Below are 109790 nucleotides of genomic sequence, written 5' to 3' on the forward strand. Positions count from 1 at the left end.
GGAGAGCATTGATCGCACGTTGATTTCGGCGGCCCGCTCGATGGGCTGCACGAGCGCGCAGGCGTTCCGCGAGGTCACGCTGCCGCTGTCGCTGCCCGGCCTGGCGGCGGGCCTGCTGCTTTGCTTCGTGCTGGCCGCCGGCAGCTATGTCACGCCGCAGCTTCTCGGATCGGGCCGCGACGCGCTGTTCGGCAACCTGATCTACGACACCATCATGGGCGAGTTGAACTGGCCGATGGGGGCCACGCTTTCGATCGTACTGTTCATCGTGCTCGGCTTCTTCGCCGCCGTCTACACGCGCTACATGGGCATGTCGCAGATCGTCAAAGGGCTTGGCGGATGACGGGGCTTGCAGGATGAGGGGAACACGGCGCAGGCAGGAAGGCAGATGGGCCTGGCGGCTGACCGGCTTTGTCACGGTCTGCGTCTACATCTTCATGTTCGCGCCGATCGTGGCGACAGTGGTCCTGTCGTTCAACGCCTCGATGTTCGGCGGCTTCCCGATGACCGGCTTCAGCCTGCAATGGTACGGCAAGCTGATGGCCAACGAGGCGGTGCTGGCTGCCTTTCGAACATCCTTGTGGATCGCATTGGTCACCGCCATCGTCACCACCGCCATCGGCGTCACCACGGCGTTTGCCTTGGTCCGCTTCGAATTTCGCGGCAAGCAGGCGCTGAGCACGCTGGTGATCCTGCCGGCATTGGTGCCGGAAACCATCCTCGGCGTCGGCCTGCTGGTGCTGATCAAGGCCGTCGACCAGCCGAGGACCATGCTGCTCCTGGTGCTTGGCCATATCCTGCTCGCCGTGCCCTATGTGGTGCTGATCGCCCAGGCGCGCATGATCGGCATCCGGCGCGTCTACGAGGAGGCCGCACTGTCGCTTGGCGCCTCTCGCTTCTCGTCCTTCCGCGAGATCACGCTGCCGCTGCTCATCCCGGCCGTTGTCGGCGGCGCCCTGCTCGCCTTCACCATTTCGTTCGACAACACCTCGGCCAGCCTGTTCTGGCGGCCGGCCGGCGTCGAGACCATGCCGACCCAGATCCTTTCCATGCTCAAGATTTCGATCAGCCCGGAGATCAACGCGCTCGGCACCGTGATGATCCTGGTGACCGTCGGCATCCCGCTGATCGGTGGCCTGATCCTGCAAAGCCTGACAAAACTGAGAAGACGTGGCGAACCAAAGGAGGAAATACAATGAAACTCACCACCACCAAGCGGCTGGAACGGCTGCACGATCGATACGCCAATGGCGACCTGAGCCGCCGCACGTTCCTGACGCTGACCGCAGCCGCGGCAGCATCGGCGGGCCTTTCGATGCCCTGGATGGGCCGGGCGCTCGCCGCGGTCCAGGAGGTTCGCTTCGACGGTTGGGGCGGCACGGTGCAGGATGCGATCGACAAGTTCGCCTTCCAGCCCTACACGACCAAGACCAAGATCAAGGTGGTCCAGGGCACGTTCGGCGACGAGGACGAGATCATCACCAAGATCAAGACCGCCAAGCCCGGCGACTACCAGGTCATCCATTCCTCCGGCGTCAACTACTACATCAAATACGTGAACGCCGGCCTGACCTCGGAAATCAACGAGGCCAACATTCCCAACATGGCGAACGTGCTGCAGCCGATGATCGAGCCGTTCCGCAAGCTGACACCAAAGCTCTCCGCCGTGCCCTACGACTACGGCACGACGGGCATCGCCTACAACACCAACGTGATCTCGCCGGAGGAAGCCAAGGAAAAGGGCGCCGGGCTCCTGCTCGACAAGAAATACGCCGGCAAGGTCGGCGGCTATTCCGACATGACGACGCGCGTCTGGTATGCGGCGCTCGCCACCGGGCAGGACCCCAACAACCTCAAGGACATGGACGCCATCTGGGCCAAGGTGCGCGAGACGCGCGACCTCGCCAAGAAGTTCTGGAGTTCCGGCGCGGAGCTGATGGACCTGCTTTCCAAGGGTGAGATCGTGGTGACCGATGCCTGGTCGGGCCGCGTCGCCGCGCTGCAGGACCAGGGCCATCCGATCGGCTATCTCGATCCGGCCGGCTCCTACGCCTGGATGGAGGACATGCTGATCCTCAAGGGCTCGCCCATGGCCGAATGCGAGGAACTCATCAACTTCATGCTCGACCCGGCGACCTCGATCGCGGTGGCCGAAGGCCAGAGCTATCCGCCGTCGCTCGATCCTAACAAGGTCAAGCTGACCGAGAAGATCGAGAAGCTGCCGGCATTCGACAAGACGGGCACGATGAAGTCGCTGACCTTTGCCGATCCGACCTACTGGGCGACCAACGAGGACGCCTGGACCAAGCAGTGGAACAGGATCTCGAAGGGTGCCTGACAGCCAGGAAACGACACTCCATCCCCGGCCTGTTCAGGCCGGGGCAGCCGGCGCGAGCGCGGCCGCCGAGGCGAACAGCCCGGCGGTCGAGTTCCGCGACATCGACATCGCCTACGGCAAGTTCGTCGCGGTGCGCGATTTCTCGCTCTCGATCCGCAAGGGCAGCTTCGTCACCTTGCTCGGGCCTTCGGGTTGCGGCAAGACCACGATCCTGCGCTCCATCGCCGGCCTGGTCGATATTTCGGGCGGCCAAATCATGATCGACGGGCGGCGCGTCGACGACGTCCCGATCTACAAGCGCAACATCGGGCTGGTCTTCCAGAGCTACGCGCTCTTCCCGCACAAGAACGTATTCGACAACGTCGCCTTCGGCCTGAAGTACCGCAACGTGCCGAAGCCCGAGATCGTGCGCAAGGTCGGCAAGGCGCTCGAAATGGTGCGGCTGCCGGGCAGCGAGAAGAAGCTGCCGTCGCAACTGTCAGGCGGGCAGCAGCAGCGCATCGCGCTCGCCCGCGCCATCGTCTTCGAGCCGCAGGTGCTGCTGCTGGATGAGCCGTTGTCGGCGCTGGACGCCAACATGCGCGAGGAGATGCGCGTCGAGATCAAGAAGATCCAGAAGGAAACCGGCATCACCGCCATCTTCGTCACGCACGACCAGGAAGAAGCCCTTTCCATGTCGGATCGCATCGTGGTGATGAACGCGGGCGCGGTGGAGCAGATCGGCACTCCGGAGGAGGTCTACGAGGCGCCGGCGACAGCCTTCGTCGCCGACTTCCTCGGCAAGGCCAACATGCTTGCAGGGACCGTGAGCCGGTCCGGCCAAGGAACGGTAACGGTGGTGCTTGGCACCAGCCAGACGGTCAGCGTGGCTTGTCCAAGGCCGCTTGCCGACGGCAGCAAGGTCACCGTCGTGGTGCGGCCGCAGAAATTTTCGGTCGGTGCTGGAACGAGCGCCAATCGGCTGTCCGGCCGCGTGATCTCGGCCTCCTATCTGGGCGGCAGCGCGATCTACGAGATCGACATCGGCGGCAAGACCAGCCTCCGCGCCAATACACCGATCACTGGCCGCGTGCTTCGCGAAGGCGAGACGATCGAGTTGGGTTTTGCCCCGGACGGCTGCGTGCTGCTGGACGGGGCCGGGAAGCGGATTTCCTGAAGGTCGCGGGCGCTTGGTGCGGTTCAGCCACCATTTGACGCGCCCGTGCCGTCTCGCGCAACAGCCCAGATCCCAGCCGCCTGAAGGCGTGGGGTCTGCAGATCCCCATCGGGGCTCTAAACGCTTGTTTTGCGCAATTCCGGCAGCGCCGGTCTGGTTTCAACTCGCACCGGTCAGTGATCGACTTTGCGGATGTTGCGCTCGGCCGTGGGTGCAAGGCTCCCGGCTCCGGGCACTGAAGCCGGCGCGCCTTGAAGAACCCAATCCGCCGCGATCTGCCCGATCACCGGCGCCAGCTGGATGCCATAGCCGCCGGCGCCGGCGGCGGTGACCAATGCCGGTTCCGAGGCATCGATCGGTCCGACAAGCGGCCGATGATCGGCCGTGACAGGATAAAGGCCGGCCCAGCCACGGCCAAGCCGCGCGCCCGGCAGATCGGGCAGCCGTTCCAGCAGCAGTTCGGCCAGGTGGACCTTCGATTGCTCCTCGCACTGATCGTTGTAATTGTCCGGATCCTCGGGAGCGATGGACGTCACCTTGTGGATCTCGGCAATCAGCGCGCCAGGCTTGTCGTGGCGGAAATTAAGGCCGCTGCCCTCGCCGTCCACGAGGTCCATGACCATCGGCATCGTATAGTCGAGCGGCCTGTCCAGATGGATCACGACCGCCTCATGGCGCTCGGGCCAAATGTGCAGGCGCTGGCCGAAGAGCTCGGCGACCCGCGGCGCCCATGCGCCGCCTGCGTTGACCACGGCATCGCATTCGACCGGATCGCCATTGGTCTCCAGCCTGTAGCCGCCTGGCCGCCTTCCCACCCCGAGGACCTTGCGGTACTGGTGGATGTCGCCGGCCTTTTCGCGGACGATCCGCGCCAGGAAATTGCACATGTCATAGGGATCGAGAAAGCCGTTGTCGGGTCCGAACAAACCGCCTTCGAGCCCGTCGGGGCTAAGGTGGGGAACAAGGTCCCTGAGTTCGTTCGCACGGATCAGGCGCGACTTCAGGCCGGCCCCGCCCTGAATCTCGACTGATTTCGCGAACAGCTCCATCTGCGCGGGCGTGCGCGCGAGCCGAAGATAACCGATGTGGTTGAATTGAAGCCCCTGCCCCTCCCACTGGCGAAACCGGCGGAACGATTGAACGCGAAGCATGATCTCGAACGGATCGGTAAATTGCGACCCGACAACGCCGACCGACCTGCCGCTCGAGCCTGAAGCGATCGACTGCGCTTCCAGCACCGTCACGCGCGCGCCCTGTTCGAGGAGGGTGAGCGCCGTGCATAGGCCCAGCGTGCCCGCACCGATCACCACGACATGGAAGGAAGCTGTCATATAGGGTCACCTGCTTTCAGGCATGATCCCCGATGTTCCAGAGCTCATGCTTCGACAAAGAGATAGGGAGGCGAATCGACCAAACGTCATCCTGATCCACGCTGCGCGGCGATCTCGCCCAGGGTGTCGTCGATCGCATGCAGAATGCTGCGCGCGTCCGCCTGTGTCATGGGCGTCGAGAGCGCGAACAGGCCGTAGCTGGCAGACAGGACGCCGCGGCCGAGCAAGCCCTTGTGGAATGTATCGAACCTCCGGTGCTCGGCATGGCCCGGATAGACGGATCTATAGTCCGTAACCGGATGCGAGGTAAAATGAACCTTGAACAGCGAACCGAGGCCCACGCATTGGCCGGCAAGGCCATGCCTGTCGAACGAGGCGGACACCCCTTCGCGCAGGAATGCGCCCAGTGTATCGAGATGGGCAAAGCTCTCCTTCGTCAGCGCCCGCATCGAGGCGAGCCCGGCCCGCATGGTCACCGGATTGGCGGTGAACGTGCCGCCATGGGGAAGAGCGGGCTTGCCCCTGGTCGGATCGAACACCGCCATGACATCGGCGCGCCCGCCAACGGCGCCCACGGGGAAGCCGCCGCCGATGATCTTTCCGAGCGCGGTCAGGTCGGGCTCGATGCCCCACAACCCCTGCGCGCCCGACCAGCCAAGGCGAAACGAGATGACTTCGTCGAAGACAATCAGGGCCCCGGCCGCCCGGGCGATCTCGACCATTGCGTGCAGATAGTCCCGGCGTGCCGGGATGAGGCCGGCACGATTGGGTATAGGATCGATCAGCACGCCTGCTATGCTGTCGCCCTGGGCGGCGAAGACGGCGCGAAGCGCCTCGATATCGTTGAAGGGCACGGCAATCACATCGTCCAGCACCCCGCGCGGCGTTCCCTTTGCGTAAGGCGTCGAGCTTGGCATGTCGCCCCAATTGGCCGGGGAACTGTCCAGGCTCACCTCGGCGAAATCATACGACCCGTGGTAGGCGCCTTCGATCTTGACGATCTTCGGCCGCCCGGTGAAGGCGCGCGCGGCCTTGATGGCCATCATCACCCCCTCCGTGCCGGAGTTGGTGAAGCGAATCCGGTCGACGGAGGGCAGCCGGTCGACGAGAAGCTCGGCAAGCTCGATCTCGCTGAGCGTCGGGGCGCCGAAGGCCGTGCCGAACGGCAGTTGCTCGACCACGGCGGCAGCGACATCGGGATGCGTGTAGCCATGGATCATCGAGGTGAAATTGTTGATGCAGTCATAGTAGACGTTGCCGTCGACATCCCAGACCCTGCACCCCTCGCCTCGCGCGGCATAGATCGGAAACGGATCGACAAAGACGGTGGTGCGCGTATTGCCGCCCGGCATCACCTTCTTGGCGCGCTCGAAGAGGCTCTTTGATCCAGGCATGGCGTCGGGATAATGCGGCATGGCTCTCGCTGGCGAATTTGACCGTCAATGCGGCGGCGGCACCGCCGCTCGTCGCAATGCTATGGCCAGCTTCTGCACCGACGCAATCGGCCAGGCGGAGTATGCGACACGACCAGGCCGTCACTGACCATTATCCTCCCGCCGCCACTGCCCGGTTCGGATGCCTGAGGTGGGTTGGCGTGATGCCGGTCTGCTGGCGGAACACACGGCTGAAATGGCCGGCATTGGTGAAGCCGCAGCGGTAGGCGATGTCGCCGATCTGCAAGTCGCTGCCTTCCAGCAGCGACTTCGCATGATGCACCCTGAGCGCCAGATATGCCGCCATCGGGCCGATTCCCAGTTCCAACCCGAAGAGCCGTTCGAGCTGGCGCCGCGAGCAGTTCAGGCGGCTTGCGATCTCGGCCACCGACAGCGTCTCCTGCAGGTTGCTCTCCATCAACAGCAAGGCCCGCTTCACCGCCCGGCTCGACGCCGCCGGAAACAGGTCGCCGACGGGCTGCACGTCGCGGCTGCTCCTGATCCGGTCGAGCACCAGGATCTTGGCGGCCTTCTCGGCCGCCTTCTGGCCGATGAACTGGGACACGAAATGGCCCGCGAGGTCGGCGGCACCCGTGCCGCCCGCGCATGTCGCGCGGCCCCGGTCGACGGTAAAAAGGCTGTCGGCATGCGCGTTGACCTCCGGGAACCGGCTGCGGAAATCCTTGATGTGGAACCAGCTGACGGCAGCGCTGTAGCCGTCGAGCAACCCGTAGCGCGCCAGCACGAAGCTTCCCGTGCAGAGCGCCGTCAGCGGCACTCCCTTGCCGGCGGCACGCAAAAGAAACGCCTCCTTCTCGGAACTCAGGCTGCGGTTTGTGTCGAGCAGGCCGCCGACCACGACCACGTTATCGAAATCCTCGGGGTTGCCGATCCCCCCGGTCGGCAGCAATTCGACGCCGCAACTTGCCCGGATCGGCAGGCCGCGTTCGCCGACGATCTCCCAGTCGAACTCTATCCTGCGGCTGCGGTCGCCCTCATCGCCCGCCAGCCGCAGCGTGTCGATGAACAACGATAGCGGCGACAGCGTGAAGTCGCGAACGAGGAGAAACGCAAAACGCCTGGCCATTGTTGTTCGGAACCGTCCTCGTGCCCTCTGATTGCACCCTGCTGCGCATCAATCGCCACCCCCTTATATAGCCCGTGTCGGAAAAGGCAGAGTTGGTTTGGCAAGCCCAACCCCTTTCGCCAGCGAATTCCTTTCGCCGGGAAAGTTCTGGTCTTCGGCTTCGTGCACGAGATCCCCGCGACGAACATCGGACGCTGCCCAAGCGCCCGTCGCGTCCGACATGAAGGCGATCGCAACCCTTCTCGCCGCGCGGGCAAGCGCGATCAGCGCGAGATCAGACGCGGCCTCGAAGTCGAGGACTTCGAGCAGTCGGATGAGCACGACCATCCGCGCCGGCGGTGAGACACTTCGCGCGCGCTGGCTTATTGGCTGCGGTGGCGGCCCCAGGGCCACCGACGCTGATCCGGACCTGGAGGGAGTTGCCAAGGCCGCGGCGCGGTGGTTTGGCGAACCCGAATGAAGCGTGTCCATCGGGCGGCGAATCCAACTGCCCCGCCGATGAAGCCGAACACCCGCCGGGTCCCATGCTAGGGGAACTGATCGAGCCTGATTTCGGTTGTCTGTTGTGCGAACGATCGTTGCACGGTAGGCACCTGACGAGCGAAGATGAGAGATGAAATCTGCAGCCAAGCGGCGCGGTTCCCTGCGGAAGGTCCTAGGTGGCATCGCAGCGGCGATTGCGACCACCCCTGACCGGAGGGCCGAGCAAGGCGCGAGCACCGCGTCAATGGTTGCCGAATGGCCGCTGCCGCCGTCGGCGACGCTTGGCTCCTCCTTGCGCCTGAAAGGGATCGAACGCGAAGTACGGGCCAGGCTGCCCTGGACAGTGAGGAAATTTGCCAAGGCCGAGACCGGCCGCATCGTCTTGCGCATGCTGCAAGCCGACGCGGATGCGTTCCGGGCCGCCTCGGCGACCATCTCCAAGACGCTGGAGGGAATCGAAGCGCTGGCCGTGCTTCCGCGAGAAGCGGAGGACATTCTCACCATCTCGTCGCGCGAGCGGCACAAGTGGCTCAGGGACGGTCGCCTGAAAAGCATCGGCACGCGCACCGTGAAGATGCGCGGGCGATCCAAGGCCGTGACCTTCCATGTCTTCGATCCACGCCACATCGAGGACCTTCTTGATCGTGACCTGGCGACCGCCTGGCGGGAGGAGGACGCGCGGGAAACATCCGAAAACAGGAGGCGCGGAGCCGGCAAGGCCGCGCTGACGCGAGCAGGCAAGCGGACGGGCAACGCCCGCAAGACCAGGAATTCGGGAAAAGACGATGCGCCAAAGCTCGAAGGCTGGGACACGTTCGAGGCGGAAGGATTGCTGCGGTAGAGCAACCCCAGGAAAACGATTTTCCGGCGAGGATCGCGCTCGCGCCCCATTCCCGTCTAGGGATATTGCGCCTTACCGGGGCCGGAAGCGCCGAGACCGCCCTGCAATTCCTTGGGCAGGGGAAGGCTCGAACATTGCAGATGGACGTCGCGGGCGAGCAGCTTTCGCTGCTTCTGCTCGTGCTCCTTGGTGGCCGCTATGATCCCCAATCCATACGGGCCAAGTGCAACGAATTCCCAACCCGGATGCGTTTTTTCGCGGACCGCGTAGTCCGAAGCCGCCGCTCGTACTTGCTGGCATTGCGGCGTCGCCCATTTCTGGTCCTGCTGCGAAAGCGAGGCTCCGTAATCGACTGGAGAGGTCGCGCATCCGGCCATCGTCGCGGCCAATGCGGACGTTGCAAGCCCCACCGCAATTTTCATGCAGAATCCCTTTGCCAACCACCGTGGAGAGTACATGGACGCCTTCATCTCACAAGGGGAGCGTTGCGACCAGAGAGCCCGGCCTCGTTTCCTGGGGGCCGCCCGTCGCCAGATTTGGACCGCAGCTGGGAACCAATGATGGGCGAGACTGTTCAGTTGTAGCTTGATACGACGCTGACATTCTTGCCGGCGGGCAAGGCGGACATCTTCAGGAGTTCCCATCATGACTATTTCGTCCGGATTTCGTTCAATCGCCATTGCCGCGATCGCCGCTGCGGGCGTCAGCCTGGCCAGCGCCGCGCATGCCGACAGCGGTAAAATCCGCTTCTCCGTCTACAAGGCGGCCTTCTTTGTCGGCGGCTCCGGTGGCGAGGGCACGCTGACTTTCCATGGCCGCAAATACCCGATCTCGATCGGCGGCGTCTCGGGCGGCCTCGCCTTCGGGGTCTCCAAGACCTATTTCCAGGGCACCGTGCGCCACATCAAGCGCGTCCGGGATGTGACTGGCGTATACGGCGCCGCCGGCGGCGGCGGCACGCTCGGCAAAGGCGCCCAGGTGATCGTGATGACCAACGACAAGGGCGCCCAGCTTGAACTCACGGGCCGACAGGTAGGCCTGCAGGTCAACGCCGATCTGAGCGGGCTCGCCATCTCGCTGAGATAAGCCTCGTGGCGTGAAGCGCGTCGCCATGACCCTGCGACGCGCTCCGGCGCACATTTTGAAACTGGAAATCAGCTCCTCAACCCCGGCGCTTCCTGTCCAGTGCGTTCGACATATTCCGTATAGCCGCCCCCATAGGTGTGGATGCCTTCTGGCGTCAGTTCGAGCACGCGGTTCGACAGCGCGGCCAGGAAATGCCGGTCGTGCGAGACGAACAGCATCGTGCCTTCATACTGCGACAGCGCCTCGATCAGCATCTGCTTGGTGGTGATGTCCAGATGGTTGGTCGGTTCGTCCAGCACCAGGAGGTTGGGCGGGTCGAACAGCATCAGCGCCATCACCAGCCTTGCCTTCTCGCCGCCTGACAGCACCCGGCATTTCTTCTCGATCTCGTCGCCGGAAAAGCCGAAACAGCCGGCAAGTGCCCGAAGCGGCGCCTGGCCGGCCTGCGGAAAATTATCCTCCAGCGTTTGGAACACGGTGCGCTCGCCTTCGAGCAACTCCATGGCGTGCTGGGCGAAATAGCCCATTTTCACACTCGGTCCCCGCGCCACCGTACCGGTATCGGGATCGGAAGCACCGGCCACCAGCTTCAGCAGCGTCGATTTTCCCGCGCCATTGACGCCCATGATGCACCAACGCTCGCGGCGGCGGACCTGGAAGTCGAGCCCTTCATAGATGGTGCGGCTGCCATAGGCCTTGTGCACGTTCTTCAAGGTGACGACGTCCTCGCCGCAGCGCGGCGCCGGCTGGAACTCGAAATTCACCACCTGGCGGCGCTTTGGCGGCTCGACGCGGTCGATTTTGTCTAGCTTCTTCACTCGGCTCTGCACCTGCGCGGCATGCGAGGCACGCGCCTTGAAGCGCTCGATGAAGGCGATCTCCTTGGCCAGCATCGCCTGCTGACGTTCGAACTGAGCCTGCTGCTGCTTGTCGGCGATCGCCCGCTGCTGCTGGTAGAATTCGTAATTGCCGGAATAGGCGGTGAGCGATCCCGCATCGATCTCGACGATCTTGTTGACGATGCGGTTCATGAACTCGCGGTCGTGCGAGGTCATCAGCAGCGCGCCGTCATAGCCTTTCAGGAACTGCTCCAGCCAGATCAGGCTTTCCAGGTCGAGATGGTTCGACGGTTCGTCGAGCAGCATGGCGTCGGGCCGCATCAGCAGGATGCGGGCCAGCGCCACGCGCATCTTCCAGCCGCCCGAGAGTTTGCCGACGTCGCCGTCCATCATCTCCTGGCTGAAGCCCAGACCGTCCAGCACCTCGCGGGCACGCCCGTCCAGCGCATAACCGTCGAGTTCCTCGAAGCGATGCTGCGCCTCGCCATACTTTTCGATGATCTCATCCATCCGGTCGGCCTGGTCGGGGTCGGCCATCGCAGCCTCGAGTTCCGCCATTTCGGCCGCCACGTCGCTCACCGGCCCAGCACCGTTCATCACTTCCGCGACCGCGCTGTGGCCGGCCATGTCGCCGACATCCTGGCTGAAATAGCCGATGGTGACGCCACGATCGACCTGCACCTGGCCCTCGTCAGGCTGCTCCTGGCCGGTGATCATGCGAAACAAGGTCGTCTTGCCGGCGCCGTTCGGCCCGACGAGGCCGATCTTCTCGCCCTTCTGCAGCGTGGCCGACGCCTCGATGAAGACAAGCTGACGGCCGTTCTGTTTGCCGATGTTTTCAAGTCTGATCATGGTGATCCGGGGAGGCTCAAAGGAGATTGGAGGATTTGCCCGCGCCCTTACGCGAATGAAGATGCCAGGGGAAGAGGCAGAAGCGCCGCAGATGCCTGGCGGAGCACGAGGCGCCGATTTCCTCAACTGGCGGAAATCGGCGGTTTGCATGGCTGCTCCTGCCTGCCGGCGTCCATGAAAAATCGGCGGGCGGTCGAAATCCGCCCTTGTCGAACGACTTTGACGCGGTGGCCTGCACGGCCAGACCAGAAACGCCAACAGGACAGGACCATGGCAATGGCCAAGATGCTCGTGATCTACAAAACCCCGGCCGATCCGGCCGCCTTCGACCGCCACTATTTCGACGTTCACATACCACTTGCCAAGAAGCTTCCCGGGCTGCGGCGCTATGATGTCAGCAGGCGGCCCATCGTCAAGCTCTCGGCGGGCGAGATGCCTTGTCTGGTCGGAACATTGTATTTCGACAGCCTCGAAGACATCCGCACCGCCTTCGCCTCGGAAGTCGGCGTCGCCTGCGCCGCCGACCGGCGGCTACTGGCTCCGGGCGACGACGATCTGACGATGCTGTTGTTCGACGCCGACGAGGTGTGATCCCGACCGCCAGAAACACTCCAGAAACAAGATTCAACATCCGGGAAAAACTGAAGAAAACATCGTCGGGCATAACATGCTCGTGGCAACCGGACAGCGGTCGCCACCAATGCAAAGGGATGCTGCCTGCGATGCAACAACATTCAACCGGATGGATGAGTGCCCTCGCAGGCATTTCGCTGGCCATGCTCGCGGTCGCACAGTCGGGTGCGGAGGCGGCGGTCACCCGAAGCGAATATTGCAGCCGGCTCGGTCTTCAACTCGACGGCGCCATCCAGACCAAGGCCAGGCCCGGTGCCAGTGCGAGCCAGATCGCGCAGGCAACGGCACTGCAGGACAAGGCGAACCGGTTCTGTGCCGAAAGCAAGCAGGCGCAAGGCATCCGGACCTACGCCAACGCCCTGAAGCTCCTCGGTGTGACACCGGTCGACCTCAACCAGTGACGAGCAGTCATCACCCTTGAAGACCGTCACGAAAAGGTCGGCTTTTTCCTGCGAGCAATGCCGCGAGCGGTCCGCCCTCGCGCAGCATGTCTTGCCCTTGTTGGATGGCGGCAAAGTCCTGATGACGGATCTGGGTGGAATCCGGGTAGAACGCGGTCGAGGAATTCTGCACGCCATCACCACGGCAATCTCTCGCCATCGCGAAAAAAGCCGCCGGTCGGGCCGTCGTCCGGCAAGGTCGCGGCCCAGACGATGCCGGCCGCCCCTTGCGCGACCGGGCGTCCGCCCGGTCCGCCCATGTCGGTGGCGACCCAGCCAGGGCAGACGGCATTGACCAGCACGCCGGAGCCGCGCAGCTCCGCCGCCAGCACGCGCGTCAGCGCGTTGAGCGTCGCCTTCGAGGTCGAATAGGCCGGCGCCCCCGCCCCCATTGAGGCCAGCGAACCGCCTTCGGACGACACATTGACCAGTCGGCCATGGCCGCCCGCCCCGAGCAGCGGCGCGAAGGCGGCGCCCGCCCGCCAGGCGCCGAAGACGTTGGTCTCGAACGCGTCGCGGATGACGGTCCAGTCGGGCCGCGAGGCGCGCGAGCCGGTGTCGTAATGGATGGCGGCATTGTTGATCAGCACGTCGAGCCGGCCGAACCGCCGCTGCACCTCTTCGGCTGCCGTCTGAGCCGCGTCAGGCGCGGCGACATCGAGCGCGATGACCTCGACATGGCCATCGAGCGCCTTGGCCGCCGCCTCGCCCTTGGCGATATCGCGCACGCCGAGCAGTACGGTGAAGCCGAGCTTGGCCAATTGCCGGCCGGTTTCCTGACCGATGCCGCGATTGGCGCCTGTGACGAGGGCGACTTTGTCGGAATGGGTGTTCATCTGTCATGCCTTTGTGGCTGCCGATCATCGAAGCGAAGATGGCACGGAGGGAATGAATTATTAGGCGGCGGAGATCGCAGTCATTGTGCGATCGATTGCATGGATTGGTTTGCGCAGGAATCGGGTGTCGGCCGGCGCTGCGCCATGCGATCGTTGATCCATCATGAGGACCGGTCATGCTCACGCTCCACGATTATCTGCCATCGCAGAACGGCTGGAAGGTCCGGGTCCTGCTCGGATTGCTTGAGATTCCCTACGACAGTCATCCCGTCTCGATTTTCGAGGGCGAGAGCCATACCGACGCCTTCCTGGCGCTCAACCCGGCAGGCGCTGTTCCCGTACTTCAACTCCAAGACGGCAGCGCTATTGCCGAATCCAATGCGATCCTCACCTACCTCGCCGAAGGCACGCCCTTCCTGCCGTCGGACCGCTATCGGCGTGCCAAGGTCATGCAATGGCTGTTCTTCGAACAGTACAATGTCGAGCCCGTCATCGGCTCGCTGCGCTTCTGGACCTTGACCGGACGGCTCGAGCGCAACCAGGCCATGGTTGCCGGAAAACGCGAAGCCGGAGCCCGGACGCTCGCCGCCCTGGACCGCAGCCTTGGCGAGACGCCGTTCCTCGCCGGCAGCGACTTCACCGTCGCCGACATCGCCGTCTATGCCTACAGCCATCGCGCCGGGGATTGCGGCTTTTCGCTCGTGGACTATCCGGCGTTCGCCGCATGGACGGAGCGCGTGCGCGATGCCATCGGACCCGGCTACCCCGTCCATCCCTACGGTATCGATCCGCATTCCGGAGCCTGAGCGCATGCGCTGACGGATCTGGCTCCCGCCAGAATCCGTCTCTGTTTACACCGCGGTGGAATAGGGATACTTTTTATCCTTAATAGGTCGGTCGGTACCGGCCCGGGAACCCGTGGATGATCCTGAAAAGCCAAGTCGAATGGGCACTGCACTGCTGCGCCATTCTCGCCGGTCTGCCCGAGGGGCGGTATCTCTCCACAAAAGCGCTTGCCGAGTTCCACGGCCTTCCCAAGGAATATCTCTCCAAGGCACTGCAAAGCCTGTCGCAGGCGGGACTGGTGCACACGACGCTGGGGCCGTCGGGTGGATACCGGTTGGCGCGGACGCCGGCAGAGCTGACCTTCCTCGACATCGTGGAGGCGGTTGAGGGCAAGGCGCGGACGTTTGTCTGCAACAATATCCGCGAGAACAATCCGTGTCGTCCCCAGGGCTATTGCGAAAGCAATCCTTGCCCGGTGGCGCGCATCATGTGGGAGGCCGATGAGGCCTGGCGCGCAAAATTGCGCGCCGTCAGGCTTTCCGACCTCACCGAAGCGTTGGCGCTCGACATCCCCGCGGAGCTTTGGAAAAACAGCTTCGAATGGGTGCTAGAGCGCGCCGGATGAACGTGGCCGCATAACCGTCGCGGGCGGCCGGTCTCCCGTCGCCGGCATGCAGGCGGCTAGCCATGCCCGCATCGTTCCGGGCGCCCGTTATCGACAGCGCCACGCCGAGATAGATGGCGGCGACCACCAGGTCCTGGAGCAGGCGCGCTTCTCGCGGCCTCAGGCGTGCCATGGGACGCCCACGGCCCTGGAAATACCAGACACGATGCCGGCAAGCCCGAGAAGGTTGATCAAGACCAGAGCCAGGAAATGATGACCGCCGAACATGGGCTCACCGACAGTATTTTGGCTGGCGGCAGGGCCGAACGCGAGGAAGGGCGACCGGCCTTGCCCCCTATTTCTTGGCCGGATAGGTCAATTCCTTCTGGGCGCTATCGACCACGAACACCGCCAGCAGCTTCGCGGGCTTCGTCTCGCTGCCGTTTTCGCTAACACTGTGGCGATCACCCGGCATCTCCGAAAAGCTCTCGCCGGCCTTGTAGACCTTGACCGGGGCGTCGTTGACCTGGCTGCGGATGGAGCCTTCCAGAACGGTGGCATAGATGAAGGCGGAGCTTGGATGCGTATGCGCCTCCGAATAGCCGCCCGGGCCATATTCGACGAGGATGCCCTTGATGCTCTTGCCGGGGGCATTCGGCAGTTCATGCTCATAGACGAGGGTGACCTTGGCGGCCTTCTCGCCGGCGCGATGGGCCTCCTTGGCTCCAACCGGGCCGGCCAGTGCCGCCGTCAGGGCGAGCGCGATGGCGATTGACTTGATCATTCGAAAACTCCTTTGTGTGTTGAGCTACGGCGCATCCTGCCGGTCATTTCCGCGCCGCGGTGGCGAACCATTGTTCGAAGGTGATGCGGCCAAGGCGCGGATTGTTGTCTGAGACGAGCGAAGTGTCGTTCAGCCTCGCGCCGAAGTAGAGCGCCTCCGGATCAGCCACGACCTCGCGGGGATCGCCGACAGCCTTGAGGTAGCGGGCGACGAGTTCGCTCATGCGCGCACGCTCCGGACCGGAAATCTCGATCATGCCGTTGATCGGCGCGCCGAGCGCGATCCCGGCCATCGCATCGGCGACGTCGTCCGATGCGATAGGCTGCACATAGGCCGGCGACAGGTGCACGGCCTCGCCGACCGTGCCGGACTTGGCGATGCTGGCCAGGAATTCCATGAACTGCGTCGAATGAACGATGGTGTAGAGGATGCCGGAGGCCTTGATCAGCTCTTCCTGGACGAGCTTGGCGCGAAAATAGCCGCAGTCCTGCAGGCGTTCGGTCCCGACAACCGAGAGCGCGATGTGGTGCCTGACCCCGGCAACTTTGCCCGCGGCGAGCAGGTTGCGGCCTGAAGTGGTGAAGAAATCCATGGCGGGCTGGTCCTCGAACGAAGGTGAATTGGCGAGGTCGATGACGACCTCGGCGCCAGCCAGCGCCACCTCCAGGCCTTCGCCCGTGATGGTGTTGACGCCGGTATTCGGGGCGGCGGCAACCACCTCGCAGCCCTGCTTGCGCAGCCGTTCGACCGTCTTGGAGCCGATAAGCCCGGTGCCCCCGATGATGACGATTTTCATGATAGTCTCCGTTCGCGGCCGCGCCGCGTCGTTGCTGGTTTCGTTGAGGGAGAGGTCAGTTCAGGCCGGCCTTGTCGAGGCCGTAGAGCTTGTCCGCGGAGCCGGGCACGGTCTTGAAGGCGACGCTGACACGGTTCCAGGCGTTGATGGCCATGATCGAGAAGGTGAGGTCGGAGATTTCCTTCTCCGAAAGCTGCCCGCGCACGCGTTCATAGAGCTCGTCCGGGATACCGCCTTCGGGGAGTTTGGTGACGGCTTCGGTCCAGGCAAGGGCGGCACGTTCTCGGGGAATGAATAGGATCGATTCGCGCCAGACGGCGAGATGGTACAGCCGCAGCTCGCTCTCGCCGTGGATCTTTGCTTCCTTGACGTGCATGTCGAGGCAGAAGGCGCAGCCATTGATCTGGGATGCCCTGACGTGGACCAGATCGCGGAGCTTCTCTTCGATCGCGCCATGTGTCTCGGCCATGCTGAAATCGAGGAGCTTCTTGAAGAGTTCAGGCGATTGCTGGGCGGCGTTCAGGCGCTGCGTCATGGTTTTTCCTTTTTTGGATATCTTGTGTCCTTAAGGATAATTAATATCCATAATGACTGGACAGTAAAGCGCCACCCGCCTACGATGCGAACATAAAGCTTATGTCGAAAAGTATGAGGGCGAGGATGGACGTCGTATCGGCGTTGCGAACGTTCCTGCGGGTGGCGCAGACAAAATCCTTCTCAGCGGCCGCCATCGACCTCAATCTGACGCAGCCGGCTGTATCCCGGCAGGTCTCCGCGCTGGAATCGCATCTCAAGACGCGCCTCCTGCATCGCACGACGAGCGCGCTCGCCTTGACGGCGGAGGGTGAACGGATGCTGCCGACGGCGCTGCGCGTCATCGAAGCGGTCGAAGCGCTCGGCGAAGCCAGCGGCGCCGAAGCGGCAGCCATATCCGGAAAGGTTAGGCTCAGCCTGCCGACGCCCCTCGGCTTCTTCCTCAGCGACCGTCTGGCAGGGCTGTTGGAGCGCCATCCGGCACTTCAGGTCGAACTGCTCCTTCGGGATGAACCGTCGGACGTGGTCGCGAATGCGATCGATCTCGAGGTACGCCTCGGGCCGGTCTGTGACAGCAGCCTGATCTGCCGCCGGATCGGCTGGACAACAGCCTTTCTCGTGGCCTCGCCAGCCTATCTCGAGGGACGCGACACACCGCGAACGCCGCAAGACATCAAGGATCACTCCTGCATTTGCTACAGCCGTGGCGGGGACGGCCGGTCGTGGTCGTTCTCCAGTGGAGCGGAGGAAGTGGTTCTGCGGATTGAGCCCCGCCTCGTCGCCAACAATTCGATGGCCGTCCATCGCGCTACCCTGGCGGGAGCCGGGCTTGCGGTGCTTTCCCACATCCTCGCCGGATCGGACATCGAAGCGGGCAGGCTGGTCAAGCTGATGCCGGATTTTCCGCCGACGCGCCTGCCGATCAATGTCGTCTACCCGTCCCGCCGGAATATCCCGCTGCGTGTGACAACGGTGCTCGACTTTCTTATCCAGGCCGTCCGCGGCGATGTCTTGATGGCGTCGTCGGCGCCCGTGCGGACAATTCCCGGACCCTTGACCCACACTACGGCGTCTGAAGGCTCCTATTTCTTTCCCTGCGGATAGATTGTCTCGCCGCGCTTCAGCATCGCCACGAAGGCTTCGATCTTCTTCTTGCGCCCGGCTTCGGTCTTCATGTTGTGGGTGCGGAAGGCGAGCGAGAAGCGGTTCTGCGCGCTGAGCTTTTCCAACATCGCCTTGGCCGCCGGCTCGGCATCGATCGCCGCTTGCAAATCATCGGGGATTTTCATCTCCTTGCCGCTGCCATAGGCACGTGCCCAGCGCCCGTCGGCCTTGGCCGCCTCGACCTGTTTCAGCCCGTGCTCGGTCATGCGGCCCTCCTCGATGAGCCGCGCGACATTGTCGATGTTGATCTTGCTCCAGATGCTTTTTTTGCCGCGCGGCGTGTAGCGCTGCAGGAAACTGTTCTCGTCCAGCCCCTTGCGCACGGCGTCGATCCAGCCGAAGCACAGCGCGACGTCGATGGCTTCCTTCGGTGTGATCGACTTCAGTCCCGAGCCTACCTTGTGAACCTTGATCCACACTTCGGTTTCCGTGGCGTGGTGCTGGCCGAGCCAGGTATGGAAACTGGCCGCGTCGGGAAATTCCCTGACCTTTTCGGGATCGACCTTGACCGGAGCCATCAGCGGGCCTGCCGGTTCAGAATTGTTGTCGCTAGGGCCCCTGTCATCTTGCCTCCGTCATCCTGCGGCCCGGCATCATGGCATCACACCCAATTCCCGTCAGCAGTGGAGACGCTGTCATGAAGTTGGAAACACACCATGGATTGCCGCGTTGCGGCTGAAGCGCGCCCGACCAGATGGAGGAGCACGACGCTTCCCCACCGTGCTATAGGACCACAAATGCCACGCGGGGGGATATGCCGCAATGAAATCTCTGCTCTTCGGCCTTGCCTTGTTGCTGCCGGGCGTGGCGCTGGCCGAACCGATCGAAACCCGCAAGATCATCACCGCGCTGACCGGCGACTTCAACGGCGACGGCGCTCCCGACCTTGCCATGGTGGTCGAGACCGGCCCGACCGACCCGATGGACATCCATTTCTTCCTCGGGGACAAGGAGCACAATTACCTCAAGCCTGTCGAGATCGTGCGCGAACAGATCGGTGGCGAGTGGAACGGCTACGACCGGCCGGGCTACGAAAACTCCGACGCCGAGCCGGAGCTGACAATGCTGCCCAACGGGTCGATCAAATTCCATCTGCCGGCGCCGGAGATCGGCAGCGAGCGCACCAACCAGACGCTGACCGTCGCCTACCGCAACGGCGCCTTCATCGTTGCTGGATTCGCCTACGATTCCGATGATTACCTGCAGGAGAATGCCGCCAGCGCCTGTGACTACAATGTGCTGACCGGCAAGGGCACCAGCTCGAAGCAGCAGCCGGACGGCAGCACGAAGCACAAGACCGTGTCGGCGGAAGGCAAGACCATCGCATTCCGGGACTGGAACTCGGGCGACGCCTTCGCTGCTTGCCGGGAATAATGGCTCGCTGGGCTTCGGCCGGCATCAGGCGGGTGGCGGCATTGCCGGCGTCAGGCCGTGACGGCGCATGATCTCCATCATCGCAGCTTTGTCGGGCGGCCCGCCGGCAGCGGCGTTAAGCAGACCGAATGCCTCGCGGAAATAATCCGGACCAATCGCCGCCGGCGTGATGACGCACAGCGTCTTGGCATCCCGGGTGCCGTTATTGTCGAAGCGGTGGACGGCGCCGCGTGGAATACACAGCGCCTCCCCCGGCCCAACCTCGATCGGCTTGCCGTTCACGGTCCAGGTCAAAACCCCGTCAATGCCGTAGATCGTTTCCTCGTAATGGTCGTGGCTGTGCGCCGGCGCGGGCAAGCGCTGCGCGCTTGGCACCATCAGTTCGAAAGCGGCGACGCTGCCGTTCGAATTTTCGCCCGACACCAGGAAACGGACCGACAGCCCCTTGGTGCCGATGGTTTCATCGGCTGGGTTGACCTCAGGATTCATGGATGACATTGCGCAAACCCCTCCGGTAAATTACATTTACTAGTCATCAGTAAACTCAATTTACCGGATCGTCAATGGCCACCTCCACCGAAGTTCTGCAGACCAAGACCGAGGACCTTTTGATCGGCGCCCTGCTGCGCGTGCCAGCCCAGGCGATCCAGCGCCGGCTGATCAGGGAGCTCAATGCCGCCGGCTTCGACGAACTGCGTCTGCCGCATATGGCCGTGCTGCAGTTTCCCGGCCCGGACGGCGCGCGGCCCGGCACGATCGCCGAGCGTGCCGGCATGAGCAAGCAGGCCATCAACCAGCTGCTCACCAGTCTGGAAGGCTACGGTTATCTCGTCCGCTCCGACGGCGAAGGCAGCGCGCGCGTGGTGCGGTCCACCGAGCGCGGCCACGCCGCTTTCTGGAAAATGGTCGACATATTGCGCGACATCGAGGAGGACTGGCGCACCGAACTTGGGCCGAAGCGCTTCGCCGAACTTAAGGCACTCTTGTTCGCAGTCTGGGATAGCCCGCTGGCCCGTTGACCAAGCTCCGGCCATCGAGGCAATCGGGTTTCCAAACCGCACGGCGTCGGACCAATCGGCATCTCCGATAGCACCATCGGTTTCTTCCGTTTCCCCTCACCGCATCGAGCTGCCAATTCCCTGCCCTTGTCCAACCAACGAAGGCAGAGCGGAATGAGCATTTCGAACCAGAGAATCCTGATCGTCGGCGGCGGATCCGGCATGGGCCTCGCGCTTGCAAGGCGCTGCCTGGCAGCCGGGGCCGAAGTCATCATCGCCGGGCGCGGCGAGAACAGGCTGCGGCAGGCGCGTGAGGCGCTGGGCAATCCCGCAGGGCTGGGGATGGCCACTGTCGATATTGCGCGGGAAGACCAGGTCGGGGCGTTGTTCGCCGGGATCGGCGGCCTCGACCATATCGTCAGCACCGCCGCCGACATCGAAGGCGCCTACCGGCTGCTGCCGGAGCTCGATCTCGAGGCGGCGCAACGCGTGGTCGACAGCAAGCTCTTCGGCCCGCTGCTGCTTGCCAAGCATGGTGCGCCACGGTTGGCAGTGGCTGGATCGATGACCTTTGTCTCCGGCATCGCCGCCTACCGGCCGGCTGCGCGCGGCTCGGTCGTCGCCGCCGTCAATGCCGCGCTCGAAGGGCTGGTGCGGGCGTTGGCGATAGAACTCGCGCCGCTCCGCGTCAACGCGGTGTCGCCCGGCTGGGTCGATACCAACATTTGGGCGCAAGTGGCGGGCGACAGGAAGGCAGAGACGCTTGTGGCGATGGCCGAGCGGCTGCCGGTCGGCAGGATCGGCCAGCCCGAGGACATCGCCGACGCGATTGCGTTCCTCGTCGGCAATGGCTTTGCCACCGGCACGACGCTCCACGTCGAGGGCGGACATCGTCTCGTCTAAAACAGACGGCTCTACGAAACGCTTTCAAAGCAAGACTTTGGAGCGGCTTGCGGATTCAGCGTCTGAACTGGCTTTCGGGGATGCCGGCGCCTGCATGTCGCTCGCGGCGGTAAGCAGGCGGCGCAATGCCGGCGGCTGGACGCGCCGGCGCCGCCAGATCATCGTCAGCGGCGCCGCCTGTTCCGGGCCAGGCCAAGGCAGTTCGATCAGCTCACGACGCTTGAGCGCGTCGCTGACGGCCAGACGTGGAATGAGGCCCAGCCCCGCGCCGGCCGCCACCAGCCGGGCAATGGCACCGATGCTGCCGACTTCGGCGGCAAGTTCAGGCGTACCAGTGCCCGCCTCGGCAAAGGCGGTGTCGAACATGTGCCGGTAGATGCATCCAGGCTCCGTTGCCACGAAGCGCAGCGCGGCAAGGGCGGCCAGGTCGCACGGAACCGGCTTCTGCCCCGGCGCGGTGACCAGCGCCAGCGGTTCGGCCAAAATCGTGCGCCTGGCGAAGCGCTGATCGGCGCCGCCGTTGGACATATCGCGGCGCTCGAAACAGAAGGCGACATCGATGTCGCCCTCCTCCAGCAGGCGCAGCAGCGCGCCGCTATCAGTCACTTTCATGCGCACGGCGATATCAGGATAACTGGCCTGGAACCCCGGCAGCCAGGGCGCCAGCCGGGCCGAGGCGATCGTCTCCAGCGCGCCGATGGTCAGCGCTCCGCTGGTCTGTCCCGCCGCCGCGAGCACCGCCGCCCGCGCTTCGGCATCGAGCCGCAGCAGTTCCTCGGCGATGGGCTTCAACGCCAGTCCCGCCGAGGTCAGTTCCAGGCCCGACTTCAAGCGCGTGAACAAGACAGCGCCCAGCTCGGCCTCCAGCGACTGGATCTGGTCGCTCACACTCGACTGGGCGAGATGAACCGTCTCGGCGGCGCGCGTGACGGTACGGCAGCGCGCCACCACGAGGAAGGTCTTGAGCAGTCTTGGATGCATCGGCTGGCCGAAATCGCCCGGCCTACTGCAGCTGCGGCTTTTTCAGGAAACTGCCGCGGTCGGCGGATTTCACACGCAGCCACGTTTCGCGGCCGTCGCGCACCACCCGCATCGGGATCTCGGCACCGGCCGAACCGCTTTCCCACAGCTTGCGATAGAAATCGGCGAGCCCGTCGACCGCGCCGTCGCGAACCTCGGAGATGACGTCGCCTTCGCGCAGGCCGGCCTTGGCGGCCGGGCCGCCCTCGGTCACGCTCATCACCACCACCTTGCCGTCGCTTTCGGCCGACAGCGCCCCGAGCCACGGGCGCGGCGGCTTAGCCACCTGGCCACGCGTCAGCAGGTCGTCGAGGATCGGCGGCAACAGGTCGATCGGCACCACCATGTTGATATCGGCCACCTCGCCGGCGCGGCTCATCTGCAGGCGCAGCGAACCGATGCCGAGCAGTGCGCCCTCGGCGCTGAACAAGGGCGCGCCGCCCCAGGACGGATGCGCCGGCGCGATGAAGATCGCCTCGTCGAGCAGATACTCCCAATAGCCGGCGAATTCCTGCTTGGTGACGATCTTGGCCTCGACTGCCCGGCCGATGCCGTCGGCAAGCACCACCGCGTCGCCGATCCTGGCCTTGCCGGCATCGCCCAGCGCCACGGCCGGCAGGCCGGTCGGCGCCAGCGCCTGGACGAGGCCAAAGCCTGATTCCTGGTCGTAGGCCAGCGCATGCGCGGGAATGACACGGCCGTCATGCGAGGTCAGCCAGACCTCTTCCGCCTCGGTGATGAGATAGCCGATGGTCAGCACCAGCCCGTCATCGCGGATGACGACGCCGCTGCCTTCCCTGAGCGTGCCGAGGGCCCCGGCCGTGAAGGCATCCTCCGGAACGGTCGCCCGCACGGCAACCACGGAGCGCGGATTGGGATTGATGGTCATGATTTTGTCCTGCGATGCGAATGCCTGGCGGCTTGCTGTATAGGTATGCCACGCGGGAGAAGGCGCAAGGGGTGAGAACGGTGGCCATGGACCACGAAGCCAATCACTTGGCCTTTCGAGGTTCGAACGCCCGGCAGGACAATGCGGCGGCCCAAGATTAACATAGTTCAACACAAGTTGAACTTCCCCCTCCACAGCCCTACCTATAAACGCCTATCCATCCTTCCCACGACACGAGGCCGCGCAATGACCGAATACACCCCGCCGAAAGTATGGACCTGGAACAAGGCCAATGGCGGCACCTTTGCCAGCATCAACCGGCCGATCGCCGGTCCGACGCATGACAAGGACCTGCCCGTCGGCAAGCACCCGCTGCAGCTTTATTCGCTGGCGACGCCGAACGGCGTCAAGGTAACGGTGATGCTGGAGGAGCTTCTGGCGCTTGGCCACAAGGGCGCCGAATACGACGCCTGGCTGATCCGGATCAACGATGGCGACCAGTTCGGCAGCGGCTTTGTCGAGGTCAATCCCAATTCCAAGATCCCCGCCCTGATGGATCGCAGCGGCAAGACCCCGCTGCGCGTCTTCGAATCCGGCTCGATCCTGGTCTATCTCGCCGAAAAATTCGGTGAATTCCTGCCCACTGAACAGCCGGCCCGGGCGGAAGTGCTGTCCTGGCTGTTTTGGCAGATGGGTTCTGCGCCTTATCTCGGCGGCGGTTTTGGCCATTTCTACGCCTATGCGCCGGAGAAGTTCGAATACGCCATCGACCGCTTCTCGATGGAGGTGAAGCGGCAGATGGACGTACTCGACCGCCGGTTGGCCGAGGTCGAGTATCTCGGTGGCAAGGACTATTCGGTCGCCGATATGGCGGTCTGGCCCTGGTATGGCGGGTTGGCGCTCGGCCGGATGTACAATGATTCCGCCGAATTCCTGTCGGTTCAGGATTACAAGCACGTTCAGCGCTGGGCAAAGGCGATCGACGAACGGCCCGCTGTCCAGCGTGGCCGCATGGTCAACCGCGCCTTTGGCGAACCGTCCATGCAACTGCACGAACGCCATGACGCCAGCGACTTCGACACCAGGACGCAGGACAAGCTGGCCGCCGAGTAAATTCTGGAGAACTGGCGGGCGACAAGCAAAAGCCCATCACCGGATTAAATCGGTGATGGGCTTTTTGCTTGATGCATGAGACGGATCAGTGAAGAACTTCCACGATCTGACGGGTGTCCGGGTCGACCAGCACGGTCTGATCGTTGATCACCGCAACGCGATACTTGACATTGGGGACTTCGCGCAGTTCGACCTTGTCCGGCACGGACGAGCCGAGCTTGAGCTCGACGCCCAGCAGGTTCACCGACGCCAGCGGCTCCTTCTTGATGTATTCGCGAACCACCATCTCCTGTTCCGGCTGGACCACGATCGTGTCCGCCAGGGCCGCTCCGACACCGCCTAGCAGGACGATGGCAGCCGCGGCGCTCGTAAGATAACGTTTCATAACAACCTCCATGATTGGATATTTTCGCTCCGCCTCAGGGAAAACTCTCACGCAACTGGGAGGTTCCATCCTTGTTTGTGAAATAAATGTGGCGCGCAACCAGAAACATGCCACATTTTATTATGCACACATGTGAAGATAAGCACCGGTATGCTTTTCTTTTCTGAAGAAACTTCTTCTAATTTGCGGGAATAGCAAAAACATCGCGCTTTGCAGCGCAAGCAGTGACGCCTCTTTCTCGGATTACCCGCTCCTTAGCAACAACTAACGTATACCGAAGAGTGTCGTTCCAAATGCCCTACCGGCTCCAAAAAAGGCCCGCCCTGCCGGGAGCAGAACGGGCCTTCAACGGACCGGTGGAGGTGGCGCCTCACCGATCGCGGCAGGAAAAACGCACGCATCGCGGCTTCGTTCCACCGGCCGCCGCGATTTGGCGGAAGGTGCGCAACGCTCGATACCGGAGCGGGAGCTCTTCGTCAGAATCGAACGCCGTCCCGATGGAGCGGCGGCACCGGGTTGACTGCATCCGGGCTCATCGCGACGTCTTGCGCGCGCCTGTAGATCAGCCCCACGACGAGCACGAAATAGCCGACCTGCAGGACGACCAGGACCACCACTGTCCAGCCAAGCGCCACCCAGAACGAACCGGTAGCAATATAGGTCCACACTGCGACAACGATCGTGGTCGCCGACATCCCGACGAGAAAAGACCCAAAATACATCGACCATCAAGATCGCCGAACCGGTTCCGGTCCCGGCGACTCCCTGCCCATCTCCACACCCGCGCACAGGCTTTCATTATTTTAGCAATTACGCAAGTATGGTGTCCCTCTGGGCGTCCATGTAGAAGTTTGTTGCGTCGCGGCCCCGGCAGGAGCAGTTTGATTCTCACGGACCGCGATATCAGGAAAAGAAGTCCGGTGGGGATTGGAAATGACGCTCAAGCTTATCGGCGCCGGTTTCGGCCGCACCGGCACATGGTCGACCTTTGCAGCGCTGAACAGGCTCGGCCTGCCCTGCTATCACATGCAGGAAGTGATCATAAACAAGGCCAATAAGGGCCATCTTGATTTCTGGCGCGCGGTGGCCAACAGCCCGCCCGGCACCCAGCACGATTGGAACCGCGTGTTCGCAAACTATACGGCCACCGTCGACAATCCAGGCTGCTGCGTCTGGAAGGAATTGATGGCTGCCTACCCCGACGCCAAGGTGCTGCTGACATTACACCCACGCGGCGCCGAGGCCTGGTATGAAAGCACCATCGACACGATCTACTTCACCGAGAACCTGTGGCAGTTCAAGGTCCTGGAATGGCTCACACCGTTCGGCCGCAAGTTCGGCGACATGTCGCGCAAGCTCATCTGGGGCCGCACATTGGCCGGCGTCATGGGTGACCGCGACAAGGCGGTTGCCCGCTACGCCAGCTATGTCGACGAAGTGAGAGCAGCCGTGCCGCCGGAAAAGCTGCTGGTGTTCAACGTCAGCGAAGGCTGGGGGCCGCTCTGCCATTTCCTCGACGTCGCCCAGCCAAACGAAACTTTCCCCAACCTGAACGACCGCGAAACGATCAAGAAGATCATCCGCGACATCATCAAAGGCTCCTACATCATGCTGGGGCTGACGATGGCCGCCATCGCGGCGGTGATCGCGGCATTGTGGTGGTGGCTGGGGTAACGGCAAGCCCAGGCAGTTCGATCCCTTGCCTGCATGGAGCGGTCAAGTTTTTCGCTCCGAAACAAACGACCTCAAGAGCTACCCGCTTTCACGCGGGCAGGCTGGCTGGCAGCGGCTCTCGCCGGAATTTTGCGCTTGTCTTTGCCTGCCGGGCAGCCACCAGCCCATGCCTGTCCGAGCAGGCTACCGTTCTTGAACCTGGCGGCGAGGCCGGGTGATCATATCTCGATTGGATAAAATAGCGGAACGTCCAATGGACATTGCCGGAACCGAACGGGGCCTCTCGGACTTTCGGGCGCACGAAACAAGACCTTGGTCCTACAAGGAAAACCGATCAGTTCGATCCGCAGGCGCGCAGCCTATCGAGTCAGATAGCGACGCAACGTCCCCGGTCAATCCATGGACCAGCACTTTGCCATACTGCGTTGCCGCCTCGCCAAGCCGTCTGGCGGTTGGCCGATCATGCCGGCTTAGAATGCCGGGCCTTGCAGCCGCTGCCTATTCCGCTTTCGCGGAAGTTTCCGAGGTTTGGGCGATGTGCGATGGTGTTGTTGCGGCGGTACGAGCCGCCCTGGTTGGCGCGGGCGCCGAGCACACCCCAACAATGCGCCCCCCCCGTCCGCGTCGACCATGGCAAGCGCCCGGTTACTTGACCAGCGTCCATACCCCGGCCCAGCGTCTTCAGGCATTCACCCCGGCGCCCCTGCAAACAGCACGACGCCGTCACCACCGGCCGCTGGCCAATCCCTGATGGTGCGGTCGGAGCCGCCGGTCAGCACCGTGCCATCGGCGGCGAAGGCGACTGCGTAGATCGGTCCGGTCTGGCTGTCGAACATGGCGATCTGATTCCCACTCGCCATGTCCCACAGCCTTGCGGTGCCGTCGAGTGATCCCGACAGCAGGCGTTTGCCGTCGGCCGATAGCACCAGTGCGTAAACCGTGCCCTCGTGGCCCTCGAAGCGCTTCACCTCGCGGCCGCTGTCGACATCCCAGACCTTGATCGTCAGGTCGCCGCTGCCGGTGATCAGATGATGCCCGTCGGCGGTGAACACGGCGCCATAGGTGCCTTGCTCATGGCCGTGCCAGCTGCGCAACTGCTTGCCGCTGTCGATGTCCCAGAGTTTCAGCGTCCCGTCGATGCTGCCCGAGAGGGCCTGCTTGCCATCGGGCGAGACGGCGACCGCGCTGATCGACCAGTCGTGGCCGGTCAGCACATGCAGCACGGACCCGTTGACGAGGTCCCAGATAATGACGTTGCCGGTGTCGTGCCCGCTGACGGCGCGCCTGCCGTCCGGGCTGATCGCCAGCTTGTTGACGCCACCATTCTGGCCGGATTGGAAGACGTGCAGCACCGCGCCGTCGGCGAGTTTTCGCTGCACGATCTCACCGTCGTCGCCGGCCGTCAGCGCACTGACGCCGTCGGGCATGTAGAGCGCGGTGCGCGCCATGTCCTTGTGAACGCCGAGATTGCGCATCAGGTGCTTGCCGCCCACGTCCCAGAGCTTAATCGTGTGGTCGGTGCTGGCGCTCATGATCGAACGCCCATCCGGCGCCACCGCCAGCCAGACGACCGCATCGCGATGGCCGTCGGGCTGCGTTGGTGCCGCCGGCGGCAACGGCGGCAACGGCGCCACCGTCGGCGGCGGAATGACCGCGACCTCCGGCGGCGTCGCGGCCGCAGACGCCGGCGGAACAGCAGGCGCGGCCACCGGCGGAGCTGGTTGCACCGGCAAAGCCGGCGGGTTTGCAGCGGCTGGCGGCGTGGCCGTCTGCTCGGGCGGCGGGGCCTGCGGCAAAGGCGGTGTCGGAGCAACCGGCGACGGCTCCGGCGGTTCCGGCTTCGGCGCGGATTCCATGGGCGGCGCGCTGGCGACATGCTCGCCACCCTCATGCGGCCGCCACGAGCCGAACCCGTCGCCAAGCAGCGCCAGCAAGACAACCACTGGCAGCACCAGGAAAGTCCGGCGCAGGCGTGGGCGGCCCGCCGGCTTCAATTCGGCGTCCCTGCCGAACAGCGGCACCCCGGCCGCGTGCACGGGCCGGCCGGGCAATTGACCCGCCAGGAACAGCAACGCACCGATGAAACAGGCAAGTGCCGCCGCCGAATATGCCGCCGGCCGCAGCATGGCAACGTCGAGCCCGGCAAGGCCACGCCCGGCGAGGATGTCGATCAGCGGATAGACATGGGCCAGACAGGCGGCCGCGACCACAGCCAGGCCAAGCGCCAGCGACCTGTCAGCCAACCTGTTCATCGCGCATCCTCCTCGCCTGGCCTTCAGGTCAGACTATCAGCGTCATGGGCGTATCGCAAAATGCCGCCGGGCATCGCGTGAGACGGACGCAGACAGCTGCGGTATAAGAAGATCTGCGGCGGCCCTGCTCAAGAAAACCCAGCTTGAGGTTGATTGCGCCGCCTCCGTCGTGGCCACGGATCTCCGGTTCGACCAGACGACGCCGACAAAGGTTAGTGTTCAATTTACCACGGTCGCTGCCGATAGGAACTCAGCCATCCCCGGCGAAATATTGACAGCGGACGGAGTTATGACACACTCCGCCCGGGATATAGTGGAGAGCTTGCATCATGAAGAAGATTTATGAACGGCCCGTTTTGATCAGGAAGGGCAATCTGAAATTGATCACAGCCGCGACCAACGGGCCGATTGTGATCTCGATCACGAAGTAATCAGCTGGTCAGAACCAGGTCGTCTACAACCATTTGCCAGTGGTGTTTCGTCGAAAGGCGGACACGGGTGATCTCCCTGAGCATCGGGGCGTAGCGCAGCGGCGTGAGCGCCGACAGCACCATTTCATCGCTGGCGACCAACCGGTCGCCCGACCAGCTTTCGATCAGCGCCGTTTCCCCCTCCGCCTTCAGCCAGGCAGCGCTGAGCAGCACCGAGTGGAAGACAAATGGCGTCTCGCGGCTGAACTCGGCCGGATAGCCGCTGCTGGTGTATGCCACGTGGTCGCCTGAAACATTGCCGTTGACATAGCCCTCGCTGTCCTTGGTGTGGTCATTCGCCATGGCGTTCAGGTTGCGCCAGTCGAGCCCGGCGTGGCCGCATGGGATCTTGCGGAAGCCGCGCCCGGTGACGTCGTCGAAGCCGATTGTGCGCGCCGCCGCCTCATCCACCGGCGCCCGGGGCGAAAGCAACCCGAGATCGGTGGGGTAAGGCGACAGCACCAGCCGGCGGTCGAGCCCGCCGCCGGTGATCACCACAGTGTCGGCGTCGTCGGCAAGCTCGAACCGGAAGGCCGAAGCCGGCGCCAGCGTCCGGCTCTCCGTCACCTGCCCCCGCGCCATCACCGACAGGGTCGCGCTACCGCCTGCCGCCATCCTGCCGGCCAGGCTGCGCACCGGTGCCAGCCCGACCGGCCGCGGCAGGTCCTGCGATATCAGCCCGGCGGGCGAGCCGGGTGCCAGCCGGAACTCTATCGACTGCGTGTCGTTGGCGCTTGGCGAGCGCCAGCCCGGCGGCACTGAAACGGAGAACCGGTAGGCGGCCGGCACGCGGATCGCAGCCGTCAGCGCAGATGTCGACATGGCGAAATTGGCATAACCGCCATTGTTCGTCCTCGAGGACGCGACAAAGCCACCCTGCCCGTCGAACAGCCGCACCATGATGCCGGCCATGGGCCGGTCGGCCACGCCGTAGCTGCCGTCGCGGTCGACGTCGAAATAGACGAAGGACGAGTAGTTGACGGTGCCGGTGCTGCGGCTCCAGTCGGTGCGCACGGCGTAGTCGTTGGCAGGATTGGCCCGGCGCAGCGCCCGACGGCGCAGGCGCGCCTTGCGCAACAGCTGAATGGCGGCAACCGCGGCGGCAATGATCGCGAGCGCCGCCACAAGCAGGCCGACAAGAGCGAGGTCACTCATGGCAGACCGGCTTCGGTAGCCGCTCGCCATTGTCACAAATGCAATGCATCAACTATCCCCGCCGATCCTGTCCAGCTTAGCGCGAGAGACAACCCGCGGAAAAGGGTGCGTGCGCCGCTGACGGACGTGAAATCCCTCACCCCAATTCCACCCAGACCGGCGCGTGGTCGCTGGCGCCATCTTGCCCGCGCACGTCACGATCGATGCCGGCGGCCCTGAGCTTGCGCACCAGCGTCTTCGACAACAGGATGTGGTCGAGCCGCAGGCCCGCGTTGCGTGGCCAGCGGTTCCGGCGGTAATCCCAGAAGGTGTAGAGCGTTTCCTTCGGGTATTTCTTGCGCAACGCATCGGTCCAGCCTTGTTCGAGCAGCGCGGCGAAGGCGGCGCGGCTTTCCGGCTGCACCAGCGCGTTGTCGTCATAGGAGCGTGTGGCGTAGATGTCGCGCGGCTCGGGCACGATGTTGTAGTCGCCGGCCAGCACCACGGGCAGGCCGGTGTCGATGAGTTGTTCGGCATGCGCTTCCAGCCTTGCGTGCCAGGCGAGCTTGTAGGTGAATTTCGGTCCCGGCCGCGGGTTGCCGTTCGGTGCATAAAGGCAGGCGATGACGATGCCGTTCACCGCCGCCTCGATGTAGCGGCTCTGCCGGTCGGCATCGTCGCCGGGCAACACATCGCGGGTCAGCACCGGCTCGGCACCGCGCGCGAGTATGGCGACGCCGTTCCAGGTCGGCTCGCCTTTCCACACCGCGCCATAGCCGGCATCGGCAAGCGCGGTACGCGGAAACTGCGTGTCGCGCGCCTTCAGTTCCTGCAGGCAGACCACATCGGGTTTTGCGGAGCCGAGCCACGACAGCAGGTTGTCCAGCCTGCTGTTGATGTTGTTGATGTTGAAGCTGGCGATCTTCATTGGGATCAGGGCGCGATCCTGCCCATCCAAGCCTTCACCGTCTCCGCCAGCGTCGTCAGATGATCCGCGGTAGAGAAACCCGAAATACTCTTGCGCGGCTTCAAATCATGGTCGCCGTCCTCCAGCCAGATCACTTCGATGGCATCGGAAAGGTTGTAGGTCGCGACCTCGTCCTTGGTGCCGAACTCGTCGCGTGTGCCTTGGAAGATCAGCGTCGGCGTCTTCAGCCCGGCGAGATGTTTTGTCCGCAATTGCTCGGGCTTGCCAGGCGGATGGAAGGGATAGCCGAGGCAGACCAGTCCTAATATTTCGCCCTTGGAAAACATCTCGTCGGCGATCATCGACGCGACCCGCCCGCCCATCGACTTGCCGCCGATGATGAGCTTGCCCGTCACGCCCTTCGCCCTGAGGTCGGCGATCGCGTTGATGTATTCCGGGTTCACCGTTTCGGCACGCGGTGGCGGCTTGCGCTGGCCGTAGCGGCGCGCGGCCATATAGTGGAACTCGAAGCGCACGACCTGGAAGCCAGCGGCGGCCAGCGCCTTTGCGGTGGCTGTCATGGAAGGAGAGTCCATTGAAGCGCCGGCGCCATGGGCAAGCAGGATGGTGACGGGAGCGGTGTCGTGGCCGTCGAAGAGGAAGCTGGTCATGATGTGACACCCCGCGCGACGGCGAAGCTGCCGAGCTCCCCCCAGGAAGGGGGCGATCGGCTGTCATCGCGGCCTTCGCCAACCATTGTCACCCCACCGACTTCGCCAGCTGCATGTCCACGAACCGCACACCCCTGGCAGCCACCCCTGCCCATTCCGAGACCGCGTCGAGCTCGAGGTACCGCATCCACAGCCGCCGCGCCTCGAGCAGATTGCCGGCGTCAAACTCCAGCCGCGCCAGATTGAACACCGGGTCGGCATAAGTCTTGTCGAGCGCGATCGCCTTCTGCAAATGCCTTCGCGCCGAAGCGTCGCGCCCTTGCTCGCTCATCAGCCCGGCCAAGTTGAACCAGGCTTCGACGAAGGCCGGATCGAGCTTGATCGCCCTGGCATAATCATGCGCGGCTTCCGCCACGCGCCCGGACCCGCGCAAACAGTTGGCGCGGTTGAAGGCGGCGATGGCGTCGGTGGGATCGATGGCGAGGCAGCGCTGATAGAGTGCGGCGGCCCCGTCATGGTCCCCGCCCTCCTCGGCGGCTTCCGCCTCGGCGAACAAGTCTTCCAGCGTGTCGTCGCCTTGTGCCGCGGCACCGAGATCGAACAGCAGCTGCCCGTCGAGCTCGCTCTGGCCGCCTTCGAGGTAGATGGCGTCGGGGCGGCCGTGCTGCGAGCCGACATTGAGCGACTTGGCGGTCAGCGAAGCCACCGGGCCAGAGCGGTGGACGGAGCGCGCGATCGCGCCCCATGTCGCGCCCCCGGCGATCAGCCCCGCATATTTGCGCGCCAGGATCAGGTCGCGGAAGGAATAGGGCTCGCCATCATGCTCGAAGGCGTCGAACAGGCTGAGCCTGTCGAGATCGGCGCCGGACAGCCTTGACTGGTCGATCAGCGATTGGCGCGACAGCGAAGAGGCCTCGGGCGCCTTCATCAGCCCGAGCAGCCGCAGGAAACCGTTCTCGCTCATGAGAATGCGCCCGGCCGCGCGCTCGGCGCCAACGCGACGTTCGATCTCGCTATCGCTATTTTTGGTGAGTCCGGCCTTGGTCAGTCCCGCCTTGACCAACAATGCGCGTCCGAACACGACATGCGTGGTGCGGCGGGTGACGCCGCGCCTGAGCTGGCCGTGCTGGCGCTCCACCTCGCGTGCGGCAAGCCTGAGCGGAAACGCCGCCAGTGCGCCGATCGTGCCGAAGACAGCGCCCGGAACGGCCGGAGCCGTCATTTCTTGCTCTTGCCGACCGCCTTGAGCAGGTTGGCCTTGAGCGGATTTTCAGGCGCACCACCCGCGGCCGCCTTCTTCGCGGCGGGCTTGGCGGGCTCGTCGGCCTTGCTCTTCGACTTGGCCGGCGGCTTCGACTGAGACAGGCTGGCCTTCAGCGCATCCATCAGGTTGATGACGTTGCCGCGCTCCGGTGCCGCCGCGATGATCGGCTTGTGGCCCTTCAGCTTCTCGCGGATCATCGTCATCAGCGCGACCTCGTAGCGGTCCTCGTAATTCTTCGGATCGAAGGTGGTTTCCTTCTGCTTGATCAGCGCTTCGGCAAGCTGCAGCATTTCCGGGTCAGGCTTGCCGGCTGGAATGTTGCCGAAATATTCAGCCGTGCCACGCACTTCGTTCGGGTTCCTCAACGTGCACACGAACATCCCGTTCTCGCGCGCGCCGATCGTCACCACGCGCTCGCGGCTGGACAGCACCAGCCTGGCGATGGCGAGCTTGCCGGATTTGCGCATCGCTTCGCGCAGCACGGCGAAAGTCTCTTCCGCCATCGCCCCGTCCGGCGCCATGTAATAGGGCGCGTCCTGATAGATGACGTCGACCTCGTCCTCATCGACGAAGGCCTCGATGTTCATCGTGTGGTTGGATTCGATGCGCACCGCGTCGAGGTCGGTATCGTCAATGATGATGTACTGCTTGTCCTCGTACTCGTAGCCCTTGACCAGATCCGCCCGCTCGACGAGCCCCAGTTCAGGGTCGACCGGCTTCATGTTGATGCGGTTGTGGGTCTTCTTGTGCAGCTGGTTGAACGAGATGCGCTCGCTGGCGCTGGTGGCGGGATATAGCCGCACCGGACAGCTGACGAGACTGAGTTTGAGGTAACCCTTCCAACTTGCCCTGGGCGCCATGATGAACTCCTACGCGGCCATGCACTGACTGTTACTTCGCAGCGCTTCGTCCGAAGGACGAACAAGGCTGCGCAAATCCTACACCGACCCCGCACAATACCGACAAATCCCTGACGAAATCTTCCCGCCGGGGCTGCGAGAGGACCGGCGACAAGATAATTCAAATTGTCGAAAGCGTCGATGGCGTTTGAGCCGACACGCCGGCGACCACCGCGAACGCTCCACGCTTCGTCATCCTAGGGTCTTCGCGACGGAGCTTCGCTCCTGCTTCGCCCTAGGATGACGAAGTTCAGGAGCCCTGGTCGTCGAAGGGCGCCTCAAAGCCCGTTTACCTTTCCCGAGACCACCGGCAAATCCCTGGCGAAGTCGTCGATCTCAGCCCACGGATCGCCCGACGTCTCCAGCAACCCCGGCAGCGACGCATAATTTAAATCCTGCGGTGCATCGATCGCCTCCAGATCGGCCCAGCTCACCGGTGTCGAGGCCGGCAGGTTGGTTCGGGCGCGCAGCGAATAGGGCGCGGCCGAGGTGTGGCCGCGCGCGTTGCGGTGATAGTCGATGAAGATGCGCCGCTTGCGGTTTTCCTTGCCCATTGTGGTGGTGAAGGTGTCGGGCGCGGTGGCCGCTAGATGCGTTGATATGGCGCTGGTTGCCTGATGCAGCTTCTTCCAGTTCTGCTTTTGCGTCACCGGCACGGTGATGTGGATACCGCTGCCGCCGGAGGTTTTTGCGAACGGCACCAGGCCAAGCCCCTCCAGCTCGCCCTTGATGTGCACGGCGGCCTCCACCACCTCGCGCCAGGAAATCCCCTCGCCCGGGTCGAGGTCGAGGACGATCTGGTCGGGCTTGTCGAGGCTCGAGCGATGCGTGCCCCAGGTGTGGAACTCGACGACGCCGAACTGCGCCAGCGCCAGGTATCCTTTCGCGCCCTCGACCGAGAGATAGGACTTGGTCTCGCCCTCGGAATTGGTCGCCTGGAATGTCACCACCGAAGGCGGCATGCCGGTGAACGCATGACGCTGGAAGAAGCAGTCCTTGGGCAGGCCGGTCGGGCAGCGCACCAGCGACACCGGGCGGCCAAGGATGTGCGGCAGCATGAAGTCGCCGACCAGCGCGTAATAGACGGCGATGTCGAGCTTGGTCGGGCCGGTCTTGCCGAACAGCCGCCGCGTCGGGTTTGTCACCCAGATGGTGGCGAGATCGGCTTCGGCGATCAGGCGCTTGCGCGTCGAGGAGACCGGCGTCGACAGGCCGACATCCCTGAGGCCCCGGAACACACCGTGGCGCAACGAATTGTCCGCGGTTCGATTGGCGTAGTGGATGCGCGCCGAAAACAGCGGCTTGACCCAATGCATCTCGCGCATGATTTCGCGCGGCACGCCTTCCGGCGGCGTGGCGCCGGATGTGAGCGGCCCAAGCCGGGCCAGCAGGTCGGCCGCGGTCCCGGCATCGAAGCCGGTGCCGACCTTGCCGCGATAGTGCAGTTCGCCGTCCACCCACTCGGCCATGCCGAGCGCGGCCAGCCCCTCGGCCGCGTCCGAAATGGTGTAGCCGGCGATGACGAAATCGTCCTTTTCGAGTGCCTTGGTCTTGGTCCAGCTCTTGGTGCGGCCGCTCTGATAGATCGCGGTGGCGCGCTTGGAGACCACGCCCTCCAGGCCGAGTTCCGTCACCTGGTCGTAAAGCGCTTGCCCGGAACCCTCGACATGGTCGGAGAACTGGATCGCGGAGTTGGCGCCAAGCCCGCCAAGCAGTTCGGCCAACAGCGCCTTGCGCCGGATGAGCGGCACCTTCATCAGGTCCCAGCCCTCGAGATGCAACAGGTCGAAGGCGTAGAAATGCAGCTTGCTGCCGGCGCCCGCTGCCAGCGCGTCCTGCAACAGCGCAAAGCGGGAAATGCCCTTGGCATCGAGCACGACGATCTCACCGTCGATGATCGTCTCGCGGCACGGCAGCTTGGCGAACGCATGTGGCAAGTCGCCATAGCGTCTCGTCCAGTCGATGCCACCGCGCGTGATCAGCCGCACCTGCCCGTCGGAGATATGCGCCATGGTGCGGTAGCCGTCGAATTTGATCTCGTGCAGCCAGAGCTCGTTCGTATTCTCGGCAAGGCCTTCGCCGCCCGGCGGCTTCGGCACCTGGCTCGCCAGTTGCGGCTCGATGCGGCTCAGCGCTGGCGCCTTGGCCGCGCCCGGCAGGTCGCCCGGCTTCAGCGAACCGGGCTTTGGCGCGGACTTCGCGGCCGGCTTAGGTGGCGCTGCCAGCTCCTCGATGCGCAAGCCGGATTTCACGCTTTCCGGCCGCGCTTCGAGGATATTCAGCCCCGTGTCGGCGGCGAGGTCGCGCTCCTTGAACAGCAGCCAGTTCTCCTTGTTCTCGTCTTCGCCGGGCTTTGGCTTCAGCCGGGTCAACATCCAGCCGCCATTGAGCTTTTCGCCGGCCAGCCGGAACTTGAAGGCGCCGGTGCGCAGGCTTTTGTCGACATCGTCCATCGGCGCCCAGCTGCCGGTGTCCCAGACGATCATCGGCCCGCCGCCATATTCGCCTTCGGGAATGACGCCCTCGAAATCGATGTATTCGAGCGGATGGTCCTCGGTCTCCACCGCCAGCCTTTTGTCGGCTGGGTTGAGCGAGGGCCCGCGCGGCACCGCCCAGCTTTTCAAGACATCGCCGACCTGCAGGCGCAGATCGTAGTGGTCCGCCGTGGCGTGATGCTTATGGATGACGAAGCGGTTGCCGTCCCCCGTCATCAGCCCGCCGGCCGGCTCCGGCGTCTTCGAGAATTCGCGCTTGGCGCGATAGGATCCGAGCTTGGCGGGCGGCATGTCAAAAGCCGAGCCTGGCGGAAACCAACAACCGCCTTGTTCCTTCGCGCCGTGGGGCGCTACCCTGGCACCGCTCGCGATTTATCATGTGGTCTCAGTCGTCCGTCGCCGGCGTCAGCTCCAGCTCGGCCGGCGACAAACCCTGCTGCAACTGGCTCAGCCGGAACTCATCCACCCAGTAGGCCTCGCCGTCGACCAGCACGCGCGCACTGTAGGTGCCGCCTGAGAAACGCTGCGCGGTGACGTAGACCTTGTGGCGGTCAAGTGCCTTGCGCACCGCGGCGCGCTTGGAGTTCTGGCCGTTCACGGCAGTGGACATGCGCTTCGCCCTCGGTCGCCTGACACGGAACTCGGCCGCTCTTGGCCGCCTGGCGACTGGCCCCAAGGATGGCGGAGACGCGCGCGCCTGTCAATTTCGCGGGCGGCGTCCTTCAGGTCTTCAACCGCCGCAAACGGCGCATCACGCCCTGCACGGCCTTGTAAAGCCGCGGCTTCGAGCGCACGAACAGCTCGGCCTTGCAGCGCAGCCTGATATAGGCGGTCGAGCCCCTGCCCTTCAGCGTCATCGCCTCGCACAGTTCGGCCAGCACCGAGTTCGAGGCGCCGATATGCTGCTTGTATCCCTGTCCGCCGACCGAGAGGTCGAAATAGCCGAGCCCTTGCGCCCGTGCCCACACCATCAGCTTGCCGATCATCGTCAGGCCCGGCGCGACGTTGGCCACCGCGTCCTGGTCGATCCCGAGCAGCAGGGCGTGCAAGGTGCCCTTCATGACCAGCACGTACATGACAGCGAGATAGGCCTGGCCGACGCGCAGCCCGAACAGCCGCACCGAGCCGTCGGAAAGCCCCTGCAGGGCGGCGTTGCGGTAGAACTCCACGATCGGCGCCTGCGTCAAAAGGTCGAAGCGCCCGAGTTCGCGAAAGCGGTTGAGCCTGAGGTCGAGCAGCCTGCCGAACTGCTCCTCGATCATCTCAGGCGTCTCGGCTTCGACCAGTGCGAGGCCTCCGAGTTGTTCGAAGCGGCGGCAGTGCTTGTTGAAATTCTTGGTGAAGGAGGATTTGCAGATACGCTTGACCAGCGTCTCCGGCTCGCCATCCATGACCAGACCCGAGGCGATCTGAATGGAGTCGCGCGCCGCCGAAAGCAGCGCCAGCGGATTGGCCACGCCGTGGATTTCCCGCGGAATCCCCGCAATATGGATGCGGTCGGCCGGCGGCAGCACGGCGCGGACCGCGGCCCAGGCGGCGTCGGCGTTTTGCCTGGTCCAAGGCCTGGCATCGGCCAGCAGCGGCGCCGAATAATCGCACACGCCGCAGCTCAGCCATTCGATCACGGAGTGGCCGAGCGCCCGGCGCCGCATCAGCGGCAGCAGCATGACATGCGCGCCCGTGGCGGCATCATTGACCTCGACGACGAGCAGCGCGGCGCTTTTGGGCATCAGCCGCCCGGCGATCCCTTCCACCCAGGCAAGGCCCTGGTGGCCGGTGCACAAACCGGTCTCCTCAAGACGCTGCCAGAGCTGCCTTACGGTGTCGAAGCTGGTGTGCAGCCGCGCCGTATAGTGCGCGGTGGCGCCCATGCCTGCTCTAACCGGCGAAATCGGTTGAACCGGTGCATCCGCTGTCGCGACCAACCGCACTGCCTGGCTTGCCACATGCCTCTCCCATTCGTTCTGGGGCGCATGGGCATTATCCACGCAAGCGCCGAAAACCCCGCATTGTTCCCTGGACCGCGTTGAGCAGCCTTGGGCTGGAGCGTACGAAAGCCTCGACCCGCCTGCGGAACTCGATGGCGGTGGTCGCCACACTGCCCCGCATCGTGAACCCATGGCAGAGTTCGACCAATACCGAACCCTTGGCGCCCATATGTTCCTTGTAGCTCTGGTTGCCGACCGACAGGTCGAAATATCCAAAGCCTCGTTCGCGCGCCCAGCCGATCAACCTGCCCATGATTGCAAGCCCCGGCGAGACATTGGGCACGACGCCCTGGTCCATTGCTATCAGCAGAGCATGAACAGTCCCTTGATGCACGAGCAGATATTGAACCGCGATCAGAGCCTCGCCGACGAGCAGCCCGAAAAGCCGCACCGAACCATCCAACAGGCCCTGAACAGCCGCGTTCCGGTAAAATTCGACGATGTTCTCCTGGGTCAGCAGATCGAAGCGACCAAGCTCGCGAAAGCGGTCGAGCCGCATCCGCACCAGTTCGCCGAAGATACGGTCAACCTCGGCCGGCGCCCCGGCCTCGACCAGTTCCACGCTGCCAAGCCGTTCGAGGCGGCGCCAGTCCTTGCCGAATTCCTTGACGAAGGATGGCCTGCAGAGACGCTTAAGCACTGTTTCGGGATCGCCGTCGATGGCGAGGCCGAAAGTGGTCTGGATGGAATCGCGCGTGGCCGACAGCAAGGCCAGCGGATTGGCGACGCCCTGGATCTGTCGCGGAATCCCCACGATGTGGACGCGGTCCGCCGGCGGCAGCGCCGAGCGCACCGCCGCCCACGCAGCCTGCGCGGATTGTCGCGTCCACGGGCTGGCATCGGCCAGCAGCGGTGCCGAATAGTCGCAGACGCCGCAGCTCAACCATTCGACCACCCAATGCTGGAAGGCCCTGCGCCGCATCAGCGGCACCAGCATCCTGGGTTCGCCAGTCGTGGCGTCGCCCACCTCGACGATGAGGAGTTCGGCGCCTTCCGGCAGCAGCCGCGTGGCGATCCCTTCCGCCCAGGCGTAATTCTGGTGGCCGGTGCACACACCGCTTTCCTGGAGGCGCAGCCAGAGTGGCCTGACCGCCTCGAGGCTGGTGTGCAGTTTTGCCGTATAGGCGTCGTTCGCCGCGACGGAGGTGGGATGCGAGACCTGCCCGCCAGGCAAGTCGGTCATCGCGGCAATTTGCACTGCGTGGCCTGTCACATCCTTCTCCTATCGCTTGACCGCGGCGAACGAAACCGCCCGTCGCCAGGAGCCCAGGCGGCTGTCGCGCTGCTGGTCCGGGTGTTCGATGTTCCACATGCGGTGATGCACGAAATACCATGATGCCACGAGCACGAAGATCTCGGACACCGCCGAACCCAGCAGCGCCCATGGCGGGGAGGCGATCGACAGCAGGATGGCGATCAACGCCAGCCCGACGATGGCGCCGCCCAGGGTGATGAAGGCGACGATGCGGAAGTCACCCATTATCTCGAGCACGATGCGGGGCATGATGTAGAGCATGATCGGAACGAAATTCGCGATCACGAAAAACCCGATGAATCCCACCGACGCGTCCTGGAGAGCCTGGGACTTTATCATCGGCAGGACGAACAGGATGGCGCATCCATAGACAACCGCGCCAAGGCCCATGACAACGGCCCACAGCTTTGCCTGCGCCCAGACACGGCGCGTTTCGTTGTTGCGCATCAGCTTGGCGAGTTCGGGCTGCGTCATGTTCACGAAGGCAAGACTGCTGATGCGCAGCGGCGCGAACAGCACCAGCACCGCCGCCAGCGGCGCATAGGCGGCCGGCCCGGCAATCCCCGCGACCAGCAGCGCCAGGCATTGCCCCTGGATGTTGGTGGTGGTGGCGCTGAATGCCGACCAGCAGAGCTGGGACCACAGCCTCGCATAGCGCCGCCGTGTCGGCATGCGGAAGCTGATGCGCATCGTGCGGCGCGCCAGCCTGACCAGGACGAAGATGCCAAACACATTGGCCGCCGCGAGCGCATAGAACACGGTCTGCAGCGCGTCCTTGGCCAGCCAGATCGCCAGGCCGGCCATGACCGTGCCGGCGATCGTGAAGGCGGCATCGCTGACGGAAACGATCACCTGCTGGCGGCGCGCGAAGAAGGCCGTGCGCATGTGGCTGCGCAGCGACCATGCGCCGACGAAACAGCCCGCGGCAATTCCGCTGGGGTCGCCCAAGAGACGCATCACGATCGCCGTGCCGACGGCCATCAGCAAGGCAACAACCAGCGCCGCCGTCCCGAAGGCAACGTCATAGGCATCGACGCCGGCGCTGTTGGTGCTCTTGCCCATCCATATCGAGGCCGGAACGGCGGTGAGCGACCTGATGTAGGACAGGCCGACGCCGCCCATCACCATGCCGATGGCAAAGAGGCCGTAGCCTTGCGCCGAAAGCATATGCAGCAGCGCGATGTTGAGGGCGAAGTGGAAGCCGCTCTGCATCGCCTCGCCGCCGATCATCAGCACGAGACGCCGCACCAGATGGCCAGGAAGTTTCACGGCCGTGTCTCCGCCTGGCGGGTGGTTGCCGTCCGCCCCGGCCTGGCGATGGCTGTCTTCAGCTTGTCGGCGGCTATCGCCGCGATCGCCGCCGCCGCGACCGGTTCGCTGAAGACCGCCTCGTAGCGCGCCCGCCCGGCAGCGACAAAGGAGCGCCAGGCCTCGGGCCGCAGGATGATCTCCTCGAGTTTGGCTGCAAGGGCGGCGGCATCGCCGGGCGGAACATGCCAGCCGGTCTCACCGTCGCTCACCACCTCGACCAGCCCGCCGATCGCCGACACCAGCGGCGGCCGGCCGTAGGCCATCGCCTCGATGGCGACGCGGCCGAGCGATTCGGGACGCCGCGAGGGCACGGTGACGATATCGGCCCAGCGATAATGCTCGGAGGGATCGGGGATGAAGGGCAGCACGCTGACGCGTCCGCCGAGCCCCATGCTGCCGACCAGTTCGGCGAGCGCGCGTTCGCGCTCGGTACTTTCGAAGGCGCCGCCGACCAGCCGCACCTCGATCCTCGACTTGAGTTCCGCCGGCAACGAGGCGATCGCCTCCAAAAGCACTTCCTGGCCCTTGATCCTGTTGATGCGGCCAAGCAGCAGCACCTTGAGCGGCCGCTTGCCGTCATAGGTCGTCGCTTCGGCCGCGGCCGGGCCGGCAACGCCGTTATAGACCACATGGGAGCGCGCGTATCTGGGCTCGCCGAACGCGGCGCGTGTGGCGCGCGAGTTGAAGATGAGATCGGCATGGCTCCAGTGCATCAGGCCGACTAGGATCCTGCGCATGGCGCCTTCGGGAATTTCGTGGATGTGCAGCACGGCCTTGTGCGGCAGCAGGCGCGCGGCAAGCGCATAGTCGGCCACGATCGAGGTGTTGACATAGGTGAGATCGCAATCCCGGAGCCGCCGCCAGGCCCTCAGCACCGCGACCGGCAGCCGCGCCATCTCGATGGTGGCAAGGCGCGCAATCGCCTGGCGCCTCAGCACCCAGAGCGGCTCGAAGACGATCCGGGTCGCATGCGGTTCGAGGATCCGCACGATCGGTCCGCTGCGCGGCAGGACGACCTCGATATCGGCTGAAGGAAACGCGGCGCGCAACGCGGCGACGCTCTCCGCGAAGCTGCGATCGGAACCATAGAGTTCATAGCCCTGATGGACGCATGCAATCCGCATATTCCCATGCATCTTTCTGCCAGGGGTAGTTTGACGATCCCGCCGCCTGACAGAACAGGCGACTGGAGACTTCAAGCCCAACACCCCTTTGGACTTCACTTGTTGCCGGCATGGTGACGAGCGGATGTAGAACCCGGATCACCATACCAAATGCTGCACGTCCTCCGCCGGTGTGGCGCACAGAAGTCCATGAGCAAGGATCATGCCGGCCCTGATTTCTTCGTCTGCAGGTCGCCCGGTCGCGGCATTGCCTTGTTTCGATACACATACGCTGGGATAGTTGACCGATAGTGAAACAACTCCGGCCGCTGGAAGAAATATTTTACACCCCGGTGCGATGATGGCTGGAACTGAGTCTGGCACGGATATTCGCTGGGCTGTGGTTTCCAGAGGGACGGCCGCGCATTGCGGAATCGAGCGGACTTGAAAGCGCCAGCAGCCATGAAACCTGAAATGCCCACCATCCTGATCCTCGGGACGCGCGGCATTCCAGCGGCCCATGGTGGCTTTGAAACCTTCGCCGAGAGGCTGGCGCTGTTTCTTGCCGGGCGCGGCTGGAAGGTTGGCGTCTATTGCCAGGAGGAGGTCGAGCGGGTCGACCAAAGGGTGCGTGTCGACACCTGGAACGGCATCGATCTCATCCATGTCCAGGTCGCCTCGAAAGGTCCCCGCGCGACGCTGGAATTCGACTGGCAATGCGTGCTCGACGCCGCCCGGCGGCCCGGCATCTGCCTGGTGCTCGGCTATAATGGCGCGGTCTTCCTGACCTGGCTGAGGCTGATGCGGCGCAAGATCATCACCAACATGGACGGCATCGAGTGGCGCCGGCCAAAATGGGGTATGGCTGCGCGCACATGGTTCTGGCTAAACGAATGGATCGGCGCCTGGGCCTCGCACCGCCTGGTCGCCGACCATCCGGTGATCGCGGATCACCTGGCGACGCGCCGGCCGCGCAGCGCCATCGCCACCATCACCTATGGCGCCGACCCGGTGACATCGGCCCCGGAGGCGCCGGTGCGCGCGCTCGGCCTTGAGCCTGGCAACTACCTGATCTCGATCGCGCGCATCGAGCCCGACAACAACATTCTGCCCATGGTCGAAGCCTTCTGCAGCCAGAAGCGCGACATGAAGCTGGTGGTCCTGGGCACGCTTTCCCCCGATATCCCTTACCATGTCGCCGTCCGCAAGGCGGCGAACGCCTCGGTGGTGCTGCCCGGCGCCATCTACGACCAGGCGGCGGTGAAGGCGCTGCGTTTTCACGCGCGCGCCTATCTGCATGGCCACACCGTCGGCGGCACCAACCCGTCGCTGGTCGAGGCGCTGGCCGCCGGCAACATGGTGATCGCCCATGACAACCCCTATAACAGATGGACCGCCGGCGCGGCCGCCATCTATTTCACCGACCGGCAGAGTTGCGCCGAGCGGATGCGGCAGGCGATGGAGGATGACGCGCTGGTCAGGACCTGCGGCGCGGCCGCGAGAGCCCGCGCCAACGAAGCTTTCCGCTGGGACGATGTCCTGCTTGCCTATGAAACCGAAGCCTACCGGCTTCTGGGCGTGAGCGCCGCCGCAGCCCAGCCGGTCGACCGTCCCTCGCCCGGCGCCGTATGACGGGCTGGTCGCGACGGCGGCTGCTGAGGACCGCGCTGTCGACGGCGCTGGTGCCCGCAACGGCAGCACTCTCGTCCGCATCGCCCGCGCTGGCCGCCACCGGCGAATGGCGTTTTCGCCGCGGCGTCAACGCCTGGCCCTGGTTCGCGCTGACGCGTGAGTTTCCCGCGCCGCGCACCGACTATGACTGGCCGCCCTTCCAGTCGCAGCGGCCGGTGCCGACACCGGACGACCTTCGCCGGCTGCGCCGGACCGGGCTCGACTTCGTCCGCCTGCCGGTCGATCCCGGCCCGTTCCTGGCCGCCGATGCCGCCACGCGCGCAAAATTGCTGGCGATGCTGGACGATGCCGTCGCGGCAGTCATCGATGCGGATCTCGGCATCATCGTCAACGTGCAGGCCAACGGCGCCACTCATTACTGGAATCCCGACCGTATGGTCTCCAGCACCGCCGCGCCCGAATTCGAAGCCTATCGCGCGCTGGTCGGCACGCTTGCCGGCAGGCTGCAGCGGTTCCCGTCGGGCATGGTGGCACTGGAGCCGGTCAACGAACCGCCGCAATCCTGCTCCTCCAATGTCTGGTCGAACGTCCAGGCGGCCCTCCTGACGGCGGCCAGGGCGTCATCCCAGACGTTGCCGTTGGTCGTCACCGGCGGCTGCGGGTCGATGGTGAGCGGGCTTGCCGCGCTCGATCCGGAACCGCTGGCGGCCTTCGAGCCGATCCTGTTCACCTTCCATTTCTACGAACCTTATCTGTTCAGCCATCAGGGCGCACCCTGGATGCGCGAGCCCGTCTACCGCGCGCTCAACAACGTGCCATGGCCAGCCTCCGCCGGTTCGCTCGAACGGACGCTGGCCTCGGTCAGGGCCCGCATGGCCGGGGACACCGAAACCTCGGAAGCGGACAAGCAGGCCGCCTATGCCGAAACCGAACGCGTGCTGAAGGTCTATTTCGACGCCAGGCCAGATCGCTGGTTCGTCGATAAATATATCGGCCAGGCGCGCGATTGGGCCGACAGCCACGGCATCGCCCCGACGCGCGTCATCATGGGCGAATTCGGCGCGCTGCGCACCGACGCCCGCTACGTCGCCGCCCCCAATCCCGACCGCGCCCGCTACATCGCCGATGTCAGGCAGAGCGCCGAGGCATCCGGCTTCCCCTGGGCCTTCTGGGACCTGTTCGACGGCATGGGCATGATGGACGACAAAACCCGCTCGCTCGACCCGGCGATGGTGGATGCACTCGGGTTGAGGATGCCGGAATAACCGCCTTCCAAATGCGGCCGAGTTCCTTGTCGCCGTAGAGCGCTACCTCGGCACCCCTTGTGCGCCCGGACGCCCCGCCGTCCGCGCTGGCCGCACCGGCCTGTAAAGCGCCAGCGCGATCACCACGAACTTGGTCATCAGCGTCGTCTTGGACGCCAGGCTTTCGGAGGTGTTGAGCAGGATCAGCCAGCCCAGCATCGGCAGCCAGATGCCGGGATGGCAGCGGCGTGCCACTTCGTGCATGAACAGCGCGAAGCCGAAAAACAACAGCAGGGTGAAGAAGGCGCCCTGATAGAGGAGCAGGCGGATGATCGGGTTCTCGATACCCTGTTCGAGGCCGTTGATGCGGCGCAGGCTTTCGATGAGATCGATGTCGGGCCCCACAATCAAGTCGCGCAGTTCGAAATGCTTGAACAACTCGAACATTTCGACGCGGGCATTGGCGCTGCCGCTGTCCGACACGAAGCGCTCCAGCAGCGCGTCGAAGAAGCCGTAGGAGAACAGCATGACCACCACGACCGGCAGCAGCGAGGCGAGCATGACGGCAAGGGCGGCACCCGGCAGGCTGATGCGTCCTCGCCGCAGATAAGCCACGCCACTGAAAAGCAGATAGATGCCGCCGAGCGCGATCGTCGTCACCATCGCCGAGCGCCCGCCAAATACCACCAGCGCCGCGCATTGCAGGCCGATCAGCCCGAGCCGCAGCGGCATGGACAGGGATTTCGAACCGGAGAGCAGCGCCAGCACATAGATCGAGGTGATCGTGGCGTTGGACAGAGGATGGCCCTGGAGCGCCGTCGAGCGCAGGTCGTTCATGAACACCTCGCCGTCGAGCCGGTAGGGGAAGACCAGCGTCTTGGTGGCGAACTCGAACAGCGCCAGCAGCGCGTTGACCGTCATCACCGCGTGCACCACGGTTTGCATGCGGGCGAACGTCTTTTCGTCGGCCTCGGCCAGCATCATCACCAGCAGCGCCGCCGCCACGAACGTGTCGATCATGCCGGCCATGCCGGGGCGCTGCCTGACGATGACGACGACCAGCAGCATGATCGACATGACGGCCAGCAGCGCGCTGGCAGGCCGCCTGTCGGCGATGGCCAGCGTATAGCCGACCGGGTTGCCGAACGTGCAGGCGCGCCAAGCAAACATCAGCACGAGCAGATAGGTGGAAGGATGGATCTTGGTCGCCGGATTGCCGGTCAGGCCGTCGTAATTGTAGCCCACCAGCCACAGCATGCCGCCCGAAATGCTGAACAGCAGCGCCACCACCGCGACCAGGCCGTAGCCGGTCACCCAGTCGACGGAATTGCCGGTGCGGGGCGCGGTCGGGGCTTGACCCTGGCCAGCCCAGCCGGCCGCCGGGGTGGCGGACCGGGCGGCGCCCCGGATGGCAGCCATGTCAGGCCGCCTCGTCGACCAGCAAGGCGCCGGTCGGCAACCGCCCCATGACCGAAATGGCTTGCGAGGCCGCCGTGACGTCGCGCATCGGCGTCGCGTTCAGCGTGGCGACGAGCACTATCTCGTCGACCATGGCGACCAGCGGTGAGGCGTTGAGATTGTCGGCCAGCGCGCCGCCATCGACGACGACGAGTTCGAAATTGCGGCTCGCCTGGGCCAGCATATGCTGTGTGAAATAGACGCCCTGCGCCTCGGAAAAAGCAGCCTTCGGCCGACCCTTGCCGAGAAGCGCGACGTTGCTGCCGGGCGCGTATTGGCTGAGCGCTTCGAAGGCGTATTCGCCGCGCAGCACGTCGAGGAGACCTGGCTGCGGCTCCTTCTGGCTGCCGCCGGCATTGTTGGTGTCGATGAACAGGACACGGCTGCCCCTGGCAGCCGCCGCGTTGGCCAGCAGGCGCGCCACCCGGCCCCGCTGCGCGGCGTCCTCTGGCGCCGACGTCACCAGGATCGACGGTACCAGTGGCCAGTTCGGCGGACGCCGGCTGGAGGAGAACAGGCGTCTCAACGCCAGGCCGGCGACGGCGTCCATCTTCTGTCCGGCCGGCGCGGCGGCGCCGCCGAAAGGCCACCAGCGGCGGCGCGCTGATTTTGCCGGCAGCACGCCCACCACGGGCGCGTCGATGGCCGATTGCATCTGCGCGCTGGAAAGCACCGTCGGCGATGAATATTCCGCGATCAGCGCCATGCCGGTGCCGAGCCCCAGCCCGCCGAAGAACGCGCCGAACACCAGCAGCAACAGCGGTGGCCAGCTCTTCTTCAGGGCCGGCATGGCGTCGGAGATGATGCGCGCATTGGTGCTGTCGACATTGACCTGCTCGCGCGTTTCCTGCGCCCGTTGCAGATAGGTGGCATAGACGGAGCGCACCGCCTCGAGATCGCGTTGCAGTTCGCGCAGCTTGACCGAGGCCTGGTCGGTGTCGAGCGACTTGCTCTTCATGCCCGCGACCTTCGCTTCCAGCGCCTGCTGGTTGGCCAGCGCGCGCTCGTAGTCGGTTTCGGCGGCGGCGGCGATACGACCGAGTTCGCGCGCGATGAGCGCGCGCGTGTCGCGCAATTGCTGCTGGGCCGCCATCATCGAAGGATGGCGCGGCCCGAGCTCCGTGCCGAGCTGCGAAACCTGGTCGACAAGTGTCGCCTCCTGCGCCCGCAGGCTCGAAATCACCGCCGAGCGCATCGCTTCCGAGGTCGCGTCCGGCGCGCCGCCGGACCGGCGCAACTGGTCGACCTGCGCCTTCAGCGTCGCGGTGCGGCTCTGCGCGGCGGCGAGCTGCGTGTTGATCTCGGTCAGTTCCTGGTCGCTGACCAGATTGCCGGCGGCCATGACCATGTTGTTGGCCGACCTGTAGGCCTCGACCGCATTCTCGGCCCGCTGGACGCGCTTGCGCTGCTCGTCCAGCCGCGCCGTGATCGAGTCGGAAGCATCCGTGGCCATCTTCGCGCGCGCGCTCGCCTGATCCGCCAGGTAGGCCTGCGCGATGGCATTGGCGAGCTTCGCCGCCTTGTCGGCGCTCTTGGCGGTAACGATCACGTCGAGGACCAGCACCTTGTCGGCCCGCTTGACCGCAAGCCGCCGGCGCAGCGCATCGAGCGTCTTGCCCGCCTTGTCGGTTTCGGCCGAGCCCGAGCCCAGCACGCCGCCGAGCAGGCGGCTCAACAACCCGCCCTGCCCGTTGAATTCCGGGTCCTCGGTCAGGTTGGTCGCCGCGATTGCCCTGAGCAGCACGCCGCTCGACTGGACGACGGCAACCTGGCTTTCCACCATGGTGATGCCGCCATCAGGCGGAACGCGGCTCGGATTGACGTCGTTGGTGACCACCTGCAGGTCCTGCGGATCGACGATGATCTCCGCCACCGAGCTGTAAAGCGCCGGCGTGAACAGTCCATAGAGCAGCGCCCCGAGGGTCAGCAGCGCGGCGGTGGCGAGGATCAGGAACCGGCGGCGCACCAGAATGCGCTTCAGGTCACCCAGCTCGACGGTCGAGGACGGATAGGACGCGGCCGGCGGTGGCTCCGGCGCATATTGCATCACCTCTGGAGCGTGTTGTTGCGGCAACGAGAGCAGGGATGATTGCAAAGGTCGCTCCGACAACACTCCATGTGCCCCAAAAGCTTAAATTGCGGCTTAAGCTTAGCTATTACTCCAACTGTTAAAACACTGTTAATTATGTTGGGAGCTCTTCTGATTTTTGGCACGGAGTTTGCGTAGCAGAGGCATGGGCCGTGTTGACAGGGCGCAAGCGAGCGGGAAACGAATGGAAATGGAGCAACATCTTCCTCCAGTCCGACCGTCGCCCACCGATCGTGCCTAAAAATCGAACACCGGCCAATACCGAACATCAGAATTCTAGGGGTGCGACATGCAGGTGAGCCTGCGCCTGGACAGCGACTGCCTCCGTGCTTTTCACCTGCTGCTGCTGCAGCGCCTGGCCGCGCTCGCCGAGGTCGCGGTCAGCGTCGACGCACGCCCAGCCGGGAGCGGCATTCCAGGCAGCGTCGCGGCACTGTTCCAGCTTGAAACGGTCATCCACGGCTTGCCCGCGGACGGACTGGCCAAGCGCCTGCCGTTGTCGGCGCTGGCACCCTACCACACGCAGCCCGCCGCCGCACCCGACCTCGTGCTCGACCTCTGCGGCGATGTGCGAATGGAAGGAACACGCGTCTGGCATGTCACCTATGACGGCGCCGGCGGCGAAGCGGCCATGCTGGCATCGGTGCTCGACGGACGGACCCCGCGGGCCCGCATCGAGGAGAACGGCGCCGTCGTCGCCGAAGGACGCCTGGGCACCGAATATGGCGGCATCGCGCTCGCCTCGTTCCAGGACATGCTGGCGCGCACGGCAAGCCTGATCCTGGCGGCGGTGACGGGCGCGGCGCGGGGCGCCCTGCCCGCCCTGCCCGAGCCGGAGGACGGCAGGGGGCCGCCGTCGCTGCCCTCGGCCGGCAAGCTCGGCGTCAGGGCGGGCAAGGCATTGGCGCGGCGAATCGTCCAGAAGATCTACCATCTCTGCTACAACGCCCCGCACTGGAAGGTCGGCTGGCGCGAGACCGGCGGGCGGGATCTGTTCGACCTGCGCGCGCATCCGGCCTCTGGCTGGCGAGAATTGCCCGACGACGGCAGCCGCTTCTACGCCGATCCGTTCCCGATCCTTCATCAGGGACAGGTAACCCTGTTCGTCGAGGACTATATCCACCGCCTGGGCCGAGCCATCATTTCCGCCGTGCCGTTTGGTCCGTCGGGGCCGATCGGCCGTCCGGAGCCGGTCCTCGATCTGCCCTACCACCTCTCCTACCCCTTCGTCTTCGAGCGTGACGGCGAGGTTTGGATGGTTCCCGAAAGCTGCGCCAACCGGACGGTGGATCTCTACCGCGCCACGGCCTTCCCGGGCGGATGGGTCAAGGAAGCGACGCTGCTGTCCGACATCGTCGCCAGCGACGCCACCTTGGTCGAGCATGGCGGCTCGTGGTGGCTGTTCGCCACCGTCCGGGACGGTGAAGGCAGCGCCCGGGACGGCGGCGGCGCCTTCTCGGACGCGCTGCATCTGTGGTCGGCGCCGGACTTTCGCGGCCCCTGGACGCCGCATCCCAGGAATCCGGTGCTGATCGACATCGCCTCGGCGCGGCCGGCCGGACGCATGGTCGAACGCGACGGCCAGTTGCTGCGTCCGGTACAGGACTGCCGCAGGAGCTACGGCGGCGCCCTTGGCATCGCACGCGTCACTCACCTTGATTTGAACGGCATGGAGCAGCGTGTCGAGACGATCTTAACCCCCGGCGCGCTATGGAGTGGGCGTAAGCTGCACACGCTCAACGAGGCGGGCGGCCTGGAGTTCATCGACGGCTCGGCGATCGCGCCGCGCTGGAAAAGTGGTGACGGTGGTTAACCTAAACGTTTGTTACTACCGGCCACCCGCGCTGGTTGCTTGAGGTTGATTATGGTCCGGAAGATATTTTCCACCACGGATTGTGGAGACAGAAGATGACCAGCATGAAGGGCAGCGATATCACCCCCGCCGACGCTGACCCCATCGAGGTCGACGTGGCGATCGTTGGCGCCGGAATGGCCGGCACCACGCTGGCAACCGTGTTGGCAAAAGCCGGCCGCAAGGTGGCACTGATCGATCCGCACCGCGTTCATCACGACGAGTTCCGGGCCGAAAAAATCGGTACCGATCAGATACGGCTGTTCGAGAAGCTCGGCCTCGACAAAACGATCATGCGGCTCGTCACGCCGTTTGACGACATTCATGTCTTCCGCCTTGGCCAGTTGTTCGCGCGTGAGCGCAGGCCCGAATACGCATTTTCCTATGGAGCGTTGATCAACGGGCTGCGCGATGCCCTTCCCCCGCAAGTGCCGATAACGGTCGGCAAGGTCGCCGAGGTCTCGACCGGACCGGACCGGCAGCGCCTTGTGCTGAACGACGGCAGGGTCATCACGGCTCGCCTGCTGGTGGTCGCCACCGGTCACAGCGAAGCGGTGCGGCGCGCCATCGGCGTCGAGCGGGTCGAGCAATCGAAAGCTCATTCGCTGTCGATGGGTTTCGACCTCGCCATTCCGCCGCGCGAATGCGGCTACCAGGCCGTCACCTGCTACGGCAGGCGGGCCAGCGACCGCGTCGCCTACATCACCGTCTTTCCTCTCGGCGACAAGATGCGGGCCAACATGTTCGTCTATCGCACCGTGGCCGAACAATGGACGAGGGACTTTCGGGCCAATCCGCAGAAAATGCTTTGCGAATTGATGCCTGAAATATCGGCGCAATGCGGCAACTTCGCTGTCTCAAGTCCCGTCGAGGTCCGGCAGATCAACCTGACCACGACGCAAGGCCATCGCCGCGACGGGGTCGTCTTCATCGGTGACGCGTTCTGGACGACATGCCCGACGCCGGGCGTCGGCATAGGGCGGGTCATGATCGACGTCGATCAGCTCCATTCCGTTCACATTCCACGCTGGCTGGAAACGCCAGGCATGGCGGCGGACAAGATCGCCGCTTTCTATGACGATCCGGTCAAGCTGGCCTCCGATGAGGCCGGCATGCGTGTGAGTGTCTATGCCAGGCGGATCACCACCGAAACCGGGCTGGAATGGCGCGCGCGGCGCCTGCGCAACAACACGGCACGCAGGCTGATGATCATCGGCCGCAAGGTGCGCCATTTGGGAATGCGGCGGGAGCCGGGCATGGCGTGAGGGGGCTTTCCACCCTCTATCGTCATCGTGGTTCTGTCCTGAGGGCCGTACCTCTAACCTGCCTCCACCCCTCCCGGAGAAGGAAACCGCTGGAGCGCTTCACCGGGACAGCGACATCGCGCTCAAAAAGCAGATCCAGTGCCGTTCGGTGGGAACAAGCGGCTTGCCGACAGGTTATTCCCGCAGGAGATCCTGTCATGGTCAAGAATATCGACCGCGCGTTGCAGGATGCTATTCTGGCAATGCGCATTCTTCGCAAATCCATCATTGATCATGGGCATATGGAAGCCATGGCCGAATTTGACGGCTTGATGAGCGTGACCATATCGGAGGCCGAGCGCCAACTCACCAGTTGGCAGACCGGTCATCGCGCCGAGCGATCGGACCACGCAGAATCCTGACGCGATCTCAAAGCTCGGACCCAACGGAACCTTGCCGAACGGCGTTGGTTTCATGGAATGCGACACGCTGCCGGAGGACAAAGTGGCCCGATTGGTCGACAAGCATAAGCTTGAGAGAGCCGATCGCGAGTCGCGGCTCATCCTCGACGCCGAACGGCAGGCCCGCGACGCAAAGACCGAGCGCCTTCGCAAGCAGCGGCTGTCCGCCGAGCCAAGCGGCGAGCGACAGAAGCCCGCACCGCCGAAGCGGCGTGGGTGACGGCCTGCTCGTTCGCAAAGGCAAAAGGCGCGATCGGTCGATCGCGCCTTTGTTTCAGCAGGCGAATGCGTTCAGGTCGGTAACCCTGAAGGTCCAGCGAGAGCAGTGACGGCCGAAAGCCGTTCGCGCTTCTGCCAGGTTGGCTTCTCGTATTTCTTCACCAGCCATCTCCCCTTGTTGGAAACCGTAGAGAAGACCGGCTTCGCCGCCAATGTCAATCGTACCAGGACGGCCGTGGTGATTGTTCGAAACGCCCCGCGCCGGGCGAATCGGTCCACCGTACTTTCAAATCCGCCGGCACGGGATAGATTTAGGATCGAGAAAGCGCCACAAGGCGCGTGGGAGGACCTTGCCAATGTCAGACACCGCCTTGCCGCTGGTGATCAGCGCGCCCGAGCCGCGCACGCTCGAACTGATCTTCACGCCGCCGCAGCTGGCGCGCCTCAAGGCGCATTATCGCATCGTCGAGACGACGCCCGACGGCGTGGCGCGGCTGCCGGCCCAGGTGCTGGCCGAGGCCCGCTACATCGTCGGCCAGCCGCCGATCTCCCCGCGGACGCTTGAAGCGATGAAGGCGCTGCGCTGCGTCTTCAATGTCGAGAGCAACCTCCTCGACAACATGCCCTACGAAACACTGTTCGCACGGGGTATCCATGTCGTCACGACGGGCCTGGTCTTCGCCGAGCCGGTAGCCGAGCTCGGCCTGGCCATGGCGCTCAACCTTGCCCGCGGCATCGTCGATGCCGATCTTGCTTTCCGCAAAGGCGAGGAACTGTGGGGCGGCGGCGGCAACCAGACGGCGCGGCTGCTTTCGGGAGCCGATGTCGGCATCATCGGCTTCGGCGATCTCGGCCGCGCCCTCAACCGCCTGCTGTCGGGCTTCCGCACCCACACGAAGGTGTTCGACCCCTGGCTGCCGCCGTCGATCCTGAGGGAAAACGGCGTCGAGCCGGCCTCGCTGGACGAGGTGCTGTCATCAAGCGACTTCGTCTTCGTCGTCGCCTCGGTAACCTCCGAGAACCAGGGGTTTCTGGGCGCCGATGCTTTTGGCAGGATGCGCAAGGGAGCCGCCTTCATCCTGCTCAGCCGTGCCGGCGTGGTCGATTTCCCCGCCTTGATGGCGGCTGTGAAGAGCGGCGATATCCTTGCGGCCAGCGATGTCTTTCCCGAGGAGCCGCTGGCAGTCGACCATCCCGTGCGCGCGCTGCCCGGCTTCCTGCGCTCCGCCCATCGCGCCGGCGCCCTCGACATCGCCTTCAAACGCATGGGCGACATGGTGCTGGAGGATATGGACCTGATCGACCGCGGCCTGCCGCCACTGCGCTCCAAACGCGCCGAGCGCGAGACGGTGTCGAGGATGCGTTCGAGGCCGTCCGACAGGAATTGAGCAACCGCGCGGGTGTGCTCAACCGCATAGGCGGGTTTTGTACCAAACCGTACGCTGAATCCCCTTTGAGATGCACCTTCGGAGGCGTAAAAAACAACCTCAGGGAGGTAGCGATGGTTGGAAGCCATATAGACGTGGCGCGGGCAGCTATCGAAGCCAGCTTCCTGCTACGACATCGTTCCATTGCTGGAAACATCGCCTTTCGCCGCGAAATGGACCATTCCAGGCGCGCGATCGCGCAATCGCGCGAGCTTCTGAAACGCCTTTTCCAACGCGATGACAACGGTCAAGCCTGGGAAGCTACAGACCCGGTTCCCGTTGCCGTCTCAGCGTTCGATGCCGACATTCTGCGCGCTGTATTTCGAGATCTGGTCTCGCAAGCGAACGTGCCCGAGTGTCAATGGCGCGATCTGGCCAAAAGCCTGGTTCACGAGTTTACCGGCTGCGAGCTGGCCGAGACCGGCTTGATAGAATGGCTCATCCACAAATAGTGACCCGCAAAGGTCCGTGAGCCCGTCTCCCAGAGATGCCCGCGCTTCCTGATGGAACGATCGCGCCGCCGGCTGGTTTTGCAAATGGCCGGGCGGTGGGAAGCCCGGCGTACTCGGAAGGCCCGTCACGAGTCGCGTCGGTGGCGGGCCTTTCCCTGTCCAGCAGCGATATTGGCCGAAGGTCCCATTCGTGGCCGTGCAGTGGGCGCCCTTCTCCGAACCGGTCCTGGTCGGCCAGGCCTTCGTGCTGACCGGAGCGGGGCAGGCCTGCCTGCCGGTCATCATGCGCCAGCAAGTCGGCAGGATCAGCCTGCGCCACGCGATGCGGATGTGCGGCGTCGTCAGCCTCGACCAGCTTGTGGCCAGCCTCGCGCGCGAACGCTAGAGTGGTCTGGGCCAATGACGATTTGGCCGGGCCAGCAAGAGGATCGCGATGCTCAACACGGTCGACTATGGCGGCAAGGAAGCCGATATCGTCCATGCGCTGGAGGAAGACATCATCTTTGGCCGGCTGGCGCCCGGCACGCGGCTGGTCGAGGACGTGCTGCTGGCCCGCTTCCCGGTCTCGCGCCACACCATCCGCCAGGCCCTCTACCAGCTGGAAAGGCTTGGCGTCGCCACGCGCGAGCGCAACAAGGGCGCCACGGTGCGCCGGCTCGCCCCCGAGGAAGTCCGCCAGATATATGAGGTGCGCGAGATGCTGCAGCGCCAGGCCGCGCTGATGATCCGGCTGCCGGCGAGCGAAGCGCTGATCGCCGAGCTGATCGAGATCCACCGCGTCTACAGCACCCATGTCGACGCCGGCTACCTCAGAGGCATCCATGAGGCCAACGACCGCTTCCACCTCACCATGTTCTCGGCCTGCGGCAACGCCTATCTCGTGTCCTCGATCGAGCACTATATGCGCCTCAGCCTGCCGGTACGGGCGAATTCGCTGGCCGACCGGGACAAGCTCGAAATCTCGCGCCAGCATCATCTGATGATGATCGAGGCGCTGAAGCGCAGCGACAATTGGGTGCTGGCGCAGCTCTGTGTCGATCACCTGCAGCCGAGCAAGGCGTTTTATCTGAGGGAGGTCGAGATGGGACCGGTGGGCCGCGACGCCGGCCAAGGATGATGACGGACAGTGCCGGGGTACAGGTGACGCGCCGCTGCCGCGCCATTCTATCTGACCTTGATGACGACCTTGCCTTTTGCCCGTCCGGTCCCGACATAGGCCAATGCTTCGTTGGTCTGTTCGAATGGGAAGACCCGATCGACGACGGGGCGTACGGCGCCGGATTCGATGAGCGACGTGATCTTGCCCAGCTGGTCGCCCTGCGCCCACATGAACAGGAACGAATAGTCGACACCGGCGCGTTTTGCCTTGCGGCGTATGCCACGGCTGAGCAGGCCCACGATCAGCCTCAGGACGATGTTGAGGCCTTGTTTCCTGGCAAAGTCGGAATCCGGGGGACCGGAGATGGAGATCAGCTTGCCGCCCGGCTTCAGAACGCGCAGCGATTTTTCGAGCGTCTTGGCGTCCTGGCTGTTCAGGACAACGTCGTAGCCCTGCAGGACGTTTTCGAAATCGTCCTTCTTGTAATCGACGACGATATCGGCGCCGAGACTTTTGACCAGATCGGTGCTCGCCGCGCTCGCTGTTGTCGCGACCGTCGCGCCAAGATGCTTCGCCAGCTGGATGGCGAAGGTCCCCACACCGCCGGAACCGGCCTGGATGAAGACTTTCTGGCCCTTCCTCAGTTTGGCTTTCTCGACCAGCACCTGCCAGGCAGTCAGGCCGACGAGCGGGATCGAGGCGGCCTCTTCCATGCTGAGGTTTTTTGGCTTCAGGGCCACGTCGGCTTCGTTCATGGCTATGGATTGCGCGAATGTCCCGATCCGGCCATCGCGCGGCCGGGCATAGACTTCGTCGCCTGGCTTGAAGCCGCGGACTTTCGATCCGACCCGCACGACGATCCCTGCCACGTCGTGGCCCAGAATGAAGGGCGGGCGATAGGGCAGGATGGGTTTGAACTCTCCGTCCCGGACTTTGGCATCCAGGAGGTTCACGGCGGCGGCATGGATCTCGACCAGGACATCATCGTCCCGCGGATCCGGCTCTGGCATTTCGGCCAGCCGCAGGGCGCCCTTCTTCTGATATTTGTCGACGACAAAGGCTTTCATCATGGTCACTTTCTGAAAATCGTTTGCTCAGGCAGGCAAGCGGAACTGCTTGCGCAAGGTCTTGTCGAACATCCCGGCGGGCGCGAAGCGACGCAGCAGGCTGACCTGCCGGGCCGCCTTGCCCGCGGTGTAGCGCCGGCGCGGCTGGCTGGCGGTCGCCGCTTTGACGACCACATCCGCCACCACTTCCGGCCGATCGGCTTTGGGCATCACATCGGCAAGCAACGCCTTGAAGCCGGCTCGCGCCCGATCGTATTCCTTCAGCACGGAATCCGGTTCTATTCCATTCTGGTCGAAGACGGTGCGCACGAATGCCGGCTCGATGACCGAGACGCGAATATTGAAGGCACGAATCTCATGATCGAGCGATTCCGAATAACCTTCGAGCGCGTGCTTGACCGCGGAGTAATGCGCCGAATATGGCGCGGGTACCAATCCCAGGATCGAGCCGATATTTATGATGCGTCCTACGCCCTGCCGCCGCATCGACGGCAACACCGCATTGGTCACGCGCATGACGCCGAACAGATTGACGTCGAACAGCGCCTGCACCTGCGAGATCGAGGATTCTTCGGCTCCTCCAAACATGCCGACGCCGGCATTGTTGACCAGCAGATCGATGCGGCCGGTCTGCGCGTGTATGGTTGAAACGAGTGCATCGATGGCCTTGTCGTCGGTCACATCGCAAACCAGCATGGTTACTCCGTTCGGGCTGTCGCCGAGCTTGCGGCGGCTTGTGCCGAACACGGTAAATCCCGCTCGCGCCAGCGCTTCCGCGCTGGCGCGGCCGATGCCCGAGGAGGCTCCCGTGACGAGCGCGGTCTTTCCCGAATTCCTGTTCATTTGGTGCTCCAAAATCATGAGGGCTAGCTTTTTCGCCTCGTTAGAATTACGCTCGTAATATCATATTACACTCATCATGCAATAGAAGAAAGGAATCGCAGCCATGCGCTATGAAAAAGGCCGGAAGGACGCCTCGCGCAGCCGGATCATGGAGGTTGCCGCCAACCGTTTTCGCGGTGACGGTATCGCTGCGTCCGGGCTCGCAACCATCATGAAAGACGCCGGCCTGACCAACGGGGCCTTCTATCCGCACTTTCAATCCAAGGCGGCGCTTGTCCGTGAAACCGTGGCAGCGGCCTTGGAGGATCAGTCGGACCAGATCCGCGAAGCTTTGGCTGCCGGCGGCCTGGATATGGCCATCGACGCTTATCTGTCGACGGCACACCGGGACAATCCGGGACAGGGCTGCGCGTCCGCCGCATTGCTGCCGGAGATCGCACGCGAGCCTTCCGAAACACGTCAACTCTATACCGAGCGCTTGCTGACCCAGGTGCGCCAGGTGGCGGCGGAACTGCCGCCGCGGACCCGGAATCGGGAAAGCGTTGCGCTGGGCATCTTTGCGACCCTTATCGGCGCCCTTCAGATGGCCCGCGCCGTGGACGGAACGGAACTCTCGGAACGCATCCTGGCGGCAGGGGCAGACGCGGCGCGCACGCTGATCCAGCGGGATAGCGAGGCTTCCTCCTAGGTTCGAGCGAAGTTGTAGGCTCAGACGAAGTCTGCAAGGTGCCGGCAAGCTGGGTTTCGTAGCAGAGGCGCTTGACGGTCGCTGGGCGCTGAAACTTTCCGCAAGCCGGCCTCGTTGCTGCGCAATCGCTTCCTGAGGCGATGACAAGTCCCTCCAATCAATGCCTCGCTGGCTGCGCCCGCGAGGCCTTTTTTGTGCGGCGACAAGGCCGTCCTGCCGGAACCCGGAACCATCCGCGAGCCGCGAAGTTGTCCAGACGACCTGAAGCCTGGTCGTCCAGCGTCAACGGCGATGAGCAGCAGCGGGGAAGATTGCTCAAAACCAAGCAGTCGCCTGGAGCCGTGGCTCGCGTTCCAAATATTGCAAATATTTCAAAGGTTAGACAGAACACATTTTGGTGGAATTAGGGAATCTTGGTCTGATAAACCGGAACTTTCGGGCAAACTGTTTCGTTATAACCTTGATCGTTGCTTCGACGATCACAAAGCAACAGGGAAGGATCCAGTCATGAACATCAAGATGATCTGTCTTGGCGCGATGGCGCTTTCGATGGCCACCGGTTCGGCTCTCGCGGGAGGCAGCACGGGAACATCCGCTCTCGACGATCCTGCCAAGATGAAGCCGTTCTACACGGACTCAGGCATGAAGAAGATGGTCGGCAATGATGACTTCGTCAAAGCCTGGAAGGCCCTCACGCCCGAGGACCAGACCGCCATGAAGACCGCCTGCGCCGACGAGGCCAAGAACGCCAACCCGACCAACACGCATCCGGAGTTCTGCAGCAGCGTGAAATTGAACGGCGGCAGTTGATAACGCGCCGCAGCCGTGAAAACAGCCCCGTTCGCGGGGCTGTTTTCGTGACCGCCGTGCTTTGCCCTGCCGCTACTCATTCGGCCCCCACTCCAAGTGCCTGACCCCACGAGTTTTTGCCTCGATCAACACATTTCCCGCTTTTTTCAAGAAGAGGAAAAAACAGCGTCCTTGCTCTGGTCATGTTGCACTGCGAAATATATGCTGCATTGCAATACCGGCTACCCGGCCGGACAGGTGACGGCTGGGCGCAAACGAAGGAGCTGTCGTGGCGGCATCGTTTCGGCCTGACATACAGGGCTTGCGCGCGCTGGCGGTTGGCGGCGTCGTCGCCTACCATTTTGGCCTCACGGCGCTGCCTGGCGGCTTTGCCGGGGTCGACATCTTCTTTGTCATTTCCGGCTGGCTGATCACCACGCATCTGATGCAGGAGATCACCGAGACCGGCCGGCTCGACCTCTGGCGCTTCTATGCCAGGCGCGCACGGCGCCTTCTGCCGGCCGCCATCTTCGTCATCCTGATCACGCTCGCCATCGGCACCTTCATCATGGCGCCGCAGGAACAGGCGCTCTATTCGCGCGGCGCCATGTATGCCGCGGCCTATACCATCAATCTGTGGCTGCTGCGCTGGTCGTTCGACTATTTCGCCGCCGATGCCTTGAGCAACCCCTTCATCCACTTCTGGTCGCTGTCGGTGGAGGAGCAGTTCTATCTCGTCTGGCCGGCACTGCTTGTCTTCGCCGCCTGGCTGCATCGGGGCCGGCGCATGACGGTGGTCGTGATCGGTACCGTCGGCCTCGCCTCCTTCGCGGCGTGCCTCTGGCTCACCAGTCTCTCGCCGGCCTGGGCTTTCTATTTCTCGCCGCTGCGGGCCTGGGAATTCGCCGCCGGCGGCCTGGCGACCTTTGCCGCGCCAATCTTGTGGCGGCATCAATCCTGGCTGCGGGCGGCACAGGGATGGTTGGGCTTGGCGCTAATCGCCGTCGCCTATCTCTGTTTGAGCGAAGACCTGCCCTTCCCCGGCTGGTACGCGCTGCTGCCAGTTGCCGGCTCCGTGCTGGTGCTGTTGAACGGCGCCGGCGAGCAGGGCGATGCCCCGGCCAGGACTCGCTGGCGGGCCTTGGCGCCCGCCGCCATGCTCTCGCTGCCGCCCTTGCAGTGGGTCGGCACGCTCTCCTATTCGCTCTATCTCTGGCATTGGCCCGTCATCGTCTATGCCACCATGCTGCAGCCCGACCTCGGCGTGGCGCAGCGCATCGGCTGCGCCGTGCTGGCGCTGGCGCTGTCGGCGGCCACCTACCGGCTGATCGAAAACCCCGCGCGGCGCGGCGACTGGCTGGCGGCGACAGCCAGAGCCTTTCGCTTCGACGCCAGCCCGGCCGCAGGACCGCTTCGGCTTTTCCCCGGGCTTGCCCTCGCCCCGGCCCTCGTGCTGACCGCCGCCGGCGTGGCTGCGGCCTACGCCAACGCGCATCTGGCCACGCGCAACATCGACCCCACCCAGCGCGGCATCGAAGAGGCCGCCGAACAGCCGTCCATCGCGCGCGCCGTCGACAAGGACTGCCTGCTCGATTTTCACACGGTGGAGCCGAAACCTTGCACCTTCGGGCCGGCCGACGCCGCCCACACCATCGTGCTGTTCGGCGATTCGCATGCCGACCACTGGTCGACGCCGCTGGTCGAGGCAGCAAAACGCAACGACACCAAAGTGATCACCTACCTCAAATCCTCGTGCCGCGCTTCACGCCTGTCGACCTTCAACGCCGTGCTCAAGCGCGACTACACCGAATGCGACGCCTGGCGCGAACAGGCGATTTCAGACATTATCCGCAGCAAGCCGCGCCTGGTGGTGATCTCGGAGTTCTCGATCGGCAATCTGACACGCGACATGTCCGCCGCCAGCCGCAAGGCCGAGATAGCTCGCTGGCAGGCTGGCCTGCGCTCCACCTTGGAGGCCTTCAGCCAGGCTGGCGTCGAGGCCGCCGTCATCCGCGACACGCCGATCGGCGACAGCTTCGCGAACGCCTGCGTCGCCCGCGCGCTGTGGTGGCGCGAGGCGCCGTCGCTGTGCGACACGCCGAGGGCCGAGGCCGCCAATGACGACGTGGCCGCCGCCGAGCGCGCGGTGGTGAAAAGCATCCCCGACACGCTCTATGTCGACCTCACCGACCGCTTCTGCGGCCCGACCGAATGCCACGTCTTCATCGACGGCAAGCTCGCCTTCCGCGACAGGCATCATCTGGCGACGGCCTTTGCTGAGACATTGGCAGGACCGCTGGAAAAGGCGCTGTTCTAGAGGGTTCCTTTCCCCTTGTGGGAAAAGGAAGCGCGCCCGCTTACTCGGCCCCGTTGCATCCAGGGGAAATGGACGGCGGCGGCCAAGGTTCAAAACGCCCCTCACCATGCTGACAGGTATGGCCAGGGCGGCATCGCCCGACAGGTCCTTTGCCGCCACGGCACCAGCTCGAACGATCGATTCACCGATTTATGGGAACAGGGCCGCGGCTGCAGCGTTTATTAGGCACACCTTAAGAAGGAGGTTGTCATGAAAAAGCTCTTGCTTGCATCCGTGATCGCGGTCGCTTCGGCGATGGCGGTGATCGCTCCGGCAAATGCCGCCAGCATCACGCTCGGCATCGGGAACGGCTATGATGACGACTACTACGTTCCCAGACATCGCGACTATTACCGTCACTACTCCGACGATAGCGACTATTACGGTGGCTACTCCGATGATGGTGCCTATTACCGCCGTCACCACTATCGTTATGGCGTGTACGACGACGGCTACCGGCCGCGCTATTACGGCATGTACCATCGCCGCTGCCATACCGAGCTGGTGAAGCATTGGCGTCACCACCACCGTGTGATCGAGAGAGTGCGGGTCTGCGGCTACTGACCTTGGGATTTGGCCCGGCCGGCGTTAGCCGGCCGGATCAATATTGCCGTCCGGCTTGCGTAAAACACCAGCATCTGCCGGCGCGCCCGCATCGTCGGGGTTGAACTAACCCTAACGCCTCATCATCATCCCATAGTGCACGGCCAGCAGGTCGAGCCCTACCTTCAACAGCCTTGTCACCACGTCGCGGCCTTCGCCATCCTGTTCGGCCACGGTCTTCACCGGCTGTTCCAGGCAGACGACCTTCCGCACGATTGCCGCCACGTCCCAATGCCCGAGCGCCCGTGTCGCGGCGGCGTGCGTGTGGCCGGCGTTGAGCACGCTGTCGGCGATGCCGCCGCCGATGCGGCCGCCGTCGACGCGCTCCGTCCAGCGCATCGGCTTGATATCGGCCTGCTGGCTGCGCCGGAAGTGCTCGCGGTAGCACATGCCGGCCTCGCGCTGTTGGCGGGTCAGCGAGGTGATGCCTAGCAGCGGGTCGACATTGCGCACCCGCACGATGCCGCCGGTGGAAGTGTGGCCGTCATTCGACACCTCGTAGACGCGCCGCGCCTCGGCCGTGCCCGGTGTCAGCCGCTTGCGGCCGAAGGCATCGTCCTTCAGCGCGAAATCATGGCCGACCTCGCGACGGATGCGCACCTGCTCGGCCTCGCCTCTCGGCAGTTTCGGCGCTTGCGGCCTGGCGGCCTTGGTTTTTTTGGGCATGGGTGGCTCCTTGGTTGCGTTCGAGTGGTGGCCAATTCTCAGTCGGCTCTGGCGTGGCCGACGGCGTCCCCCTCTCCGTCCCGGCTTCGCCGGGCCGCCTCTCCCCCGCTTCGCACAGGCGAGGAAACCAGGCCGGCGCCCCTCCGCGCCAGCAACTCCCGCATCACCCGCCGCTCGCGCACTTCGATGCAGAGCTGCGCGCTCGAAGGGCAGAACTGCGCGTTGCAACTCCTCACCTCGCCGCGCACGAAGCGCTGGATGGCGGCCTGCAGGTCGCCCAGCTCGGCATCCCTGATCGCGCCGAGGTAGCCGCGCAGTTGCATCTCGACGTCAGTCAGGGCGGATTGCGGGAAGCAGGAGAACATTGCCGCCAGCGCCTTCGTTGCCTGCTGCAGTTCGGCCGTGGTCATATCCGCGGATCTCCTCGATGATGGCGGTGGCGGCGTCCCCGTGGGTTTTCGGCCTGGTCCAGCCCGGCGGCTTTTTGAGCCGGCCCGGTCTTTCGCGCCCTTCGCGCGCTGAAAAAGCCGAAGCTTTTTCCATCTGGTTTCTGGACTCTGGAGAATGCCGCGTCAAAACATCGGCATTTGCTTGGGTATGCGCCTTTGTTTTCAAGGCGGTGGCGGCTCCGCCGCGCGCGCCGGCGGCCGCTCTCGCCTCGCTCTTGAGCCGCGCCTTGCGCAGCTCCTTCGTCAGTCTCTTGTGGCCGATCTCGTCGCCCTCGCGCTCGAAGAAGGCGAGCAGCTCGGCACTGATCGCGCGCCATCGCTTCAACGGCAGGCGCGCCACGCGCGCCAGCCTCGCGTCATCATCGGGCAGGCTTCCCCCGGCGTTCCACATCGCCATCAGCAGCAGCATGTAGGCGCCGATCTGCTCGGTCGAGAGTTGCAGCGTGTCGCCGATGAAATCGGAGACGTAGAGCTGCATGAAGGGCCGTTCGCTCATGCCGCGCACCACCTCGTTCTTACAGCCGCGCTAATGGAACCCGCCGCCGGTCCGGACGTTGTGACGCGTCCATGCCCAAGGGAGGATTGCCCATGACGGCTTTCATGCCGGTGACCCTGCGTTTCTGCGACAACAAGACCATGCTGGTCGGCTCGGTGGCCGATGCGGCGACAGCGCTTCGTCACCAATGGCCCGACAAAACCGCGCCGGGCTATCTCGAGGCGGCGCGGCTCGTCCGGCTCGCGGTCGAAGGCACTTGCTGCCCGCGCCCCGCCTTCGAGGCCTTCCGCGAGGCGGCCAGGCAACAAGGCATATTGGTGGCCAAGCCAAGAAGCCGCGCGCATGAGTGGCTCGACGCGGCGGCGAGCCCCTGAGACGGCCGCGATGCAACCGGCGGCAGGCCTTGTGCGTTTATGAGCGTCGGCTCGGGAGCCGCGCCAGCACCGAAGGTGAATGCCGTGGGTACGATGAAGACCGGAGTGCCGCTCAAAGTCTCCCTGGACGGCCACGTCGAGGAGATCGAGACTGTCAGCGAGGCCGCCGATTTCCTGCAGCGCTGGCCGATCGAGCGGCGGGGCCACGTCTATCGCAGCGCCCTCAACGCCTGCAGCGCCGCCATCGCGGCGCAGATCTCGCAATCCGATGCAATGAAAGTGTTCACCGGCTTTGCCCGGGTTGCCGGCATTCTGGTTGCCGGTGGCGGCCCGGCGACGATGCTGGAGCGACGGTCGGTGCAGCCGCCCAAACAAGGGCGCCAGATGCCGAAATAGCGGTGCGGCGCGATAGGCGTTCACGGTAATTCTCCCGGTATTGGCGGCGATCGAAACTGGTGACGGCGGCGTGAGAAGCGCCTTTTCCTCCATTCAACGGGGAGAAGGGACCGAGCTTCACCCGGCTTCGCAAACAGGGCGGTGAAAGCGCGCCTGATGATAGCTGCAGTAGCTTTTCATCGCCGTGATGCGCATGCCGCAGCACAGCATGTCCTGGCCGGGCCGTCCGCCGGACGCACCATCTTTAGCATCTTCCTCCAGCGCCAGGTCGAGCGGTGCGCGGCAGCGGGTGAACAGGCAATCGATGAAGCGCATGGCCACGCCATGCGGCTGCCGGCCGATAGGACCGCGCGGCGACGCCGGCACCTTGAAGCGGTAGGTTTGCCCATCAGCGATCAGCACGCCCGCCTCGCGTTGGAAAAGCCGTGGCCGGACGGGCGAAGGGGCCTGCTTCGGCCGCACGGCCGGTGTGCTCCCCGGCTGCGGGATGGCGCCGGCACGGCTCGTTGGAGGTTCCGCCTTGGCGGCTCGGCTCGCCGCCTTGGCCATCGCCGTGCCAGCTGCCGACGGGCCCTTGCCATTGGCGAAGCCGATCGCGCCCAGCATGGCATTGCGATGGACGATGCCGATAATGGCGTTGCGCGATACTGGGCTGCCGCGCTGTGCGCTGAACGCCGCCGCGATCCTGGAGGCGGAAAGCCCATCCCCGAGCCAGGCGGCAATCGCCTGCAATTCGCTGTCACTGTAGCTTGCCATGTCCGTCTCCATTGCGCGGCCAGCGGCCGCCGTGGACGGCGCCGTCAGGCAAGCGTGGGGTTTGCCCGCGGCCGTCATGGGCGCTGTCGGGCCTGGTCGGCCTGTCGGCCGCTGGGATTGCTGTGGACGAGCCGGCTCTCAGCCTCGCCGGGCGACCTGCGGCGAGGCGCGCAAGCCGCGCCCGCGCCAGGTCTCTATCGGGGGGCCGAACCAGCCCTGCCCGTCATCGGCTCGTACGGATCTACGGTGCCGTTCTGCGTGCGACAGGCAACACCCGCGGCCGGGTCGAATGGGGGGCCGGAGCCGCGGGGAGCGGCGGCTCCGGCCGTTCCGGCCGCCGGGAACGGGCGGACCGGACGCAAGGCCGATGCACCAAGGCAATCGGCTTCGCGCTTCGCCCCGGCCGGGGAGGAGGCGGCCGGGGCGGAAGGGAAAGGGCAGGCCGGCAAGGCCGGTCTGGAGGTGCTGTCGACTCTGAGAGGGTTGAGCTTTTGCATGAGTTGATATAAGCATAACTCAAAAAATGATGCAAGCCATTCTTTCATGGACGAAAGCGGGACTTGCCGGTCACATGAGGCCATGGTGAAAACGCAACTGTCGATCAGGGTCGGGGCCGCGATCCGCCAGGCACGCAAGCAGCGTGGCCTGGTCATGCGCCACATCGCCGAGCACAACGACACCGATGTCGCCGCCGTCGGCAACTGGGAAACCGGGCGCAACCTGCCCAAGACCGAAAACTTGCTGAAGACCGCCGCCTTCCTGCGCGTCGACCCCGTGGCGCTGGGCCAAGGGCAGGTTGTCTTCCTCGACGATGCCGGCCCGGTGGCGGACGCCGAGATCGTCACCGACGCCGGCCCGCTGCCGGCCGGAGCGATGGACATTCCGGTGCTGGGCGCCGCCGTCGGCGGCGACGACGGCGACTTCACCTTCAACGGCGAGCCGGCAGGATACGTGCAGCGTCCGCCAGGGGTCCGCAACCTGCCGAGAGTATTCGCGCTCCATGTCCTCTCGGATTCCATGGTGCCGCGCTACGAACCCGGCGACATGATCTATTGCGGCGGCCGCGACGCGGTGCCGGGCGACCATGTGGTGATCGAGACCTTTCCCGACGAGAACGAGAAGAACGGCAAGGCCTTCATCAAGAAACTGGTCCGGCGCACGGCGGGCGAGCTGGTGGTCGAGCAGTACAATCCGCCCAAGACGCTGACCTTCAATCGCTACGCCATCAAGCACGTCTGGCGGGTGATTCCGCTGAAGGAACTGCTGGGATACTAGACCGGGCCTGCGTGGCGTCGGCTATCGCCCGCGAGCCACGATAGCATTCAGCGTCAAGGACAACACCGTGACGGTCTTGCAAGCCTTTCACGGCGGGCGAGACGTTGCCCTCTTCGACGAAGACGACGTCTGCTGACGACTGGCCAGCCGGCGCCCTCAAGCTCGTCTCGACCTCTCCAGCGGCACGTCGCGGCCGCTCAGCATGCGCGCTTCCGAGCGCACGCGCTGGCGCTCGTCGATGAAAGCGGCCTGGATCGAGATCGCCGTGCCAGGCAGCCCGTCGGCCCGGCAGGCCGAGCAGACAATGCGGCCCGACAGCGCGGCCAGCGGCGTGCTCCCATTCACACCGAAGCGCTTCAACTGATCGGGCCGCCACCACCTGTTGCGGCCGCAATCGGCGCACTCGACCGACAGTGAGGCGACCTGCGCGATCACTGCTTCCCTGCCTGGCAACGCCATCACTTCTCCGTCCTTTTGTTCGTGCTTTGTTCCTATCTTCCCGTGTTTCGAAGCAGGAGTCGAGTCGCAGTTTCCAAACTCTCCAAAAGTCTCCCTTCTATGTCTGTTTGAGTTATGCTTATATATAACTAGCAAATATGAGTCGGCGCGGGATCACCTCGCGCCAGGACCGGGAGCAAGGATGGATGCCGCCGATTTCGCCCGCGCCTGCGGTTACACCGGCGACAGTCCCGCCTTGCTCGAAGCCTTCGAGGCGATCCGCCGCACCGGCATCGTGCAGGCCCGCCTGGATCATTTCAGGCGCAAGGCCGTCATTGATGAGTTGAAGCAGGCGGAGCCGCTGTTCCTGGCCGCGATCGGCCCGGCGCTGTCGGCGCACGAAGCTGTCGAGGATACAGCCCGTTTTATCGCCGGCTGGCGCAACATGCCGCGCTGGCGCCAGGAACGGCGCCTGGCCGATCTCGCCCGGGCGAAGCAGCAGCGGCTCGTGGCGCGCTTCTTCCGCCGTTTCGGCCATCGTCTTTGGGCACTTGAAGCAGCCTGAGGCCCGAGCACGGCTGGACCGAGCCATTTGCGGGTTTCAATCCCTGATCTTTCTTTCTAGATTGCGCCTGGGGTGCCTGTTCGTTCGACGCACATAATTGGAATGTTCAAGACTGCCCGCTCAAAAGTTCAGACCTGGATAACGGCCGGCGCGGGAACCATTGCCGCCTTGTTCGTCGCCGGCCTGATGGGGGCATTCGGCGCCCTGCCCGCCCATGGTCCACCACAATTGCCGCCAGATGCCGTCATCGAGGCCGGTCGCTGGCGCCTGCAGCCGGTGCGCGCCTATGTCGGCCATGCCAGGGTCCACGGCGTGCCGCTGAAGCCGGGCCAGAAGGCGCTGGTGCTGGAAGTCGACATGACCAACCGCACCGCGCAATCCGACAAGGGCTATTTCAACGTCTTCGCGCCGGACGGCGTCATCCTGTCCGATCCCGTGCCGATGATCGTGTTGACACGCGATCCCACGATGACGCCGGAACTGCATCCCGGCATGACCGAGCGCATGGCCTATGTCTGGCCGCTTGCCGGGGACGCCGCCGTGCCGGCAAGCCTCGCCTTCGGCGTCACCGCCGAGATCTTCAAGCCGCGCGACAATCTCTATGGCACACCAGGCTGGTACAACCCCTACCGGCTCGGCACCGTCACCTTGCCGGTCGCCGACCTGCCGACGGCCGGGCAGTCGCAGAGTGGGCAGTCTCAGAGTGGGCAGCCGGAAAGCGGCCCATGAGGATACGCGTGCTTGGCAATCTCGCGATCCTTTGCGCCACCGTGGTGCTGAGCTACGGCATGCAGATGACGAAGCCGCATTATGCCGACCTCACCGCACCTATCCCCATCGATGGTTCGATGCATGACACGGTGCGCGCGCGCAGCTTCGCTGTCAGCTTGGACAAGGTGATCTTCGCGCGCCAGCTCAAGACCAATCAGTTCGGTCAGGAAAAGCTTTTGACGACCAGCGGCCTATGGGCGGTGGTAATAACAAACCTCACCGCGACCAGCACCTCCACGGCGGTCGCCGACGGCTTCTGGCAAGGTCCGACCGGGCTGCGATATCACCAGACGGAGCGGCTGGGCTACCGCCCCGACATGCCGCCGCACGGCGTCGATCCGGGCCTGGACAACCATGGCCTGTTCGTCTTCGAGGTACCACCGGACCAGATCCGCGGCGCCAGGCTGCTGATATCGGCGCGCCAGTTCGGCCCGCTCGACGCGCAGGCCCGCATCAGCCTCGACGCGCTGCCGACCGGCGCTGACGGCCAGCCGGCCGACATCCTGCCGGAATTCGACCTCGACGCGGCGCCGGGCCTGACACCGCAGGACAAGACACCGCAGGGCAAGACATGAGCGCCGTTTCGACAGACACCCCGACCGTGGACCGGCAATCCGAGCGACGATGGCGCCGGCGCGGCTTGATGGCGCTCGCCATCCTGCTGCCGCTGACACTGGCCGAGACCAGCCATGACAGCGTCCGCGAATGGCTGCATGGCGAGGACCTTATCGCCAGGGATGTCGAGTTCGGCCAATCCGTGCCGTTCGGCGGCAGCGGCTGGAAACTGGCCGATTTGCGCGGCGGCAAGGCCGGCCGCCTGCCCAACCACGCCTACGCCGTCATCGCTACCTTCACCGTGACCATTGGCGACCCAGACCTGCAGAAACAATGGCTGGGCTGCAAACTGATGCTGACCGATGCCGCCCGGCGCCGCTGGCTGCCCGATTTCATCAGCGGCGTCAGCCTGCCCGACGGCGTGATGAATTGCGCTTCGGCCATCTTCTCCGGCGCCAAAAAAGGCGATGTCATCACCGTCGGCGACACCTTCATCGTGCCCGAGGACGCGGTGAAAACCATTCGCCCCGCCGTCGGGCTGGGCAGCGAACGGCCGTGGTATCTGCGTTTCCAGCGGCCGCCGAAGTGACAGCGCCCCAGGCTCGGCTCTGCAAGGCCGGCGCCAACAAATCCTCTACTTCCGCGCTTCGACAGTCTCGGTCACCCGCTTGGGCAGCGAGAACGCCGTCTCCAGCACGGCGGCGAGAAAACATATCCTGATCGGCTCGATCAAAATGCCGGTGGAGGAATCCTGGAACGGGCTGCCGAACAGCAGCGTCAGTCCATGGGAGAAAATCTGCCAGACATCGAGCTCGTGCGGGCCAATCAGCCGCGTCGCGCCAAGCCACAGCCAGGCCGCGCCCCAGTCGAGCAGGCGGTAGCCGACGATCAGCGTGCACAAAAGCACCAGGCTGGAACTCACCGTCAGCCGCACGCCATTGGCGATTGGCAGATAGCGCGAACGGTAGCCGGCGATGAAATGCTCGACGAAATCGCGCAGGAATTTCGGCAGTCCGGCATAGCGCCGGCCGAACCGCTCGACGCGGCTGTCCACCCGCATCAACGCCGCGTCGTCGCGCACGTCATAGCCATAGATCAGCGCCGCCATCACCAGCCAGATCAGCGGCAAAAGCATGTAGAAAAACAGATTGACCGCCACCGTCGAGGGCGCGATCGAGGTGATCTCGACCGGCACCACAGGTGCGGCGCTCGTCGCCGTCACCGGGCTCGCCAGCCCGTCGATGGACGCCTGCAGCACGGACCAGAGATTGCGGCTCATCAGCCAGTGCAGCGCGCTGTCCTTCCAGCGGCTGATGACGTAGAGACCGACGAAGATCCAGTTGGTCTCGCAGATCACCACCACGATCTGCCAGAACGACGTTGCCGTCGTCTTCGTCTGCATGAACTTGGCCAACCGGCGGATCAGCCATGACACGGCGACCGAAATCAGCAGCCAGCGCGAATCGAGCACGTCGAGCACATTGCCGCTCTGGCCGAAATCGGCCTGTTCGAGCGAGGCGCGCGAATATTGGCGCACGATATCGCCGAGGAACCCCCAGGCGGCATAATAGGCAAAGAACGGCAGCAGCGCGATGGTGATCATGCGCACCAGCCGCGAGGCGCGCCGGTCAGTACCTCCCGCCTCCTTGCCAGCGACTTCGCTCTCGGAGGCCGCGGCCTTGTCCGCGCCGCGCTGCGCGGCCAGCACATTGGGCAGGCCCGGCCGCAGCACATGGAACATCGCAACCGTCACCACCAGCTGCGCCAGCGCCACCAGCGTCAGCATGGCAAGCCCGGCGAAATGGTTGGCGAGCGCCACCCTGGCAGCCAGCTGCAGCAGGAGATCGCCGGCCAGCACCCCGGCCAGCACCAGCGCCACGAGCTGCGGCCAGAAGCGCCGCAGCAGCGAAAAACTCAAGCTGATCGGCCTGATGATGTCGGCAACCATGAGATTCTTTCACGCTGCCCCCGCGCGAAGCCTTTCTAGCAAGGCGCGGATGTTTTGCAAGAAATGGGGGCAGCTTCCTGGCAAATGGCTGGGGTGAGCGCACAACCCTTGCTGCTCCTATCGCCTCACCCGCGACTTCAGCCAGCGGTCGAACGCCACCGCCAGGATCAGGATCAGCCCGATGACGATGCTTTGCGTGTAGGACGAGACGTTGTTGAACTGCAGGCCGTTCTGCAGCACCCCGATCAGGGCAGCCCCCACCACCGTGCCGCCGACCGAGCCGATGCCGCCGAACAGCGAGGTGCCGCCGATGACGACAGCGGAGATCACCGTCAATTCGTAGCCGATGCCGGCGACCGCTTCGGAAGAATTCAGCCTGGCCGACAGCACGAAGGCGGCGAGCCCGGCGAAGAAGCCGACGATGACATAGACCGAGACCAGGATACGATCGACGCGCAGGCCCGACAGCCGCGCGGCCTCGGCATTGCCGCCGACGGCATAGACGGCGCGGCCATAGCGGGTGTAGCGCAGCACGATATGGCACAGGATGGCGGCGATGGCGAAGATGATCGCCGGCACCGGCACCGGACCGATCAGCCCCGTGCCGAACCAGCGCATCGAGGCGTCGAAGCCGGAGATCGGGCCGCCGTTGGAAATGGTCAGCGTCAGCCCGCGGAACACCGTCAGCCCACCCAGCGTGACGACGAAGGGCGGCACTTTCAGCCTTGTGATGGCGAACCCCTGCACGCCGCCGGCGAGCGCACCGACCACGACAGCAGCGAGCAACGCCGCGAACCAGCCAAAACCTTGCGTGCCTGACGTGGACAGCGACAGCGTGTTGGCGGTGCCGCCCTTGGCGACCACGGCCGCCACCATGCCACAGAAGGCGAGCAGCGAGCCGACCGAAAGATCGATGCCGGCGGTGAGGATGACGAAGGTCATGCCGAGCGCGATCAGCCCGGTGATCGAGATCTGCCTGGTGATGTTGAACAGGTTGATCGGGTCGATGAAGCTCGGCTTCAGCACGGTGAAGACGACGACCAGCGCCGCCAGGAACAGCAGCGGCCCAAAGCTCATCAAAAGCCGCGCGATCGTCACGCCGCCGCGCTGGCTCTGTTCCTCGGCGATGCTCATCGTGCCTGCCCCTCCGCATCCTGTGCCGCCGCATCCTGCCTGTCGAGCGCCATCAGTTCCATCAATCTTTCCTCGTTTGCCTCGACGCCCGGCATTTCGCCGGTGATGCGCCCCTTGCGCATGGTGACGATGCGGTCCGACACCGCCAGCACCTCGGGCAGCTCGGACGAGATCATCATCACCGCGATGCCGCGCGCCGCCAGCTGCACCAGGATCTGGTGCACCTCCGCCTTGGCGCCGACATCGACGCCGCGCGTCGGCTCGTCGACGATCAGCACTTTCGGGTCGCGCGCCAGCCAGCGCGCCAGGATCACCTTCTGCTGGTTGCCGCCCGACAGGCCCTCGATCGCCTGCTCGGCCGAAGCCATGCGGATCGACAGCATCTTCCTGAACCCCGACAGCGCGTCGCGCTCGCGCCGCTCGGCCATGAAGCCGAAGCCGTTGCTGAAGCGCCCGAGGGACGCGACGGAGAAATTCGGCAGGATACCAAGTGCCGCAAAGATCGCCTGGTGCTTGCGGTCTTCCGGCACCAGCCCGATGCCGAGCGCGATGGCGTCGGCCGGCGAGGCGGGCGCGATCTGCTTGCCGTCGAGCGTGATCGTTCCCGCCGCGATGCGGTCGGCGCCGAAAATGGCGCGCGCCAGTTCCGTGCGGCCGGAGCCGACAAGACCGGCGACGCCGAGGATCTCGCCCGCCTTGAGGTCGATATCGACACCGTCGAGCACGATGGCGTGCGGCGCTTCGGGATCGCGCACGGTGCGCAAGCCCCGAACCGACAGCACCACATCGCCGGCCGCCGCGCGTTGCGCCGGACGGGCGTAAAGTTCGGAAGCGGCGCGGCCGACCATCTTTTCGATGATGGCGGGCAATTTGATGGGCCCGCCCTGACGCTCGAGATGCCCCGCCAGCCTGCCGTCGCGCAGCACCGTCATGCGGTCGCAGATGGCGGATGCCTCGTCCAGCCGGTGGGTGACGAACATGATGGCAACATGGTCCTTGCGCAGCCGGTCCATGATCGACAGCAGCCTCTGCACCTCCGTCTCGGTCAGCGCCGAGGTCGGCTCGTCCATGATGATCAGCCGGCTTTTCAAGGACAACGCGCGGGCGATCTCGACCAACTGCTGCTCGGCCACCGACAGCGCCGAAACCGGCGTCATCGGATCGATGGTAAGGCCGACACGGGCAATGATGGCGCGGGAATCCTGTTCCATCTTGCGCCAGCTCACCAGCCCAAGCCGGCCGATCGGCGCGCGGCCGATGAAAATGTTCTCCGCCACGGTCAGCGTCGGGATCAGGCTGAGTTCCTGGTAGATGGTGACGATGCCCAGCCGCTTGGCCTCCTGCGGGCTCGCCGCCTGGTACTCGGCGCCGTCGAAGGTGATGCGGCCGCCGGACGGTGGCATGACGCCCGACAGGATTTTCAGAAGCGTTGATTTCCCCGCGCCGTTTTCGCCAAGCAGGCCGAGGATTTCGCCGGCGCGGACATCGAGCGAGACATCGCTCAGCGCGGTGACGCCGGCAAAATGCTTGGTGACGCCCTCGACGGCTAGCAGGATGGGGGATGCGGCTTCAGATGGAGACAAGGAGTGCTCCTTGATGCGGTTCAGGCTGTGCTTGAACACCCCCCTCTGTCCGGCAGGACAGAGGGGGGTGCTGTCCTGCCCGCCTCGCCAATCGGCCGATGTCCACCCGCCCCTACTTCGTCTCGCTCAACCTCTCCGCCTTATCGAGATTGTCCTTGCCGATGACGATAGGCGTGAGCAGCACCAGCTTCTCCTTCGGCTCGGTCTTGTCCTTGGCGTAGGCGACCGCGATCTGCACGGCGGTGCGCGACTGCTTGCCTGGGAACTGTTCGACCGTGCCGGCGAGCTTGCCGTCACGCACGGCCACCAGCGCTTCCGGCAGCGCGTCGAAGCCGTAGATCTTGACGTCGCTGAAATTGCGCGCGGCACACGCTTCGAGCGCGCCCAGCGCCATGTCGTCATTGGCGCAGATGATGGCGTCCGGCTTGCCGTTGGCGGCAAGGCCGGCTTCCGTCACCGTCAGCGCCTCGGCGCGGGCGAAGTTGGCGGTCTGCTCGTAGACGATCTGGTACTTGTCCTTCAGCGGATCAAGCACATTGTGCACGCCCTTGTTGCGGTCGATCGCGGGACCCGCGCCCGGCTGGCCCTGCAGGTGGAACAGCTTGGCGCCATTGGGGAACGCCGCCACCACGGCCTGGGCTTCCGCCTCGCCGCCCTTGACATTGTCGGCGCCGACATGGGCCAGAATGCCCTGGACACCGTCGACGCGGCGGTCGATCGTCACCACGGGAACGCCGGCCTTCACCGCTTCCTCGATGGCTGGCGCCAGCGCGTTGACGTCGAGCGGCGAGATGACGATGGCGTTGACCTTCTGCACCAGCGCCGCCTCGATGTCGGCGGTCTGCTTGGTGGCCGAGTTCTGGCCGTCGCTCTCGGTCAGGTTGACGCCTTGCGCCTGCGCTTCGGCCTTGATCTCATTCAGCATGTGCACGAAGAACGGAAAGCCGAGACTGGGCACCGAGCCCAGTATGGTGAGTTTGTCCTCGGCGAAAGCCGAGCGTGCGGCGAGCATCATGGCGCCCGCGGCCACGGACGTCATCAGGAATTCGCGTCTGTTCATGGGTTCCTCCTCCACAGAAGCGCACGGCCCCTAAAAACCGGGACCGGTTTCAGGAAGGATCATGCGCCGGTTAAAGTGTTGGAGCATCCTCCTTGCGCCAAGAACGCATGCCGCTCCAGCTGACCGCCGCCTAAATTCCTCCGATCGGCGTCAACAAGAGGATGCTAACCCAGGGTCAACCATTTGTGCAACATCGATATAACAGCCAGGACAGCAACTTGTCGGAATTGTCTGAATTTTGGACTCTCGGTCCGAAGGCCTTCTACGTCAGGAACGCCAAGGAGCGGCTCCAGAGCTGCGCGGCCGCCGTTGCATTGTAATCGGACAGTGCCGGGTCGGAAAAATAATGTCCCGCGTTTGGATAGCGGAAAACCTGCACATCCGCTCTCGCTGCCTCCGCGCTTTCCTGCCAGGCGCTGACGTCGGGCTCGGGGAACAGTGGATCGGTGTCCGCGACATGCAGTTGGATGGGCAAGCCGGGTCGTGTGTTGGCAGGCACGGTCGCCAAACCATGCAACAGCAGAACACCCGCTGCCAGCGGCCGCGACTCCCAGAATTCCGCCACCACGCCGGCTCCCATCGAGATACCCGCCAGCACCGCATCCCCCGGCGTCGAGGCCAGAGCCTCTCGCGCCTTCAGGCAGATGGCACCCCAGCCGATCCGCGCCTTGATCGCGAAACCTTCATCGAGATCATCCGTCGCCGCACCCTGATAGAGGTCTGGCAGTGCGACCGCATGGCCGCAGGCGCGAAGGCATTCCGCAAGATGACGCTCGATCGGGCGAAGGCCAAGAACCGAGTGAAACAGGATGACGTCCGCCATGCACCGGCCCCTAGGTCGCGCAGATCCAGACATTTTACCTGCCGGGACTTGCAGCCTCAAGGCACACCGCATCGGCTTCCATTTTCCCGGTGCGCCACTACCTTTGGGACGGCCAGGCCGACGAAATGGAGACACCATATGAAGCCGCGCATCATCTGCCACATGCTTGCCTCGCTCGACGGCAGCCTTCATCCGAGCCGCTATACTGAAAGCCCCGACGGCAGCCGGGCGGAGTGGTCGGGCCTCTATGAAAAGATCCACAAAGACCTCGAAGGTGACGCCTGGATCGTCGGCCGCGTCACCATGGCCGAGATGAGCAAGGCCGCCGCGCATCCGCCCGAGCATGTGGGCAAGGTCGATCGGCCGCATCATTTCGCGCGGCGCGACGCGGGCAGCTTTGCCGTGGCGCTCGATGCCTCGGGCAAGCTGCACTTCGCCAAACCCGATATCGGCGGCGACCATGTCGTGGTGCTGCTCGGGTATGATGTGGCCGACAGCCATCTGGCCGAGCTCGCCACTGACGGCGTGTCTTATATCGTGTCGCAAACGCCCGGCATCGATCTCGCCGCCATGCTGGACGTGCTCGGGCGTGAGTTCGGCATCCGCCGTCTGCTGCTCGAAGGCGGCGCCGGCATCAACGGCTCCTTCCTGGCGGCGGGGCTGGTCGATGAACTCAGCCTTCTCATTGCCCCCGCGCTCGACGCGCGGGCGGCAAACCAGGGCTTTGTCGAGTTCGGTGAAAGCGGCCTTGCCGACAAGGTGCGGTTGTCGCTCAAGGATTGCAAAGCCCTCGCGCATGGGCTCGTCCATTTGCGCTATGCCGTCACCCCGGGCTAAGGCCGCGTCTTGCGCGCCTCAGTATCGCATCGCGTCCAGATCGGCGATCAGCGTCGGGCCGGTCGGACGCCAGCCGAGCCGTGCCTGGGTCAGCGCGCTGGACGCCGGCAGGTCCATGGGGGCGAACATCGCCATCCAGCCGAAATGCTCCGCCGCCTTTTCCGGCGCGATCGAAACCACCGGCAGGTTCAGTCCCCGGCCAAGCGCCTCGGCGATCGCGCGCACCTCGACGCCTTCCTCGCCGACGGCGTGATAGCGCGCGCCGGGCTGTCGCTTTTCCACCGCGAGCCGGTAGAGACGCGCGGCGTCCGCGACATGGCCGGCCGAATAGCGGTTGCGGCCCTCGCCGACATAGGCCGAGATGCCCTTCTGGCGCGCGATCTCGATGAGCGGTGAAATGAGGCCTTGCTTGAGCGTGTTGTGGACCTGCGGCAGGCGCATCACCGACAGGTTGATGCCGGCCTCCAGCAACGCATTCCCGGCGAGTTCCGAGGCGATGCGCGGATTGGGGTGATCGGGGTTGAAGACATCCTCGACGGCCAGTTGGCCGTGGCCGGGACTGCCCATGCCGACGCCCGAGGTGATCACCAGCGGCCGGTCGGAGCCGGCGAGTGCCTGGCCGAGCGCGGCGATGACACGGCTGTCCTTTTCGCAATTCTCGGCGAACCGCGAAAAATCATGGTCGAACGCGGTGTGGATCACGGCTTCCGCCTCCGCCGCGCCGTCGCGCAGGCCTTGGGGATTCTCGAGGGTTCCCCGATACACCTCGGCGCCGGCGGCGGCCAACGCCTCGGCACCGGCATCGGAGCGGGTGACGCCGACGACCTGATGGCCGGCCTGAAGAAGTTCGGGAACGATGGCCGAACCGATGAAACCGGTCGCGCCGGTTAAAAAGATACGCATGCAAAATCTCCTGCACAGTTGCCTGCGTACTATCGCTGCTCTATTATTCCATTAAAGTAGTGATCTTATCATGGTATAATGGCTAACAGGATGTCCAACACTTCCGCCGGTTCGCTCGCAGCATTCCTGAAAGACAGACGCACCCGGCTCGACCCCTCATCGTTCGGCTTTTCCGGGCGCAGGCGCACGCCGGGACTGCGCCGGGAAGAGGTCGCGCAACGCGCCAACATCAGCCCGACCTGGTACACATGGCTGGAACAGGGACGCGGCGGCGCGCCTTCGGCCGACGTGCTGAACCGGATCGCCAAGGGCCTGCTGCTGACCGAGGCCGAGCGCGAACATCTTTTCATGCTGGGGCTCGGGCGCCCGCCCGAGGTCCGCTACATCGGCGCCGACGGCGTCAGCCCCAGGCTGCAGCGCCTTATCGACACGCTCGAGGCAAGCCCGGCCCTGATCAAGACGGCGACCTGGGATGTCGTCGCCTGGAACTGCGCCGCGCAAGTCGTGATGACCGATTACAGCACCTTGCCCGCTGGCCAGCGCAACATCCTGCGGTTTATGTTCCTGAGCCCCACCATCCGCGCCAAGCAGCACGATTGGGAGAACCTCGCCCGTTTCGTGGTCGGCGCGTTCCGGGCCGATGCGGCGCGCGCCGGCGCGGTGTCAGAGGTCGCCCAACTGGTGGAGGAGCTTTGCAGCGCCAGCCCGGAATTCGACGCGCTGTGGCGGGAAAACGACGTGCTCAGCCATGGCGACGGGACAAAGCGCCTGAAGCATCCCGAACTCGGCGACATCGAGCTGGAATATTCAGCCTTCGCGGTGGATGGCCGACCGGATCTGAGCCTGACCGTCTACAATCCGGTGGACAGCAAGGTCGCCGACCGGATCCGCGATCTCGCCCGGCGGCACAAGGAGCGAGAGGCGGACCTGTCGCGTTGACTCTGGATCCTATTGAAGGATCCCATTGAAGGATCCCATTGAAGGGGCGTTCGCACACCCGTTCAGCTTGCGCAAGGTCGGCATCCACCCACACAAATTCTGATTGTCAGGCAACGCATTTGCACGGTTGGCCCGCCGCCAGCCGGCAGCGGGCCAAGCGCCGCTACTGGATGATCTTGACGATCTTGCGGGTGCTTGGATCCACGATCACGGTCCGGTTGTCGACCACGGTGTAGCGATACTTGACGTTGGGGACTTCGTGGAGTTCGACGGTATCGGGCAAGGCCGTGCCGACGTTGAGTTCCACGCCGGGAAGCTTGACCGAAGCCAGCGGCTGCTTATGCACATACTCCTTGATCACTGTTTCCTGCTCGGGCTGGATGACGACGTCCTCGGCAGCGGCTGCGCCGACACCTGCGAGCAACAGAACCGCGGCTACGGCGGCAAGATCTTTTTTCATGAGTACCTCCATCTGAAACCTGCACAGCGCAACATTGTCACCGCGCTGCCGGATCGAACTTCAGGCATGATTGAATGTTCCAGGGCTTGGGCTTCGGTCCGGCCAGCACCAGACTTAGGTCCCATCGAAAAACGCAATAGTCCTGCCGGCGCCGCCGGCGGGAACGGCCGTCTTTCGCGCTCGTTGTTCGCTGCAAGTTCATCGCGGATACCTGACGGATGTCGGGCAGCACTGCGGGTGTGTTTTTTGCGAATTGGCGCAGCTACGTCCCTTCCTGCGCCAATAGGGTTCGCTCACTGCTTCAGGCGGTGAGCGAACCCTAAACCCTCGGCGTCAGCCGATAAGTGAGGAGGTTTAATGTTCAGCGACAAGGAAACCCGCCTTATGGAGGCGGCGCTGGTGATGGCGGTCCCGTTGTCGGCCTTGATCGCCGTCCTGCTCGTCAGCCTTACTTTGAACTGGTAGCAGCCCTTGCTGCCTTTATCGCCAATCGTGGGGTCGAGTTGAGGCCATGGGACAACAGATCCGTCCATACAATCCCAATCTGACCATGCTGGCCCGATCTGACTATGCTGGCTAGCCGCCAAAGGGAGGAGAATCGCGCCTTTGTCGCCGTGGAGCAAGGCGGACGGCACCGGCGCGCTTTCCGCTTTCGAGAAAGGAGCCCGGCCTGCTTTGGCGGAGGGCTCGGCACGTTGCGAGCAGGCCGGGCTATGCTCCGGCTGCCACACTTGGCGGAGGCTCGGGCCGGTGCAAAGGCAGGTTGTGCGTTTATCGCTCGACCCGCAACTCGGACTGAAGTCCTGCGAACCAGGCGCATTGGTCCCAAACATTGAACATAGTTTGCTGGCGCTCGTTGCCGAGAGGGACGCGTGAATTGGAGAAGAGCAATGCAGCTTGGTGAGATCATCGCCAACACCTTGGCCATCCTCTTGCTGGTCTGTTTTCTCGCCAGCACATTCTTCCTTTTCGGAAAGCCATTGTGGCCGGAGCAGCATGCCCGCATGATCATCATCGTGCCGGTTGACGCGATGGCGACAGCCTCGACCAGCCGCAGTGGCCCACCTGTGTTGCCAGGCACCTTCGACACCGGCCTTGCCCATCCAAGGCCGTCCTGATGGGCATCGGCGATGGTGAGCCGACCCTAGCCGGCGCTATCGAGCGCTGCTCGCGGCAAGCCTAGTCGAGCTTCTGGATGCGCCCTTTGTCGAGACGGAACACGCCATCGTTGCCGCCTTGTTGCTCGAAGTCGGTCTGCAGCTCATCCCAGATACCAAGATATCTGCCGCACTCGGCGCAACTGATCCGCGTCGATGGTGTCGCATCGGCCGGGATTTGCAGGCGGATGGTGCCGCAAAAGGGGCACTCCAATCGGTGATCGAGATATTCGCCAGGGCGCGTCTGTAGTAGCCTGCGCACAGCTTCCTCCTGGATTTGGGTGGAAGCAGGATGATCGCTCCCAAGCGCCCACGTGTCTTCGCGTCGCGGACGGCCTTTGACAAGTTACGCCAGCCATTGGCGGGGTCAATAAACAAAGACATGACTGCCAATCACCAGCCCAATCCTGGAAGCGTGGCGGCCGCGGCATCTCCAGGCAGACGCCTGACCCCGGCAGCGAATACAGCTTCACGAACGGCCCGGAACCAAACCACCCGGCAGCGGTTTCCCAATGGAAGGGACCGCAAACCACGGAAGCAGCAATGGAACTTTTGACCTTGGAACTTGCCAGGGCGAGGCAGCGACTTAACCGGGCGGAACTCGCCCTTGAACGCGCAAACGCGATGCTGGACGAAGACTGTGGCGTCGGTATCAATCTGCGGCTTTGTGACAGGATAAGATCCGCGCAACAACGCGTCGGCGAAGCGAAGGCTCGTCTTGTGAAGCTCGATCGCGCCAGCACGGATTCAGTTCACTCCGGCTGAAGCTTACGCGCCACCGAGAGAGCTTCCCGCCCGGACCCTCGTTCAGGCAATCGCAAGCTCAGCCTTGATCCAAATCCACCGGCAGTGGCCTTGCAAGTCTCATATCTTGCGCCGGGAACCGGTCGAGCGTTGGTCGCTGAGATGCGGGCGCCAGCCATGCACCCGGTCCCGCCCGGCGGCCTTGGCGCCGTAAAGCGCCTCGTCGGCGCGTCTCAGAAGATCGGCAATCTCCATCGCGGCGCCGTCCGCATCGAGGGTGCTCACCCCAATGCTGACCGTGACGATACCCTTTTCGCTGCCGGCATGCGCCATGGCAAGGTCGCGCACCTTGCTCCTGAGGGTCTCGGCGATGACGAAGGCGCCCCGGGCGTCGGTCTCCGGCAGGATGAGCGCGAACTCCTCGCCGCCGTAGCGGGCCGCCGCGTCGGCCGGACGGCGGGCAGTCGCCTGGATGCAGCGGCTCACGGCGCGCAGGCAATCATCGCCCGCCGGATGGCCGTAATGGTCGTTGAACCGCTTAAACCAGTCGACATCGATGATCACCAGGCTGAGCGGCGCCGCATTGCGCCTGGCGCGCGAGAATTCGCGCGCCAGCGCTTCATCGAAGGCGCGGCGCGTCCACAGTTCGGTCAGCCCGTCGCGGTGCGCCAGAAGGTTCAGCTTCTCGTTGACGGCCAGCAGTTCGGCCTCGACCTGCTTGGCCTCGGTGATGTCGGAAAACACGCTGAGGCTGCCGCCGTCGCCTGTCGGCCGGGTGCGTACGTCGAGCCAGCGGCCGTCGGCGAGCCGGACCTGGCGGTGGCTGACAAGCTTCTGCGAGGCCATGATGCCGTCGATCCAGCCCTCGACCGCGTCTGGCGGTGTGGTCCCCTCGCCGCGCGCCGCCGAGGCGCGCAGGATGTCGCGATAGTCGGCCCCGGGCACCCTCATCTCAGCCGTCTTAGGAAACATGGCGCGATACTGGTCGTTGCACAGCACCAGCCTGCCGTCCGGGTCGAACATCACCAGACCGTCGGCCATGTGTGTCAAGGCGTCTCCGAGCCGGACCCGACTTTCCGCCAGCTCGGTCTCGAGCTGCTTGCGCGCCGTGATGTCGCGATTGTGCGTGATCAGGCCGACGACGGCCCCGCTCCTGTCGCGAAAGGGCGCCTTCAAGGTCGCCAGCCAGCCTTCGGTTCCATCCTCGTGATGAAGGTGCTGTTCGATGGTGGACGAGACGCCCGACGCCAGCACGGCAAGCTCGTCCTCGCGGAAACCTTTCGCCGTCTCGCGCGGATAGAAGTCGAAGTCCGTCTTGCCGATCAGCGCCTTGGCGTCTGGCGCCTGCATCAGTTCGGCCGTTGCCGGATTGGCCGCGATGAACCGCCCGTCGAGGTCCTTGACGTTCAGGCAATCCGGCAGCGTCTCCACCACGGCCTTGTAGATGCGCCGCGACTGCAGCGCCTCGAGGCGCCGCCGCTCCTGGTAAAGCGTAAGCCCCGACAGCACCACCGAGACGAAGATGAGCAGGGAGGAAGGCAGCGCAACCTTCGGCAGGACTGTTTGCAGCACATCCCGCGGCAGGACGCTGAGGCCAAGCAGCGACGCCGCCGCTGCCGCCGCGCCGAGGGTCATGATGTCGACCATGGTGGGCCGGCGGCCCCTAAGGGCAAGGTTTCCGGCAACACCGACCAGCATGGCGGCCGCGATCCCCACCGCGCCGGCGAAGGCGCCGATGCCACCCTCGAAAGTCCGGAACGCACCGGCCATAACCCCGGCGACGACGCCGGCGACGGGACCGCCGAAGAAGCCGGCAACGGCAATCATCGTCGCCCTGAGATCGGCGAGCACGCCAGGCTGCAGCTGCATTGGTGTGAGCATCAGGATGATGGCTCCGGCGCCCATCAGCAGGCCGAAGGTCGCCGCCTTTACGGCGGGCGCCCAGCGGTCCAGCCACACATGGGTGTGGATCCAGACCGACACGAACATCGCCACGACCGCCAGATTGGCCAGCAATTCGGACCAGGGCGAACCCATTGGGCGCCTTTCCTGTTACCGGGCTTTCGCCGTACCGCCTCCTCGATAGACCCTCAATGACAACAAAGTGTTACATCAGGGATTGCCTTTGGTCGAAGGAGCCAGGCCGTCGCGCCCCCCCTCACCACCGCATCCCGTCGACAAAATCGATGAATGCCCGCAGCGGCGCTGGCGTCAGGCGGCGGCCGGGGTAGTAAAGGAACGGACCCGAGAATTCCTGCCACCAGGGCTCCAGCACGGGCTCGAGCCTGCCATCGTCGAAATAGGGGCGCAGCCAGTCCTCGAACAATGAGACGATACCGCCGCCGTCGACCGCCACGCTGACAGCGAGGTCCATCGCCGTGCCGGTGCTGACCAGCAGCGGGCCGGTCGGGTCGACGCTCACCGTCTCGCCGTTGCGTTCGAAGTCCCAGGGCGGCATGGAGCCGCTGGCGAAGCGGCCGCGCAGGCAGGCGTGATCGAGCAGGTCGCGTGGATGGCCGGGCCGGCCGCGCCGATCGAGATAGGCCGGTGCGGCGGCGGTGGCGAAGCGCTGCCGGCGGGGGCCAATCGGCACCGCGATCATGTCCTGCTCCAGCCGTTCGTCATAGCGGATGCCGGCATCGCAACCGCTCGCCAGTATGTCGACGAAACTGTCCTCGGCCGTTACTTCGACGCGGATGTCGGGATAGGCCGCGAGGAAGGGCGGCAGAAGGCGCGGCAGCACCAGTTTCGCCGCCACCACCGGCACGTTGAGCCGTAGCGTGCCGGCCGGACGGCCGCGAAACCCGTTGACCACGTCGAGCGCCGCCTCGACCTCGCCGAGCGCGGGACCGAGCCGCTCCAGCAGGCGCGCGCCGGCTTCGGTGGGGGCGACGCTGCGCGTGGTGCGGTTGAGGAGCCGCACGCCAAGCCCCGTTTCCAGCCGTCGCACCGTCTCGCTCAGGCTGGAGGCGCTGAAGCCGGTCGTCCGCGCCGCCTGCCGAAACCCGCCGGCGCGCGCCACCGCCATGAATGCCTGGAGGTCACCCAGATCCGTCGCCATTGTTCGCCTTTCCGCACAGCCTGTGCCGACTGCGCCATATTATCGCGCGGGCGGGGACTGTCTATATCGAGCCGATCCAAAGGAGATCGAGACCCATGACCGACATCAGCAAGGCCGGAACTTTCAAGCTCGGCGACCGCACCGTGAAGCGCCTGGGCTATGGCGCCATGCAACTGGCCGGACCCGGCGTCTTCGGCCCGCCGAAGGACCGCGATGCGGCGATCGCCGTGCTGCGCGAGGCCGTTGCCAGCGGCGTCGACCATATCGACACATCGGATTTCTATGGTCCGCACGTCACCAACCAGATCATCCGCGAGGCGCTGCACCCCTATCCCGCGGACCTCACCATCGTCACCAAGATCAGTGCGCGGCGCGGCGAGGATGCCTCGTGGATCCCGGCGATGTCGCCACAGGAACTGACGCAGGCCGTGCACGACAATCTGCGCAATCTCGGGCTGGACGTGATCGAGGTCGTGAACCTGCGCTCCATGCATGGCATCCACGGGCCCGCCGAAGGCTCGCTCGAGCCGCAACTCGAAACGCTCGCCGAACTGCAGCGCCAGGGGCTTGTGCGCCATATTGGCTTGAGCAATGTCACCCGCAAGCAGATCGCGCAGGGACGCGGCATGGCCGACATCGTCTGCGTGCAGAACCAATACAACATCGCGCATCGCCAGGACGACGCGCTGATCGACGAGCTTGCCGCCGACGGCATCGCCTATGTGCCGTTCTTCCCGCTCGGCGGCTTCACGCCGCTGCAGTCGAGCACGCTTGCCGACGTCGCGCAAAAACTCGGCGCCACCCCCATGCAGGTGGCGCTCGCCTGGCTGTTGCAGCGCTCGCCCAACATCCTGCTTATCCCCGGCACCTCGTCGGTCGGGCATCTCAGGGAGAACCTGGCGGCCGCAGAGCTTAAGCTGCCGCCGGATGCCGTCCAGGTCTTGAACGGCATAGCAGGCGAGACCGAGCAGGCCGCGTGACGCGTCGAAAGGCCCCGTTTGGCCGGCTTGCCGCCGGGGCCTCGATGCGGCCTCGGCGGCAGCTTGCTAAGCTGACGCTGCCCATGGCATCTGTCCGATACCACGGATCGACCCAAGCAGCATGGCTTCACGACCACCACCGCCCGGCAGGCCGCCACCCGGCAAGCCACGCAGCGCCGGCCCTCCTGGCGTCAGCCTGAACCGAGCGCTCTCAAAACTCGGCCTGTGCTCGCGCACGCAGGGCGAGGCGCTGATCGCGCAAGGCCGCGTGCGCGTCGGCGGCAAGGTGGTGCGCGATGCCGCGCTGCGCGTCGACATGAACCGCGACAGGATCGTCGTCGATGGCGTCGAGGTGGTTGCCGAGCGCAAGGTCTATCTCATGGTGAACAAGCCGCGCGGGCTGGTCACCACCCGCGACGACCCGCTCGAGCGCGACACCGTCTATGCCTGTCTCGAAGGGCTCGACCTGCCCTTCGTTTCGCCGGTCGGCCGGCTGGACAAGGCCAGCGAAGGCCTGCTTCTGATGACCAACGACACACGCTTCGCCAACCGGCTGATGGACCCGGCCTCGCACCTGCCCAAGACCTATCACGTGCAGGTCGCCACGGTGCCGGATGAAACGCTGCTGGACAAACTCCGCGCGGGCGCCACCATCGACGGCGAGACCTTGGCGGCCAATTCGATCGAATTCCTGCGCAGCGGCGGTCGCACGGCCTGGCTGGAGATCGTGCTCGACGAAGGCAAGAACCGCCACATCCGCCGCCTGCTCGCCGCTCATGGCATCGAGGTCAAGCGCCTGATCCGCGTCGCCATCGGCAGCCTGCCGCTCGGCGACCTCGCCAAGGGCGTGGCGCGGCACCTCACGCCGGAGGAACTGGCGCTGCTGGCGGGCTGAGTGGGCGGCGAAGCCACTATTCGACGTTGATGCTGACGACGGTCTGATGGGCATTGCCCATATAGGTGTGGACCGAAAACGTGACCTGGTCGCGCCCCTTGTATCCGGGGTTCGACCGGTAAAACCCCTTGATGCCGTCCACTTTGTGGGCATTGCATTTCCAGCGCTCGTTCGATTTGCTGAAACCGGTATAGAGCTTGGCATGCACGAGCCTGATCTTCCCGTGGCTTGGGCCCGCGACGATCCTGACATCGTTCGCGCCGGCACTGGAACAGTCGGCATTCAGGCTGGCATCCCTGAAAATATAGATCTCCTGTCCGGAGAGCGCCACCTTTCCATAGCTTTCCGCCGCCGCCGGCCAGGCGGCACATCCCAGAACCGCCAATGCCGTTATCGCACCTGTCGTCCGACGCTTCATTTCAACGATCCTCCTGCTTGTGCGATTTAGGGCAATTCCAGGAAAAGTGCGTAATGGTTTTCCGTCCGGAATTGCGTAAAACAAAGCGTTCGGGCGAGCACTACTCCACCTTGATGTTGGTGACGTATTTGAACGCGTCGCCGTCATAGGTGTGAACCGAGATCGTCACCTGATCCCAGCCCTTGAAGCCAGGGCTCGACCTGTAAAGCGCCTTGATGCCATTCACCTTGTGGGAATTGCATTTTGCCCGGTCGTTCGACTTGTTGTAATGCGTAAACACCCCGTCATGGACGAGTTTTACATTTCCGTGGCTTGGACCCGAGACCACCCTCACATCGTCCCTGCCCGCGCTGGAACAATCCACGTTCAGGCTCGCTCCGCCGAAGAAATAGACATCGTGGCCCGAAAGCGCTGTCTTTTGGGAGGTGAACATGCGGTTGGAAGCAGCCGCCGGATTGACCACAAAAGCCAGAAGCGCCAGGCCGGCCATGGTGCTTGTCGCGCGGTGAGACATTTTTTCCCCCGTTTCAGAAATTTCCCACCGGCGATTTTATGACGGCACAAATCCAGGCTCAAATCACGGAAACAGCCATACCAATCAATTCATGGTTATCAGAACAAAACCGAGTAAAGGCCCGGCGATCGCCCTTATCAACACTCTGCCGAATGAAATGGAGTATTCCTGTCGAAACAACGCCATGAAAATCGACAAGCCATAAACTTTGCCAAGAACAGATTGCCGATTGCGCTGTTTGACACCTGCCGATGATTTCTCCCTCGCGCCGTCCAGGAGTCGCTCAGGCCCGAATAGACCATCGCACCCCCCTCTCCTGACAGAAAGCTGTCAGGAGGCCTGCTTTATAGATTGATCGAAAGCTCGGCCCGGGCTTCAGTGACCAAGGAACCTAAGCGATGAATTTCGTCTCAGTCCGCATCATCACATCGGATGTCCAGCGCCTCGTGCGCTTCTACGGTGAGGTCACCGGCATGCCGGTGACGGTCTATACCGAAGACTTCGCCGAACTGGCGACGCCAGCCTGCACGCTGGCGATCGGCAGCACGCGCACCTTGATGCTGTTCGGCGGCGACATCGCCCGCCCCGCCGACAACCACACGGCCATCCTCGAATTCCGCGTCGGCGACGTCGATGCCGAATTCGCCCGGCTGTCCAACCTCATCAAGAACACGACCGTGCAGCAGCCGACCACCATGCCCTGGGGAAACCGCTCGCTGCTGTTCCGCGACCCCGACGGCAATCTGGTGAATTTCTTCCAGCCCGTCACCGCCGAGGCGATCCGGAAGTTTGACAGATAGAGACGGTCGGGATTGGCTAGGGTTTGGGAATTGCCGAAGCCTCCCCGCGTTCGTCATCCCAGGGCGGAGCAGCCGCGAAAGCGGCGTCGCGGAGACCCTGGGATCCATGCCGCGATGCTGGCCGTGGAGTGCAGCGGAGCAGATTCCGCGCCGTGGCCGCGCTCGGAGGTCGCGGCATGGATCCTCGGGTCTGCGCCGCGTCGCTACGCTCCTTGCTCCGCCCGTGGATGACGAAAAGACGGCGCTTCCGCGCCGAGCCGGTGCCCGCCCTACTTCCCGTTCCACTTGCGCACGACCGGCTCGCCGAAATCATGCTCGTAGCCGAGCACGCTGATGCTGGCCGTGTCGAGCACGAACAGCGCCCCGCCTTCCGGCGGCAGGCCGAGCCAGCGGGCGGCCAGCACGCGCAGGAAGTGCGCGCTGGAAAAGATCAGTATGTCGGCATTGGCCTTGCGCAGGCGCTCGATGATCCTGTCGGCGCGGGTGCCGACATCGGCCGCCACCTCGCCTTGCGGACAGCCGTCGCGAAACACTGTCCAGCCCGGCCGCTCGGCCAGGATCTCTTTCGTCGTGCGCCCTTCATAGGCGCCGTAGTCCCACTCCTGCAGATCGTCCCCCTTGACGCTTGTCGCGCCAAAGCCGGCAAGCACGCTGGTGTTGTAGGCGCGCTGCGAGGGGCTCGACCAGACGGCTGAGAACGACAGGCCTTCCAACCGCTCCGCAACACCCCGCGCGGCCGCCTCGCCGGCCGGCGTCAGCGGCATGTCGGTGCGCCCGGTATGCTGCCCCGAAAGGCTCCATGCCGTCTCGCCATGCCGGACCAGATGGATTTGGGGGAACGCACTGCTCATGGGCTGCCTTTCGATGTCGGCGGCACCTTAGAGGACGATGCGGCAAAGGGGAATCCGGGGTACTGGCGAAACCCTCGCCTGGCCCTGATTCCCGCCGCATTGGCACAATGATTGAGCGCGCGGCATAACTATCTCTGCTGGATAGTCATCAGGCACGACAGGCAACACCATCATGTACAAACATCTGCTCATCGCCACCGACGGTTCTGACCTGGCCGGCAAGGGTGTCGCCCAGGGCCTCACACTGGCCAAGGGCATCGGCGCCGCCGTCACCTTCGTTACCGTCTCGGAACAATTCCCGATCTTCGCCTGGGGCGGCGCCATGGCCGGCTATGCCGCCGGCGACGAGCTGGTCACCTATCAGGAGGAAGCGCGCCGCCATGGCAAGGAAGTGCTCGACAAATGCAAGGCATCCGCCGATGCCGCCGGCGTGTCCGCCACGCTGATCCATGTCGAGGACAAAAGGCCGGCCGAAGCGATCCTGGAACTGTCGCGGGCGCAAGGCTGCGACCTGATCGTCATGGCCTCGCACGGCCGCCGTGGCCTCGGCAGGCTGCTTCTGGGCAGCCAGACGGCGGAAGTGCTGTCCTACACCGAGATCCCGGTGCTGGTGGTGCGGTAGCGGCCGCAACCCGATATTTTCAAGCTGGCGCCATCGGTCAGCGCGGTTTCACCGGTGCGGCTTCATTCGCCAAGGCATATTCAACCCGTGGCGGATGCCCGAAGAGCTGTTTGTAGGCGCGGCTGAAGGCGGCTTCGGACTCGTAGCCGATGCGCAAGCCGATTTCACCCACGCGTGCGTCTCGCCTGGCCAGCAGATTGCGGGCCAGGCCCAGCCGCCATTCATTCTGGTAGCGCAGCGGCGAGCGCCCGACGAGCGCGGCGAAGCGCTCGCAGAAGCTGGATCGGGACATGCCGGCCTTGTCGGCCAGTTCATCGATGCTCCACCGCTGCAGCGGCCTTTCGTGGATGGCCTTCAGGGAACGGGCGATGCGGGCGTCTGAAAGGCCGCCGAGCCAGCCCGTGGCGCGTCCTTCATGGACCCAACTGCGCAAGGTGCGGATGACCATGAGATCGATGATGCGGGAAATCATCAAAGCCGCCCCGGGCTGGGCGTCGCTGGTTTCGACCATCAGGAAAGGCAGCATTCCATCGACCCACCCTGCCCCCTGGGCACGCTCGATATGGATGCATCGCGGCAAGGCGAAGATCATTCCCCGCAGGCTGTCAGGATCGAACCAGAAGCGGCAGGCGACGATCGCCACCTGCGGATGCGACGCCACCAGCCGCAACGTGCCGGGACCGCGAGGCAGGAGCACGAGGTCGCCGGCCTCTATGACGACAGGGGCCTGATCCCCACTCTCCATGCGCAGCGCGCCGACGGTCACCACGACGATATGGGCTTGGCCCTCGTCGAGATCGAGTTGCTCCGCCTGTGCCAGCGTGCGTGAGAAAACCTCGTCGCCGGTAAGCCTGATCTGCGCCAGCACATGCGAGAGAAGGTCCCCGGAGACACCGGCACGCGGCCCTCCATCCGGAAGAATGGTCAAATTTTCAGGCGATTCCATCATGGATGCGGCCGGCCGGCTCCCCTACATTCCTCACGAGGATAGCGCATTTTCATGCTGATTATGCGCCGTATTTTGCTTGGATCAAAACCATTCCCGCAGCCAAGGCTGCGAGAACGGGCTGTTCCAATCATCCAACCCGGCGGACGTGGTTCCAAGTCGATCAAGCGGGTCCATCGCCATCCAACCAACGAGACAGGAAATTCCAATGAGCACTCAAACCATCCAGGCGCCCGGCGCCGCATCGCAGTGGCTGAAATCCTATTATTTCCTCCGGGCCGGCTTTTCGGTCGCCTGGGTGGCGGCCGCCTTCACCCTTGGCAAAAGCGCGCCGCCGGTCTCCGCGCTACTCCTGGTCGCCTACCCCTTGTGGGACGCTGTCGCCAATATTCTGGACGCGCAGCGCAGCGGCGGCCTGAAAGCCAATCCCAGCCAGGCGCTCAACGCGGTGGTCAGCACGATCACTGCCATTGCCGTCGTCATCGCACTCGGACAGGGCCCGCACGCGGTTCTGGCGGTGTTCGGTGCGTGGGCGGTTCTCGCCGGCCTGTTCCAGCTTGCGACCGGCGTGCGCCGTTGGCGGGCAGGCGCGCAATGGGCGATGGTGCTGAGCGGTGCGCAGTCAGCGCTGGCCGGTAGCTTCTTCATCAAACAGGCAATCGGCACCGCGACGCCTGGCATCACCGACATCGCGCCCTATGCCGCGTTCGGCGCCTTCTATTTCCTCGTCTCGGCCGTATGGCTGGCCGTCACGCAGGCACGCAAGCCCACGTAAAGGCCTGGGACTGGTTGCCGCGGCGGCCTTCGCTCAAACCACTTCCAGCACCTTGCCCGTGTCGTGCTGGCGCACGAAATCGACGCGGCCGCCGTCCCAGTGGTAGCTGTAGTGGCGGCCCTGAACCGGGACACCGATGGCGTCGGGCCAGAAGATGCCGATGCACTCCCCATCGGGCATGCGCACGCTGTTCCACACCAACCCGTCGCTGCCGGCGGCCCGCAGCGCCCGCCCTTCCGCCTGCGACGCCGTGTAGTCGTCGGGATCGAGCACGCCGGGCACGGCGTTGACGTCGTCGAGGTCGCGATCGACGCTGCCGATCAGCACGCGGAAATCGGCCGTCCAGCCGGGCGCCTCGTTGGTGGCGCGCATGAATTTCTGGTGATGGTGGATGGTTTCGGCCAGCGCCACGTCCTCGCTGTCGCCGGCATAGTAGATGCCGTAGCTGCCGTCCGAAAAACGGCCGGGCCGAAGGACGGAACAATGCACGAAAGGCGCCATGACGAAACTGGCGCCGGGACCGGAAACCCGCCTTGCGGCCGGCACCTTGCCGAGATCGCCGAGCTCCAGCCGGATGCGCGGATTGGTCTTCTCCTCGACGGCGGCGAGCGCCTCCCAGTCGCGTGGATCGGCGATGTCTTCGAAGAGATCGATCGGCGGATGGATGGAGCGGATGATGCGATAGGTCTGGGGCCAGTGGACGCGGCGCCGGACCGCGAGCCCACTCACCATGCACCACGCTCCGCATCGAGCCATTCGCGCATCGCCGCGAGATCGGAAATGTCGCCGCGCAGCATCACGTCGAGCGCCGACTGCCCGCCAAAGGTGGCATTGGGCTTGCGTATCCAGGCATAGCCGCGCGCCGGCTCGGTGAAGAGGTAGCGCAGCCCCTTGTGGATGCCCATCAGATGCGCCATGCGGGTGCGCAGGTCGCGGTCGATCCGGCCGATGCCGCCCTCCTTCCAGCGCGCCCAGGTGCGCGCCGAAATGCCGCCAAGCAGGACGCAGGCCTCGAAGTCGGTGAGGTTCCAGGCCTTGAACAGGTTGACCGTGGTGCGCGCCAAAGCGCCTGCCTCTTCATCCGAAATGGCTGAGCCGACCGTGGCCGGTGTGGCGGTGATGGCTTGAAGCTGCATGTTTAGACCTCGGTAATTGGCAGATATATAGCACGTATATGCCAATTGGCAAGGCGGGGAGCCATTGCCAGTGAAGACCGCACTGATGGCGATTAGATGGTCCGAACAATATTGCATCAACAATTACGGTCGAATTTCCCGGTAGTTGGATTTCCAACTAAGGTCGCGCGTGCCCCTAAACGGTCCTTGGCGCGGTTCCGCGACCCGTGACAAACCGCAAGATCGGTCGAGCGCGTCATGTCCGCATACGCTTTAGCTGGTGCTGCCACGGAGAACGGAATGATGAAGGCGGCGCTTCAAAACTACCATGCCCGGATGCAGAGAGTGTTGGATCATATCGACCAGCATTTGAACGGCAATCTGGACCTGGATGCTTTGAGCGGCATCGCGGCATTTTCCAAATACCATTTCCACCGGCAGTTCACGGCGACCTTCGGGCTGTCCGTGCATCGCTATGTCCAGCTTGCCCGCATGAAGCGCGCTTCATACCGGCTGGCCTTCAGGGATGCCGAAAGCGTCACTGACATAGCAATGGATGCCGGTTACGATGCACCGGACGCCTTCGCCCGCGCCTTTCGGCAACGGTTCGGGCAGTCTCCTTCATCGTTCCGGAAGTCGCCCGACTGGGCACCGTGGCTTGCGGCCTTCGGGCCTATGGACAATGCGAGGAGCAAGCTCATGCACATTACCTATGACCACGACGACGTGACGATCCGCGATGTGCCCCCGACGCCGGTGGCGATCATGGAACATCGAGGCGACCGGGCGACACTCGGCGACACCATTCAGCGGTTCATCGCCTGGCGCAAGGCCGCCGGCCTGTCGCCGGAGACGAGCCCGACCTTCAACGTCTTCCGTTCCGAGAGGATCCCCGCCAACCCAGCCGATTACAGCATGGACCTGTGTGTCGGGACTGACCTGCCGATCGACGCTGATGACGGGCAGATGATGGCTGGCGTGATCCCCGGCGGACGTTGCGCGGTGTTGCGCGTCGTCCACAATACCAACAACCTGGAGCCAGCCGCGCTCTACCTTTATCGCGACTGGCTTCCTGCCAGCGGCGAGGAAGCGCGTGACTTCCCGATCTATTGCCAACGGCACTTTTCGATGTTCCCGAATGTGCCGGTGCCTGATGTGGTCTGCGAATTGTTTCTGCCGCTGAAATAGAGCCTTCTGACGGGACCTGTCCCTTCTGACCGGGCCGGCGTTGCGCCGGCCCGAAAGTCCTGCACTACTCCGCCGCCTCGTACCCCGCGATGCCCTTGATCTCGAGGAAATCCTCGAGCCCGTATTCGGCGTATTCGCGGCCGTTGCCCGACTGCTTGTAGCCGCCGAAGGGCAGGCCGGCGTCCCATTGGGGATAGTTGATGTAGACATTGCCCGAGCGCATGCGGGCCGCGACCTCGCGCGCCTTCTGTAGGTCCTTGGCCTGGATGTAGGAGGCAAGGCCGTAGACGGTGTCGTTGGCCTGCTCGACAGCCTGCTCGACCGTGTCGTAGGGCAGGATCGCCAACACCGGCCCGAAAACCTCCTCGCGCGCGATGCGCATGTCGTGGGTGACGTCGGCGAACACGGTCGGCCTGACATAGTAGCCGCGATTGAGTTCGGCAGGGCGGCCGGGGCCGCCGGCGACCAGCGTGGCACCCTCGTCGATGCCGCTCTGGATCAGGTCCTGGATCTTGTCGAACTGGACCTGGCTGACGACGGGGCCGAGCTTGGTGTTGGCGCCGTCGGCTGGACCGACCGTGAACTTTTCCGCCGCCGTCCTGGCATATCCCGCGGCCTCGTCGTGGCGGTCGCGCGGCACGAACATGCGGGTCGGCGCGTTGCAGGACTGGCCGCTGTTGCTGAAGCAGCCGGCGACGCCCTTGCTGACGGCGGTGGCGAGGTCGACATCCGGGAACAGGATGTTGGCCGACTTGCCGCCAAGCTCCTGATGCACGCGCTTGACGGTGTCGGCGGCGGCCTTGGCCACCAATATGCCGGCTCGCGTCGAACCGGTGAACGACATCATGTCGATGTCGGGATGGCTGGACAGCGCCTGGCCGACGCCAGGGCCGTCGCCATTGACGAGGTTGAACACGCCCTTCGGCACGCCGGCCTCGTCGATGATCTCGGCGAAGATGATGGCATCGAGCGGCGCGATTTCCGACGGCTTCAGCACCATGGTGCAGCCGGCGGCGAGTGCCGGACCGACCTTGCAGGTGATCTGGTTCAGCGGCCAGTTCCAGGGCGTGATCAGGCCGACGACGCCGATCGGCTCCTTGACCACGAGATGGTTGCCCTTGACGTGGCGGAACTGGAAATTCTTCAGCGTCTCGGCCATTTTGGCCAGATGCGTCAGGCCGATGCCGACCTGGCTGTCGAGCGCCATCTGGCGCGGCGCGCCCATCTCGCGCGACACGGCGACCGCCAGGTCCTTGCTGCGCTTCTTGTAGACCTCGATGACGCGGTTGAGGATGTCGAGGCGCTCCTCGACCGAGGTGAAGCCATATGTGTTGAAGGCGCGCTTGGCGGCGGCCACCGCCTTATCGACATCGGCCCTGGAGCCGAGCGAAATCCGCGCGAAAGCGTCCTCGTTCGATGGATCGATTACGTCGAGCGTGTTGGGCACGACAGGATCGACCCACGCGCCATCGATGTAGAACTGCAGATCGTGTGACATGGTCTCTCCTTGGGGTGCCGCATGGCCGGTCAGGCCGTGATATCTGGATAGAAATAACGATGCGCAAACGGCGCTGTCAAACGCAACCCCCGAACTGGTTGAGCCAACGCGCCACTGGTTGAGCCAGACGGCTGGACCAGCGATGAGCGGACTATAGCAGCGTATGCCCGGCTTCGCCCAGCAAGCCTCTTGCCGCGGGCTCGTCTGCCGCTTTCACCAGCAGGTGGTCGCCATCGAAGGTCGATACCAGGAAGATGCCCAGCCCGTTTTCCGACAGCGGCCTGATGACGGACAGCACGATGCCGGTTTCGTCGAACGCGAACGGCCCCTGCAATTTGAAGGCGACCCAGTCGCGGTCATGCGTGACGGCATCGGGCACGCGATCCTGAAGGCAGGTGATCGAGAGCTCGTCGTCGGTCCTGGTGATGCTGACGAAACCTGGTCCGTCCGCCCAGCCGGGGATCCCGTCAGCGGCTTGAAGCCGGGAAATCGCATAGAGCCCGGGCAGTTGTTTCAGCGTTATCCTCGCAGCCATCGTGGCGCTCCGATCGTCATTCCAACCTCTTGCTCATATAGACCGTCACGCCATTCATGAACGGCTCTTCCCGGTCGACCGTATAGCCGTGCCGCTTGTAGAGCGACACGTTGGCTTCGAAGGCGCCGTTGGTCAACAGGCGAAGCCCGTTGCGGCCCGCCTCGCGCGCCTTGATTTCCGCACGCTCCAGCAGGAGCCGGCCGATACCCCTGCCCTGCGCTTCCGGCGCGACGCAGACGTTCTCGATCCACAGGTGATCGTCGGCCAGCGTGGTCTCGATCATGCCGACGATGCGGCTGTCCTCGACGGCGAGGTCGAACGGATGCTCGGCGACGGCCTTTTCGTAGTCGGCGCGCATCGGCAGCGGCTCGCGGCCGATCACCGGCACCCATTTGGCATAGGCGGCACGCACGATGTCGCGGATGGCGGCGGCATCGGCGGGTTCGGCCGGCCGAAACCGGATGGCAGACTCGATGGTCATGACAGTGCTCCAGGCATGAAAAACCCCGCCGGCTGTTGTCGCGGGCGGGGCTTGAAACGAGCGAACCGGATTTATCCTGCCGGCCTTTGTCGTCGCGCAATCAGCGTACCGCTCCGCGCTGGGCGGAAGCGGCGTCGCTTGGCGATGACGGGCGCGGGAACGAACATGGCGGCAAGCTGGAGCAGCAACGGTCCCGCGTCAAGACACCGCCTCGGCCTGTCATTGGGCCAAACCGTCGGCAACGCCTTGGCCTGATACGGCTGGGACCCTCAGCGATCGATCCTCGCCGCCTGTTGCGGGGAGTATCGTTCTCCCTGGACGGCAATCGCCGAGACCGCGTTCTCGATATCGCGAAGATCGTCCGCTGTCAGGGCAACGGCGAGAGATCCGATGTTTTCCTCAAGGCGGTTTAGCTTGGTCGTGCCTGGGATCGGAACGATCCAGGGCTTGCGCGCCAGCAGCCAGGCAAGCGCGACCTGTGCCGATGTCGCGTTCTTGTCAGCCGCGATCGCGACGATGGCGTCGACCAGTGCCTGGTTTGCCTGGCGGGCTTCCTCCGTGAACCGCGGAACGCTGTTGCGGAAATCGTTGGCATCGAACGTCGTCCCGGCGTTGATGGCGCCGGTGAGGAAACCCTTGCCCAGCGGACTGAAAGGCACGAAGCCGATTCCCAGTTCCTCGAGGACCGGCAGGATCGCCTCCTCGGGTTCACGCCACCAGAGTGAATATTCGCTCTGAAGCGCGGCGACCGGCTGCACCGCATGAGCGCGGCGGATGGTGCGCACCCCCGCTTCCGAGAGGCCGAAATGCTTCACCTTGCCCTTGGCTGATCAAGTCCTTCACCACGCCAGCCACCTCTTCGATCGGCACGACCGGATCGACACGATGCTGGTAGAGAAGATCGATGTAGTCCGTCCTCAGCCGCTTGAGAGAGGCCTCGACGACGTCGCGAATATGCTGCGGCCGGCTGTCCATGCCCTGGTGTCCGGCCGCACCGGCGATGTCGATGCCGAATTTGGTGGCGATCACCACCTGGTCGCGGATTGGCTGCAACGCCTCGCCGACGACCTCTTCGTTCCTGAACGGTCCGTAGACCTCCGCCGTGTCGAAGAAGGTGACACCGCGCTCGAATGCCGCCCGGATCAGACGGACTGCATCCGGCGTCTCCATCGGCTGCCCATAGGACTGGCTCATGCCCATGCAGCCCAGGCCGATGGCCGAGACTTCGAGGCCGCTGTTTCCAAGTGTGCGCTTTTGCATCGTCACTGTCCCTTCTTCTCGGCGTCGGCCTGTTCGAAGACCTTGCGGGCGATGCCGATCGCAGTGCTTGCCGGCGGCCATCCTGCATAGAAGGCAAGATGCGTGATGGCCTCGATGAGCTCGTCCGGTGTCACCCCATTCTCGAGCGCCCGCTTCATGTGGAAGGGCATCTCGTTGATCTGGTATCCCGAGACCAGGCTGGCGACGGTGACGAGGCTGCGGTCGCGCGGCGAGAGGCCGGGGCGTTTCCAGACGTCGCCGAAAAGCACCTCGTCGGTATAGGTGCCGAGTGCTGGAGCGATGTCGGAAAACGGGCTTTTGGGAGGCGCTGGGGCATCGGTCATGAGGGTCTCCTTCTTGTGCTATCGGTGGGTGCGCGGCCTGGTCGGTCAAATCCCGTATTGTTCGTCGGTGACATGCTCCATCCAGTCGACGACCTTGCCGTCGAGCGCTTCGGCAATGGCGATATGGCTCATCGCCGTTGTCGGCGACGCCCCATGCCAATGCTTTTCGCCGGGCGCGAACCAGATGATGTCGCCGGGACGGATCTGTTGGATCGGCCCGCCTTCGCGCTGCACCAGCCCCGCGCCCGACAGAACGATAAGTGTCTGGCCGAGCGGGTGCGTGTGCCAGGCCGTGCGCGCGCCGGGTTCGAAGGTCACGGTGGCCCCGCCGACGCGCGCGGGGTCGCTGCCCTTGAAGGGTGCATCGATGCGCACCGCCCCGGTGAAATATTCGGCGGGTCCCTTCGCCGAGTGCTGCGAGCCGCTTCGTGTGATCTCCACGTTTTCCGTCCTTTCGTGATGCCGGGAGGACATTGCCGCCAAACCAGCAGCGCCGGCTTGTCCGGCTGATTGCAATCTATTTAGGGGCTGCGATGGTCACGAGTAGCTGCTATATCCGGCATGTACTTATGAGAGAAATTCATCAATGCCACGCGACAATCTGAATGAGTTGACCGCCTTCCTCGCCGTCGCGCGCGAGAAGAGCTTCACCAGGGCGGCGGCCAAGCTTGGCGTATCCCAATCGGCGCTCAGCCATGCCTTGCGCACGTTGGAAGAGCGGCTGGGCGTCCGGCTTTTGACCCGCACCACGCGCAGTGTCTCGCCGACCGAAGCCGGCGAACGCCTGGTCCGCACCGTCGGACCGAGGCTCGACGAGATCGAGAGTGAGCTCGCCGCCTTGAGCGCATTGCGAGAAAAGCCCGCCGGGACCATCCGCATCACCGCTGGCGAACATTCGGCCGACACGGTCCTGTGGCCGGCCATCGCCCGGCTGTTGCCGCAATATCCCGACATCCGGGTCGAGATCGTCGTCGACTACGGCCTGACCGACATCGTCGCCGGGCGTTATGACGCCGGCGTACGGCTGGGTGAACAGGTGGCGCGAGACATGATCGCGGTGCGCATCGGTCCCGACATGCGCATGGCGGTGGTCGGCTCGCCGGCCTATTTCGCAAGCCGGCCGAAGCCGCGCACGCCGCAGGACCTGACCGATCACAATTGCATCAACCTGCGCCTGCCGACCTATGGCGGGCTCTATGCCTGGGAATTCGAGAAGGCCGGACGCGAGCTGAAGGTGCGCGTCGACGGCCAGTTGATCTTCAACACGGCGGGGCTGCGCATGAATGCCGTGTTGGCCGGCGTCGGCCTCGCCTATCTCCCGGAGGATCAAGTGACGGCGCATCTCGCCGATGGCCGTTTGTTGCGGCTCATAGCCGACTGGTGCCCGCCGTTTCCCGGCTACCACCTCTACTATCCCAGCCGCCGCCAGGCGACGCCCGCCTTTACGCTGCTGGTCGATGCGCTGCGTTATCGCGGCTAGCCTACGGGTCCAGGGAACCAATTCAGCCGGACAGCGTTCACGGTGGTTAAATGGAACCTTGCGCATGACGGACCTGTCGAACAGTTCGACACTCGATCTATCCCATCAAATCCTCGATAATCTTCCTGTCGCCATCTACACGACCGATAGCGAAGGCAGGATCACCTATTTCAACCGGGCCGCGGCCGATTTTGCCGGGCGCGAGCCCGAGCTCGGAAAAGACCAGTGGTGCGTAACGCACAAGCTGTTCACGACCGACGGGCAGGTGTTGCCGCACGACCAATGCCCGATGGCCGTTGCGTTGCGGGAGAACCGGCCGGTCAGAAACCAGTCGGCCATCTCGCAGCGTCCCGACGGCACGCGCGTGCCCTTCCTTCCCTATCCCACGCCGCTCCATGACGACCAAGGCAGGCTGGTCGGGGCCGTCAACATGCTGTTCGACCTCACCGACCGGCATCTTGCCGACGAGGCCAGGCATCATCTGTCGGCCATCGTGGAATCCTCCTTCGATGCAATCGTCAGCAAGGATTTGAACGGCGTCATCAAGAGCTGGAACTCAGGCGCCCAGCGCCTGTTCGGTTACACCGCCGACGAAGCGGTCGGCAGGTCCGTGACGATGCTGATACCCGATGACCATCTGGACGAGGAGCCGCGCATATTGGAGCGCATCCGCAAAGGCGAGCGGGTCGAGACCTACGAGACCATCCGCCGCCGCAAGGACGGCAGCCTAGTGCCCGTGTCCCTGACGATCTCGCCCGTACGCAATGCTGTCGGCCGGATCATCGGCGCCTCCAAGATCGCCCGCGACATCTCGATAGCCAAGGAGAGCGAATATCGCATCCGCATGCTGATGCGCGAGGTCAACCATCGGGTCAAGAACCAGTATTCCGTCATCATCTCTATGATCCGCGAGACCAGCAAGAGGTCCTCGACACCGGCGGAGTTCGAACGCCAGGTGCGCGAGCGCATCATGGCGCTGTCGCTCTCGCACGACCTGCTGGTGTCCGGCGACTGGCGAGGCGCGACGATTTTCGAGCTGCTCCTGGCACAAGCCAAACCGTTCGGCAACGAGGAACGGATTTCCATGGCTGGCCCTTCCCTGACGCTGAACCCCAATGCCGTCCAGTATCTCGGCATCGCCTTTCATGAACTGGCGACCAATTCCGCCAAATATGGCGTGCTTTCGGCCGCCGAGGGAACGATATCGGTGCAATGGAAGGTGAGCCAGGCAGGCGCCCTGAAACGGTTCCAGCTGATCTGGAAAGAGCGCGATGGTCCTCAGGTGCAGAACATCGGCCATGGCGGTTTCGGCACCGTCGTGCTCCAGCGCGTCGCTCCAGCAGCTGTAAGTGGCACCGGCATTCTCGAATATGACAGCCACGGCGTCACCTGGACCCTTGAAGCCCCCTTGTTGCAGCTCGAAGCCTCGGTCGACAGCGAGCACGTCGACCCACAGGCGATCGACGAGGTGATCGGCGGACCGGAGTTCGAAGTCCTTCCCTGATGCCGCACTCGCATTCCGGCATCGCCGCTCTATGTCTTCCCCGAACAAGCATTTTTCGCCGTCCGGAACAGTCGTGGAAGACATGCGGTTGGCAAAGCACCGGAGCATGCCATGACCGATGAAGATCTTGCCAATAGCTATCGTGGCTACATCGCCTGCCTCAACACCCAGGATTGGCGGAGCCTCGACCGCTTCGTACACCAGGAAGTGCACTACAATGGCGACCGGATCGGCCTGTCGGGTTACCGCGACATGCTGGAGCGGGATTTTCGCGAAATTCCCGATCTCTATTTCGACATCCAGCTGCTGATCGCCGATATGCCGTTCATAGCGAGCCGCCTTCAATTCAACTGCACGCCGAAGGAAACTTTTCTCGGCCTGCCGGTCAACGGCAGGAAAGTGTCCTTCAGCGAGAACGTCTTCTACGAGTTTCTCGACGGCAGGATCAGGCACGTCTGGTCGGTGATCGACAAGGCGGCGATCGAAGCGCAGCTGTAGGCCGGCCCTTCACCGCTCGTCTGCTTTTCGAAGCGCGCCTAAGACCGTTCGTAAAAATCGATCATTCTAACGAAAATAATTCGTTGGAAAGATTAGTCTTGGAATGACATTTCTCCGGCATGCCTGCACGGAGAATTGCATTGTCGTCCCTGATCCACATCGCGAACGGTATTCCGAAAGGCCTGATTTCCGCCGATCTGGCCCAAGGTCGCAAGCGCCTCGATTCCCTGGGAAACGGCATCATTCCCGGCATCGTGCTGGTGGCGATGATCACGGCCGTCGCCTTCTCGGCCCGCAATGTCTCCGGTTTCGCCCTGTTCAGCCCGATGATCCTGGCCGTCGTCGCTGGCATGGTCTATTCCAACGTGCTCGGCACACCGGTGCACGCCAAGGCGGGCATCGCTTTTTCGCAAAAGCGCCTGCTGCGCTTCGCCATCGTGCTGCTCGGCTTCCAGCTGACGCTTGGCCAGGTCGTCTCGATCGGCACCGGCGGCGTCGGCATCGTCGCACTGACCCTTGGCGCCACCTTCGTCTTCACCATCACGCTCGGCCGGCTGATCGGCGTCGACGCCAAGCTCACCCAGTTGATCGCCGCCGGCACCTCGATCTGCGGTGCCTCGGCGATCGTCGCCACCAACATCGTCACCGATGCGCGCGACGAGGACGTCACCTATGCCGTCGCCTCGATCACCTTGTTCGGCACCATCGCCATGCTCGGCTTCCCGCTGCTGGCGCCGCTGCTCGGCCTCGACCAGCACGCCTTCGGACTGTGGGCCGGCGCCTCCATCCATGAGGTGGCGCAAGTCATCGGCGCCGGTTTCCAGAACGGCACCCAATCCGGCGAGATCGCCACCGTCGCCAAGCTGACCCGCGTCGCCATGCTTGCGCCGATGGTCATCGCGCTCGGCCTGATGGCGCGCCGCAAAAGTGACGACCAGTCGGCTGCACGCCCGCCCATGCCGTGGTTCGTCGCCGCCTTTGTCGCCGTCGTGGCATTGAACAGCCTGGTTACGATACCAGCCGAAGTGAAGCAGGCGGTAGTGCTGGCCACCACCATCATGCTCACCATGGGGCTGGCCGCCATGGGCCTGCAGGCGGACATTTCGCAACTGCGCTCGCGCGGCCTGCGCCCGCTGGCGCTCGCCTTCTGCGCCTTCCTGTTCATCGGCGGCTTCAGCCTGATGCTGGTGAAGGTCTCAGGCTAATTAATCCTGGAACGAGCTCGCCGCGACATAGATCGCCGCAAGCGCCTCGATGCCGGTCTGGTCGGCACTGTCGAAGCGGCCGGGCAGCGGGCTGTCGAGATCGAGCACGCCGAACACGCCCTCCTCGTCCTCAAGCAGCACGACCAGTTCGGAGCGCGAGGCGGCGTCGCAGGCGATGTGGCCGGGGAAATCATGCACGTCCTTGATCAGCATCGAGGTGCCGAGCTCGACCGCCGTGCCGCATACGCCCTGGCCGACGGCGATGCGCACGCAGGCCGGCTTGCCCTGGAAGGGTCCCAGCACCAATTCCTCGTCCGATGCCAGGAAATAGAAGCCGGCCCAGTTGAGGTCGGGCACCATCTGGAAGATCAGCGCCGCGGTGTTGGCGGCGTTGGCGATCGAATCGTGCTCGCCCTCGAGCAGCGCCTTCAATTGCTTGGCAAGGTCGCGGTAGAACGCGGCCTTGTCTGAGATATCGATGGCCTGGGCCGCGAACATGATTTGTCTCCAAACTGGGAATCGCGGTTCCGTTTCCGCAAACCCTGCACCAAACGACCACCGGACCATCCTAGGCAATTCCAGGAAAATGCGAAACGGTTTTCCGCTCGAAATTCTGTCCGTTGGCGCCTTGGCCCTATCTCCATTCCCGGCGCAAGATTTGATTCCGGCGGGAGAAAAATTTCAAAAGTATTATTTCGGAGCGCGGTCTCCTGACGCCGACAAGGAGGCCAAATTATTCGAAAGATTGAATTTTTCCTTCCGGGCGCCTATTTATCGAGAAGTTCATTTTCACGATTTCACGCGCGAAGGAGATTTCTTCAATGGCCGACGGCAATCAGACGATCATGCAAAAAGCTGAAGCCCGCTTTGTCGACAAGCAGAAGAAAACCGCGGAGCGCAACAAGGCAACCGCCGAATACATGTCCGAGGCGAGGGCCAGGGAGATCAAGACGGCAAGGCTGAGGGAATTGCGCCTGGCCAAGGAAGAAGCCGATCGCGTGGCGGAAGCGCTGAACCCGGCGCCGAAAAAGAAGCGTGTGGCCAAGAAGGCATAGAGTCACTCCAAGGACGTGAGCGGTCTCCCGCTGGGCTTGCACCAAGTCGAGGAATGCGGCGGCTCAAGCCACGTCTGACGTTCCAGCCATGCAATGGTCCTGCCGACCAAGGGCAAGAGCGTCCAGCTCCACACCGCGGCGCGTTCCCTTTCACCTGCCTTTCGGCCTCGAAGATGCGAAACGTCGCGGCCGCGCGCGAAATAGCGGATGGTACCGAGGAACCCTGATCTGGCCATTTTCCTCTTGATCGGTCCCCCGATCTGGCCTAGCCTTCAAGTTGAGAAAAGGTTTTTCCAGACAGTCCCGATGGGGTTCGGCCGTTAGCCGGGCTTAATTCCGGCCGGTAAGGGAAAACCTTTTTCCAACCAAGGATTTCTGCCGCGATGGCATCGGACGACCAGCCAGTTCCGGTCTTTCCCAAACCCGTCACCTTGCGCGACGTGGCCGCGCAGGCCGGCGTCAGCGTTGCCACTGCATCCAAGGCGCTCAACGATCAGGGGCGCATGACCGCCGAGACCCGCGAGCGCATTCGCGAGACGGCGCGCAACCTGGGCTTCCGGCCTAACAGCCTGGCGCAGAGCCTGCTGAGGCGCCGCTCCTTTACTGTCGGCCTGCTCACCAACGACACCTATGGCCGTTTCTCGCTGCCGCTGATGTCGGGCATTTCGGATGCGCTGGTCGATGCCGGCGTCTCGGTATTCCTGTGCAATGTCGAGGAGGATCCCCGTCTCGGCCAGCTCCATGTCGAGGCCATGCTCGACAAGCGCGTCGACGGCATCATCGCCACCGGCAAGCGCATCGACCGCCATCTGCCGATCGATCTCGCCAATTTGCGCATCCCCGTGATCTACGCCTTCACTCAGCCCGATCCCGACGCCGTCGCCTTCGTTTCCGACGACGCCGGCGGGGCGCGGCTGGCCGTCGACCATTTCTGCCGGCTCGGCCGCAAGCGCATCGCCCATGTCACCGGCCCGGCCAGCTTCGCCGTGGTGCATGAACGGGCGCAGGCCTATCGCGCCGCGCTGATCGAGAACGGCCTGTCCGTCATCGAACCCCTGCTCGGCGCCTGGTCGGAAGCCTGGGGGCATGAGGCGGTGACGATCCTTTTCGATGGCGGCGGAGAAAAGCCGGACGCCGTCTTCTGCGGCAACGACCAGATCGCGCGCGGCGTCATCGATGCTCTGCGCGAGCGTGGCTTGAGCGTTCCCGGCGATGTCGGCGTCATCGGCTTCGACAATTGGGAGATCGTGGCCGAGGCGACCCGCCCGCCGCTGACCTCGGTCGACATGAACCTGACAGCGCTCGGCCGCGAGGCCGGGCTGACCCTGCTTTCCCTGGTCGGCGGCAAGCCCGCCGCGCCGGGCATCCGAAAACTGCCGTGCCGGCTGGTGGTGCGGCGGTCCTGCGGCCGCCTGCCCGACGGCTAAAAAGACGGCTGAGAAACGAAGCGCCGCGATCGGCGGCAAGCCGCGCATCGCGGCCAAATGAGGAGGAGGAGAACATGAGGACTTTGATTGCCAAACTGGCCCCGACCAAATTGGCCCTGACCAAATTGGCGTTGACGGCTGCCGTTCTGGGTTGCGGCCTGCAATTTGCCGCCGCCGAAACCGCCAACATCTGGGTACGCGCCGACGGCTCGAACTTCATGCCGAGGATCGTCGACGCCTTCAACAAGGCGAACAAGGACCAGGTCAAGCTCGACATCATCCCCAATGCCGAGATCATCCCGAAATATGGCGCGGCCGCGGCCGGCGGCACGGCGCCCGACGCGCTGTCGCTCGACCTGATCTACACGCCCTCCTTCGCAGCCGCCGGCCAGTTGGAGGACATCACCGACTGGGCGAAATCGCTTCCCTATTTCGCCAGCCTGTCGCCCGCGCATGTGAAGACCGGCACCTACAAGGACCGCATTTACGGCCTGCCCTTCTCGGCCGACGCCTCGGTGCTGATCTGGAACAAGAAGCTGTTCAAGCAGGCAGGCCTCGACCCTGAAAAGGGCCCGGCCAACTGGGCCGAGATCGAAGCCGACGCCGAGAAGGTCAACGCGCTTGGCGGCAACATCAAGGGCTTCTACTTCTCCGGCAATTGCGGTGGCTGCAACATCTTCACCTTCACGCCGCTGATCTGGGCCTCGGGCGGCGACATCCTGTCGGAGGACGGCTCCAAGGCGACGCCGGACAGCCCGCAATTGCGCGGCGCCATCGATCTCTACCGCTCGATGGTCAAGAAGGATTTGGTGCCGGCGGGCGCGCAGACCGACACCGGCGCCAATTTCTTTGCCGCCTTCGCCGCCGGCAATATCGGCATCTCGCCCTCCGGCGCCTTCGCCATCGGCGCGCTCAACACGCAATATCCTGATGTCGACTACGGCGTCACCTTCCTGCCGGGCAAGGATGGCAACTGGTCGTCCTTTGCCGGCGGCGACAATTTCGTTGTCACCAAGGGCACCAAGAAACTCGCCGTGGTGAAGGAGTTCCTGGACTTCGCCTATTCGCTCGAAGGCCAGACGATCCTGGCCAAATACGGCAGCCTGCCGGTGCGCGGCGACATCGCCAAGGACGCGCTGAAGGAGCTCGACCCGCGCTACCAGATCGCCGCCGAGGCGATGGCCAAGGGCAAGACGCCGTATTCGGTGGTGTTCAACGACCTGATCAACTCCGCCAACGGCCCGTGGACACAGATGATCAACGAGGTGTTCTTCGGCGACGACGTCGATGGCGCCATAGCAAACGCCCAGGAGACCATGCAGTCGATCATCGACCAGGCGCCGGAGAAGTAGCGCCGCCTCCACCTCCCCCTTGAGGGGAGGTCGGACCGCAGGTTCGGGTGGGGTCGTCTCGGCAGTGCTCGACGTTCCTTGATGTCGGCGCGCTTGGCGGAGGACCCCACCCCCGGCCTTCGGCCGGACCCTCCCCTCGAGGAGGAGGGGACGCAGCGCCAGGGAAACAGCCATGACCACCATCACCGCAACCACCGCCCCACCCCGCGTCCGCAAACGCGTTGGCGCCGGGCGCCGGCAATGGATTGGCCTGCTCTATGTCGCGCCGGCGGTGGCGCTGGTCATGCTGTTCTTCGTCATTCCGCTCGGCATGACGGCCTGGATGTCGCTGCACAACTGGCCCTTGATGGGCGAGCACTCCTTCATCGGCCTCGGCAATTACTGGGCAATCCTGCGCGACACCAGGTTCTGGAACGCGCTGAGATTCACCGGCTACTACACGCTGATCGTCACCATCGCGATCTTCGCCGTCGCCTTTCCGCTGGCGATCTTCATCGAGCGGCCGCGCCCATTCACCAACCTCTACCGCACCATGTTCTTCATGCCGGCGGTGGTCGGCTTTGCCTCGGCGAGCCTTTTGTGGTCGTGGCTGCTCAACGTCGATTCCGGCCTGTTCAGCCCCGCCGCCTACGATCTCGGCCTGATCGACAAGAAGTTCAACCTGCTCGCCACCTTCCAACCGGCCTTCTGGTCGATCATCGCCATGGTGGTGTGGAAGGTCGCTGGCTTCACCATGATCATCCTGATGACCGGCCTGCAGTCGATCCCGCAGGATCTGCAGGAGGCCGCCGTCATCGACGGCGCCGGGCCGTTCGCCAGGTTCCGGGCGATCACCTTGCCGCTGATGCGCCGCACCCTGGCGCTGGCGCTGATCCTGTCGGTCGCGGGCTCCATCCTTGCCTTCGACCAGTTCTACATCATCCTGCGCGGCGGCCCGCGCAACCAGACGCTGACGGCGGTGTACTGGATCTTCAACCAGTCCTTCGTCTCGTTCAAGCTCGGCTATGGCGCGGCACTCTCGATGGTGCTGCTGGTCATCCTGGTGGCGCTCAGCCTCGTCCAGCTCTGGTTGCTGCGCAAACCCGAGGGGCTCGACTGATGGCGCAGGCGATATCGGGCACAGGCAAGCTTGCCGCGCGCTTGGCCAGGCATTCCACCGGAATCGTCGCCTCGGTGCTGTTCGTCGCGCCGATCGTGTGGACGGTGCTGTCGGCCTTCAAGCCGGCACAGGAGGCGCGCCTGCCGCCGCTGCCGCCCTGGCCGACGACGGGCTTCTCGCTGGAGAACTATCAAACGCTGAACAGTTTCGGCGACGGCCTGTGGGCCTCGGCGCAGAACAGCATCTATGTCTCGGTGATGACGGTCATGCTGTCGGTCATCGTCAGCGTGCTCGCCGGCTACGGTTTTTCGCGGTTTCGGTTCCCGTTCAAGGACTTGTTCTTCGTCCTCATCCTGTCGACGATCATGATCCCGTTCCAGTCGATCCTGACGCCGATCTTCCTGGTGCTGACCAAGCTTGGCCTGCACAACACGCTGACCGGCCTGGTCGGCGTCTATGTGACGCTGCAACTGCCGTTCTCGATCTTCATGATGCGCAACGCCTTCGATGCGGTGCCGCGCGAGATCGAGGAGGCCGCGCGCATGGACGGCGCCGGCAACGCCACCATGCTCATGAAGGTCATGCTGCCGCTGGTCTGGCCTGGTGTCGTCACCATCGCGCTGTTTGCCTTCCTCGGCGCCTGGAACGAATTCCTCGCTGCCCTGGTGCTGATGACCGACCAGTCCAAGTTCACGCTGCCGGTGATGATGACCGCACTTCAGTCCGGCCGCTTCGGCGCCATCGACTGGGGCGCGGTGCAGGCGGGCGTCACCGTGATGATGGTGCCGTGCCTGATCCTGTTCCTGGCTTTGCAGCGCTTCTACATCCGCGGCCTGATGGCCGGGGCCGTCAAATAGAGCATGATCCCGAAAAGTGGGAACCGGTTTTCGGAAAGATCATGCCCAAACAAAGAGATAGACGTCAGATCGAATGGAGTGAGTTCATGACCGCATCGCCATCCCCCCGGCACGCCACCCCAAATAAATCGCAGGAGACGGGCAAGCCGAAGCTCGCCTTCCGCCCGCTGCCGGTGCCGCAGGTCGACGTGCGCGGCTTCTGGGGCGACCGCGCCGAGGCGGTTGCCACGCGCACCGCCGACATCCTTTACGACCGCTGCGTGGCGGCGCGCATGCTGGAGCAGATCGATCCGGACCAGCCCTCGCCAGGCGTCGTCATTCCGTTCCACTCGCCCTCGCCCGACGAGGCGGCCTCCGCCGGCTTCACCGGCTCGACGGTGACCACGCAGATGTTCTGGGATTCCGATCTCGGCAAGACGATCGAGACCGCGGCCTATTCGCTCTACCGGCGTAAGAATCCCGAACTGGAGAAGAAGATCGACGCCGTCATCGACATGTATGGCAGGCTGCAGCAGGAGGACGGCTATCTCTCCAGCTGGTACCAGCGCATCCAGCCGGGCAAGCGCTGGACCAATCTGCGCGACTGCCATGAGCTTTATTGCGCCGGCCACCTCATCGAGGGCGCGGTCGCCTACTACCAGGCGACGGGCAAGCGCAAGCTGCTCGACATCATGTGCCGCTACGCCGACCACATCGCTTCGGTGCTGGGACCAGAGCCCGGCAAGAAAAAGGGCTATTGCGGCCATGAGGAGATCGAGCTGGCGCTGGTCAAGCTGGCGCGAGTGACGGGCGAACAAAAGTACATGGAATTGGCCAAATACTTCATCGACCAGCGCGGGCAGCAGCCGCACTATTTCGACGAGGAGGCGCGCGCCCGTGGCGCCGACCCGAAGGCCTATCATTTCAAGACCTACGAATACAGCCAGTCGCACATCCCGGTGCGCGAGCAGGACAAGGTCGTCGGCCACGCGGTGCGGGCCATGTACCTTTATTCGGGGATGGCCGACATCGCGACCGAATATGGCGACGACACGTTGCGGGTGGCGCTCGACCGGCTGTGGGACGACCTCACCACCAAGAACCTCTACATCACCGGCGGGCTCGGCCCGTCGGCGCACAATGAGGGCTTCACCAGCGACTACGACCTGCCCAACGAAACCGCCTATGCCGAGACCTGTGCGTCGGTCGGGCTGGTGTTCTGGGCGAGCCGCATGCTCGGCATGGGGCCGCACGCCCGCTACGCCGACATGATGGAGCGCGCGCTCTACAACGGCTCGATCTCGGGCCTGTCGCTCGACGGTTCGCTGTTCTTCTACGAGAACCCGCTGGAAAGCCGGGGCAAGCATAACCGTTGGAAATGGCACCGCTGCCCTTGCTGCCCGCCCAATATCGGGCGCATGGTCGCCTCGATCGGCAGCTATTTCTACAGCCTGGCGGACGACGCGCTGGCAGTTCATCTCTATGGCGATTCCACCGCCCGCTTCGACATTGCAGACACACCGGTCACACTGACGCAGGCGAGCCGCTATCCCTGGGATGGTGCCGTCGAGATCACCGTTGAGCCGCAGGCGCCGGTAGAGTTCACGCTGCACCTGCGTGTGCCGGCTTGGAGCTCCAAGGCCAAGCTCGAGATCAATGGCGAGGCGATCGACCTCGCAGAAGTGACCAGTGACGGCTACGCCGCGATCCGGCGCCAATGGAAGAAGGGCGACCGTGTCAGGCTCGATCTCGAAATGCCGATCGAGCGGCTCTATGCCAATCCCGAGGTGAGGCAGGATGCCGGCCGCGTCGCGCTGTCGCGCGGGCCGCTGATCTACTGCGTCGAGGCGATCGACAATGACAGCCGCCTGCATCGCCTGACCCTGCCGCGTACGGCCGGCATCGAGGCGCATGACGAACCGGATCTGCTCGGCGGTGTGGTGACGCTTTCAGCCACGGCACAAGCCGATGCCGGGGATGGCTGGCAGGACGGCCTTTATCGCGCCGATCCGCCGGCCAGGGTCGAGACGCGCCTGACCGCCATCCCCTATTTCGCCTGGGACAACCGCGAGCCCGGCGAGATGCTGGTCTGGCTGCGGGATAGTTGATACCGGCGGCAACGCCGTGGGGCGGCCGGTTATGTCCGGCTTGACTGGGCGGCGGCGGTCAGCGGCTTTTTCGGCGCTGCTTTCGCGGCGCTGCCGTCAATATGCGCCCAGGCCGGCCGCTCGAACAGGAACATGCCGAAGCCGATGCGCTGCACGATGAAGTAGAGCACGATGGGACTGATGATCGAGACCAGCAGCACCGCCAGGCTGAGCAAGCCCGTGTCGGTCAGCAGGCCGCTTGCCAGTGCGGCGCCGCGGAACAGCGACATCGGAATGGTGAAGGCGACATAGACGACCAGGGAATGTTCGCCCAGCCAGCGCAGCCATTCCATGGCGGGAAATTTCGACAGGAAACCGCCAAGCACGCAAAGCGCCACGGCACCGGCGACGGCCAGGACGAGATGCAGCGGCGGCCATGCCGCCAAGCCAATCTGCATGCCGACCGGCTGCATGGCATAACCCGACGAATAGACCAGCAGGCCATTGACGACAGCCCACAGGACGAGCCCGGAGACGGTCAGCGCCGGGCGGGCTTGCGTCCATTCGACGAGCCGGAACACCAGCGGCGCCATGACGAAGCCAACGTAGAAAAAGACGAAATAGGCGGCGAATTGTTCGACCGCGTAGCTGTCGGGATGCGGCGCCCACATCTGCAGGCCGGCGGCGATCGGGATGACGATCCAGGCGGGCACGGCAAGCTGCCGCAGCAGTTTCGCGGCAAGACCGAACACCGCCAGCATGTAGATGAACCACAGGACGCCATAGGGCTGGACGACGGCCATTGCCAGGTCGTGCAGCATGCCGGCGGGATCCCGGCTGAAGATGCCGATCTTCAGCCCGATCGAGATGATCGCCCACAGCACGTAGAAATAGAGGTAATGGACGACGCGCCGGTCGATATAGCGCAGCCACGGCCGGTCGATCACCTGCGACAGGAACAGCCCCGAGATCAGGAAGAATTCC

Annotated in this window: 118 protein-coding genes and 2 pseudogenes (2 of these 120 cut by a window edge); 57 read left to right on the forward strand and 63 right to left on the reverse strand. The window is 64.4% G+C overall.

Annotated elements, in window-relative coordinates; all coding sequences use genetic code 11:
- The 4 genes in view from LB557_RS08255 to LB557_RS08270 are tightly spaced (at most 13 nt apart) and all read left to right on the forward strand, a layout consistent with a single transcriptional unit that may run on beyond the window.
- Positions 1-343 carry the 3' portion of an ABC transporter permease gene (locus LB557_RS08255; RefSeq protein WP_140876422.1) on the forward strand. It extends 536 nt beyond the left edge of the window, so 343 of the gene's 879 nt are visible here — the last part of the coding sequence; its start codon lies off the left edge, out of view; the stop codon is at positions 341-343.
- Positions 344-356: 13 nt separating this feature from the next.
- Positions 357-1199 (forward strand): ABC transporter permease, encoded by an 843-nt coding sequence (locus LB557_RS08260; protein WP_140617954.1) that lies wholly within the window; start codon positions 357-359, stop codon positions 1197-1199.
- Positions 1196-2338, forward strand: coding sequence for an ABC transporter substrate-binding protein (locus LB557_RS08265; protein ID WP_015316881.1), 1143 nt, complete (start codon positions 1196-1198; stop codon positions 2336-2338). Before LB557_RS08260 ends, LB557_RS08265 begins: the two co-directional genes overlap by 4 nt.
- Entirely contained in the window at positions 2331-3494 is a 1164-nt protein-coding gene (locus tag LB557_RS08270; RefSeq protein ID WP_140617952.1) for an ABC transporter ATP-binding protein, read from the forward strand. The genes LB557_RS08265 and LB557_RS08270 overlap by 8 nt, the downstream gene beginning before the upstream one ends.
- A 173-nt stretch (positions 3495-3667) precedes the next feature.
- Here the strand turns inward: LB557_RS08270 and LB557_RS08275 are convergent, their stop codons facing one another.
- From LB557_RS08275 to LB557_RS08290, 4 genes are all read right to left on the reverse strand, one after another.
- The gene (locus tag LB557_RS08275) at positions 3668-4825 is read right to left on the reverse strand and encodes an NAD(P)/FAD-dependent oxidoreductase (protein ID WP_224583903.1); all 1158 of its coding nucleotides are present in this window, start codon (positions 4823-4825) and stop codon (positions 3668-3670) included.
- Between the two features lie 86 nt (positions 4826-4911).
- Positions 4912-6240 (reverse strand): aspartate aminotransferase family protein, encoded by a 1329-nt coding sequence (locus LB557_RS08280; RefSeq protein ID WP_224643086.1) that lies wholly within the window; start codon positions 6238-6240, stop codon positions 4912-4914.
- Between the two features lie 130 nt (positions 6241-6370).
- Positions 6371-7345: a GlxA family transcriptional regulator gene (locus LB557_RS08285; protein WP_015316877.1), complete on the reverse strand. Its 975-nt coding sequence runs from the start codon at positions 7343-7345 to the stop codon at positions 6371-6373.
- 63 nt (positions 7346-7408) lie between these two features.
- Positions 7409-7816 carry a hypothetical protein gene (locus LB557_RS08290; protein WP_224643088.1) on the reverse strand — a complete coding sequence of 136 codons (408 nt, stop codon included), beginning with the start codon at positions 7814-7816 and terminating at the stop codon, positions 7409-7411.
- Between the two features lie 142 nt (positions 7817-7958).
- On the opposite strand from LB557_RS08290, the gene LB557_RS08295 reads away from it, so the two are divergent.
- Positions 7959-8669, forward strand: a complete 711-nt coding sequence (locus tag LB557_RS08295; RefSeq protein ID WP_224643089.1) for a hypothetical protein — start codon at positions 7959-7961, stop codon at positions 8667-8669.
- Between the two features lie 56 nt (positions 8670-8725).
- Here the strand turns inward: LB557_RS08295 and LB557_RS08300 are convergent, their stop codons facing one another.
- Complete coding sequence (locus LB557_RS08300) at positions 8726-9091, reverse strand: hypothetical protein (protein WP_224643090.1); 366 nt, start codon at positions 9089-9091, stop codon at positions 8726-8728.
- Between the two features lie 223 nt (positions 9092-9314).
- On the opposite strand from LB557_RS08300, the gene LB557_RS08305 reads away from it, so the two are divergent.
- Positions 9315-9755 carry a hypothetical protein gene (locus LB557_RS08305; protein WP_140663452.1) on the forward strand — a complete coding sequence of 147 codons (441 nt, stop codon included), beginning with the start codon at positions 9315-9317 and terminating at the stop codon, positions 9753-9755.
- Between the two features lie 68 nt (positions 9756-9823).
- Here the strand turns inward: LB557_RS08305 and LB557_RS08310 are convergent, their stop codons facing one another.
- Positions 9824-11446, reverse strand: coding sequence for an ABC-F family ATP-binding cassette domain-containing protein (locus LB557_RS08310; RefSeq protein ID WP_140663454.1), 1623 nt, complete (start codon positions 11444-11446; stop codon positions 9824-9826).
- Positions 11447-11722: 276 nt separating this feature from the next.
- Between LB557_RS08310 and LB557_RS08315 the strand changes: the two genes are divergently transcribed.
- A complete protein-coding gene (locus LB557_RS08315; protein ID WP_224643091.1) occupies positions 11723-12037 on the forward strand; it encodes an EthD family reductase in 315 nt (104 codons plus the stop codon).
- Positions 12038-12192: 155 nt separating this feature from the next.
- Complete coding sequence (locus tag LB557_RS08320; RefSeq protein ID WP_224527170.1) at positions 12193-12480, forward strand: hypothetical protein; 288 nt, start codon at positions 12193-12195, stop codon at positions 12478-12480.
- A gap of 10 nt (positions 12481-12490) precedes the next feature.
- Here LB557_RS08320 and LB557_RS08325 read toward each other — a convergent pair whose 3' ends face one another.
- Both LB557_RS08325 and LB557_RS08330 read right to left on the reverse strand, forming a co-directional pair.
- On the reverse strand, positions 12491-12652 hold the full coding sequence (locus tag LB557_RS08325) for a hypothetical protein (RefSeq protein ID WP_224643092.1): 162 nt from the start codon (positions 12650-12652) through the stop codon (positions 12491-12493).
- 4 nt (positions 12653-12656) lie between these two features.
- Positions 12657-13355 carry an SDR family NAD(P)-dependent oxidoreductase gene (locus LB557_RS08330; RefSeq protein WP_224643093.1) on the reverse strand — a complete coding sequence of 233 codons (699 nt, stop codon included), beginning with the start codon at positions 13353-13355 and terminating at the stop codon, positions 12657-12659.
- 176 nt (positions 13356-13531) lie between these two features.
- Between LB557_RS08330 and LB557_RS08335 the strand changes: the two genes are divergently transcribed.
- Together LB557_RS08335 and LB557_RS08340 are read left to right on the forward strand one after the other, a co-directional pair.
- On the forward strand, positions 13532-14161 hold the full coding sequence (locus tag LB557_RS08335) for a glutathione S-transferase family protein (protein ID WP_224643094.1): 630 nt from the start codon (positions 13532-13534) through the stop codon (positions 14159-14161).
- Positions 14162-14277: 116 nt separating this feature from the next.
- Positions 14278-14766 (forward strand): RrF2 family transcriptional regulator, encoded by a 489-nt coding sequence (locus tag LB557_RS08340; RefSeq protein ID WP_015316869.1) that lies wholly within the window; start codon positions 14278-14280, stop codon positions 14764-14766.
- A gap of 82 nt (positions 14767-14848) precedes the next feature.
- Here LB557_RS08340 and LB557_RS08345 read toward each other — a convergent pair.
- From LB557_RS08345 to LB557_RS08360, 4 genes and pseudogenes are all read right to left on the reverse strand, one after another.
- A pseudogene (locus tag LB557_RS08345) lies at positions 14849-15033 on the reverse strand (hypothetical protein); the annotation flags it as partial.
- A gap of 67 nt (positions 15034-15100) precedes the next feature.
- Positions 15101-15529: a cupin domain-containing protein gene (locus tag LB557_RS08350; RefSeq protein ID WP_224643095.1), complete on the reverse strand. Its 429-nt coding sequence runs from the start codon at positions 15527-15529 to the stop codon at positions 15101-15103.
- A 43-nt stretch (positions 15530-15572) separates the two neighbouring features.
- Entirely contained in the window at positions 15573-16325 is a 753-nt protein-coding gene (locus LB557_RS08355; RefSeq protein WP_140716431.1) for an SDR family oxidoreductase, read from the reverse strand.
- 55 nt (positions 16326-16380) lie between these two features.
- Entirely contained in the window at positions 16381-16860 is a 480-nt protein-coding gene (locus LB557_RS08360) for a carboxymuconolactone decarboxylase family protein (protein ID WP_015316865.1), read from the reverse strand.
- A gap of 125 nt (positions 16861-16985) precedes the next feature.
- Here LB557_RS08360 and LB557_RS08365 point away from each other — a divergent pair, with 125 nt between their 5' ends.
- Positions 16986-17963 carry a LysR family transcriptional regulator gene (locus LB557_RS08365; protein WP_141906960.1) on the forward strand — a complete coding sequence of 326 codons (978 nt, stop codon included), beginning with the start codon at positions 16986-16988 and terminating at the stop codon, positions 17961-17963.
- Here LB557_RS08365 and LB557_RS08370 read toward each other — a convergent pair.
- Positions 17942-18541, reverse strand: a complete 600-nt coding sequence (locus tag LB557_RS08370; RefSeq protein ID WP_140725121.1) for a YdeI/OmpD-associated family protein — start codon at positions 18539-18541, stop codon at positions 17942-17944. The two genes, LB557_RS08365 and LB557_RS08370, sit on opposite strands and share 22 nt — an antisense overlap.
- A 244-nt stretch (positions 18542-18785) precedes the next feature.
- Between LB557_RS08370 and LB557_RS08375 the strand changes: the two genes are divergently transcribed.
- Complete coding sequence (locus LB557_RS08375; protein ID WP_224643096.1) at positions 18786-19397, forward strand: hypothetical protein; 612 nt, start codon at positions 18786-18788, stop codon at positions 19395-19397.
- 24 nt (positions 19398-19421) lie between these two features.
- Here LB557_RS08375 and LB557_RS08380 read toward each other — a convergent pair whose 3' ends face one another.
- The gene (locus LB557_RS08380; protein ID WP_224643097.1) at positions 19422-19895 is read right to left on the reverse strand and encodes a cupin domain-containing protein; all 474 of its coding nucleotides are present in this window, start codon (positions 19893-19895) and stop codon (positions 19422-19424) included.
- A gap of 65 nt (positions 19896-19960) precedes the next feature.
- Between LB557_RS08380 and LB557_RS08385 the strand changes: the two genes are divergently transcribed.
- Entirely contained in the window at positions 19961-20416 is a 456-nt protein-coding gene (locus LB557_RS08385; protein ID WP_015316860.1) for a MarR family winged helix-turn-helix transcriptional regulator, read from the forward strand.
- A gap of 153 nt (positions 20417-20569) precedes the next feature.
- Positions 20570-21298 (forward strand): SDR family oxidoreductase, encoded by a 729-nt coding sequence (locus tag LB557_RS08390; protein WP_224643098.1) that lies wholly within the window; start codon positions 20570-20572, stop codon positions 21296-21298.
- Positions 21299-21322: 24 nt separating this feature from the next.
- On the opposite strand, the gene LB557_RS08395 is transcribed toward LB557_RS08390, so the two are convergent.
- Positions 21323-22279 (reverse strand): LysR family transcriptional regulator, encoded by a 957-nt coding sequence (locus tag LB557_RS08395; RefSeq protein ID WP_224596927.1) that lies wholly within the window; start codon positions 22277-22279, stop codon positions 21323-21325.
- Positions 22280-22301: 22 nt separating this feature from the next.
- Complete coding sequence (locus LB557_RS08400) at positions 22302-23207, reverse strand: S1C family serine protease (protein WP_023775064.1); 906 nt, start codon at positions 23205-23207, stop codon at positions 22302-22304.
- A 246-nt stretch (positions 23208-23453) separates the two neighbouring features.
- Here LB557_RS08400 and yghU point away from each other — a divergent pair, with 246 nt between their 5' ends.
- Entirely contained in the window at positions 23454-24320 is an 867-nt protein-coding gene (gene yghU, locus LB557_RS08405; RefSeq protein ID WP_015316856.1) for a glutathione-dependent disulfide-bond oxidoreductase, read from the forward strand.
- Between the two features lie 85 nt (positions 24321-24405).
- Here yghU and LB557_RS08410 read toward each other — a convergent pair whose 3' ends face one another.
- Positions 24406-24705, reverse strand: a complete 300-nt coding sequence (locus LB557_RS08410; protein WP_224643099.1) for a DUF1236 domain-containing protein — start codon at positions 24703-24705, stop codon at positions 24406-24408.
- 476 nt (positions 24706-25181) lie between these two features.
- On the reverse strand, positions 25182-25427 hold the full coding sequence (locus tag LB557_RS08415; RefSeq protein WP_140663471.1) for a hypothetical protein: 246 nt from the start codon (positions 25425-25427) through the stop codon (positions 25182-25184).
- A 211-nt stretch (positions 25428-25638) separates the two neighbouring features.
- Between LB557_RS08415 and LB557_RS08420 the strand changes: the two genes are divergently transcribed.
- Positions 25639-26379 carry a sulfotransferase family protein gene (locus LB557_RS08420; protein ID WP_224643100.1) on the forward strand — a complete coding sequence of 247 codons (741 nt, stop codon included), beginning with the start codon at positions 25639-25641 and terminating at the stop codon, positions 26377-26379.
- Between the two features lie 689 nt (positions 26380-27068).
- On the opposite strand, the gene LB557_RS08425 is transcribed toward LB557_RS08420, so the two are convergent.
- From LB557_RS08425 to LB557_RS08480, 12 genes are all read right to left on the reverse strand, one after another.
- On the reverse strand, positions 27069-28631 hold the full coding sequence (locus LB557_RS08425) for a WD40 repeat domain-containing protein (RefSeq protein ID WP_224643101.1): 1563 nt from the start codon (positions 28629-28631) through the stop codon (positions 27069-27071).
- 431 nt (positions 28632-29062) lie between these two features.
- Entirely contained in the window at positions 29063-30256 is a 1194-nt protein-coding gene (locus tag LB557_RS08430; RefSeq protein ID WP_015316850.1) for a hypothetical protein, read from the reverse strand.
- Positions 30257-30392: 136 nt separating this feature from the next.
- A complete protein-coding gene (locus tag LB557_RS08435; RefSeq protein WP_015316849.1) occupies positions 30393-31163 on the reverse strand; it encodes an exodeoxyribonuclease III in 771 nt (256 codons plus the stop codon).
- A 5-nt stretch (positions 31164-31168) separates the two neighbouring features.
- A complete protein-coding gene (locus LB557_RS08440; RefSeq protein WP_224643102.1) occupies positions 31169-31813 on the reverse strand; it encodes an alpha/beta family hydrolase in 645 nt (214 codons plus the stop codon).
- 88 nt (positions 31814-31901) lie between these two features.
- Positions 31902-33035, reverse strand: a complete 1134-nt coding sequence (locus LB557_RS08445; RefSeq protein ID WP_224643103.1) for a tetratricopeptide repeat protein — start codon at positions 33033-33035, stop codon at positions 31902-31904.
- Positions 33032-33937, reverse strand: coding sequence for a Ku protein (locus tag LB557_RS08450; protein ID WP_140663483.1), 906 nt, complete (start codon positions 33935-33937; stop codon positions 33032-33034). Before LB557_RS08450 ends, LB557_RS08445 begins: the two co-directional genes overlap by 4 nt.
- A 317-nt stretch (positions 33938-34254) precedes the next feature.
- Complete coding sequence (ligD, locus tag LB557_RS08455; protein WP_224643104.1) at positions 34255-36762, reverse strand: DNA ligase D; 2508 nt, start codon at positions 36760-36762, stop codon at positions 34255-34257.
- Positions 36763-36856: 94 nt separating this feature from the next.
- Entirely contained in the window at positions 36857-37081 is a 225-nt protein-coding gene (locus LB557_RS08460) for a hypothetical protein (protein ID WP_015316844.1), read from the reverse strand.
- A gap of 112 nt (positions 37082-37193) precedes the next feature.
- Entirely contained in the window at positions 37194-38417 is a 1224-nt protein-coding gene (locus LB557_RS08465) for a GNAT family N-acetyltransferase (RefSeq protein ID WP_411970538.1), read from the reverse strand.
- A 34-nt stretch (positions 38418-38451) separates the two neighbouring features.
- Complete coding sequence (locus LB557_RS08470) at positions 38452-39672, reverse strand: GNAT family N-acetyltransferase (protein ID WP_140788421.1); 1221 nt, start codon at positions 39670-39672, stop codon at positions 38452-38454.
- Between the two features lie 9 nt (positions 39673-39681).
- A complete protein-coding gene (locus LB557_RS08475; RefSeq protein ID WP_015316841.1) occupies positions 39682-40983 on the reverse strand; it encodes a hypothetical protein in 1302 nt (433 codons plus the stop codon).
- A complete protein-coding gene (locus LB557_RS08480; RefSeq protein WP_083883006.1) occupies positions 40980-42149 on the reverse strand; it encodes a glycosyltransferase family 4 protein in 1170 nt (389 codons plus the stop codon). The genes LB557_RS08475 and LB557_RS08480 overlap by 4 nt, the downstream gene beginning before the upstream one ends.
- Before the next feature lie 441 nt (positions 42150-42590).
- On the opposite strand from LB557_RS08480, the gene LB557_RS08485 reads away from it, so the two are divergent.
- Both LB557_RS08485 and LB557_RS08490 read left to right on the forward strand, forming a co-directional pair.
- A complete protein-coding gene (locus LB557_RS08485) occupies positions 42591-43760 on the forward strand; it encodes a DUF1972 domain-containing protein (protein WP_224643106.1) in 1170 nt (389 codons plus the stop codon).
- Entirely contained in the window at positions 43757-45025 is a 1269-nt protein-coding gene (locus tag LB557_RS08490) for a glycoside hydrolase family 5 protein (protein ID WP_224643107.1), read from the forward strand. The genes LB557_RS08485 and LB557_RS08490 overlap by 4 nt, the downstream gene beginning before the upstream one ends.
- Positions 45026-45067: 42 nt before the next feature.
- On the opposite strand, the gene LB557_RS08495 is transcribed toward LB557_RS08490, so the two are convergent.
- Together LB557_RS08495 and LB557_RS08500 are read right to left on the reverse strand one after the other, a co-directional pair.
- Positions 45068-46423 carry a VpsF family polysaccharide biosynthesis protein gene (locus tag LB557_RS08495; protein ID WP_181171322.1) on the reverse strand — a complete coding sequence of 452 codons (1356 nt, stop codon included), beginning with the start codon at positions 46421-46423 and terminating at the stop codon, positions 45068-45070.
- 1 nt (position 46424) lies between these two features.
- The gene (locus LB557_RS08500) at positions 46425-48557 is read right to left on the reverse strand and encodes a GumC family protein (RefSeq protein ID WP_140617920.1); all 2133 of its coding nucleotides are present in this window, start codon (positions 48555-48557) and stop codon (positions 46425-46427) included.
- Positions 48558-48840: 283 nt separating this feature from the next.
- Between LB557_RS08500 and LB557_RS08505 the strand changes: the two genes are divergently transcribed.
- From LB557_RS08505 to LB557_RS08540, 8 genes are all read left to right on the forward strand, one after another.
- The gene (locus LB557_RS08505) at positions 48841-50364 is read left to right on the forward strand and encodes a formyl transferase (protein WP_224643108.1); all 1524 of its coding nucleotides are present in this window, start codon (positions 48841-48843) and stop codon (positions 50362-50364) included.
- 95 nt (positions 50365-50459) lie between these two features.
- Positions 50460-51668, forward strand: coding sequence for an FAD-dependent oxidoreductase (locus tag LB557_RS08510; RefSeq protein WP_015316834.1), 1209 nt, complete (start codon positions 50460-50462; stop codon positions 51666-51668).
- Positions 51669-51865: 197 nt separating this feature from the next.
- Complete coding sequence (locus LB557_RS08515) at positions 51866-52069, forward strand: hypothetical protein (RefSeq protein ID WP_140617918.1); 204 nt, start codon at positions 51866-51868, stop codon at positions 52067-52069.
- 52 nt (positions 52070-52121) lie between these two features.
- Positions 52122-52328, forward strand: coding sequence for a hypothetical protein (locus LB557_RS08520; protein ID WP_041163398.1), 207 nt, complete (start codon positions 52122-52124; stop codon positions 52326-52328).
- Between the two features lie 355 nt (positions 52329-52683).
- Positions 52684-53715, forward strand: a complete 1032-nt coding sequence (locus tag LB557_RS08525) for a hydroxyacid dehydrogenase (RefSeq protein ID WP_224643109.1) — start codon at positions 52684-52686, stop codon at positions 53713-53715.
- A 113-nt stretch (positions 53716-53828) separates the two neighbouring features.
- Positions 53829-54206, forward strand: coding sequence for a hypothetical protein (locus LB557_RS08530; RefSeq protein WP_140876466.1), 378 nt, complete (start codon positions 53829-53831; stop codon positions 54204-54206).
- Positions 54207-54396: 190 nt separating this feature from the next.
- On the forward strand, positions 54397-54591 hold the full coding sequence (locus LB557_RS08535) for a hypothetical protein (RefSeq protein ID WP_224596980.1): 195 nt from the start codon (positions 54397-54399) through the stop codon (positions 54589-54591).
- 48 nt (positions 54592-54639) lie between these two features.
- Complete coding sequence (locus LB557_RS08540) at positions 54640-55323, forward strand: GntR family transcriptional regulator (RefSeq protein WP_140725075.1); 684 nt, start codon at positions 54640-54642, stop codon at positions 55321-55323.
- Between the two features lie 47 nt (positions 55324-55370).
- On the opposite strand, the gene LB557_RS08545 is transcribed toward LB557_RS08540, so the two are convergent.
- Positions 55371-56372, reverse strand: a complete 1002-nt coding sequence (locus tag LB557_RS08545; protein ID WP_224643111.1) for an NADP-dependent oxidoreductase — start codon at positions 56370-56372, stop codon at positions 55371-55373.
- Between the two features lie 27 nt (positions 56373-56399).
- On the reverse strand, positions 56400-57215 hold the full coding sequence (locus tag LB557_RS08550; RefSeq protein WP_015316827.1) for an oxidoreductase: 816 nt from the start codon (positions 57213-57215) through the stop codon (positions 56400-56402).
- 103 nt (positions 57216-57318) lie between these two features.
- Between LB557_RS08550 and LB557_RS08555 the strand changes: the two genes are divergently transcribed.
- The 4 genes from LB557_RS08555 to LB557_RS08570 all read left to right on the forward strand — a co-directional run bounded on the left by LB557_RS08555 (position 57319) and on the right by LB557_RS08570 (position 61612).
- Complete coding sequence (locus tag LB557_RS08555) at positions 57319-57903, forward strand: TetR/AcrR family transcriptional regulator (RefSeq protein ID WP_140663505.1); 585 nt, start codon at positions 57319-57321, stop codon at positions 57901-57903.
- Between the two features lie 507 nt (positions 57904-58410).
- Positions 58411-58713, forward strand: a complete 303-nt coding sequence (locus LB557_RS08560) for a hypothetical protein (RefSeq protein WP_015316825.1) — start codon at positions 58411-58413, stop codon at positions 58711-58713.
- Positions 58714-58981: 268 nt separating this feature from the next.
- Positions 58982-61009 (forward strand): acyltransferase family protein, encoded by a 2028-nt coding sequence (locus tag LB557_RS08565; RefSeq protein WP_224527277.1) that lies wholly within the window; start codon positions 58982-58984, stop codon positions 61007-61009.
- A gap of 249 nt (positions 61010-61258) precedes the next feature.
- Positions 61259-61612, forward strand: a complete 354-nt coding sequence (locus LB557_RS08570; protein WP_140788398.1) for a hypothetical protein — start codon at positions 61259-61261, stop codon at positions 61610-61612.
- 111 nt (positions 61613-61723) lie between these two features.
- Here LB557_RS08570 and LB557_RS08575 read toward each other — a convergent pair whose 3' ends face one another.
- Genes LB557_RS08575 through LB557_RS08585 form a run of 3 tightly spaced genes read right to left on the reverse strand, consistent with a single transcriptional unit; the run spans position 61724 to position 63262 of the window.
- A complete protein-coding gene (locus LB557_RS08575; RefSeq protein ID WP_224643337.1) occupies positions 61724-62317 on the reverse strand; it encodes a DUF6456 domain-containing protein in 594 nt (197 codons plus the stop codon).
- A gap of 38 nt (positions 62318-62355) precedes the next feature.
- Complete coding sequence (locus LB557_RS08580; protein WP_140876472.1) at positions 62356-62727, reverse strand: hypothetical protein; 372 nt, start codon at positions 62725-62727, stop codon at positions 62356-62358.
- Entirely contained in the window at positions 62648-63262 is a 615-nt protein-coding gene (locus LB557_RS08585) for a YdaU family protein (protein ID WP_224643339.1), read from the reverse strand. Before LB557_RS08585 ends, LB557_RS08580 begins: the two co-directional genes overlap by 80 nt.
- A gap of 92 nt (positions 63263-63354) precedes the next feature.
- Between LB557_RS08585 and LB557_RS08590 the strand changes: the two genes are divergently transcribed.
- Together LB557_RS08590 and LB557_RS08595 are read left to right on the forward strand one after the other, a co-directional pair.
- Positions 63355-63636: a DUF982 domain-containing protein gene (locus LB557_RS08590; protein WP_140617911.1), complete on the forward strand. Its 282-nt coding sequence runs from the start codon at positions 63355-63357 to the stop codon at positions 63634-63636.
- A 93-nt stretch (positions 63637-63729) separates the two neighbouring features.
- A complete protein-coding gene (locus LB557_RS08595; RefSeq protein ID WP_411970540.1) occupies positions 63730-64032 on the forward strand; it encodes a DUF982 domain-containing protein in 303 nt (100 codons plus the stop codon).
- 117 nt (positions 64033-64149) lie between these two features.
- Here the strand turns inward: LB557_RS08595 and LB557_RS08600 are convergent, their stop codons facing one another.
- The gene (locus LB557_RS08600; RefSeq protein WP_140824355.1) at positions 64150-64788 is read right to left on the reverse strand and encodes a GcrA family cell cycle regulator; all 639 of its coding nucleotides are present in this window, start codon (positions 64786-64788) and stop codon (positions 64150-64152) included.
- A 579-nt stretch (positions 64789-65367) separates the two neighbouring features.
- Here LB557_RS08600 and LB557_RS08605 point away from each other — a divergent pair.
- Complete coding sequence (locus tag LB557_RS08605) at positions 65368-66063, forward strand: XRE family transcriptional regulator (RefSeq protein WP_181166485.1); 696 nt, start codon at positions 65368-65370, stop codon at positions 66061-66063.
- 156 nt (positions 66064-66219) lie between these two features.
- On the opposite strand, the gene LB557_RS08610 is transcribed toward LB557_RS08605, so the two are convergent.
- The gene (locus tag LB557_RS08610; protein WP_140824354.1) at positions 66220-66522 is read right to left on the reverse strand and encodes a hypothetical protein; all 303 of its coding nucleotides are present in this window, start codon (positions 66520-66522) and stop codon (positions 66220-66222) included.
- Positions 66523-66703: 181 nt separating this feature from the next.
- Between LB557_RS08610 and LB557_RS08615 the strand changes: the two genes are divergently transcribed.
- From LB557_RS08615 to LB557_RS08630, 4 genes are all read left to right on the forward strand, one after another.
- Positions 66704-67066: a hypothetical protein gene (locus tag LB557_RS08615; protein ID WP_224643341.1), complete on the forward strand. Its 363-nt coding sequence runs from the start codon at positions 66704-66706 to the stop codon at positions 67064-67066.
- A 102-nt stretch (positions 67067-67168) separates the two neighbouring features.
- Positions 67169-67795, forward strand: coding sequence for a hypothetical protein (locus LB557_RS08620; protein WP_224643342.1), 627 nt, complete (start codon positions 67169-67171; stop codon positions 67793-67795).
- Positions 67792-68412 carry a hypothetical protein gene (locus LB557_RS08625; RefSeq protein ID WP_224643343.1) on the forward strand — a complete coding sequence of 207 codons (621 nt, stop codon included), beginning with the start codon at positions 67792-67794 and terminating at the stop codon, positions 68410-68412. The genes LB557_RS08620 and LB557_RS08625 overlap by 4 nt, the downstream gene beginning before the upstream one ends.
- Complete coding sequence (locus LB557_RS08630) at positions 68409-68981, forward strand: hypothetical protein (RefSeq protein ID WP_224643344.1); 573 nt, start codon at positions 68409-68411, stop codon at positions 68979-68981. Before LB557_RS08625 ends, LB557_RS08630 begins: the two co-directional genes overlap by 4 nt.
- Positions 68982-69026: 45 nt before the next feature.
- Here LB557_RS08630 and LB557_RS08635 read toward each other — a convergent pair whose 3' ends face one another.
- From LB557_RS08635 to LB557_RS08655, 5 genes are all read right to left on the reverse strand, one after another.
- Positions 69027-70340 carry a hypothetical protein gene (locus LB557_RS08635; RefSeq protein WP_224713047.1) on the reverse strand — a complete coding sequence of 438 codons (1314 nt, stop codon included), beginning with the start codon at positions 70338-70340 and terminating at the stop codon, positions 69027-69029.
- 117 nt (positions 70341-70457) lie between these two features.
- Positions 70458-71474 carry an ABC transporter permease gene (locus LB557_RS08640; RefSeq protein ID WP_023774610.1) on the reverse strand — a complete coding sequence of 339 codons (1017 nt, stop codon included), beginning with the start codon at positions 71472-71474 and terminating at the stop codon, positions 70458-70460.
- Positions 71471-73057 carry a sugar ABC transporter ATP-binding protein gene (locus tag LB557_RS08645; protein ID WP_263496720.1) on the reverse strand — a complete coding sequence of 529 codons (1587 nt, stop codon included), beginning with the start codon at positions 73055-73057 and terminating at the stop codon, positions 71471-71473. The genes LB557_RS08640 and LB557_RS08645 overlap by 4 nt, the downstream gene beginning before the upstream one ends.
- Positions 73058-73169: 112 nt before the next feature.
- Complete coding sequence (locus LB557_RS08650; protein WP_015316808.1) at positions 73170-74117, reverse strand: substrate-binding domain-containing protein; 948 nt, start codon at positions 74115-74117, stop codon at positions 73170-73172.
- A 262-nt stretch (positions 74118-74379) separates the two neighbouring features.
- The gene (locus tag LB557_RS08655) at positions 74380-74940 is read right to left on the reverse strand and encodes a dienelactone hydrolase family protein (RefSeq protein ID WP_224643346.1); all 561 of its coding nucleotides are present in this window, start codon (positions 74938-74940) and stop codon (positions 74380-74382) included.
- 138 nt (positions 74941-75078) lie between these two features.
- On the opposite strand from LB557_RS08655, the gene LB557_RS08660 reads away from it, so the two are divergent.
- The gene (locus LB557_RS08660; RefSeq protein WP_224643347.1) at positions 75079-75777 is read left to right on the forward strand and encodes a RibD family protein; all 699 of its coding nucleotides are present in this window, start codon (positions 75079-75081) and stop codon (positions 75775-75777) included.
- An 18-nt stretch (positions 75778-75795) separates the two neighbouring features.
- On the opposite strand, the gene LB557_RS08665 is transcribed toward LB557_RS08660, so the two are convergent.
- Positions 75796-76680, reverse strand: coding sequence for an SDR family oxidoreductase (locus tag LB557_RS08665; RefSeq protein WP_224643348.1), 885 nt, complete (start codon positions 76678-76680; stop codon positions 75796-75798).
- Positions 76681-76770: 90 nt separating this feature from the next.
- Here LB557_RS08665 and LB557_RS08670 point away from each other — a divergent pair, with 90 nt between their 5' ends.
- On the forward strand, positions 76771-77619 hold the full coding sequence (locus tag LB557_RS08670; RefSeq protein WP_224643349.1) for a helix-turn-helix transcriptional regulator: 849 nt from the start codon (positions 76771-76773) through the stop codon (positions 77617-77619).
- A 163-nt stretch (positions 77620-77782) separates the two neighbouring features.
- Here the strand turns inward: LB557_RS08670 and LB557_RS08675 are convergent, their stop codons facing one another.
- Positions 77783-78079, reverse strand: a complete 297-nt coding sequence (locus tag LB557_RS08675; RefSeq protein WP_140716509.1) for a DUF1236 domain-containing protein — start codon at positions 78077-78079, stop codon at positions 77783-77785.
- 890 nt (positions 78080-78969) lie between these two features.
- On the opposite strand from LB557_RS08675, the gene LB557_RS08680 reads away from it, so the two are divergent.
- Entirely contained in the window at positions 78970-79197 is a 228-nt protein-coding gene (locus LB557_RS08680) for a hypothetical protein (protein WP_015316800.1), read from the forward strand.
- Between the two features lie 61 nt (positions 79198-79258).
- Here the strand turns inward: LB557_RS08680 and LB557_RS08685 are convergent, their stop codons facing one another.
- Complete coding sequence (locus tag LB557_RS08685) at positions 79259-79498, reverse strand: hypothetical protein (RefSeq protein WP_015316799.1); 240 nt, start codon at positions 79496-79498, stop codon at positions 79259-79261.
- Between the two features lie 281 nt (positions 79499-79779).
- Here LB557_RS08685 and LB557_RS08690 point away from each other — a divergent pair, with 281 nt between their 5' ends.
- Positions 79780-80001: a hypothetical protein gene (locus tag LB557_RS08690; protein WP_015316798.1), complete on the forward strand. Its 222-nt coding sequence runs from the start codon at positions 79780-79782 to the stop codon at positions 79999-80001.
- 99 nt (positions 80002-80100) lie between these two features.
- Here the strand turns inward: LB557_RS08690 and LB557_RS08695 are convergent, their stop codons facing one another.
- Positions 80101-82017, reverse strand: coding sequence for a diguanylate cyclase (locus LB557_RS08695; RefSeq protein WP_140788380.1), 1917 nt, complete (start codon positions 82015-82017; stop codon positions 80101-80103).
- Positions 82018-82138: 121 nt separating this feature from the next.
- Complete coding sequence (locus LB557_RS08700; RefSeq protein ID WP_140716513.1) at positions 82139-83041, reverse strand: LysR family transcriptional regulator; 903 nt, start codon at positions 83039-83041, stop codon at positions 82139-82141.
- Between the two features lie 95 nt (positions 83042-83136).
- On the opposite strand from LB557_RS08700, the gene LB557_RS08705 reads away from it, so the two are divergent.
- On the forward strand, positions 83137-84021 hold the full coding sequence (locus tag LB557_RS08705; RefSeq protein ID WP_224643350.1) for an aldo/keto reductase family oxidoreductase: 885 nt from the start codon (positions 83137-83139) through the stop codon (positions 84019-84021).
- Positions 84022-84142: 121 nt separating this feature from the next.
- The gene (locus LB557_RS08710; RefSeq protein WP_224597035.1) at positions 84143-84916 is read left to right on the forward strand and encodes a pseudouridine synthase; all 774 of its coding nucleotides are present in this window, start codon (positions 84143-84145) and stop codon (positions 84914-84916) included.
- A 16-nt stretch (positions 84917-84932) separates the two neighbouring features.
- On the opposite strand, the gene LB557_RS08715 is transcribed toward LB557_RS08710, so the two are convergent.
- Positions 84933-85334: a hypothetical protein gene (locus LB557_RS08715; RefSeq protein WP_015316793.1), complete on the reverse strand. Its 402-nt coding sequence runs from the start codon at positions 85332-85334 to the stop codon at positions 84933-84935.
- 100 nt (positions 85335-85434) lie between these two features.
- Positions 85435-85848 (reverse strand): hypothetical protein, encoded by a 414-nt coding sequence (locus LB557_RS08720; RefSeq protein ID WP_140876502.1) that lies wholly within the window; start codon positions 85846-85848, stop codon positions 85435-85437.
- A gap of 398 nt (positions 85849-86246) precedes the next feature.
- On the opposite strand from LB557_RS08720, the gene LB557_RS08725 reads away from it, so the two are divergent.
- A complete protein-coding gene (locus LB557_RS08725) occupies positions 86247-86648 on the forward strand; it encodes a VOC family protein (protein WP_140876504.1) in 402 nt (133 codons plus the stop codon).
- A 269-nt stretch (positions 86649-86917) separates the two neighbouring features.
- Here the strand turns inward: LB557_RS08725 and LB557_RS08730 are convergent, their stop codons facing one another.
- Positions 86918-87499: a histidine phosphatase family protein gene (locus tag LB557_RS08730; protein WP_224643351.1), complete on the reverse strand. Its 582-nt coding sequence runs from the start codon at positions 87497-87499 to the stop codon at positions 86918-86920.
- Between the two features lie 172 nt (positions 87500-87671).
- Here LB557_RS08730 and LB557_RS08735 point away from each other — a divergent pair, with 172 nt between their 5' ends.
- Entirely contained in the window at positions 87672-88121 is a 450-nt protein-coding gene (locus LB557_RS08735) for a universal stress protein (protein WP_224643352.1), read from the forward strand.
- Between the two features lie 37 nt (positions 88122-88158).
- Here the strand turns inward: LB557_RS08735 and LB557_RS08740 are convergent, their stop codons facing one another.
- The gene (locus LB557_RS08740) at positions 88159-89070 is read right to left on the reverse strand and encodes an AraC family transcriptional regulator (RefSeq protein ID WP_224643353.1); all 912 of its coding nucleotides are present in this window, start codon (positions 89068-89070) and stop codon (positions 88159-88161) included.
- Positions 89071-89275: 205 nt separating this feature from the next.
- Between LB557_RS08740 and LB557_RS08745 the strand changes: the two genes are divergently transcribed.
- Positions 89276-89842, forward strand: coding sequence for a DUF308 domain-containing protein (locus tag LB557_RS08745; protein WP_140788364.1), 567 nt, complete (start codon positions 89276-89278; stop codon positions 89840-89842).
- Positions 89843-89875: 33 nt separating this feature from the next.
- Here the strand turns inward: LB557_RS08745 and LB557_RS08750 are convergent, their stop codons facing one another.
- Positions 89876-90574: an RES family NAD+ phosphorylase gene (locus LB557_RS08750; RefSeq protein ID WP_140663555.1), complete on the reverse strand. Its 699-nt coding sequence runs from the start codon at positions 90572-90574 to the stop codon at positions 89876-89878.
- Positions 90568-90978, reverse strand: a complete 411-nt coding sequence (locus LB557_RS08755) for an MbcA/ParS/Xre antitoxin family protein (protein ID WP_015316785.1) — start codon at positions 90976-90978, stop codon at positions 90568-90570. Before LB557_RS08755 ends, LB557_RS08750 begins: the two co-directional genes overlap by 7 nt.
- A 282-nt stretch (positions 90979-91260) precedes the next feature.
- Between LB557_RS08755 and LB557_RS08760 the strand changes: the two genes are divergently transcribed.
- The gene (locus tag LB557_RS08760; RefSeq protein WP_140618069.1) at positions 91261-92145 is read left to right on the forward strand and encodes a GyrI-like domain-containing protein; all 885 of its coding nucleotides are present in this window, start codon (positions 91261-91263) and stop codon (positions 92143-92145) included.
- Between the two features lie 64 nt (positions 92146-92209).
- On the opposite strand, the gene LB557_RS08765 is transcribed toward LB557_RS08760, so the two are convergent.
- From LB557_RS08765 to LB557_RS08790, 6 genes and pseudogenes are all read right to left on the reverse strand, one after another.
- Entirely contained in the window at positions 92210-93643 is a 1434-nt protein-coding gene (locus LB557_RS08765) for an aldehyde dehydrogenase family protein (protein ID WP_224643354.1), read from the reverse strand.
- Positions 93644-93794: 151 nt separating this feature from the next.
- Positions 93795-94178 (reverse strand): ACT domain-containing protein, encoded by a 384-nt coding sequence (locus LB557_RS08770; protein WP_224643355.1) that lies wholly within the window; start codon positions 94176-94178, stop codon positions 93795-93797.
- A 16-nt stretch (positions 94179-94194) separates the two neighbouring features.
- A complete protein-coding gene (locus LB557_RS08775; RefSeq protein ID WP_224643356.1) occupies positions 94195-94659 on the reverse strand; it encodes a GNAT family N-acetyltransferase in 465 nt (154 codons plus the stop codon).
- A gap of 269 nt (positions 94660-94928) precedes the next feature.
- A pseudogene (locus tag LB557_RS08780) lies at positions 94929-95919 on the reverse strand (aldo/keto reductase).
- A gap of 2 nt (positions 95920-95921) precedes the next feature.
- Positions 95922-96263, reverse strand: a complete 342-nt coding sequence (locus LB557_RS08785; protein WP_141906931.1) for a carboxymuconolactone decarboxylase family protein — start codon at positions 96261-96263, stop codon at positions 95922-95924.
- 45 nt (positions 96264-96308) lie between these two features.
- Entirely contained in the window at positions 96309-96704 is a 396-nt protein-coding gene (locus LB557_RS08790) for a cupin domain-containing protein (protein WP_224643357.1), read from the reverse strand.
- A gap of 145 nt (positions 96705-96849) precedes the next feature.
- Here LB557_RS08790 and LB557_RS08795 point away from each other — a divergent pair, with 145 nt between their 5' ends.
- The 4 genes from LB557_RS08795 (at position 96850) to LB557_RS08810 (ending at position 100950) form a co-directional block, all read left to right on the forward strand.
- Positions 96850-97743, forward strand: coding sequence for a LysR family transcriptional regulator (locus LB557_RS08795; protein WP_224643358.1), 894 nt, complete (start codon positions 96850-96852; stop codon positions 97741-97743).
- Positions 97744-97807: 64 nt separating this feature from the next.
- Positions 97808-99247: a PAS domain S-box protein gene (locus tag LB557_RS08800; RefSeq protein ID WP_224643359.1), complete on the forward strand. Its 1440-nt coding sequence runs from the start codon at positions 97808-97810 to the stop codon at positions 99245-99247.
- A 111-nt stretch (positions 99248-99358) separates the two neighbouring features.
- Positions 99359-99745, forward strand: coding sequence for an ester cyclase (locus LB557_RS08805; protein WP_224643360.1), 387 nt, complete (start codon positions 99359-99361; stop codon positions 99743-99745).
- Positions 99746-99885: 140 nt separating this feature from the next.
- Positions 99886-100950: a YeiH family protein gene (locus LB557_RS08810; RefSeq protein ID WP_224643361.1), complete on the forward strand. Its 1065-nt coding sequence runs from the start codon at positions 99886-99888 to the stop codon at positions 100948-100950.
- On the opposite strand, the gene LB557_RS08815 is transcribed toward LB557_RS08810, so the two are convergent.
- Complete coding sequence (locus LB557_RS08815) at positions 100951-101448, reverse strand: GAF domain-containing protein (protein ID WP_140724959.1); 498 nt, start codon at positions 101446-101448, stop codon at positions 100951-100953.
- 323 nt (positions 101449-101771) lie between these two features.
- On the opposite strand from LB557_RS08815, the gene LB557_RS08820 reads away from it, so the two are divergent.
- From LB557_RS08820 to LB557_RS08845, 6 genes are all read left to right on the forward strand, one after another.
- Positions 101772-102005 carry a hypothetical protein gene (locus LB557_RS08820; protein WP_015316770.1) on the forward strand — a complete coding sequence of 78 codons (234 nt, stop codon included), beginning with the start codon at positions 101772-101774 and terminating at the stop codon, positions 102003-102005.
- A gap of 383 nt (positions 102006-102388) precedes the next feature.
- Positions 102389-103432: a LacI family DNA-binding transcriptional regulator gene (locus LB557_RS08825; protein WP_224643362.1), complete on the forward strand. Its 1044-nt coding sequence runs from the start codon at positions 102389-102391 to the stop codon at positions 103430-103432.
- A gap of 74 nt (positions 103433-103506) precedes the next feature.
- Positions 103507-104784 (forward strand): ABC transporter substrate-binding protein, encoded by a 1278-nt coding sequence (locus tag LB557_RS08830; RefSeq protein ID WP_224643363.1) that lies wholly within the window; start codon positions 103507-103509, stop codon positions 104782-104784.
- A 172-nt stretch (positions 104785-104956) separates the two neighbouring features.
- A complete protein-coding gene (locus LB557_RS08835) occupies positions 104957-105883 on the forward strand; it encodes a carbohydrate ABC transporter permease (protein WP_140724950.1) in 927 nt (308 codons plus the stop codon).
- Positions 105883-106740: a carbohydrate ABC transporter permease gene (locus tag LB557_RS08840; RefSeq protein ID WP_224644177.1), complete on the forward strand. Its 858-nt coding sequence runs from the start codon at positions 105883-105885 to the stop codon at positions 106738-106740. The genes LB557_RS08835 and LB557_RS08840 overlap by 1 nt, the downstream gene beginning before the upstream one ends.
- 86 nt (positions 106741-106826) lie before the next feature.
- The gene (locus LB557_RS08845; RefSeq protein ID WP_224644178.1) at positions 106827-108827 is read left to right on the forward strand and encodes a glycoside hydrolase family 127 protein; all 2001 of its coding nucleotides are present in this window, start codon (positions 106827-106829) and stop codon (positions 108825-108827) included.
- Positions 108828-108856: 29 nt separating this feature from the next.
- Here LB557_RS08845 and LB557_RS08850 read toward each other — a convergent pair whose 3' ends face one another.
- On the reverse strand, positions 108857-109790 hold the 3' portion of the coding sequence (locus LB557_RS08850) for an acyltransferase family protein (protein ID WP_224644179.1). Its footprint extends 161 nt past the window's final position; 934 of the gene's 1095 nt are visible here — the last part of the coding sequence; its start codon lies beyond the right edge, outside the window — the gene reads right to left on this strand; the stop codon is at positions 108857-108859.

Origin of the sequence: Mesorhizobium sp. BR115XR7A (genome assembly GCF_020165315.1) — a bacterium.
Classification (GTDB): domain Bacteria; phylum Pseudomonadota; class Alphaproteobacteria; order Rhizobiales; family Rhizobiaceae; genus Mesorhizobium; species Mesorhizobium australicum.

Coding starts and splice junctions, on each gene's coding strand:
- LB557_RS08805 (WP_224643360.1), top strand. CDS start 99,359: ATGACCGATGAAGATCTTGCCAATAGCTATCGTGGCTACATCGCCTGC.
- LB557_RS08655 (WP_224643346.1), bottom strand. CDS start 74,940: ATGGCGGACGTCATCCTGTTTCACTCGGTTCTTGGCCTTCGCCCGATC.
- yghU (WP_015316856.1), top strand. CDS start 23,454: ATGACCGAATACACCCCGCCGAAAGTATGGACCTGGAACAAGGCCAAT.
- LB557_RS08830 (WP_224643363.1), top strand. CDS start 103,507: ATGAGGACTTTGATTGCCAAACTGGCCCCGACCAAATTGGCCCTGACC.
- LB557_RS08750 (WP_140663555.1), bottom strand. CDS start 90,574: ATGGTGAGTGGGCTCGCGGTCCGGCGCCGCGTCCACTGGCCCCAGACC.
- LB557_RS08760 (WP_140618069.1), top strand. CDS start 91,261: ATGAAGGCGGCGCTTCAAAACTACCATGCCCGGATGCAGAGAGTGTTG.
- LB557_RS08360 (WP_015316865.1), bottom strand. CDS start 16,860: ATGACGCAGCGCCTGAACGCCGCCCAGCAATCGCCTGAACTCTTCAAG.
- LB557_RS08605 (WP_181166485.1), top strand. CDS start 65,368: ATGGTGAAAACGCAACTGTCGATCAGGGTCGGGGCCGCGATCCGCCAG.
- LB557_RS08595 (WP_411970540.1), top strand. CDS start 63,730: ATGAAGACCGGAGTGCCGCTCAAAGTCTCCCTGGACGGCCACGTCGAG.
- LB557_RS08420 (WP_224643100.1), top strand. CDS start 25,639: ATGACGCTCAAGCTTATCGGCGCCGGTTTCGGCCGCACCGGCACATGG.
- LB557_RS08635 (WP_224713047.1), bottom strand. CDS start 70,340: ATGGTTGCCGACATCATCAGGCCGATCAGCTTGAGTTTTTCGCTGCTG.
- LB557_RS08355 (WP_140716431.1), bottom strand. CDS start 16,325: ATGAAAATCGTCATCATCGGGGGCACCGGGCTTATCGGCTCCAAGACG.
- LB557_RS08395 (WP_224596927.1), bottom strand. CDS start 22,279: ATGCATCCAAGACTGCTCAAGACCTTCCTCGTGGTGGCGCGCTGCCGT.
- LB557_RS08725 (WP_140876504.1), top strand. CDS start 86,247: ATGAATTTCGTCTCAGTCCGCATCATCACATCGGATGTCCAGCGCCTC.
- LB557_RS08660 (WP_224643347.1), top strand. CDS start 75,079: ATGAAGCCGCGCATCATCTGCCACATGCTTGCCTCGCTCGACGGCAGC.
- LB557_RS08800 (WP_224643359.1), top strand. CDS start 97,808: ATGACGGACCTGTCGAACAGTTCGACACTCGATCTATCCCATCAAATC.
- LB557_RS08650 (WP_015316808.1), bottom strand. CDS start 74,117: ATGAACAGACGCGAATTCCTGATGACGTCCGTGGCCGCGGGCGCCATG.
- LB557_RS08520 (WP_041163398.1), top strand. CDS start 52,122: ATGGAATGCGACACGCTGCCGGAGGACAAAGTGGCCCGATTGGTCGAC.
- LB557_RS08450 (WP_140663483.1), bottom strand. CDS start 33,937: ATGGCGCCCAGGGCAAGTTGGAAGGGTTACCTCAAACTCAGTCTCGTC.
- LB557_RS08675 (WP_140716509.1), bottom strand. CDS start 78,079: ATGAAAAAAGATCTTGCCGCCGTAGCCGCGGTTCTGTTGCTCGCAGGT.
- LB557_RS08555 (WP_140663505.1), top strand. CDS start 57,319: ATGCGCTATGAAAAAGGCCGGAAGGACGCCTCGCGCAGCCGGATCATG.
- LB557_RS08540 (WP_140725075.1), top strand. CDS start 54,640: ATGCTCAACACGGTCGACTATGGCGGCAAGGAAGCCGATATCGTCCAT.
- LB557_RS08765 (WP_224643354.1), bottom strand. CDS start 93,643: ATGTCACACGATCTGCAGTTCTACATCGATGGCGCGTGGGTCGATCCT.
- LB557_RS08515 (WP_140617918.1), top strand. CDS start 51,866: ATGGTCAAGAATATCGACCGCGCGTTGCAGGATGCTATTCTGGCAATG.
- LB557_RS08265 (WP_015316881.1), top strand. CDS start 1,196: ATGAAACTCACCACCACCAAGCGGCTGGAACGGCTGCACGATCGATAC.
- LB557_RS08625 (WP_224643343.1), top strand. CDS start 67,792: ATGAGGATACGCGTGCTTGGCAATCTCGCGATCCTTTGCGCCACCGTG.
- LB557_RS08340 (WP_015316869.1), top strand. CDS start 14,278: ATGATCCTGAAAAGCCAAGTCGAATGGGCACTGCACTGCTGCGCCATT.
- LB557_RS08300 (WP_224643090.1), bottom strand. CDS start 9,091: ATGAAAATTGCGGTGGGGCTTGCAACGTCCGCATTGGCCGCGACGATG.
- LB557_RS08600 (WP_140824355.1), bottom strand. CDS start 64,788: ATGGCAAGCTACAGTGACAGCGAATTGCAGGCGATTGCCGCCTGGCTC.
- LB557_RS08335 (WP_224643094.1), top strand. CDS start 13,532: ATGCTCACGCTCCACGATTATCTGCCATCGCAGAACGGCTGGAAGGTC.
- LB557_RS08390 (WP_224643098.1), top strand. CDS start 20,570: ATGAGCATTTCGAACCAGAGAATCCTGATCGTCGGCGGCGGATCCGGC.
- LB557_RS08670 (WP_224643349.1), top strand. CDS start 76,771: ATGTCCAACACTTCCGCCGGTTCGCTCGCAGCATTCCTGAAAGACAGA.
- LB557_RS08530 (WP_140876466.1), top strand. CDS start 53,829: ATGGTTGGAAGCCATATAGACGTGGCGCGGGCAGCTATCGAAGCCAGC.
- LB557_RS08285 (WP_015316877.1), bottom strand. CDS start 7,345: ATGGCCAGGCGTTTTGCGTTTCTCCTCGTTCGCGACTTCACGCTGTCG.
- LB557_RS08815 (WP_140724959.1), bottom strand. CDS start 101,448: ATGTTCGCGGCCCAGGCCATCGATATCTCAGACAAGGCCGCGTTCTAC.
- LB557_RS08310 (WP_140663454.1), bottom strand. CDS start 11,446: ATGATCAGACTTGAAAACATCGGCAAACAGAACGGCCGTCAGCTTGTC.
- LB557_RS08545 (WP_224643111.1), bottom strand. CDS start 56,372: ATGAAAGCCTTTGTCGTCGACAAATATCAGAAGAAGGGCGCCCTGCGG.
- LB557_RS08415 (WP_140663471.1), bottom strand. CDS start 25,427: ATGTATTTTGGGTCTTTTCTCGTCGGGATGTCGGCGACCACGATCGTT.
- LB557_RS08570 (WP_140788398.1), top strand. CDS start 61,259: ATGAAAAAGCTCTTGCTTGCATCCGTGATCGCGGTCGCTTCGGCGATG.
- ligD (WP_224643104.1), bottom strand. CDS start 36,762: ATGCCGCCCGCCAAGCTCGGATCCTATCGCGCCAAGCGCGAATTCTCG.
- LB557_RS08385 (WP_015316860.1), top strand. CDS start 19,961: ATGGCCACCTCCACCGAAGTTCTGCAGACCAAGACCGAGGACCTTTTG.
- LB557_RS08825 (WP_224643362.1), top strand. CDS start 102,389: ATGGCATCGGACGACCAGCCAGTTCCGGTCTTTCCCAAACCCGTCACC.
- LB557_RS08550 (WP_015316827.1), bottom strand. CDS start 57,215: ATGAACAGGAATTCGGGAAAGACCGCGCTCGTCACGGGAGCCTCCTCG.
- LB557_RS08755 (WP_015316785.1), bottom strand. CDS start 90,978: ATGCAGCTTCAAGCCATCACCGCCACACCGGCCACGGTCGGCTCAGCC.
- LB557_RS08365 (WP_141906960.1), top strand. CDS start 16,986: ATGGACGTCGTATCGGCGTTGCGAACGTTCCTGCGGGTGGCGCAGACA.
- LB557_RS08430 (WP_015316850.1), bottom strand. CDS start 30,256: ATGAGTGACCTCGCTCTTGTCGGCCTGCTTGTGGCGGCGCTCGCGATC.
- LB557_RS08730 (WP_224643351.1), bottom strand. CDS start 87,499: ATGAGCAGTGCGTTCCCCCAAATCCATCTGGTCCGGCATGGCGAGACG.
- LB557_RS08770 (WP_224643355.1), bottom strand. CDS start 94,178: ATGGCTGCGAGGATAACGCTGAAACAACTGCCCGGGCTCTATGCGATT.
- LB557_RS08375 (WP_224643096.1), top strand. CDS start 18,786: ATGAAATCTCTGCTCTTCGGCCTTGCCTTGTTGCTGCCGGGCGTGGCG.
- LB557_RS08700 (WP_140716513.1), bottom strand. CDS start 83,041: ATGGCGACGGATCTGGGTGACCTCCAGGCATTCATGGCGGTGGCGCGC.
- LB557_RS08740 (WP_224643353.1), bottom strand. CDS start 89,070: ATGATGGAATCGCCTGAAAATTTGACCATTCTTCCGGATGGAGGGCCG.
- LB557_RS08835 (WP_140724950.1), top strand. CDS start 104,957: ATGACCACCATCACCGCAACCACCGCCCCACCCCGCGTCCGCAAACGC.
- LB557_RS08840 (WP_224644177.1), top strand. CDS start 105,883: ATGGCGCAGGCGATATCGGGCACAGGCAAGCTTGCCGCGCGCTTGGCC.
- LB557_RS08845 (WP_224644178.1), top strand. CDS start 106,827: ATGACCGCATCGCCATCCCCCCGGCACGCCACCCCAAATAAATCGCAG.
- LB557_RS08680 (WP_015316800.1), top strand. CDS start 78,970: ATGCAGCTTGGTGAGATCATCGCCAACACCTTGGCCATCCTCTTGCTG.
- LB557_RS08480 (WP_083883006.1), bottom strand. CDS start 42,149: ATGCGGATTGCATGCGTCCATCAGGGCTATGAACTCTATGGTTCCGAT.
- LB557_RS08690 (WP_015316798.1), top strand. CDS start 79,780: ATGGAACTTTTGACCTTGGAACTTGCCAGGGCGAGGCAGCGACTTAAC.
- LB557_RS08485 (WP_224643106.1), top strand. CDS start 42,591: ATGAAACCTGAAATGCCCACCATCCTGATCCTCGGGACGCGCGGCATT.
- LB557_RS08350 (WP_224643095.1), bottom strand. CDS start 15,529: ATGATCAAGTCAATCGCCATCGCGCTCGCCCTGACGGCGGCACTGGCC.
- LB557_RS08315 (WP_224643091.1), top strand. CDS start 11,723: ATGGCCAAGATGCTCGTGATCTACAAAACCCCGGCCGATCCGGCCGCC.
- LB557_RS08295 (WP_224643089.1), top strand. CDS start 7,959: ATGAAATCTGCAGCCAAGCGGCGCGGTTCCCTGCGGAAGGTCCTAGGT.
- LB557_RS08720 (WP_140876502.1), bottom strand. CDS start 85,848: ATGTCTCACCGCGCGACAAGCACCATGGCCGGCCTGGCGCTTCTGGCT.
- LB557_RS08795 (WP_224643358.1), top strand. CDS start 96,850: ATGCCACGCGACAATCTGAATGAGTTGACCGCCTTCCTCGCCGTCGCG.
- LB557_RS08745 (WP_140788364.1), top strand. CDS start 89,276: ATGAGCACTCAAACCATCCAGGCGCCCGGCGCCGCATCGCAGTGGCTG.
- LB557_RS08820 (WP_015316770.1), top strand. CDS start 101,772: ATGGCCGACGGCAATCAGACGATCATGCAAAAAGCTGAAGCCCGCTTT.
- LB557_RS08715 (WP_015316793.1), bottom strand. CDS start 85,334: ATGAAGCGTCGGACGACAGGTGCGATAACGGCATTGGCGGTTCTGGGA.
- LB557_RS08620 (WP_224643342.1), top strand. CDS start 67,169: ATGTTCAAGACTGCCCGCTCAAAAGTTCAGACCTGGATAACGGCCGGC.
- LB557_RS08590 (WP_140617911.1), top strand. CDS start 63,355: ATGACGGCTTTCATGCCGGTGACCCTGCGTTTCTGCGACAACAAGACC.
- LB557_RS08435 (WP_015316849.1), bottom strand. CDS start 31,163: ATGAAGATCGCCAGCTTCAACATCAACAACATCAACAGCAGGCTGGAC.
- LB557_RS08460 (WP_015316844.1), bottom strand. CDS start 37,081: ATGTCCACTGCCGTGAACGGCCAGAACTCCAAGCGCGCCGCGGTGCGC.
- LB557_RS08525 (WP_224643109.1), top strand. CDS start 52,684: ATGTCAGACACCGCCTTGCCGCTGGTGATCAGCGCGCCCGAGCCGCGC.
- LB557_RS08280 (WP_224643086.1), bottom strand. CDS start 6,240: ATGCCGCATTATCCCGACGCCATGCCTGGATCAAAGAGCCTCTTCGAG.
- LB557_RS08640 (WP_023774610.1), bottom strand. CDS start 71,474: ATGAGCATCGCCGAGGAACAGAGCCAGCGCGGCGGCGTGACGATCGCG.
- LB557_RS08440 (WP_224643102.1), bottom strand. CDS start 31,813: ATGACCAGCTTCCTCTTCGACGGCCACGACACCGCTCCCGTCACCATC.
- LB557_RS08490 (WP_224643107.1), top strand. CDS start 43,757: ATGACGGGCTGGTCGCGACGGCGGCTGCTGAGGACCGCGCTGTCGACG.
- LB557_RS08710 (WP_224597035.1), top strand. CDS start 84,143: ATGGCTTCACGACCACCACCGCCCGGCAGGCCGCCACCCGGCAAGCCA.
- LB557_RS08260 (WP_140617954.1), top strand. CDS start 357: ATGAGGGGAACACGGCGCAGGCAGGAAGGCAGATGGGCCTGGCGGCTG.
- LB557_RS08445 (WP_224643103.1), bottom strand. CDS start 33,035: ATGACGGCTCCGGCCGTTCCGGGCGCTGTCTTCGGCACGATCGGCGCA.
- LB557_RS08505 (WP_224643108.1), top strand. CDS start 48,841: ATGCAGGTGAGCCTGCGCCTGGACAGCGACTGCCTCCGTGCTTTTCAC.
- LB557_RS08785 (WP_141906931.1), bottom strand. CDS start 96,263: ATGACCGATGCCCCAGCGCCTCCCAAAAGCCCGTTTTCCGACATCGCT.
- LB557_RS08585 (WP_224643339.1), bottom strand. CDS start 63,262: ATGAGCGAACGGCCCTTCATGCAGCTCTACGTCTCCGATTTCATCGGC.
- LB557_RS08580 (WP_140876472.1), bottom strand. CDS start 62,727: ATGACCACGGCCGAACTGCAGCAGGCAACGAAGGCGCTGGCGGCAATG.
- LB557_RS08560 (WP_015316825.1), top strand. CDS start 58,411: ATGAACATCAAGATGATCTGTCTTGGCGCGATGGCGCTTTCGATGGCC.
- LB557_RS08615 (WP_224643341.1), top strand. CDS start 66,704: ATGGATGCCGCCGATTTCGCCCGCGCCTGCGGTTACACCGGCGACAGT.
- LB557_RS08400 (WP_023775064.1), bottom strand. CDS start 23,207: ATGACCATCAATCCCAATCCGCGCTCCGTGGTTGCCGTGCGGGCGACC.
- LB557_RS08425 (WP_224643101.1), bottom strand. CDS start 28,631: ATGAACAGGTTGGCTGACAGGTCGCTGGCGCTTGGCCTGGCTGTGGTC.
- LB557_RS08665 (WP_224643348.1), bottom strand. CDS start 76,680: ATGCGTATCTTTTTAACCGGCGCGACCGGTTTCATCGGTTCGGCCATC.
- LB557_RS08735 (WP_224643352.1), top strand. CDS start 87,672: ATGTACAAACATCTGCTCATCGCCACCGACGGTTCTGACCTGGCCGGC.
- LB557_RS08705 (WP_224643350.1), top strand. CDS start 83,137: ATGACCGACATCAGCAAGGCCGGAACTTTCAAGCTCGGCGACCGCACC.
- LB557_RS08495 (WP_181171322.1), bottom strand. CDS start 46,423: ATGGCTGCCATCCGGGGCGCCGCCCGGTCCGCCACCCCGGCGGCCGGC.
- LB557_RS08630 (WP_224643344.1), top strand. CDS start 68,409: ATGAGCGCCGTTTCGACAGACACCCCGACCGTGGACCGGCAATCCGAG.
- LB557_RS08610 (WP_140824354.1), bottom strand. CDS start 66,522: ATGGCGTTGCCAGGCAGGGAAGCAGTGATCGCGCAGGTCGCCTCACTG.
- LB557_RS08775 (WP_224643356.1), bottom strand. CDS start 94,659: ATGACCATCGAGTCTGCCATCCGGTTTCGGCCGGCCGAACCCGCCGAT.
- LB557_RS08370 (WP_140725121.1), bottom strand. CDS start 18,541: ATGGCTCCGGTCAAGGTCGATCCCGAAAAGGTCAGGGAATTTCCCGAC.
- LB557_RS08290 (WP_224643088.1), bottom strand. CDS start 7,816: ATGGACACGCTTCATTCGGGTTCGCCAAACCACCGCGCCGCGGCCTTG.
- LB557_RS08695 (WP_140788380.1), bottom strand. CDS start 82,017: ATGGGTTCGCCCTGGTCCGAATTGCTGGCCAATCTGGCGGTCGTGGCG.
- LB557_RS08305 (WP_140663452.1), top strand. CDS start 9,315: ATGACTATTTCGTCCGGATTTCGTTCAATCGCCATTGCCGCGATCGCC.
- LB557_RS08510 (WP_015316834.1), top strand. CDS start 50,460: ATGACCAGCATGAAGGGCAGCGATATCACCCCCGCCGACGCTGACCCC.
- LB557_RS08330 (WP_224643093.1), bottom strand. CDS start 13,355: ATGAACACCCATTCCGACAAAGTCGCCCTCGTCACAGGCGCCAATCGC.
- LB557_RS08380 (WP_224643097.1), bottom strand. CDS start 19,895: ATGTCATCCATGAATCCTGAGGTCAACCCAGCCGATGAAACCATCGGC.
- LB557_RS08410 (WP_224643099.1), bottom strand. CDS start 24,705: ATGAAACGTTATCTTACGAGCGCCGCGGCTGCCATCGTCCTGCTAGGC.
- LB557_RS08320 (WP_224527170.1), top strand. CDS start 12,193: ATGAGTGCCCTCGCAGGCATTTCGCTGGCCATGCTCGCGGTCGCACAG.
- LB557_RS08575 (WP_224643337.1), bottom strand. CDS start 62,317: ATGCCCAAAAAAACCAAGGCCGCCAGGCCGCAAGCGCCGAAACTGCCG.
- LB557_RS08275 (WP_224583903.1), bottom strand. CDS start 4,825: ATGACAGCTTCCTTCCATGTCGTGGTGATCGGTGCGGGCACGCTGGGC.